The sequence below is a fragment of the Bradyrhizobium sp. 21 genome, from assembly GCF_023073335.1.
Classification (GTDB): domain Bacteria; phylum Pseudomonadota; class Alphaproteobacteria; order Rhizobiales; family Xanthobacteraceae; genus Bradyrhizobium.
The window spans coordinates 773664-889006 of record NZ_JADPJG010000002.1; the positions used below are offsets into that span (position 1 = coordinate 773664).

A 115343-nucleotide genomic window follows, 5' to 3' on the forward strand; every position below is an offset into this window, starting at 1 on the left:
TCCTACGACACGCTCGGCCGCCCCACGCAGGTCTCGACCACCATCGACGGCTCGACCTATGTGATGGGCGCCACCTATGATGCCCAAAGCCGCCTCACGAAGGTCAGCTACCCCTCCGGCTTCACCGCGCGCTACGGCTATAACACGCTCGGCTTTGCTAATCAGCTCTCCGACGATGCGACCAGCCAGTCCTACTGGACCGCGAACGCGATGGATGCCGAAGGGCATCTGACGCAGCTCACCTCGGGCAACGGCCTCGTCACCAATCGCAGCTTTGAACCGACCACCGGGCGGCTGAGCGGCCTCACCACGGGCAGCGGCGCCGGCACCGCGGTGCAGAACCTGTCCTACACCTATGACAAGCTCGGCAACCCGCTGTCGCGCAGCGAAGCCAATACCAACCTCTCGGAGACCTTCACCTACGACACGCTGAACCGGCTGGCCTCCTCGACGGTCAGCCTGACGCCGACGCCGCTGGCCAAGACCTTCAGCTACAGCGCGATCGGCAACATGCTGACGAAGTCCGACGTCGGCACTTACAACTATCCCACGGCCGGGCAAGCGCTGCCGCATGCGGTCTCGAGCGTCACCAACGGGCTGATCTCGACGACCTTCACCTACGACCTCAACGGCAACCAGACCTCGGGGCTGAACCGCACCATTGCCTGGACCTCCTACAACAAGCCGGCGTCGATCACGCAGGGCACCCGCACCATTGGCTTCGTCGACGATACCGAGCACCAGCGCGTCAAGCAGGTGACGCCGGAGGGCACCACGCTCTACATCGGCGCATTCGGTGTGCTGGCCGAGGTCGCCAACCCCGGCCAGGTCTCGCAAAAGTGGACCGATTATCTCTCGGTCGGCAACGCCAAGGTCGGCATGCGGGTGCTGCAAACGGCCTCCGAGACACTGACCACGCGCTACTTCCACACCGACCATCTCGGCTCGATCTCGGTCATCACCGACGAGAACGCCCTTGTGGTGGAGCGGCTCTCCTACGACGCCTGGGGCAAGCGGCGCAATCCGAACGGTACCGACGATACCACGGGCAGCATCACCAGCCAGACCACGCGCGGATTCACTGGCGAGGAAGAGCTCTCGGTTGGCAGTCTCGTGCACCTCAACGGGCGTGTCTACGACGCGTTGCTGGCGAGGTTCACGTCCGCGGACACGATGATCGAAAGCCCCTACAGCACGCAGGGATGGAACCGTTACTCGTACGTCGGCAACGATCCGCTGACCTTCACCGATCCGTCCGGCCACTGCTTCCTCGGCTGCTTCTGGCAGCATATCGGCAGCGGCATATCCAGTGCCGTCCACGCCGTCACGCACTTTTTCGCGACAAACGCTATCGCCAGGGCGATCCTCCAGATCGGCGCGACGATCTTACTATCGTCGATACTTGGACCGGGCGGGGCGTTAGCCGGACTCCTGACTCAAGGAGGGGTTGCAGTGGCTTCGGCCGTGGGCGGCGCAATCATCGCTACAGGCCTATCCGGTGGTAATCTGGGTCAAATATTGAAAGCCGGGCTAATCGCTGGTGTAACCGCGTTCGCGTTCTATGAGATCGGGAGTCTGACGCCAGGGGCTGCTCAGGGGCTGAAGAATCCGATTGCCTATGCTGAAAACATTGCTGGCCACGCCGCGGTAGGTTGCGCATCGTCGGTGGCGTCGGGAGGTTCGTGTGGATCGGGAGCATTGTCGGGGGCAGTCGGCTCGGCGTTGTCGCCTTTGACGAGTTCAATTTTCCCCCATCCGCAGGCCGATCTCGGTGACAGAATGGGGGGTACCATAGTTTCTGCGGTAGCTGGCGGCCTTGCTTCGGTTGCCGGCGGCGGCAAGTTCGCGAATGGTGCGATCACGGGTGCGTTCGGATATCTATTCAATGAAGCCTCGCACTCTTATGCAAATCGAGCGCGCATCTGCGATACCTCCGAAGCAGGCTGCACCGCAAGCGTCGTATATGACGGCCTGTTACGCAATGCATTTCCGGGACAGCCGGAGGGAAGCGTGATTGAGAGCGGCACTAGGTATATGGTGATAGGGGGCAACCCGATCAGAACATACGCAAACCCTGATAATCTCTCCATTACGAACGTGACCGAGAGTGAGCATATGTTTTGCTGTGGCAGCGTCACACGAACCGTGGTGGTTGAAGGATCGACGATTTTCATCGATACTGTCGGGGCAGGCATGAACACATCCAGCTTCATGGCCGAAGTGAACTTGGTTGCTGGAAAAGGTGGTTTTCTGCTCCGCGATCTTGCAATTGGGCAATATGTTAGCTCGGTGGGCCAGTGGTCATCCTACGGCGCTATTGCAAACCCGAACGCGCCTCCTCCTCCTCGATGAGCGGACATGATGAAGAAGCGATTGCTATTGATTGGAACCTGCCTGGCCATGATCACGTTCTCCATCACGCAGGTCCATTCTGAGTCAAATGTCGTACGTGCAGACTTATCGTTTCAATTTGTCTGCAAGAAAGATCAAGCGCTGTTGGAGGAGGACATTGAAAAATTCCTGCGAGAGCGAGGTTTCAAAGTGCTCAATCAGGCCCGTATTCAACGAGAGCATCGCATATTTATAAAGAGAATGGAGATTATTGGCCTCGATGCTTCTCGTCGTATAATCAACTTCAACGATCTGCCGCCCTCTCAAGATCGGTACGCCGTCATCTTGAACAGTCCGCCGCCCACCAAGCATGATCCACAGCTGGAGGAGGCGCTTCTTGAGTTTGTCTCAACGGCATTGGGTTGCGAGACACGACAGGCAGCCCGCCGCGAGAATGATGCAGAGGCCGGCGCAGCGTACGACAGTGTGGTCAATCGAATAGAGGCCCTATTTCGCCAAGCCGAGGAGCTAGGAGGACAACGGCGTCTCTAAAATTATCGAATTGATCGGTGTGTGAGCCTACAGGTTGTCCCCGAGGATGACCGATGGCAGACAAATTTCCGACGGCCTATAAATTGAAGGCGATCAAGCGTGCTGAAGGCGGCGGAGGCGTCCTGCCTGTGGCCCCAAGCTCGGGATAGCGCGCAAGCTTCTGCATGACTGGATCAAGGCGGGGAAGCTCACGGGCCTAAGGGATTGAATCGCAAGCCCAGACCCAAACTTGATCCCCGCAAGCTCAAGCCGTTCCAGGCGGATGACGAGAAGCACGCGCTCGCCGGGGGCGAGACGCCGGGGCAGGCGGCCCGAGTGGAGAGCCCCGACAACGCTTCCGACGGATTTTCCCAAGATGACGTAATGCCCCTGTTTTGCCCGACGAGTCAAACCGCACCGTAACGCGCATAAGTCGTTGATCCCGCGGGGCCGCGGCTACTGTGCATGGGGTTGTGTTCGATGTTTCTGGTGCGGCGCTCATGCCGCGCCGAGCCGAACGCGCTCGCCGCCGCTAGATAGTTGCAACTCCGCCTTCTCGCGGTCGGCAATGCCAAGGTCGGCATGCGCACGCTGCAGACGGCGTCCGAAACACTGACGACGCGCTACTTCCACACCGACCAGCTCGGCTCGATCTCGGTCATCACCAATGAGAACGCGCTGGTGGTCGAGCGCCTCAGCTACGACGCCTGGGGCAAGCGGCGCAACCCGAACGGCACTGACGACACCACCGGCAGCATCAGCAGCCAGTCCACGCGCGGCTTTACCGGCGAGGAACAGCTCTCGATCGGCGGCCTCGTGCATCTCAACGGGCGCGTCTACGATCCTCTGCTGGCAAGGTTCACCTCGGCCGATCCGACGGTAACCGACCCCATGAACATGCAGGGCTGGAACCGGTACTCCTACGTCGGCAACGACCCGCTCGCTTTCACAGATCCAAACGGGTTCAGCTGGTTCTCGAACTGGTTCGGCTGGATCGGCAAGGCGTTCACAGCGGTCGGCAATTTCATCAAGAACAATATCATGGCGATCGCGCAAATCGCGATCACCGTGGCTCTGACGCCGCTGATTGGCCCATACTTTGCGGCTTTTGCTGGCTCCGCCATCGTGACAGGCATATCGGGAGGGAGTTTAAGTCAGGCGCTCAAGGCGGGATTAATTGCAGGGGCAACAGCTTTCGCCTTCGCCGTGGTGGGCGGCTTGACTAATGTCGTCGCGACGGGAGATCCGTCGTCCTTTAGCTTCACCAACCATATTCAGCCTGCTTTTGGTACGTCCGAATACGCATTCAATGTGGCAGGTCATGCGGCCGTTGGATGCGGGTCATCGGTCGCTTCCGGTGGAAGCTGTCAGTCCGGCGCGTTGTCGGCTGGGGTGACTGCTGCAGCGCGACCCACCATCAATAAGCTGGACGGTGCCGCGGCGCTGACTGCCAACACGGTCCTCGGTGGTGTGGCGTCGGTTGCAGGGGGCGGCAAGTTCGCGAACGGAGCCGTTACCGGTGCGTTTGGCTACTTGTTCAACTCTCAGTTCAAAAGCCGTCAAGCCGTGCCATTCTTAGATGATCAAGGTCAGCAAGTATTGGACTACTTGGGGCAACCAATGATGCGCCCGAGCGATGTCGATCCAGCATTCTTTGTCGACGAAGGTAAAAAGGGTGGTTATCTCGATTTAGGGAAATTTGGACAAGGAAAGAGTTGGGACGTGCAAAGAGTTGATACAGATCGCTTGCCCACCCCCGCGTTCATCGACTATGCAACGGTCGGCATAGGACTTTTTGCTGCCGCGGCAGGAATACCTGAACCTACACTTCTTAGCGTTGAGAATAACTACGCATGGGCCAAGTCTAATTTTGGCAACGTCCAGATGGATGCAACGTACAAGTCTCTGCCTGCCCGCAACGTCTTCAATACAAAGTTGGGGTATCAGCTCTTTCAATCGGGTCGGATCAATGGGACGCCATAGTTCAAGCAGCGCTTGGCCGAGGTCGGCCGTTGTCTATCGATGCCTAATCGTTGGCGCAATGGGATTGCTTTTGGAGGGACCTGCAGTGGCGCAAGACGTTCTCTCATGCGAACGTGAAACGATAGCGAAGTCGGTATCGCCGGATCAGGCGTGGGTCGCCTTAGTTCAGGAGGGCATGTGTACATCGGGCCAAGTCGCCGTATCGACGGATACAGTTCGGCTAGAGCGATTTAGTAAGACGAAAGAAATTCCGCTTGGTAGTCGATTCGAGAAAGCAGAATACGAGAACGACGTTCTTGTCGTTGATTACTACGGACGGTCTGAGGCTCGCCCAATCGTAAATTGGCTTTCACCTCGCAAGTTACAAGTCACGATACCGAACATATCGGGTGTCGGTCTTCAAAAAAGCAACTATCAGGACGTCGAGATAATTATCAAGTATGATCATGATGATCCCGTGGCAAGGGAGAAATGGCGGAAGGAGCGTGGCCTAACTCCGAAGTAGGCTAACGATCAAGAAGCGTACTCGCTGAGTGCTAACACTTCAACGGCGAGACCTCGATTGAAATTGAGGTCCTCTGCGATCTCGAATGGGATGAAGACGACGAGATGAGATTGCTTTGAATGCAAAACGTGCCGGGAACAAATTCCCGTAATTACGGTGACAGTGCTGGACCGGACTGCACCCGTAAGTAAGACACCGATAATTTCTGTGACAGGTTGTCCCGAGAAACGTGGTCCTGATTTCTGATGCCGAACCACGTCTCATCCTGATGCGTATCAGACGCGGTCCCGGCTTGTGTCGCCCGCTGTCAACGCCTACCGGCTAAATATTTCGCTTTGCCGAAATTCGGATTTGTCGTATGTGTCGCCCATCCCGGCTCGACCAAGAGGGGCGATCATGTGGTCGTCATTTTCGCGAGCCGGGCTTGCGGTGGACGCGACAGCGTTCGGGCACGAGGCTAAGGGCAGGGCGGATTGCTCTCCGTGAGCCCTCAGGCTTCGTGCCAGACGAGCGGCGCTGTCAGGCTCGTCTCGCCAGCATTCTTCCGGCAACGTCGACAAATCCGGGAGATAATGCGGTGAGCAAGCGAGCCGTGCGTACGGCAAAACCGTGTGGTCCTGGCCGTCGTTGCTACGGTCAAGCTCTTGCGGAGGCGGCATTCGCGTCAACCGGCGCGGTGCCGTGACTTTCGTGAGAGTGAGGGAGGCCAGCAGGAACTCGGCTCCTGGGAGAGCACGGCATAAGCCGTAAAGCCACCGCGCAGGGAAGGCCGAGTGATTGGCACACCACCTGTATGCTGCTGTGCGGTTTTCCTGCGTGTGCTTTTCGCGCAGCGGACCGCGGGTGCGAGGTCAGCACCCGGCCTTCCCTGCGCCCTCTCGGATCAAGAGGGTGGCAAGAGAGTAGAGATCAAGCAAAGCTCGGGCAAATTGAACCGCGAGAGTGCTGAGGTGTGTCTGAGCCTTGAAATGTGCGTTGGACGATTGCGATAGTGCCGCTTGCTCCATTAATGCGAGGCGCTCAGCTCGGCCTAGATTGCGTCACCTTAGAAGTCCGACACTTTTCCTACACTGAGTCCCGCGAAGCGATCGGGCCGGTAGGGTCTTGGATCCACGATTGGCGCCGCGCCGGTCACGATGTCGGCGATCAGGTTGCCCGCTCCCGGACCGATGCCAAAGCCGTGGCCGCTGAAGCCCGCCGCCAATATCAAACCAGGGAAACTCGGCACCGGGCCTATAACGGGCAGACCTTCAGGCGTGGAATCGATGTAGCCCGCCCATGCAGCAGTGACCTTCGTGTCCCTCAGTGCGGGTAGTAGCTCGAGGGCGCGTCGATGAGTGAGTTCGATCGTGCTTTGATCAGGCGCCGGATCGAGAACGCGAACGCGCTCCATCGGTGTCGGGCCATTGAGGCTCCAGCGGCGTAGCGTTTCATGTCCCGACTTCGCGCCTTCGAGGCCACCGGGGAGCAGACTGCGCCGGCGTCGCAAGAACATCGATGCGTCATTGGCATCGTAAGCAAATATATGCGTCGCAAGAGGTCTCAAACCAGTTCGGTGCCGCAGGACACTTTCGAACCGATCGAACAACGCTCTAGCCTTGCGGTCCCCGCCATCCTCAACGCATCTCAGACCCAGCCGCCGTCGACGATGTAATGCTGAGCGGTGCAGGCGGAGGCCTCGTCGGAAGCGAGGAAGACGGTGAACTTCGCGACCTCGTCGGGCGCGAGCTTGCGCTTCAGGCATTGCCGTTGCATCAGCTCGACCTCACCCTGTGGCGTCATCCATTTCTCGATCTGGCGCTCAGTCATGATCCATCCCGGCGCTATCGCGTTCACGCGAATATTGTAGGAGCCGTAATCGCGCGCGAGAGAGCGTGTGAGACCGATCACGCCTGATTTGCTGGCGGTGTAGGCAGCCATGCCGCCTTGTCCGGCTATCCACGACACCGAGCCGAAATTGATGATGATGCCGGCATTCGCCGCCTTCATGTCCGGCAACGCGGCTTGCGCAGCAAAGAACTGGTGCTTCAGGTTCACCGCGATGCGGTCGTCCCAGTACTCGGGCGTCATCTCCTCGGTGTTGTGCCGTTCGTCGTGCGCGGCATTGTTGATGAGAATGTTGATCGCGCCGTGCTCGTTGCGCGCCTCCGCGATGCCGGCCCGCAACGCGGCGGTATCGGTCACGTCGACGCGCTTGAAATGCGCGCTGAGACCTTGATCCGACAGCTCGCGTGCCAGGTGTTGGCCCTCGTCGAACTTGATGTCGAAGAACACGACATTGGAGTTCTGCTGCGCAAAGCGCCGCACGATCGCAGCGCCAATTCCAGCTGCGCCACCCGTGACGAGAACGACCTTGCCAGCGAGGTCGGAATAAACGGCGGCCATGGGTACCTCTCGATTTGCCTGCGATGCGACGTCCGCTCTTGCGGGGACCTTAGTCAGTCCGTTCGTGAGGTGCATAGAGCAGAATTTTAGTTGCGCACCTCAAAAATCGAGGGCAGGATTGCAGTCAAAGAATAAAAGCCGGTTGGGAGGAATGCGATGAGACTGCTCGGGAAACTGGGGCTCGCCGCTGCCGTATGTCTTCTTTTGGCCAACGCCGCGGCAGCCGACACGACGGTAAAGTGGCTGCACATCGAGACCAATCCGGCCCAGGTGAAAATCTGGGAGGAGGTTGCGCGCGCCTACGAGGCGTCGCATCCGGGCGTCAAGGTCGAGATGCAGTTCCTCGAGAACGAGGCCTATAAGGCCAAGCTGCCGACCATCCTGCAATCCAAGGACCGGCCGAACATCATCTACAGCTGGGCCGGCGGTGTCCTGAAGGCGCAGATCGAGGCCGGCGTGCTCGACGACATCACCGATCAAGTGAAGGGTTACAGCGACAGTCTAACACCGGCGGCGCTTGCCGCGTTTACCAGCAGTAGCCGCGTTTATGGTCTGCCGACTGCGCTGTCGCAAGTTGGCTTCCTCTGCAACAAGGAGCTGATGGCCAAGGCGAAGGTCGATCCTGCCGCCATCAAGAGTTGGGAAGATCTGCTTGCTGCCGTGAAGACGTTGAAGGCGGCCGGCGTGACCCCAATCGTGGTCGGGGGCGCCGACAAATGGCCGCTGCACTTCTACTGGACGCATCTTGCGGTGCGCCTCGGCGGCAAGGCGGCGTTCGATGCGGCGCTGCGCGGCGAGGACGGCGGCTTTGCCGGCGAGACCTTCCAGAAATCCGGTGAGCTGTTCAAGCAGCTCATTGATCTCCAGCCGTTCCAGAACGGCTTTCTCGGCTTCAAGAACCCTCAGGCCGTTGGCTATTTCGGCGACGGCAAGGCGGCGATGACGCTCGCGATCAGCACCGTTTATCATTTGCAGCGCGCGCTCGCCGCCGACAAGGTCGGATTGAGCGAAGACAAGATCTGCTGGTTCGATTTCCCGGTCGTATCAGGCGGCAAGGGCGCGCCGACGGATACACTCGGCGGCATCACCGGCTGGCTGATCACCAAAGGCTCGCCGAAGGAAGCCGTCGATTTCCTGAAATACTTCGTCTCGAAGGACGTGCAGACGCGGCTTGCGGCTGGCAATTTTATCATTCCGGTGGTGCAGGGCGCGGATGCCGGCCTCAACAATTCCTTCATGAAGCTGATCGCCGCCAATCTGGCGAAGTCGAATTACCACCAGAACTTCTATGACCAGAGTCTCGGCCCCTCGGTGGGCCGTGTCGTCAACGACGTCACCGCGGAGATCGCCGGCGGCAGCATGAGCCCGCAGGACGCTGCGAAAGCGATCCAGGCGGCGTGGAAGCAGGGCAATTGACGGTGGCGCGGCGGATCGCGATCGTGTCGGCGATGGGCGTTGCCGGCGAGACGGTCCCGCAGGCTGCAGTCCGCGGCCCGAGCTGGGACGGCCGCTTCACCGTCGTGATCCTTTTCCTGCCGCCGGCACTGCTGTTGTTCACGTTGTTCGTGGTGCTGCCGATCGGTGAGGCCACCTGGTACTCGGCCTTCAACTGGAACGGGTTCGGCAAGCCGACCAACTGGATCGGCTTCGACAATTACCGCTTCGTGCTGGAGACACGCGCCTTCTGGCTCGCGCTGCGCAACAATGGGCTGATCATTGCTGTTTCGCTCGCGATCCAGCTGCCGCTTGCGCTGACGCTGGCCCTGATGCTCGCCGAGCGGTTTCGTGGGGCGGTGGCGCTGCGCATGCTGTTCTTCATGCCCTATATCCTGGCCGAGATTGCGACCGGGCTGATCTTCAGCTTCGTTTATGACGGCGACTACGGTCTCGTCGCCTCCATTTGGCGGGGCTTCGGCGCCGAGCCGCCGCATCTGCTCGCCTCGACCGACACGGCGATGCTGGCGGTGCTGATCGTGATCGTCTGGAAGTATTTTGGCTTCCACATGATGCTGTTCATCGCGGCGCTCCAGAGCCTCGACAAGAGCCTGATCGAGGCGGCGCGGATCGACGGCGCAACGCGCTCGCAAGCCCTGCGCCATGTCGTCATTCCCTTGCTCTATCCGACGATCCGGCTCTCGGTGTTCTTCGCCATCGTCGGCTCGCTGCAACTGTTCGACCTCGTCATGCCGCTGACGCGCGGAGGACCTGCGGATTCCTCCAACACCATGGTGAGCTTCCTCTACAACAACGGCATCTCGCGCATGCGGGTCGGCTATGGCAGCGCCATCGGTGTCATTCTGTTCGTGATCTGCGTCACCTTTGCCTTCACGTACAAGCGATGGTTCATGCGCGATGAGTAACGCCGAGACCACCCGCACGCCATTCGATCCCGCTGTGCCGTTCAAGGCAGCCTTCCTCGCCATCGTTGCCATCTTCGTGCTGGTACCGCTGCTCGCGACCTTGCTCGGCGGCTTCAAATCGCTCGGCGAATTGCGGGTAAATCCGTTCGGATTGCCACATCACTGGGAATGGCAGAATTATGCCGATATCCTGCTCTCCGCGCGCTATTGGCAGCTCTTGCGCAATTCGCTGATCATCTCGATGCTCACGGTGACATTGACCCTGATCACAGCCTCGATGGCGGCGTTCACCTTCGCCCATGTCAAGTTTTACGGCAGCTCGATGCTGCTGAGCTATCTCACGCTCGGCCTGCTGTTTCCGGCAGCGACTGCCGTGCTGCCGTTGTTCATCAAGGTGCGCGATCTCGGACTGCTCGATACCTATTTCGGCGTTGCGCTGCCGCAGGCGGCCTTCAGCCTCGCCATGAGCGTGCTGCTGCTGCGGCGCTTCTTCAAGGACATTCCCCATGAATTGCTCGAAGCGGCGCTGGTCGATGGCTGCAGCTATATCAAATTCTTCCGCTACGTGACGTTGCCGCTGTCCCGACCGATCCTGGCGACCGTCGGTACCATCACCTTCGTCAATAGCTGGAACGCCTATCTGTTGCCGCTGGTGATGCTCAACACCGATTCGCTGTATCCATGGCCGCTCGGCATCATGGTTTATCAGGGCGAGTATTCGTCCGAGTGGCACCTGATCCTGGCCTTCATCACGCTGACCATCCTGCCGACCATCATTCTGTTTCTTCTGGCTCAGAAGCACATCGTCGCGGGCCTCACCGCAGGCGCGGTCAAGGGATGAACGGTACTTCACGGAGATCGAAATGAGAAAAGTCGGCATCGGAATCATCGGCTGCGGCAATATCAGCACCGCCTATTTGAAGGCGGCCCAGCGCTTTCCGGTCATCGAAATCAAGGCGCTCGCCGATATGCGCAGCGACGCTGCGGAGCGGCAGGGCGCGGCCTTCGGGCTGCCGGCGATGCGGGTTGATCAACTGCTCAAGCGCGACGACGTCGAGGTCGTTGTCAATCTCACGGTGCCGCTCGCCCATACGGACGTCAGTCTCGCGGTGCTCAACGCCGGCAAGCACGTTTATTCCGAGAAGCCGCTCGGGATCAACGTCGCGGAAGCCGGCAAGGTGATGGAACTTGCCGCGCAGAAGAACCTTCGCATCGGCTGCGCGCCCGACACTTTCCTCGGTGGTGGGCACCAGACCGCGCGCAAGCTGATTGACGACGGTGCGATCGGCACGCCCGTAGCGGGCAGCGCCTTCTTTGGCTGCCCCGGCCACGAGCGCTGGCATCCGGCGCCGGGCTTCTATTACTTGCGCGGCGGCGGGCCGATGCTGGACATGGGCCCGTACTACATCACTGATCTCGTGCAGCTGCTCGGTCCGGTCGCGAGCGTGATGGGCTCGACGGCGCGCCCGAAATCGGAGCGTCTGGTCACCAGCCAGCCGATGAACGGCACCTTGATCCCAGTCGAGGTGTCGACCCATGTGGTCGGGATGCTCGAATTCGAAAGCGGGGCGGTCGTCTCGATCGTGATGAGCTTCGATGTCCCGAAACACCGGCAAGCGCCGATCGAGATCTATGGCGACAAGGGCAGCATGCTGGTGCCGGACCCGAACCGCTTCGGCGGCGAGGTGCTGGTCGCGAAGACCGGCGGTGAATGGGAGACGGTGCCGTTGACGCACGGTCATGTTGAAGGCGAGTTCCGTTCCATCGGCGTCGCCGACATGGCCTCCGCGATCCTGAACAACCGCCCGCATCGCGCCAGCGGCGTGCTCGCATTCCACGTGCTGGAGGTGATGGAGGCGTTCCAGACCTCGGCCGACGAAGGGCGGCGCGTCAAAATCGAGAACCGCGTCGAGCGACCGGCGATGCTGCCGGCCGGACGTGAAACGGGGCAGATCGACTGAGGGAACGACGATGCGTAAGGCAATGATTGTTTGGGGCGGCTGGCCGGGACACGATCCCGATCTTTGTGCTTCGATGATCCGCGGCTGGCTGAAGGCGGAAGGCTTCGAAGTGCGGATCGAAACCACGACGGCGGCATTCGCCGATCCTGCGATCCACGATCTGTCGCTGATCATCCCGATCTACACCATGTCGAAGATCGAGAAGGCGGAAGCGCTCAATCTCTGCGCGGCCGTACGTCACGGCGTCGGGCTTGCCGGCCATCATGGCGGCATGTGCGATGCCTTCCGTGACTCCGTCGACTACCAATTCATGTGCGGCGGGCAGTGGGTGGCCCATCCCGGCAACATCATCGACTATAGGGTCGACGTGACGAAACCGGACGACCCCATCATGAAGGGTCTGAAGAGCTTCGAGTATCGCTCCGAGCAGTATTACATGCATGTCGATCCCGCCAACGAGGTGTTGGCGACGACCACCTTCACAGGTGAGCACGCGCCCTGGATCGATGGCGTGGTGATGCCCGTGGTTTGGAAGAAGGGCTACGGCGCCGGCAGGGTGTTCTACTCCTCGCTTGGCCACCGTGCCTACGAGCTCGACGTACCTGAGCTCCGGACTCTGATGACCCGCGGCATGCTGTGGGCGGCGCGCTCATGAGGGCCGGTGCGACCCAGCCGCTGGTTCGCGCCACGCTTGAGGACGTCGCGCGCGCGGCGGGCGTTTCCCTCGCGACCGCCGATCGCGTCGTCAACCGGCGCGAGGGTGTGCGCGCCAAGACCGTTGCGCGTGTCGAAGCCGCGGTAGCAAAACTCGGCTATCGCGCTGACGTCGCCGCCGCGCGGCTCGCCCGCGGGCAGACATACCGCTTCGCCTTCGTGCTGCCGACCGGCAGCAACAGCTTCATGACCGCCCTGACCGAGCAGGTCCAGCGCACCGCAGGTTGGCTCGCCAGCCAGCGTGGCTTCATCGATATCCTCCATGTCGACGTGTTCGATCCGGATGTCCTCGCTGGCGCGCTGGAAAATCTGTCGCCGGCCTATCAGGGCGTGGCCGTCGTCGCGCTCGACCATCCCAAGGTGCGCGACGCAATCGACGAACTCGCCGCGCGCGGGGTAGTCGTGGTGACCCTTGTGTCGGACGCACCGAGCTCGCGCCGCCTGCACTATGTCGGTATCGACAATCCGGCCGCGGGGCGAACTGCGGCAACGCTGATGGGACGTTTCCTGGCCGGCCGCGAGGGAACGGTTGCCGTGATCGCGGGATCGTTGTCGCTGCGCGATCACGCCGAGCGGCAGTTCGGCTTTCACCAGATCCTGTCCAGCGAGTATCCGAATCTGGTCGGACTGCCGGTCATTGAAGGCCGCGACGACAGCGAGCGCACGCAACAGCTCACTGCCGCGTTGCTCGCGCGCCATGCCGATCTCCGCGGAATATATTGCTGCGGCGCCGGAAACCGCGGTATCGCCGATGCGCTCGAGGATCTTGGCCGCGCGCGCGAGGTGGTCTGGATCGCCCATGAGCTGACCCAGCACACGCGGCGTTTCCTGGTCCGCGGTGCGCTCGATGCCATCATCAACCAGAATCCCGGCCACGAGGCCCGGTCTGCGGCGCGAATTCTGCTCGCGCATTGTTCGGGTGAGCCCATCAGCCCCGATCAGGAGCGCATCCGTATCGATATCTTTCTGCGGGACAACCTGCCGTGATTTCAGTGCGACCTATGTAAACCCCTATGGGACGTTCGGGAGGAAAGCTCATGAAGTCGATCAAGGGCCCGGCCATTTTCCTGGCGCAGTTCGCTGGCGACGCGGCGCCGTTCAGCTCGTTTGGCGCGATCTGCGGGTGGGCGGCGTCGCTCGGCTACAAGGGTGTGCAGATCCCGACTTGGGACGCGCGCCTGTTCGATCTGAAGAAGGCGTCCGATTCAAAGACCTATTGCGATGAGATCAGCGGGGTCGCCGCAGGGCACGGCCTGGCGATCACCGAGCTCTCCACTCATCTCCAGGGCCAACTCGTCGCGGTCCACCCCGCCTATGATGCTGCCTTCGATGGCTTTGCGGCGCCGGATGTGCGCGGTAACCCCTCGGCACGTACTGAGTGGGCGGTCGACCAGGTGAAGCGCGCGCTGAGAGCATCGAAGCATCTCGGTTTGCAGGCGCATGCCACCTTCTCCGGCGCGCTGGCATGGCCTTATATCTATCCGTGGCCGCAGCGTCCGGCCGGACTCGTGGAAGCGGCGTTCGATGAGTTGGCGAGACGCTGGACCCCCCTTCTCGACTATGCCGACGAGAACGGCGTCGACGTTTGCTACGAGATTCATCCCGGCGAAGACCTGCATGACGGCGTCAGCTATGAGATGTTCCTCGCAAGGGTGAAGAACCACGCGCGGGCGAATTTGCTCTACGATCCGTCTCACCTCCTGCTGCAGCAGCTTGACTATCTCGATTACGTCGACATCTATCACGAGCGCATCAAGGCCTTCCACGTGAAGGATGCGGAATTCAATCCGACGGGCCGACAGGGCGTTTATGGCGGTTTCCAGAGCTGGGTGAACCGGGCAGGGCGGTTCCGCTCGCTGGGCGACGGACAGGTCGATTTCGGCGGCATCTTCTCCAGGCTGACAACCCATGATTTCGACAGCTGGGCAGTGTTGGAGTGGGAGTGCGCGCTCAAGCACCCCGAGGACGGCGCGCGCGAAGGCGCGGAGTTCATCAAACACCACATCATCCGCGTGACCGAGCGCGCCTTCGACGATTTTGCCGGGGCGGACACCGACGACCTGGCGAACCGCAAGATGCTCGGCCTGGCTTAGGAGGCTCGTATGGCGATTGAAGCAAGCGGGTACGAGAGCACAGGCGGCCGCATCAGGCTTGGCATGGTGGGCGGCGGTCAAGGCGCTTTTATCGGTGCCGTTCATCGCATAGCGGCGCGGATCGACGGGCAGTTCGAGCTGGTCGCGGGTGCGTTGTCCTCAGAACCTGTGCGGGCGAAGGCGTCGGCCGTGGAACTCGGAATCGCGGCCGACAGATCGTACGGATCGTTCGAGGAGATGGCGAGAGCCGAGGCCGCGCGCCCCGACGGGATCGAGGCGGTGTCGATCGTGACGCCGAACCATGTGCACGCGCCCGCGGCCCGCGCTTTCCTCGAGGCCGGAATCCATGTGATCTGCGACAAGCCGATGACGACCACGGTGGCGGACGCGGAGCGGCTGGTTGATCTCGTGGAAAGCAGCGGCAAGGTGTTCGTTCTCACCCACAACTACACTGGCTATCCGATGATAAGGCAGGCGCGCGCCATGATCGCCAACGGCGAGCTGGGTGACGTCCGCGTCGTGCAGGTCGAATATCCGCAAGACTGGCTCACCGAGCGCACGGAACTTTCTGGAAGCAAGCAGGCCGAGTGGCGCACCGATCCAAAGCGCTCGGGAGCCGGCGGCTGCATCGGCGATATCGGCACACACGCCTACAATCTCGCTGCATTCGTCACCGGACTAAAGACAGATGCAATCCTGGCGCAGCTCACCACCTTCGTGCCTGGCCGCCTGCTCGATGACCACGTCCAGATCATGTTGCGTTATCAGGGCGGCGCGCGTGGTCTGCTGTGGGCGAGCCAGGTCGCCGTCGGCAACGAAAACGCCCTCAAGCTGCGCGTCTACGGCAGCAAGGGCGGATTGGAATGGATCCAGGAAGACCCGAACTATCTGTGGTTCACCCGTTTCGGCCAGCCGAAGCAATTGCTCACCCGCGCCGGCGCCGGGGCGCAGCCTGAAGCTGCCCGCGTCTCCCGCCTCCCGGGGGGACACCCCGAGGGGTATCTGGAGGGCTTCGCCACGATCTATGCCGAAGCTGCGCGCGCAATCCGCGCTGCGCGGACCGGCGCTTCGCCCGAAGTCGGAACGATCTATCCAACCGTACATGACGGCTTGGCCGGCATGCGCTTCATCGAGGCGGCCGTCGCGTCTTCGAAAGCCGGCAACGTATGGACCAAGGTCGAATGAAGGCGCTCGCCGCCGATCTGTCCGGCGCCACCGGCGCCTCGATGATCGAGGCGGTGGGGCTGTCGAAGTCCTTCGGTCCGGTGGAGGTCCTGAAGGACGTCAGTCTTGCGGTGTATCCTGGGGAGGTTCACGCCATTATCGGCGAGAACGGTGCCGGCAAGTCGACTCTCATGAAGCTGCTTGCCGGCCATTTGCAGCCGACCCGCGGCGAGCTGCGGATCGACGGCGAAACCGCGACGCTGACCGGGCCGGTCGACGCGGAGCGTCGCGGCATCGTCCTGGTTCACCAGGAAATCCTTCTTGCGCCCGATCTCACGGTCGCCCAGAACGTGTATCTCGGCCGGGAGCTGCCCAAGGGCATCGTCGTAGACGACCGCGGCATGAATGAGGGTGCGCGCAAGGCCATCCGCAATCTCGGAGCCGACGTCGATCCCGATGTCGTGGTGGGACGTCTGTCGATCGCGCAACGTCAGCTCGTGCAGATAGCACGGGTGCTTCTGGTTCCGCACCGCGTGGTGATCTTCGACGAACCGACCGCTTCGCTCACGCCAATCGAAACCAGGGCATTGCTCAAGGTCATCGCCGATATCCGCGCCAAGGGCGTGAGCGTCCTCTATATTTCGCACCGTCTGCCGGAGGTCAAGCAAATCGCCGACAAGGTCACCGTGCTGCGCGACGGCCGCGTTGTCGCCAGCCATTCAACGAGCGAATTGCAGTTGATCGATATGGCGCGTCTGATGGTTGGTCGCGATGTAGCCAAGCTCTATCCTGATCGCCACGCAGCGGCCGCCCGAGAAACAATCCTGGAGGTCGAGGATTTTTCCGTGCCCGACTTCGCGCAACATGCCTCGTTCCAGCTGGGCAAGGGCGAGATCCTCGGCTTTGCCGGCCTGGTCGGCGCCGGGCGGACGGAACTGATGGAAGGCCTCGTCGGCCTGCGGCCCGGCCGCGGCGTCATCCGCATCAACGGCCAGCCAGTGCAGTTTCCACATGTCGACGCCAGCCTGAAGGCCGGCATCGCCTATCTCAGTGAGGATCGAAAAGGCAAGGGTCTGCTGCTGGCCGAGGATATGTGTGTCAACCTGACGCTCGCCTCGCTGGACAAATTCCGGCGCGGGCTTCAGATCGACCGGGCGAAGGAGCGTGTCGCGCTCGACAAGGCGATCGGGGAGTTCGACATCCGCGCCAGCCGCAAGGACATGCTCGTCGGCCAGCTCTCGGGCGGTAACCAGCAGAAGCTGCTGCTGGCCAAGATGATGATGCCTGACCCTTCCATCATCATCATCGACGAGCCGACACGCGGCATCGACATCGGCACGAAGGAACAGATCTACAAATTCATCGCGGTGCTCGCCGGGCAAGGGCGCTCCATCATCGTCGTCTCGTCCGAAATGCAGGAACTGATCGGCATCTGCGACCGCATCATTGTCATGCGCTCCGGGCAGATCGTCGGCGCGGTCGCAGGCGAGCACATGAACGAGAACGAGATCGTCGTGCTGGCGACTGGCGTCAAATCCGGGGAGGCTGCATAACCGAAATGACCGACTTCGCAGCAGATCCTCGAAAAATACGGAAGTCCTGGAAAGACATCGACCTGCGCGCCGTCGCTCCCTTCCTGGCGCTGGCCCTTCTTCTGGTGCTCGGGGCGATCGCGAACCCGAACTTCATCAGCATCGACAACCTCCTGAACGTCATCACCCGCAGCGCCTTCATTGCCATCATCGCCGTCGGTGCGACCTTTGTGATATCGGCCGGCGGCCTGGATCTGTCCGTCGGCTCCATGGTCGCGTTCGTCGCCAGCTTGACGATCATGTTCATGAACAGCGGCGTCATTGCCGATCCCGCGACAATGCTGGCCGCCGCGATGGCGCTTGCCATGCTCATTGGCGCTGCCTGTGGGCTTGCCAACGGTCTGATCACCACGGCGGGCAGCATCGAGCCCTTCATCGCCACGCTCGGCACCATGGGTATCTATCGCGGTCTCACGACATGGTTGTCGCAGGGCGGTGCCATCACGCTGCGGTCTCCGGACATCCAATCCCTGTATCGGCCGGCCTATTTCGGCTCGGTTCTGGGAATTCCGGTGCCCATCATCATCATCGCCGTCACAGCCGGCGCCGGCGCCTTCGTGCTGCGCAGAACGCGTTATGGCCGCCATGTTCTGGCCGTCGGATCCAATGAGGACGTGGCGCGCTATTCCGGCATCTCCGTCGGTCGCGTGCGCACGATGACCTACGTCATCCAGGGCCTGTGCGTGGCCGTGGCGTGTCTGCTTTACGTGCCGCGGTTGGGATCCACGTCCGCAACCACAGGGCTGATGTGGGAGTTGCAGGCCATTACCGCAGTCGTGGTCGGTGGTACCGCGCTGCGCGGCGGCGTCGGCCGCGTTTGGGGCACAATCTGCGGGGCGTTCATACTCGAGATCGTCGGCAACATCATGCTGCTTTCGAATTTCGTCAGCGAGTATCTGATCGGCGCGATCCAGGGCGCCATCATCATCGTTGCGATGCTGGTCCAACGTTCCCTGGTACGGAAATCGTAAACGGCCGGGTATCGGGTCGCCGGTCGCTGATCATAAGACCCGCTTCTTGGGAGGAAGACATGCGTAAGCGAATACTGGGCCTTGCTGTCGCCATGGCGGCTCTGATGGGCGTAGCTCACGCCGAAGACAAAAAAGTGACGATCGGCGTTTCCATTCCTGCCGCCGACCATGGATGGACCGCCGGCGTGGTGTTTCATGCCGAACGGATGGCAAAGCTGCTGATGGCGCAGCATCCGGGCTTGAATGTCATCGTCAAGACGTCTCCCGATCCGGCAACGCAGGCAAATGCCGTACAGGATCTGGTGACCCGGGGCATCAACGCCCTGGTCATCCTGCCATCCGATCCCGATCCCCTGGTCAATGCCATCAAGGAAGTGAAGAACAAGAACATTTTTGTCGCGCTTGTGGACCGGGCACCCAGCAACAACGACAATTCGGTTCGCGATCTCTATGTCGCCGGTAACAATCCGGCACTCGGTGCCACCGCAGGTGAATACATCAAGAAAAACACGCCGAATGCTCAGGTCGCCGTTATCCGCGGTCTGCCGATCCCGATCGACCAGCAGCGCCAGGACGGCTTCGACAAGGCCATCGCCGGTTCCAGCGTGAAAGTTCTCGCAAAGCAGTTCGGCAATTGGAATCGCGACGATGCCTTCAAGGTCATGCAGGACTACCTGACCAAGTTCTCCAAGATCGACGTGGTGTGGTGCCAGGATGATGACATGGCCGTGGGTGTGCTTCAGGCCATCGATCAGGCGAAGCGGACTGACATTCAATATGTCATCGCCGGCGCCGGCTCCAAGGACATGGTCAAGAAGGTGATGGACGGCGACAAGCTGATCCCAGTGGACGTGCTTTACCCGCCGGCAATGGTTGCAACCGCCATGGAATTGACTGCCGCTAACTTTTACAATCAGGCCCCGGTTCGTGGCAGCTACATCCTCGACGCCACACTGGTCACCAAGGCTAACGCGAAAGATTTTTACTTCCCGGATTCGCCGTTCTGAACAACATCGCATCTCACGAACAAACGGAGGGGCTCCGCTCCCCTCCGTCGCTGTTTATGGGAAGCTTAATAAGCTCACCTGACGGGACCGATCCCGCGGTATAACAAAACGTCCAACGACCTCGCCTGATGCGGACCCACGGTTTCCAAGGCGTGGGCTCATGCCGACGAACAAGCCTCCGCGCTTCAGCATGGAGAGCCAGACCTCAGCGTAGTTGAATACAGGATCGATGCCTGCGGCCCCGGCGTCCGCGATGTGGCTACACCGCAGGAGCCGGACACCTTCGCCCCGCGTGCCGGGGCCAACTCCACCGCGAAACGCACTGAGGCCCTACTCCAGTCATTGACGAATGTTCGCGCCCCACTATGGACCTGGCCTTGTCGATGATCGCAGCCCGAGCCGTCGTCACCGGGAAGGGAGGGCAGGCGGCCTCGCCGAACGAGAGCCGGGTGGCTTATTTTGTCGGATTTAAAGGTTTGTCGGCTGCCATGTCCGCGCAGCTCACTCAACTTGGGAACGTGACTACGCGAGACAAACCAGCGTTCGAAGGCCGCCGGGCTGTCTCAACGATATCCTCGCCCGCGCCGCGCATCGCGACGATGACGTCTCGGCCGAGTGAATGCCGCACTTACAGATCTGTGGTTATGGGGAAAGACCCGTTCATAGCATCGAGGCACTATCCGCTGCTGAAGCACGACCTCCCAGGCGCCATAGCGACTCGTGCGAGGCGGCTTGCTCGGCTGAAATCTCGATACCGTGCACAGCGGCGGCGTGCGTTATCATGATGCGGATGAAAGACAAATCGATCGCCAACGTTGCTGGACCAGCGCCTTGCTTGGCGCGCTTTCTTCCAAACCCGATCAGCCGCTCTCGAGTTGAGTGCGGGTGGCTTCACATTGACGAACTCAGTCTTGAACGATGCCATCACAGCGGCTTTCGACCGGCGAGGGGGCTTTCCAACCTGGCGGGGCGGACTTGGGCGCGCCAGTTTCCCGATCCCAATTGAGTGAAGGGCGCCACGCGGGGACACCCGGCTTTCGTGCGCACTATGCGTGCACCAAGAGGTCAAAACGGGTACAAACGGGTGCAATTTTGGCTTGTTTGGAGTGCACACGTGTGCACTTGTTCCCGTTCTAGGCCGTTGAAATGATAGGGTAAGTAATTGGAATCCCAAGGCTATCGCTTTTCCGTGGCGCCCATGATGGACTGGACCGACCGGCATTGCCGGGTGTTCCATCGTCATCTGACGCGCCGGGCGCTGCTTTATACGGAGATGCTCACCACGGGCGCCATCATTCATGGCCATCGGGAACGGCTGCTTGGGTTCGACGAATTCGAGCATCCGGTGGCGCTTCAGCTCGGCGGGTCGGATCCGCGCGAGCTCGCGCTCGCCGCGCGGATCGGCGAGGAGTTCGGTTATGACGAGATCAACCTCAATGTCGGCTGCCCCTCCGACCGTGTGAAGGACGGCCGTTTCGGCGCTTGCCTCATGGCGGAGCCTGATCTCGTCGCGAGGTGCGTCGATGCAATGAAGCGTGCGGTTGCCGTGCCGGTCACGGTGAAGTGCCGTATCGGCATCGACGACCAGGATCCGGAAGTCGCGCTCGACACACTTGCGCGCGCGGTGGTCGCATCCGGCTGCGACGTGCTGATCGTGCATGCCCGGAAAGCCTGGCTCAACGGTTTGTCGCCGAAGGAGAATCGCGACATCCCGCCGCTCGACTATGATCGCGTCTATCGCCTCAAGCGCGCGGTGCCGGATGTGCCGGTCATCATCAACGGCGGCGTCCCGGGTATCGAAGAGGCGAAGGCACATCTCGAGCACGTCGACGGGGTGATGCTCGGCCGCGCCGCCTATCAGGAGCCATGGCGGCTGCTCTCGGTCGATTCCGACATCTTCGGCGAAGCGGCACCGCATGCAACCATGCAGGACGCGCTCGAGGCGATGATGCCCTATATCGAGCAGCAGCTCGCGCGCGGCACGCGGCTGCACTCCATGACGCGGCATTTCGTCGGCGCATTTCACGCCGTGCCAGGCGCGCGCGCTTTCCGCCGCCATCTTGCCGAGCAGGGGGTGAAGCCGGGCGCTGGCCTCGAGGTGCTCCGCGATGCGATCGCGCGTGTCGGCGCGCGCGTGCCGGCGGAGGCCGCCTAGCCGCAAGCAGGTGAAAAGTCGGATCGTGAAATCCGGCTCGTCGTCGATCTGTCGCAGCGGAACAGATCGAAGCGATAGTTTACGCCGACGCGGACGGTGTGAAATTTGGCTGCGTTCCAGTGTGCAGTGCGCTGGCGGTCCACGCGATCACGCGTGTCGGCTATGTCCCCGCAGCTTTCGTCGACCGGCTAGTCGACCGCCATGCGCGAGCGGCGGGGGCTGGTCTGGAGTTCCGGATAGCCCGTGAGCATCAGCCTGTCGGAGCGTACGCCCCAGCTTTCCAGGCGGTCGAGGAAACTCATGCCGAGCAGATTGGTCTTCATCTGACCGCGCTGGACGACGAGCGCCGGCACCGATTTCTCGACGAGGTGGCCGACCGAGAGGCGTTCGAGCGTGAGGCGAGCCGCCTTGGTGTGGCCGCCCGCGGTTTCGAGATCGACGTCGTATTCGAGCATCTCGAGCGGCAGCCCGATCGCTTTCGCGGTTTCCCAGGTCAGCACCACAGAGGTCGCGCCGGTGTCGATCACCATCGGCGCGGCCACGCCGTTGATCTTCGCGCGCAGCGCGAATTCGCCGCCCTGGCCGCGCTGGATCTGCACGGCCGGGGCAGGCGATGCGGTCTGCGCGCGGAAGATGTGCGAGACCTTGCTGCTCGCGCGCGCGATCTGGTCGGAATCGCCATAGGCGACGACGGCGCCTGCAGTGCAGGCGAGCATGATGAGGACGAGCAGGAAGCGGATCATTGCACACCTCCCAAGGCACGCAGATCCGTCAGGCGCGTTTCGACGATCCCGCGATCGGCGCAAGTCCGGCGTCCGCCATGCGCACCGGCAACAGCGCCATGAGCGCCAGCCGCTCCGCGCTCTCCATCGCGTGCCAGCGCGCGATCTCCGGCAGGGTGCGGCCGCAGCCGAAGCACAGCTTGGTCCCGGGGTCGATCATGCAGACGGCGACGCACGGCGTTTCTTTGCTCATGTGGACATAGTGAGGGATCGTCGGGCATGTCTGCAAGCATCTCGTTAAGAGCCCGTACCTGCGCTCATGATCGGCTTGTGGCGCGGCCGGCGCTTCTCGTCAGCCAACGCGGAACTCTCCGGCTGGAGCGGCGGGGAATCGTCCGACATCGGCGCCAGCGCGCTCATCACGCGCTCCGGCGGGAAGGTGACGATCACTTCGGTGCCGATGCGCAGCTTCGATTTCAGTGTGAACGTGCCGCCATGCAGGTCGATCAGATTCTTGGCGATCGGCAGGCCGAGACCAGCGCCCTGTTCGGCCGATTTGATCGAGTTGGAGCCTTGGCCGAACGAGGCGAGCACGACGGGGATCTCGTCCTCGGGAATGCCGGAGCCGGAATCTCTCACCGACAGGTATTGTCCCCCCGATGCGGTCCAGCCGGCCTTGAGCCAGATCTCGCCGCCCTGCGGGGTGAATTTGATCGAGTTGGAGAGCAGGTTGAGCACGACCTGGCGGATCGCGCGCTCGTCGGCCCAGAGCCGCGGCATCGCCTGCTCGAACACCTCGTGGATGGTGATGCCGCGGCTCGAGGCGCGCAGCTTCATCAAATGATGGCAGTCGGCGACGATGCCGACCAGCGACACTGCTTCCTCGTTGAGCTCGTAGCGGCCGGCCTCGATCCGCGACAGATCGAGGATCTCGTTGATGAGGTTGAGCAGGTGCACGCCGGAACTATGGATATCCCCAGAATACTCCTTGTAGACCGGCACCGCGTGCGCGCCAAAAATTTCGCTCTTCATCACCTCGGAGAAGCCGAGGATGGCATTCAGCGGCGTGCGCAGCTCGTGACTCATCTGCGCAAGGAAGCGCGATTTTGCGACGTTGGCTGATTCGGCGCGGTGCCGCGCCTCATCTGAAATTGCCTTGGCCTGTTCGAGCTCGCCGATCAACGCGTCCTTCTCGGCGCGCGCCTCGAGCGTCGCGAAAGTCGAGGAGTGCAGGCGGTGCGCCAGCAGCACGAAATAGCCTTCGGCTGCGAGGGCGAGCGCGGCGAGGATGTAATTGTCCAGCGCGCCGGTCATCACAAAGCTCAGCGCCATCGCGACCGCAACCGGTGCCGTGGCGGCAAGGGCTGCGATCGGCAGATTGGCGGCCAGCATGCTCGATACTGCGATCACCAGCAGCATCAGGAACATCATTAGCGTTTCCGTGACCATGTCGAGCACGGGGTGGATCAGGATCGCCATCCAGCACAGGCCATAGAGCAGGTCGAGCACGACGAAGCGGGTCCGCCAGGCGCGCGTCGAGGTCGGCGATGAGGGCTCCGCCAGGAAGCGGTGGCAGCTGCGGATCATCGCCGCGTGGATGCAGAGCATGCCGACGGTCCAGGCCGCGGCCGGAATCAGCTGCATCCACAGCCCGAACAGCAGGCCGGTGGTGACCACCAGCAGCATCACGACATAGGAGGCCGACAGCCGCGTCTGAGCATATTGTCGCAGCATCTCGGCGTCGAAAGCCGGCCGGGTTCCGCTGGTCGACGTTAACTTGTCGCGCGCCTCGCGTACCCGCTGCGCCGCAGCCCTTCGGGTGCTCGCCGACGGCGCGCTCACCGGCTCGGCCGGAAGCTGCACTACCTCTGGCTTTTCAGCGGGTTTACTCATCGCACAACAACAATTCCTGCCCGCGCAAAGGCGGGCCTTCTGCATTGTCTATCTCTGGCAAGAAATCCTTAAGAGGTGACTTAAGGAGCTAAAGAATTACGTTAACCCGGCGTTAATTTGAGCCGGTGCAAACGCTCAGTGCAGCCACGCATGTTGCGCGACATAGACCACCGCGCCCGCCAGATAGCCCGCGAGCGCGGGGACGGCGATGCGGCGGGCGTACCAGAGGAACTCGATGCGTTCGAGTCCCATGGCGGCAACGCCCGCGGCCGAGCCGATGATCAGGATCGAGCCGCCGGTGCCGGCGCAATAGGCGATGAACTCCCAGAGGAAGCTGTCGGTCGGATATTGCGCGAGGTCGTACATGCCCATGGTCGCGGCCACCAGCGGCACGTTGTCAATGACGGCGCTGAGCAGTCCGAGGATGACGACGATGATGTCCTGGCGACCGATCGCGGTGTCCAGCCATTTGGACAGCATCGAGAGCAGGCCGGCATGTTCGAGGCAGGCGACTGCGAGCAAGATGCCGAGGAAGAACACGATCGAGCCCATGTCGATCCGCGTCAGCGCATGCGCAAGCGTGAGCGGGCCGCGGACGTGCTCATCCTTGTCGCGATGAACGATCTCGCCGACCAACCACACGATGCCAAGCCCGAGCAGGACGCCCATGAAGGGCGGCAGGTGCGTGACCGCCTTGAAAGCGGGCACCGCGATCAGTACCCCGAGTCCGAGATAGAACATCACGTTCCGTTCGAACGGATCGACGCCCTGCAATCCATCCTCTTTTGGCGGCGGAGCGATGGACCTGCCCCTGAGCGAAAAGCTGATGAATGCGAGTGGCACCAGCAGGTTGAGCAGCGAGGGCAGGAACACCGCGGCCATGATGTTCAAGGGCGAGATCTGCCCGCCGATCCACAGCATTGTTGTGGTGACGTCGCCGATCACGGTCCATGCACCGCCGGCATTCGCGGCGATGACGATGAGGGAGGCGAACAGCAGGCGGTCGTCGCGCTTGGCGATCAGCCGCTGGATCAGCGAAACCATGACGATGGTGGTGGTGAGATTGTCGAGGATTGCGCTGAGGAAGAAGGTCACGAAGCCAATCAGCCATATCAGACGGACTTGGCTCGTCGTGCTGATGCGCGAGGTGATGACCTCGAAGCCGTCATGGGCGTCGATCACTTCGACGATGGTCATCGCGCCAACCAGGAAGAACACGATCTGCGCGGTCGAGGCGACGGACTCATCAAGCTGACGGCCGACCAGCGTGTGGTCGCCCGTTGCGAGGGCGTAGATTGTCCAGAGCACGCCCGCGCCGAGTAGCGCAGACGCGCTCTTGTTCACCCCGATCGGATGCTCAAGTGCGATCGCCGCATAGGCGAGGACGAAGATTGCGGCGAGTGCGATCAGCACGACATGTCCGAAAGGTTCGAGATCAGCGATTGAGGCGCGCGAGCAGGCTCGACGTGTCCCAGCGCTTGCCGCCCATTTTCTCGACTTCGGCGTAGAATTGGTCGACCAGCGCGGTGACCGGCAGATTGGCGCCGTTGCGGCGGGCTTCAGCCAGGGAAATCGAGAGGTCCTTGCGCATCCATTCGACGGCGAAGCCGAAATCGTACTTGTCCTCGTTCATGGTCTTGTAGCGGTTCTCCATCTGCCAGGACTGTGCGGCCCCTTTCGAGATGGTCTCGATCACCGCGGCGACGTCGAGGCCCGACTTCTTGGCGAAATGGATGCCCTCGGAGAGACCCTGGACCAGGCCGGCGATGCAGATCTGGTTGACCATCTTCGTCAGCTGGCCGGAGCCGGCGGGCCCGAGTAGTTTGCACATCCGCGCATAGGCACCGGTGATGATCGGCTCGGCGCCGGCATAGGCGTCCTGCGCGCCGCCGCACATCACTGTCAGCACGCCGTTCTCGGCGCCGGCCTGGCCGCCGGAAACCGGCGCGTCGATGAACTTGAAGCCGGCCTTGGTGGCGGCTGCGTCGAGCTCACGCGCAACCTCGGCGGAGGCGGTGGTGTGGTCGACGAAAGTCGCGCCCTTTTTCATGCCGGCAAACGCGCCGTCGGAGCCGATCGTGACCGCGCGCAAATCGTTGTCGTTGCCGACGCAGCACATCACGAAGTCCTGGCCCTCGGCAGCCGCCTTCGGAGTCGCCGCGGACTTGCCGCCGAACTTGTCTGCCCACTCCTTCGCCTTGGCCGCGGTGCGGTTATAGACGGTGACCTCATGGCCCCCTTTTTTCACGAGGTGTCCGGCCATGGGGAAGCCCATCACGCCGAGACCGAGGAAAGCGACTTTAGCCATGTGTGGTACCTTGTCCGTAGTTCGGGTTTTACGGTTTTTGCCGGGCGAGCGGACGCCCACCGGCGCCCTGAAAAGTTCCGCCATTGCGGCAGATCGCGCGCACCATAAACTCTTGAGGCCGGAGGGCAACGGCTTCGTTTGGTGCCCCCCTGTGCTAGGATGGCGGACCTAAGGATTCAAAAAAAGGGAGCGAAAGCATGGGCGGCGTAAGCGTGGGCGTGCTCGATCATTTCAACATCCGGACCCGGCATCTGGCCGAGACCGTTCGCTTCTACGAGGACGTGCTGGGCCTGGAAAAAGGCGCCCGGCCGAATTTCGCCTTCCCCGGCGCCTGGATGTACAGCGAGGGCAAGCCGGTGGTGCACCTCGTCGATATTTCGCCGACCGCGGAGCCACAAAAGCCGGATTCCGGCGTTGTCCACCACGTCGCCTTTGTCAGCCGCGGGTTCTATGGCATGAAGCAACGGCTGGCCTCGAAGGGGATGAAATTCGACTCCCGCCAGGTGCCCGGCGGCGACCTCTGGCAGATCTTCGTCCACGACCCCAACGGGGTCATGATCGAGCTGAATTACGAGGCAGCCCTGGAGCAGGGGGCCGCGCCGGCCGAGATGGCTGGCGATATCGGCAGGCAGTAGCCTTTTGGGCGTTTTCGCTCTAATGGGGCACATCAAGCCTTGAGCATGATCTTATCGGAAAACCGCTCCACACTTTGCGCTGGTGCGGCCCTCCGGGTCCGGATCACGCTTCGTTCAGGAGAAGCGCTTTGAGCGTGACGCAGCAACAGGTTCTCGACAGCCTCGCCAGGATCAAGTCGCCGCGCGGGGTCGCGCTCACCAATGCCAATGTGCTGAGTGCTATCAGCGCGTCGGACGGCAAGGTGTTCTTCTCGATCAATGTCGATGCGGCCGAGGCGCGGGCCTGGGAATCCGTCCGGGCCGAAGCCGAGGCTGCCGTGCGCGCCATGCCCGGGGTCACCACCGTGATGGTGGCGCTGACCGCCGAGCGCAAGGCGGGCGCAGCACCTCCGCCGTCGCCAACGCCGAGCCGTGGCACGCCAGGCGTGCAGCCGGTCCATGCTCACAAGCCGCCGCCGCAGGGTGGCGCCCAATCGCCGATGGCGCGGCAGTCCGAGATTCCCGGCGTCGCTGCCGTAATCGCGGTGGCCTCTGGCAAGGGCGGCGTCGGCAAGTCCACCACGGCACTCAATCTGGCGCTGGGCCTGCGCGACCTCGGCCTCAAGGTCGGGCTGCTCGATGCCGACATCTACGGCCCCTCGGTGCCGCGGCTGACGGGCCTGCACGAGAAGCCGGAGCTGAACGGCGAGCGCAAGATGATTCCGCTCCGGCGTTTCGGCCTCGCCATCATGTCGATCGGCTTCCTGGTGGAGGAAGAGACCGCGATGATCTGGCGCGGTCCCATGGTGATGTCGGCGGTGACGCAGATGCTGCGCGACGTCGAGTGGGGTGCGCTCGACGTGCTCGTTGTCGACATGCCGCCCGGCACGGGCGACGCCCAGCTCACGCTGGCGCAGAACGTGCCGCTGAAGGGCGCCGTGATCGTCTCGACCCCGCAGGATCTGTCCCTGATCGACGCAAGGCGGGGGCTTGCCATGTTCAAGAAGGTCAACGTGCCCGTGCTCGGCATCGTCGAGAACATGAGCTATTTCCAGTGCCCGCATTGCGGCACGAAATCGGATATTTTTGGCCATGGCGGCGCGCGCCACGAGGCCGAGAAGCTGGGGGTGCCGTTTCTGGGCGAGATCCCCCTGCACATGGCGATTCGCGCCACCTCGGATGCCGGCACGCCCGTGGTCGACAGCGAGCCCGACAGTCCCCACGCGGCGATCTACCGCGCCATTGCGGGACAGGTCCGGGATCAGCTCAAGGGCGTCATCGCCGCGGCCTGACCCGGCGCCTGCGTCCATTCGTCGGGGACATGCGACTTTCGTCGAGCCCCGTCATGCCAATGTCGCGTTCCGCAAGCGGGGCTTCCGTGTTAAACGCCCACGGCAGTCAAAGCCCCTTCGGCGCGACGCGAGCCAAACGCGTCGCCGGAACAAGCGGCGGTAATGAGGAAGTCTAGGGGAAACGCCCCAGCAAGGAGAGACCTGAAGATGAAGCGTCGTGATTTCTTGAAAGTGTCGGCAGCAGGCGCGGCGGCAACCGCAGTGGCCTCGCCAGCGATCGCGCAGTCCTCGCCCGAGATCAAGTGGCGGCTTACCTCGAGTTTCCCGAAGTCGCTTGACACGATTTATGGCGGCGCCGAGCAGATGGCGAAGTACGTCGCCGAGATGACTGACAACAAGTTCCAGATCCAGGTCTTCCAGGCCGGCGAAATCGTCCCCGGCCTGCAGGCGCTGGATGCGACGCAGAAGGGCACCGTCGAGATGTGCCACACCGTGTCGTACTACTACGTCGGTAAGGACCCGACCTTCGCCATCTTCGCCTCGGTGCCCTTCGGTCTCAACGCGCGCCAGCAGAATTCCTGGCTGTATCAGGGTGGCGGCAACGAACTCGCCAACGAGTTCTTCAAGAAGTCGAACGTGGTCGGCTTCCCCTGCGGCAACACCGGCACCCAGATGGGCGGTTGGTTCCGCAAGGAGATCAAGACGGTCGCCGATCTCTCCGGTCTCAAGATGCGCATCGGCGGCATCGCCGGCCAGGTCCTTCAGAAGGTCGGCGTGGTGCCGCAGCAGCTCGCCGGCGGCGACATCTACCCGTCGCTGGAAAAGGGCACCATCGACGCGGCCGAATGGGTCGGCCCCTACGACGACGAGAAGCTCGGCTTCGCCAAGGTCGCCAAGTACTACTACTATCCAGGCTTCTGGGAGGGCGGCCCAACCGTTCACGCCTTCGCCAACATCGACAAGTGGAACGAGCTGCCGAAGAACTACCAGGCGATCCTCACCAACGCGACCGTCAACACCAACACCTGGATGGCCGCGCGCTACGATATGGTGAACCCCGGCGCCTTGAAGCGTCTGGTCGCCGGCGGCACGCAGCTTCGCCCGTTCACCAATGAGGTCCTGGAAGCCTGTCTCAAGGCGACCAACGAATTGTGGGGCGAGATCTCGGCCAAGAATCCCGACTTCAAGAAGTCGATCGACGCCATGCAGGCCTACCGCTCCGACCAATATCTGTGGTGGCAGGTCGCCGAATACACCTACGACAGCTTCATGATCCGCTCGCGCACCCGCGGCTGATCTTCGAAGTGGTCGCAAGACGACATGCCCGGTCTCGTTCGCGAGGCCGGGCCTTTTCTTTGGAACGACGCGATCGGGATAGGCGAGGCGGAAGCCGCCAGCGGCGTGTCGCCGCGGTATGGGCGGGGTGTCCAACAAAAAATGCGAAAAACAACCCCATGCACAGTAGACGAGGGGTGAGAGGACAAGGCGCTGCAAGTGCCGCCAACAGATTGATGCGATGGAGTTAATTGGCAGGCCGACCCGAGCATTGCGCGGTCGATGGCAACTTCGAATCTTGGCGGCCAAAGCGGGCAGGCGCGAGTGCATCAGCGCGGCCGTTTGACTCGTCGGGCAAAACAGTGGCAGAAAGGCATTATCGCATAATCCGAATTAGCGCCTCGGTGGCGAGCTTGGGATTGACGATGGGCTTCGATCCCGATGAGGTTCAAAGCGCGCTGCGCAAGGTCTGGTCGTTGGCAACCGCCAGGCAATGGACGGCGAGCATCCGGCGGCAGGACAATGCAACGTCACCTCGCTATTGATTCACGAGCTCTTCGGCGGCGACTTGCTGAAGACGCCGCTTCCGGCCGGCGACCATTTTTACAATCGCATCAATCGCAGACGGGGGGCAGGAGTGGGTGCGGGAAATCAGCTAAACATCAATTCGCAAGACGGTCTTTGCTCATGCGCAGGATGACCACCACACCCTCTTCCGACCAGTCAAAAGTTATAGTGCCGCCAAGCTGGGCGGCCATACTTCGGTGCATCAACTGGCTTCCAAAGCCTTCGAGCTTGGTTGGAGCGACAACAGGAGGACCGCCCCGCTCCGTCCACTTGACCACGACCTCGTCCTCGTGGGCGTTGCACGATACATCCAGGGTGCCACTTGAAAGCGACAGCGCACCGTATTTCGCGGAGTTGGTTGCCAGTTCATGCATCACCAGGGCAAGTGCTGTGCTGGAAGCCTCTCCCACTTTCATCTTGGGGACCGAGACACGAATTCGAACGCTGGCTCCTTCCTCATCGTACGGCGCAAGCAGAACGGAGATGAGGTCTCCAAGAAGCGTCCCCTCTCTATTTCGTCCAGGTACCGGGCGAACAAGGTCCTGAGCGCGTCCCAGAGCGATCAGGCGACTGGTCAGTTCCTGGGCCATATCTTCTTTTGATGCTGCCGAGCGTGAGCTCATGTGGGTCAGCGCCGTTGCGACGGTCAGAAGGTTTTTCAGCCGGTGGCTCATCTCGCCCGCCAGTAGCTCGTTGGCTTCCTCAGCTTGCTTGCGTTGGGTTACGTCCAGGAAAATACCGAACATTGTTCGATCCGCGATGTCGGCATCGTCGCCTTGGCCCCGAGCGGAAATCCAACGGATATCGCTGCCGGTTAGAATACGAAAATCTATCTCGTAAGAGCCGACGACCGCGCGAGTAGCTGCAAATGCCGATCTCACCCTCTCGAGATCCGCTGGGTGGATGTTTTTGGACAGTATCTCGAAGGTAATTTTCTGCTCGCCCTTGGGCACCTCCCAAAGGTCGTATGCGGGTTCATCCATGGTGATGGCGTCGGTATCAACGTTCCAGGACCATAAAGCGACACCGGCGGCGCGAGTGGCAGCCCGGAGGTGCTTTTCGTGCCACAAGGGTATCGTCACCTGGCTAGGAGACATTGCGCTTTGCTTTCCCGCTTATCCGACCTCATCAGCACCTCTGCCGACGGGGGATCGACAGATACCATACCTGGTCGAAAAGGTCTCTGCTCGATCGAAAGGGCGGGTTGTAGTGTGGTCGCACGCCCGAGTCGGCTCAGAAGCGATCCTCGGCAAACGAGCCATGAGGTTCGTCGACGGCCATAAGCGCCGTTGTTGTGCAACGACTATGCATTGCTCGGCGAACCATCATCTGGCAATTTTGAGGTGAGCTCGATTTTGAGCGTATCGACGAACTGGTAAGGCAGCATCATTGGACGAGGGCGCTACGCCGGGTCATCGTCCTTGAAGTACTCGGCGTCTTCTTCGGAAATTGCGTTCCGCCGCTTGCTCGCCAACAATCTGCTCTCAGGCGCCTGAGGTCTCTCGGGGCTGTTGTACGCCTGGGCCCTCCCTTCCATGAGTCAACACGGCCTCGGCAGCAGCTTCGTCGATGGCCGCCATCACGTCAGCGGTTGCGGAATGATGAATCATGTGTCCCGCTCCGTCGATCCGGCGCAATTTGCTCTGCTTGAGCTCGCCATGCAGCCTGACCGACTGCTTGATATCGATCAGACGGTCGTCCTGGCCCGCGATAATGATCGTGGGCATCTTGAGTTCTGCATAAGTCTTCGAACCTGAGACCGCGGCGGGGATCAACAACGTCGCTTCGGCCGCCGCGGCCCGCATCTGCGATGGGCGGAGCGCCATTTCTTTCGGAAAGCCTGCGAACTTGTTCGGGACCGGCCGAGGGCCAAACAGCTTGCGCAACATCGCTGGCCACATCATTCGAGCGGCCAGCGGCGAGATCGTCGAGCTGATGATGTCCCCGACCATCGGTAGGGCAGACAGCACCGACGCCGCGCTGTCCGAGCGGGGAGTCGCGAAATAATAACCTGAGGCCAGCACGAGAGCCTGCACGAGCGCACGATGTCTTGTCGCCAGCGCAACCGCAACCGACGCTCCCCACGAATGACCAAGGACAATCGCTTGAGAGACGCCCAATTGATCGAGCGCCTTCTTGAACAGGTCCGCTTGGGCATCCGGGGTCCAGACGACGTGCCTCGGCCGCGAGCTATGGCCAAAACCGGGACGATCGAACACGATGACCCTGTAGTTCTCGGCTGCGAGATCGATCAATCCACTCGAGTCGAAATCCTGGACCATGCTGCCATTGCCGTGGAACAAAACCAGCGGCGTGCCCGTGCCACGTTCGAGATAGTGCAGGCGGACCCCCTCGATGTCGATGAACCGCCCCTGCGGAGGATTATCGCGCTGCGCTTTGTTCGCGAGTCCCCGGTTTATGATTGCGGTAGCCGCAACGAAGGTACCTGCGGCAGCAAACGCGGCGGCGCCCGGATGTCGCGTGATGGCGGTCAGGGAGTTGGATAGAAGGGAGCTGGAACGTGTTCGTCGTGCAAGGCGCATGTGCATTACCTCAGGTGGTCTGCACGACGCCCCATCAGATGAGAAATGTTGCAGCTGGGTTAAACGGTTCGCCGGGGTGTTCGTTCCTCGGCGAGGTCGATGCGTGCCGGCGGCGGGGTGCAAGGAGGCAAACTTCCGCGCCATACGCGACCTCATCCGCAGGTGCCTGATTGCCTTACAGGAACCTGACGGAGGCGAGCGGCAGGGGCCGCCGCAGCTTTTTCGCTGGCCGTCCGGCCTCGGATGGTGGAAGACAGCGAAGATGCGGCGCGAGCCGTGCGGTGAAACCGGCCTATCCGGCGGACATGCGATGCGCCTTCTGATCGTCGAGGACAATGCCGAGCTGTCGCGGCTGGTGGCCGGCGGGCTGTCGGCGGCGGGCTACGAGAGCGACATCGTGGGCAGCGTGGCCGAGGCGCGCGAGGCGGTGAGCAGCGTCAGCTATGCCGCGATGATCCTCGACCTCGGTCTGCCCGACGGCGACGGGCTGTCGGTGCTGCGGGAGTTGCGCCGGCAGATGGAGCCGCTGCCGGTGCTGGTGCTGACCGCGCGCGGCGGCTTGCAGGACCGCGTCAGTGGCCTGCGCAGCGGCGCCGACGACTATCTCGCAAAGCCGTTCGCGATGGAGGAGCTGGTGGCGCGGCTGGAGGCGATCCTGCGCCGGCCGGGCCAGTTGCTCGGCCGCTCGCTGCGCCTTGCCAACCTCGTCTACGACACCGAGAGTCGCCAGATCTTCGTCGACGACCAGCCGCGCATCATCTCTGCGCGCGAGACCTCGGTGCTGGAGATCTTGCTGCGCCGGCAGGGGCGGGTGGTGCCGAAGAAGAACGTCGAGGATCACATCTTCGGCCTCGACGGCGAGGTCGCCTCAAATGCGGTCGAGGTCTACGTCTCGCGGCTGCGCAAGCAGCTCACCGAGCACGGCGCAAAAGTCGTGATCCACACCATTCGCGGCGTCGGCTATCTCATGGCCGAGGAGAAGTAAGGTGGCGCAGGTCGGAACTCGCGCCCGCTTCTATGCGAGATCGCCGACCTTCAAATCGTTGATCTGGCGCATCGTGTTCCTGCACATCGTGGCGATCGCGGTGGTCGCGATCTTCCTGCCGCTGGTCCTGTTCTGGCTGCTCAATTCCGAGATCGACCAGCTGCACCGCGACGCCATGCGCGCGCAGGCCGAGGTGCTCGCCGAGCGCATCGTCGCCCAGCCCGACGGCCTGTTGACGTTCAACCTGCCCGACAGCCTCAGGGGCCTCTATTCAGAAGCCTATGGCCGCTACCAGTACGACATTCGTGATGCGGAGGGTCATCTGCTGTTCTCGTCGCGCCACAAGACGGGCACGGCCACAGCCGCGCCGCCACTTTCCGAGACGATCTCCGGCGCCGGCGTCACCCGCACCGTTGACGGCAAGGTGATACGCATTCGCGTCGCGGAAGACCTCGCGCACCGCGACGTCATCATCGACGACATCGTGTCGAATTTCTTCCGGCGAGTGGGATGGACCACCATTCCGATCCTGCTGATCCTGCTCGCCACCGACATCATCATCTTCCGCCGCGCGATCGCGCCGCTGTGGAAGGCCTCGGAAGAGGCGAGCAATATCGGGCCGGCGCGCACCGACATCCGCCTGCCGACCGAGCAGATCCCGCGCGAGATCATGCCGCTCGTCACCGCCGTCAACCACGCGCTCGATCGTCTCGAGGACGGCTTTCGCGTGCAGCGGCAGTTCACGGCCGATGCCGCGCATCAATTGCGCACTCCGCTCGCGATCCTGCGCACGCGCGTCGAGACGCTTCACGACGGCGCCGCGAGGAAGGCGCTGGATGCCGACATCGAAGCCATGAGCCGCATCGTCGCCCAGCTGCTGGAGATCGCCGAGCTCGACACGCTGGTGCTCGATCCCGGCGAGACCGCCGATTTACGCGCCGTCTGCGCCGAAGTGGTCGGCGCGATCGCACCGTTCGCGATCGCGCAGCACAAGGACGTTGCCCTCAAGGGCACTGACGCGCCGGTGCTGATCCACGGCAATTCCGAGATGCTCCAGCGTGCGATCTTCAACCTCGCCGAAAACGCCATCAAGTTCACGGCACGGGATACCTGCGTCGATATCGAGGTCAGCGAGGACGGTGCCGTGCGGGTGCGCGATTGCGGCCCGGGCATCGCGGAAGCGGAGCGCGAATTGATCTTTCAGCGCTTCTGGCGCGCCGACCGCCAGCGCAGCGACGGTGCGGGCCTGGGCTTGTCGATCGTGCGCGGGGTGGCCGACGATCATGATGCGACGGTTGCCGTGGAGAACCTCCCCGGTGGCGGCGCGGAGTTTACGCTGCGGTTCAGGCAGGTTGCTTCACGCTCCCACAAGGGAGACGGGGAAAGCGACAGCTAGTTCAGCTTGCCGGTGGACAAATCCATGATCATGCGCGTGGTCAAATAAAGCCGCGGCACGATGCTGTTGAGCTGCACATATTCGGCATCGTTGGAATGCGCGCCGAAGCCCGACAGGCCCATGCCTTCCACCACGGCCCCGTTGGTCTTGAGCGCGGCGAACGCGGCGTCGGTGCCGCCGCCGGTCGCCTTCTCGTCGACTTTGAGGGGCAGTCCAAGCTCCTGATAAATGGTCTTGCCGTATGCCGCCACGCGGCGTGAGGCGTCGTTGGCCTCCAGCGGCGGACGGCGCACCTCGAATTTCAGCGCGACCCTGGAGTCGGGCAGCAGGTGATTCTTGATCTTCTCCTGAAGCGTCTTCTCCAGCTCGTTGAAATCGGCGACCTTTAGCGCGCGCGCGTCGGCCTGGGCGGTAGCCTCGGCGGGGATCACGTTACGGTTGGTGCCGGCCTGGGAGACCGTCCAGTTCAGTTTCAGGCCCTGCTCCGGTTTAGACAAGTCCTTCATCTGCAGCACCTGGTGCGAGAGTTCGTAAAGCGCGTTGACGCCACCCTCGGGTCGTGAACCTGCATGCGAGGACTTGCCCTGCACCGTGAGATAGGCCGAGCCGATGCCGCTGGTGGCCAGCCGCAGCGTGCCGTCGGTACCACCGCCTTCAAACGAGAACACCACATCCTGATCCGAGGCGAACCTGGTGATGGTGCTGCGCCAGCCCGGCGAGGAAATCTCCTCGTCGCCATTGGTGAGCACCGTCAGCGTGCCGTAATCCCTGAAGCTCAGCTTCTGCAGCAACGCCACAGTATGGAGAATGAGCGCGACGCCCTGCTTGTCGTCGGCAATGCCAAGGCCGTAGGCCTTGTCGTCGTCGATACGGAACGGTTGATCCTTCAGCATGCCCTTCAGGTACACCGTGTCCATGTGGGCGATCAGCATGATCTTCTTGCTGCCTGTACCCTTGAACACGGCGTGTACGGCCGGGCCGATCTTCTCGGGTGTGTCGTCGAGGCGATAGACGTCGGTGGGTTGCAGGATCTCCACTGCGCCGCCGAGCTGCTTGAGCTGGCCGGCTACGCGCTCGGCGATCTGGTTCAAGCCTTCGACATCCTTGCTGCCGGATTCGATGCTGACGAGATCGCGCAGCGTATCGAGTAGCGGCTGCTGCTCCTTTTGCGCCAGCTCATGGATGTCGGCCATGACCTTCGCACCGGGCTCCGCATGCGCCGTGATTGCAGCACTTGCCAGCCATAGCGACGCGATCAACGGAGCAACGAGCGATGGAGCAGGGTGCGGTCGAGACATGCGTGGCGGCCCTAGGTTGGGGGATGGCGCGGTATGCCCGTGTTTCCGGCGCTTGTCACGTGCCCGGCGCAGCCGTCATGCCCCGCCGAGGCGAACGTGGCGTGGAGGGCCAGCGCCGGTCGCCTAAGCCTAAAGTCGTAGGACCGGATGGCGCGGGAGCTGGGCATTTTTGTCCCTCACGTCGTGAGGGATGGAAATCGGACGACACATGTTCCATGCTGGCCTCCAAGCCTCGGCAAGAAGGCCCACCGTCACAATCCATCAGGGTAGGAAATCATGAAAAGACGAGATTTCATCAAGGTCACCGGGCTTGGTGCGGCGGGTGTCGCCACGCTCGCCGCTCCAGCGATCGCGCAGACGACGCCCGAGATCAAATGGCGCATGCCGACCAGCTGGCCGAAATCACTCGATACGCTCTATGGCGGCGCCGAGATGATGGCCAAGATGGTCGCGGAAGCGACCGACAACAAATTCCAGATTCAGACATTTGCCGGCGGCGAGATCGTGCCGGGCCTTCAGGTGCTCGATGCCGTGCAGAACGGCACCTGCGAAATCGGCCACACCGCGTCCTACTATTATTTTGGCAAGGACCCGACCTTCACCTTCGGATCGTCGGTGCCGTTCGGACCGAACATGCGCATCAACCAGGCCTGGTACACACTGGGCGGCGGCAGGGAGATTCTCAACGAGTTCTACAAGAAGTACAACGTCGTCTCGCTGCTTGCCGGCAACACCGGCTGTCAGATGGGTGGCTGGTTCCGCAAGGAGGTCAAGACGCCTCAGGACTTCAGCGGGCTGAAATTCCGCATCGGCGGCTTCGCCGGAAAGGTGATGGCCAAGCTCGGCGCGGTGCCGCAGCAGATCGCCGGAGGCGACATCTATCCGGCGCTGGAGAAGGGCACCATCGACGCTGCCGAATGGGTTGGACCGTATGACGACGAGAAGCTCGGCTTCGTCAAGGTCGCGCCGCATTATTACTTCCCGGGCTGGTGGGAAGGGGGGCCGATGCTTCTCGCCTTCGTCAACCAGGACAAGTGGAATGCGCTGCCGAAGCACTATCAGAGCATCCTCGAGCAGGCGGGGCACTACGCCAACAACTGGATGATGGCGAAGTACGACCAGTCCAATCCTCCGGCGTTGCGGCGCCTGCTCGCCGCCGGCGCCAAGCTGCATCCGTTCTCGCCCGAGGTCATGCAGGCCTGCTTCAAGGCGTCAAAGGAGCTGCACAACGAAGTCTCGGCCACCAACCCGGACTTCAAGAAGGTCTACGAATCGTTGACCGCGTTCTCGAACAATGGCTATCAGTGGTTCCAGGTCGCCGAAGTGGGCTATGACAACTTCATGGCGCGCAATTCGCAGAGCTGATCGCCGGGAGCGATCCGCCTAAACGAAAAAAACCCGGAGCGAAAGCTCCGGGTTTTCTTTTTTGCGGAGGGCCGGGCGCTAGAGCTTCGGCTCTGATTGAATCAGAACCGAAGCCCCAGATTCTTGTTTGACGCGTTTTCTTCACGCGAAACGGTACCCACTTCGCTCGAAAACGCTCTATTGCTTCGGCTGGCCGAAGTCGAGCGGCGGCAGATCGATCTGGGGAATGTCGATCTTGATGCTGTTGGGATCGACTGTGGACTGCACGCCCTTGTAGTGCATCACCATCGACGGGAACGTGATCACCAGCAGCACCATGATGAGCTGGATGACGACGAACGGCACCGCGCCCCAATAGATCTGTCCCGTCGTGACCGGCTCCATGCGCTTGCCGGTGACGCGATCGGTATAACGTTCCTTTGGCGCGACCGAGCGCAAATAGAACAGCGCAAATCCGAACGGCGGGTGCATGAACGACGTCTGCATGTTGACGCCGAGAATGACGCCGAACCAGATCAGGTCGATACCGAGATGCTCCGCCGCGGGCCCGAGCAGCGGGATCACGATGAAGGCGAGCTCGAAGAAGTCGAGGAAGAACGCCAGCACGAACACGAACGCGTTGACGAAGATCAGGAAGCCAACCTGGCCGCCGGGCAGCGAGGTCAGCAGGTGCTCGACCCAGACGTGGCCACTGACGCCGTAGAAGGTGAGCGAGAATACGCGTGCCCCGACCAGGATGAAGACGACGAAGGCGGAGAGCTTTGCCGTCGATTCGACCGCCTGACGAACGAGGTCCCAAGTCAGCCGACGTTTCATGGCACCGAGAATGAGGGCGCCGGCTGCGCCCATCGCACCGCCTTCGGTGGGCGTCGCGACACCGATGAAGATCGTGCCCAGCACCAGGAAGATCAGAAACAGCGGCGGCACCATCACGAAGGTGGTCTGTTGCGCCATCTTCGAGAGGAAACGGAAGCCCGTGAGCTTGTCGATGGCCCAGTTCGCGATCGCGACGAAGAACGCGAAGAGGATGCCGAAGAACATGCTGAGCACGACGAAGTCGGCGCCGTGGGTCTCCGAATTCCGCATCATGAACCAGCCGAACACACAGCTCGCCAGGAACAGGACGCCGAGCGACCTCAGGCCGCGGTCGCCGCTCTCCTCGCGGAAGCCGATGGCTTCCTTCGGCAGGCCCGGGGCAGCGTTCGGGAAAATCAGGGTCACGAGAAAAGCGTATCCCGCATAGAGGCCCGCGAGCACGAGACCCGGAATGAACGCGCCCTCGTACATGTCGCCGACCGACTTGCCGAGCTGGTCGGCCATGACGATCAGGACGAGCGAGGGCGGAATGATCTGCGCCAGCGTGCCGGAGGCCGCGATGATGCCGGTCGCCACGCGGCGGTCATAGCCGTAGCGCAGCATGATCGGCAGCGAGATCAGGCCCATCGAGATCACCGAGGCCGCCACGACGCCGGTCGTCGCCGCAAGCAGGGCGCCGACGAACACCACCGCGTAGGCGAGGCCGCCGCGGATCGTGCCGAACAACTGGCCGATGGTGTCGAGCAGATCCTCGGCCATGCCGGAGCGCTCGAGCACCAGCCCCATGAAGGTGAAGAAGGGAATGGCGAGCAGCGTGTCGTTGTTCATCACGCCGTAGACGCGCTCGGGCAGCGCCTGGAGAAAGTCCGGGTGGAATTGTCCGAGCTCGACGCCGATGATGGCGAAGAACAGGCCGACGGCGCCGAGCGAAAATGCCGCCGGGTAGCCGAGCAGCAGCACGACGACGAGCGTCGCGAACATGATGGGCGCCAGATTGGCGATAATAAACGCGGTCATGACTTCCCCCTAAACCGTCGCCAACGGCTACTTCTTTTCGATCGCTTCGACGAGGTGCTCGACCTCGGCCTCCAGTGCGGACACCTGCGACTCGTGTGGGTCCGGGATCATGCCGCGCATGATCGCGATTCGCTTGATCAGCTCGGAGATGCCTTGAACGAGCAGGAGGGCGAAGCCGATCATGATCAGCGACTTGGCCGGCCATTGCGGCAGGCCGCCCGCATTGCCGGATTGCTCGTTGATCTGGAGTGAGCGCAGGAAGAACGGTACCCCGGTGACGATCATGACAACGGTCAGCGGGATCAGGAAGAAGAGGTGCCCGATGATGTCGATGATGTTGCGAACCCGCTTCGGCATCATGCTGTTGAAGATGTCGATCCGGATGTGCTCGTTGTCGAGCAGCGTCCAGGACGCGCACAGCAGGAACACGATGCTGAAAAGCACCCATTGCAGCTCGAGCCACGAGTTGGAGGACGTGTCCAACGTCTTTCGAACGATCGCATTCAGCGCCGAGATGATCACTGCGAGCAGGATCAGCCAAGCCAGACGCTTGCCCGTCCAACGTGTGAACGCGTCAATTCCATTGCTCAGCTTCAGGAGCGCTTGCAAGATTGGTCCTCCCCGATTTGCCCCGGCCGTCTTGACTGCGCCGAGTGGCGCGTTGGCTTGTCTCGCCGCGCAGGCATGAGGCAGCCGCACCAAACCAGCGAGTTTGGCGGCAGTCAATCGGAAGTTTGTTGATAGTTAAGGGGAATAAGCCGCGGCCGGCCAGCCGATGCTAGCCGCCGGTGACGCTCATGTGCCGGGAGACGCTGGGGCGGTCATGCCGGCGGTCGATGATGAAATCGTGGCCCTTGGGCTTCAGCCCGATGGCCCGGTCGATCGCATCCGCAAGCAGCATATCGTCATCAGATGCACGCAGAGGTTTGCGCAAATCAGAGGCGTCCTCGTGGCCGAGGCAGGTGTGCAGCGTTCCCGTGCAGGTGACGCGCACCCGGTTGCAGGATTCGCAGAAATTATGGGTCATCGGCGTGATGAAGCCGAGCTTGCCGCCGGTTTCGGCGATGCTGACATAGCGCGCCGGCCCGCCGGTGCTCTCGGCCAGATCCGTCAACGTGAATTGCTGGGCGAGCCGCGCGCGCACCAGCGACAGCGGCAGATACTGGTCGATGCGGCCCGATCCGATCTCGCCCATTGGCATGACCTCGATCAGCGTCAGCCCCATGCCCTTGCCGTGGGCCCAGCGCATCAGCTCAGGCAGCTCGTCCTCGTTGAGGTTCTTCAGCGCCACGGCGTTGATCTTCACGGCAAGCCCTGCGGCGCGCGCTGCTTCGATGCCTTCCAAGACCTTGTCGATCTCGCCCCAGCGGGTGATCTCGCGAAACTTTTGCGGGTCGAGCGTGTCGAGCGAAACGTTGATGCGGCGGACGCCGCAATCGGCAAGCTCGCTTGCATGTTTCGCAAGCTGGGTGCCGTTGGTCGTCAGCGTCAGCTCGTTCAGCGCGCCGCTCTTGAGATGCCGCGACAGCGAGCGCACCAGCGTCATGACGTTGCGGCGGACCAGCGGCTCGCCGCCGGTGAGCCGCAGCTTCTTCACGCCCTTGGCAATGAAGGCCGAGCAGAGCCGGTCGAGCTCCTCCAGCGTCAGCAGATCCGCCTTGGGCAGGAACGTCATGTCTTCCGACATGCAGTAGAAGCAGCGCAGGTCGCAGCGGTCGGTGACGGACACGCGCAAATACGAGATGGTCCGCCCGAACGGATCGGTCATCGCGCTCGACAGCGGGTCGCGGGGGCGCGCCTGGGCGAGGGGGCTCGCGGAAAGTCCGTTCATACGAGAGGCCTTGTCACTGACGGCGACGGGTGCACCTTTGCTTCAGCGGTGCTCTGAAAGCAATCTAAGCATCGGATGGGGCAAGGACAATCGGGTGCGTTACATAGGTCGGCGCTTGGATCAGCGCTTGCCTGCGTTCGGATCGGGAAACGGCGAGCCCGCGGCCGGTGCGGCGGCGGCCGGCGCTTCGGCAGCTGGTTTCGGCTTCTTCGGGCGGTGCGGCTTGCGGACCGGTTTTGGCGGGGTGGCCGGCTGGAGCTCCGCGAAAACCGGATTCGGGTCGGTCGTGACCGAGGCGGGTGTGGTGAAATCGCCGGGGTTCCTGATCACGTTCACCGGGACGCTTGCCGGCTGGTGCCTGGGCAGGGCGAAAGCGACTGTGAAGGGGGCGTCTGGGGCAGGAACCGAGACCGAGCAGGGGGTCTTGCAGCCCGGGCCTAGCGAGGTCGCGGCGTCCGCGCCCGGCGGATTGGATTCGAGCCTGACCTGGACGGTCGGCGGCGCCGATTTGAACATGTCCCAGGACATCGAAGACGTCGAGGAGCAGCCACCAAGGCTTGTTGTTCCCAGGAGGCTCACCCCCGCTAACGCAATCGCGATGACACGACGCATGACCATCCACTTCTACTGCGACGAACCGCCACATCCCCCGCCCGGACCATAGGAGTGTCGTTTGGGGCAGGCAACCGGCGCACAGCGCATAGATAATAGATGGTTAACGCAGGGTTCCGCGAAATAGCCTAGCTAAGTCAGTGGTTTGTGAGCGCTAAGCCGTCATCAGGCTGTGGGCTGCGGCAGGCAGCTCGCGCATATGATGGATCAGCCGGTCCGGCTTCAGCTCGGCGATAGGGACGTCCGTATATCCGAAGCTGACCCCGATCACGGGAACTCCGGCGCGCCGCGCCACGCCGACATCGGGTCCGGCGTCGCCGACCATGATGCTGGCTTTGACCTCTCCGCCGGCGCGCGCCACGGTTTCGCGGAAAATGGTCGGATCCGGCTTCTGGACGCCAAAAGTGTCGGCGCCGCAGATCGCCGCGAACCGCCGGCTGAGGTCGAGCTGGTCCAGGAGCCGCTTCGACAGCCATTCCAGCTTGTTGGTGCAGACCGCGAGGCGATGGCCCTGGGCCGCAAAATGGTCGAGCGCGGCCTCCAACCCCTCGAAAGGCCGGGATTCGACGGCGATATGGTCGGCATAATAGGCGATGAAATCGGCCGTCATCCGGTCCATGTCCGCCGGCGTCACACTGCGGCCCTCGGCCTCCAGCCCCCGCTCGATCAGCTTGCGGGCGCCGGCGCCGATCATGTTGCGGGCCGAGGCCATCGGCACGGGCGGCAGCCCTTCGCGGTCGAGCACGTAATTGAGCGCGGTGATCAGGTCGGGCGCCGTATCCACAAGGGTGCCGTCGAGATCGAAGACGATGGTGTGAGGGGAGGTCAGTTTGGAGGAGGTCATGGTCCAAGCGCTACCGGCCCGGCCGTACTGGCGCAAGGGGCGGCCCCATAAGATCCGCTTATAGGCCTGTTCCAGCCGGAAAAACGAGGCTACATAGGCCGCCGCAAGCGGCTATATCGGCGGCACTTTCGATTCAGAGGCGGGCGCATCGTGAACATGGACCAGTTGAAGCGGCAGGCTGCGGCGCGCGCCCTCGATGACGTCCGTGACGGCATGCAGCTCGGGCTCGGCACCGGTTCGACCGCGAAACATTTCGTCGAGCTGCTCGGCGAGCGCGTGCAGGCCGGGCTCAAGGTGATCGGCGTGCCGACCTCCGAGGCGACACGCCTCGATGCGATACGCTGCGGCGTGCCGCTGACCACGCTCGACGAGATCGACCATCTCGACCTCACGGTCGATGGCGCCGACGAGATCGATCCCGAGTTCAATCTGATCAAGGGCGGCGGCGGCGCGCTGCTGCGCGAGAAGATCGTCGCCGCTGCCTCGGATCGCATGATCGTGATTGCCGACGACTCCAAATGGGTGCCGACGCTCGGCAAGTTTCCGTTGCCGGTCGAGGTCATCCCGTTCGGGCTTGGCGCGACGCGCCGCGCGATCGAGAAGGCATTTGCGCAATGCGGTGTTTCCGGGCAGATGGCGGTCCGCAACGCCAAAGAAGGCCACGTTTTCGTCACCGATGGCGGCCACTGGATCCTCGATGCCCAGCTCGGCCGTATTGTGGATCCGCCGCGCCTTGCCAAGGCGTTGAACGCGATCCCCGGCGTCGTCGAGCATGGGTTGTTTATCGGCTTGGCCAGCTCGGCTGTTTTGGCGGGTGGCGAGGGAATTCGCGTGATTGAACGGCGAAAGCCGAAAGGAGACTAGGAATGACGAGCTTTTTGAGATTCTTGCCGGCCGTGACCCTCGCTGTGGGACTGGCCCTCTCGGCTGCCCCGGCCGTCGCCCAGCAGGCGGCCCCGCCGAAATCCTCGCCGGCGGCCATCGCGGCGGCCAAGGAGATCCTCACGATCAAGAACGCCGGCGCGATGTACGCCAACGCCGTGCCAGGCCTGGTCGAGAAGACCAAGATCGCGCTGATCCAGCAGAACCTCAACTACCAGAAGGAACTCACCGACGTCGCACAGGTCGTCGCCCAGCAGCTCAAGGGCCGCGAAAGCGAGATCGGCGAAGGCATGGCGCAGGTCTATGCCAGCGAGTTCACCGAGCAGGAGCTGAAGGATCTCGTCACCTTCTACAAGTCGCCGCTGGGCAAGAAGCTGATCGATGCCGAGCCGCGCGCCATCGGCCTGAGCATGGCCTTCATGAACTCCTGGGCCCAGAATTTCTCCGAAACCGTGATGGGCAACTTCCGCGCCGAGATGCGCAAGCGTGGCAAGGAAATCTGACAATACCTATCTGATCGGGAGTTCCTGAAAGAGGTCGGGGTGGACAATGGCTGAATTCGACGTCGACCTCTTTGTCATCGGTGGCGGTTCGGGCGGCGTGCGTGCCGCCCGCATCGCGGCCGGCTACGGCGCCCGCGTGACGATCGCGGAAGAGTACCGCATGGGCGGGACCTGCGTGATCCGCGGCTGTGTGCCGAAGAAGCTGTTCGTCATCGGCTCGCACTTCCGTCACGAGCTCGAGGACGCCGCGGGTTTCGGCTGGACCGTTCCGCCCGCGACCTTCGACTGGCCGACGCTGATTGCCAACAAGGACAAGGAGATCGCGCGGCTGGAGGCGGCCTACACCGCCAATGTCGAGAAGTCGGGCGCGCGCATCGTCAAGAGCCGCGCGGTGATCGAGGACAAGCACACCGTCCGCCTGCTCGAGAACGACCGGAAGATCAGCGCAAAATACATTCTGATCGCGACCGGCGGCGCGCCCAATCACGGCGCCTCGATTCCCGGCATCGAGCACGTAATCTCCTCCAACGAGGCGTTTCACCTCAAGAAGCTGCCGAAGCGGATCGTGATCCAGGGCGGCGGCTACATCGCGCTGGAGTTTGCCGGCATCTTCGCCGGCTTCGGCTCCGACGTCACCGTGATCTATCGCGGCGACAACATCTTGCGCGGCTTCGACGAAGATGTTCGCACGCACGTCCGCGCCGAGATGGAGAAGCAGGGCATCACCATCCTCTCCGGCTGCACGGTCGCCAAGGTCGATCGCCACGGCGAGGAATTCACCACGCATCTGTCGAACGGATCGAGCATCGCGTCCGACCAGGTGATGTTCGCGATCGGCCGCCATCCGGCGGTCGCCAATCTCGGCCTGGAGAAGGCCGGCGTCGCCATCAACCCGAACAACGGCGGCATCGCGGTCGATCATTTCTCCAGGAGCTCGGTCGACAGCATCTACGCGATCGGCGACGTCACCCATCGCTTCAACCTGACGCCGGTCGCGATCCGCGAGGGTCATGCGTTTGCCGACACCGTGTTCGGCAAGCGCGAGGTGCAGGTCGATCACGCCACCATCCCGACCGCGGTGTTCTCGCAGCCGGAGGTCGGCACCGTCGGCCTCACCGAGACCGAGGCGCGCGCGCAGTTTGGCCACGTTGATATCTACAAGACGACCTTCCGTCCGATCAAGGCGACGATGTCGGGCCGCGATACCCGCGTGCTGATGAAGCTCGTGGTCGACGGCGCCTCCGACCGCGTGCTCGGCTGTCACATCGTCGGCGATGCCGCCGCCGAGATCACGCAGGCGGTCGCGATTGCGGTGAAGATGAAGGCGACCAAGGCCGATTTCGACGCGACGTTCGCGCTGCATCCGACCGCGGCCGAAGAGCTGGTGACGATGCGCACGCCGACCGCGCGCCACGTGCGCCAGGCGGCGGAGTAGGAGTTTGAACAACGGGGACCCGCGACCGGCTCCCCGTTGTATTCTCTCTGATCAGAAGTCGAACGTCATGCCGGTCGTGACGGCTTCGGCCTTGTTGCCGGCAACGACGTTGTTGTTGGCGTCGCGCCCGCACACACCGTAGCCGTGTCCGCTCACACCGAGGCAGTAATGTGCGCCCGGTCCGTTCCGGAGATAGCTGCCCACGAGGTACCAGCTCACAAATGGACTGAAATGGTACTTCACGCCGAGGGCGTACTGGTCGGCGCTGGAGTTGACGCTGTTCAGCGCGAAGTCCGCGGCACCGGCTGGAGCAGAGACCGGAACACCTGCGACCGGATAGGCATTAAGGACGCCCGTGCCCGGCGAGCCGGGCGAGGCGTTGGCGTGCGCCCAGGAGGCGCTGACGTCCCACTTGTCGACCGTCTGGGTCGCGCTCAGGAAGTAGCCATCGCGCGAACGCTCGTTGAAGGCGGCCAACGTATTCTCGCGGCGCATGATCTCGTAGATTCCGTAGAGCTGGAGGCTGCCGATCATGTCGTTGAACTTGTAGCCCGCACCGAATTTTGCCGCCCATTCGTTCGCGATGCCGACAGATCCCGGCGGCACGACCAGCACGCCGCCATTGCTAAGAGGCGTCACCGCCTCGTCGCCCGTTCGGTTGGTCCCTTCGTGGAGTTCGTAGGCGGCAACCGCGGTGAACGGCCCCTGGTTGTAGATCAGCGATGCGCTGTACAGGTTGCCGTATGAGCCGTCGGTGCAGCCTTCCGGCGCGGATGTGAGCGGGAAGCCCGAACCGCTGCCGCGCGACGAGGTGGCGGGGCAGTTGAAGTCACCGAGCGCGAAGTCGCTGTTGTCCTTCGCCGTGTTCTGTCCCGGCGAGATCATGACGGTGGCCTGGAAGCCGTTCCACACCGGCGATTCATACCAGATCGCATGCGCGGCGCGCCAATCGAATTCGGCGCGAAGATCGCCCCCGGTGTTGCCCATGATCGAGTTGTAGTCGCCGAGCGTGGCCGAGAACGGATCGAATCTCGCCGTGGCCTTCTTGTAGGGAGTGTCGGCCTTGCCGGCCTTGATCGTGCCCCAGGGGCTTTCCATCCCGAGGAAGCTGTCGCGCGTGCCGAACGCCGCGCGTTCGGTCGGAACCGCTGCGACCTCGACAAGCGACTCGAACTGCGCGATGGCCGCCCATCCGGGATAGCCATAGGGATCGAGGTTGTGCCGGGCGCGAACGCCAAAATAGGTGAGATTGCTGGAGACGCCGAACTTGGTGCCCTGGTCGTAGACGCCGGCGTTGAAGATGTCGCCCGAGAGATCGACATGGCCGTAGAGCGTCACGGTCGTATTGTCGATGAACGGATTGCTTCCGGGCGCCTTGCTGTAGAGCGGAGCGCCGCCGATGCTGACGACGGTATGCTCGGGTGCAGGTGCGGGCGACGGCGCGACCGCCGCATGCAGAACGGGGTTGCCCTTGGGTGATACCGGGGCGATGGCGGTCACCGCGGCCTTCGACTCTCCGATGTGATTGACGCGTTCACGAAGCTGCGCGTTCTCCTTCGCGAGCTTTGCGTTGTTGCGCTCGAGTGCATCGAGACGCGCGACGACGTCGTCGATGGTCGCAGCTCGCAGCGGTTGACTGATTGTGGTTGCACAAAGGGCTGCGAAGCCTGTGCCGAGCAGAAAGGCCTTCCTCATGTCGTTTCCCCTTCATCGCCGCGGGCTCTCTGATGGGCCCGGGATAAAGAGGAACGTATGGTATGCCAGATGCCATATACAAATGCATTGGTGTCCAGCCGGTCGCTTTTCGGATGAGTGTGCCCAAAATACAACTATTCCTGATAAAGTGGTGTGCGCGGCGATCTGCCGCATTGCGGGGCATGCACGGTACGCAGCCAAAAAGCCAATTGCTTTCAGGGCTTGCCTCAATTGCCCCAGAGCTTTTCGCCGCGGCCGAGGCGGCTGGCGATGTCGGTCTGGAACCCCGGCGGTCCGAACGCGAACCACTCGTCCCCGATCTGGTAGACGAGCAGCCGCCTGTTTTCGGCGCAAAATCTCGTCAGCCAATCCAGGGCCTTCTTCTTCGGCTGCTCACCGACCGGCACCGCGACATCGACCGACAGGCCCCGCCAGAAGAAATTGGCGGCCAGCATGATCATCCTGGATTGGTCCGGCCGCATCCAATCCGGCAGTGGGCTGGAGGCGACCAGCCAGCCGCAGGTGAATTCGCGGCATGGATGCTGCGGGCGCTCAGGATAGATCGAGCACCGATGCGCGATGCTGAACGGGCACGGTTGGCCTTTGCGCACCTTGTGCCCGCGCACCTCGATTTGAAGCCAGCCATCACAGCAGGCGGTGCACGTTCCGCAGGTTCTGGTGATGGCGGGTGTCACTAACGAAGCGGGTGCTCAAGGCGCATGTCGATGACCTATGAACTACCAGTACCGCTTGCAGACGGAAAGACCCTCAGCATAGGGGGACCTGCTTTGGCGTAAGACTGGCGCCAATCGCAGATTTCAATGCTGCGTTTCCGGCGCGGCGCCAGGTTGGATGACGGGGAGGGACATGTCCTGTTTAGCGCCCAGGTGGCATGACGACCTTGATAACGCCGGCTTCTTTGTCGCGGAATTTTTGGTACATCTCCGGCGCATCTTCGAGACTTGCGGGATGAGTCACTACAAAGCTGGGGTCGATTTCACCCTCGATGATCTTTGCGAGCAGCGGTTTGGTATAGGCCTGAACGTGGGTCTGCCCGGTCTTGATCGTCAGTCCCTTGTTCATGACCGCGCCGAGCGGGAATCATGCATTCCGGGGATTTCGGGAGACATGTTCCTTACTCGTACAGATACCCGACCGGCTTGCCCTCGGTGCGCAGGGGACGAACGTCCTTCTGCGTGATGATCTGGCCTGCCAAGCCGTCGATCTCGTCGCGTTGCGTCGGCGTCCAGCCGCGAAGGTCATTCATGCCCTTGAGAAGACCGAGCCGGAGAACTTGCGTGTTCTCGCCGATTCCGACCAGGCTTGTCGCGTTCTTGCCCGCCGTCACGACGTCGCCCGCCGCGAGCTCGAAAGTTTCACCGGCCTTGTTCCTGAATTCGGCCGTACCGCGGATGACGCGATAGATCACAACCTCGCCCTTGGCCAAACAGGTGGCGTCCGCTGCAGCCGATGTGCTCTTCGCCAGGAGCGACTGGCCACGCGGGTCGGTTGCGATGATATGGCCGGTGACGAGATGACCGCTCGGAATTTCGATCCCGATATCGCGCACGTAAACCAGCGTGGGCGATTTGATGGGGCTATCGGTGAGCGGCTTGAAGAGCGCATCCAGCGCCAAGGGGTCCTGAAGCCAGAAACCGGCATCGACCGGGCGATCGTGAAGAGGGTGGCTCCAGGCCACACGCGGCGTCTCGGCTTCGTTGATCTGATCCGGACCGACAATCGTGGGGTTCGGAAAGGTCGTTGGATCGGTGATGAAAGCTTCGAGGAATTTGCCGGAATAGCCCATGGAAATCGGATCCGGCACCACCGTCTGCGGCGTCTGCAGGTTCTCTTCGGTCGACAGGCCCGACCAGGTGTAGAACAGCTGGCGGTGAACGATCGCGCTCTGCAGCATCACCGCGCCGGGGCCGACATTGTAGAAGCGCCCGTCATAGTCGAAGGTGAACGCGCCCGAGGTGACCAGAACGAGCTGAAAGCCGCCCGGTGGCAGATGAAGATGGAAATCGGTCGGACCGGTGTCCGGCAGGTAGATCGGAAGGTTTGTCGCGACCTCGTGGAGGAGGAAGGTTTCGTTGTTGGCGTGAAAGCCCTCGTTGGCGCGATTGTAGAGGGCCTGCGGCCGGTACGTCGCCTCGAACTTCGCATTCCGGTCGCGATCGATCGCCACGAAATCCTGAGCGTTGAGGCGGAGGGGCGCGCCGTCCGGGCGGGTGAGGCCGGTGAATTTGAGATCGCCGGCGGCATGCACGTTCATAGCATTCTCCGATCTGGCCGCTCATCCGGGCTTTGCATCCGGTTCTTTGCATCCGGGCTTGGGGCGCACGCACTTGCTGCTCCAATTCACGGGAGAGCAGGGAATCAGGCCTGATGCCGCCTTGCGAATTTTGGGCCAGTCGGGGTGTCGGGCGGCGTGCGGGCTGTTCGGCTCGACGCCACGCGAAGAAAAATCGAGATTGCACCTGAGGTTAGATGACACGCTTCGCCAGCCAGCCTGGCCCTTTTCGCCAAGCCGCGATTCCGGTGACGAGACGTGACTTGTCTAATTTGTCGGCATCCTGGCGCGGACGTGCAGCCGCGCCGACCAGAAAATCCCAGTGGCCGGGTGTCTGAAGCCGTTCACTCGAACGACCGACGGACGGTGACCTCGGGCTTCCCGGACGGGCTGTCAGCCCACTTTGCCATATCGACGGCGCGCGCGTCGATGAGTTCGCACCACAGGCAGCTGAGCTCCGGGCGACCTTTGGCCGAGAGCATCGGAATGAGTCCATGGCCGCAGCCGGCGCAACAATTGACCCGATTCATGCTTCTCTCCGCAGACCTCAAGAATTCAGGAACGACATTCTCGCTCCCGAAGCTTGCGCGGGCGCTATGACGGCGCAGTGACGCTTGCGGCCGGAGTGCTCGTCCCCGAAATTGTCGCCTGTGCGATCCAGCGCGAGACGGCTCCGATGTCCTCCGCATTGTCGCGGAAGGCGCGAAGCTGGAATTCAGCCGAGCTGCCACGCTCCACGATGGTCCGGCAGTGCTCGACCTCGGCGGCGCAGTTCAGCGCGGCCGCGTCCTCGGCGATGTCGTCGATCACGCGGGAGAGCAGCTCCGCGATGGTGACCGGCCCGTCCCTGGAGGCAAAGATGCAGTCGGTGCCGTAGCGCTGGGCGCGCCATTTGTTCTCCACCGCAATTGCGCGTTCGACCGCGGTGACCTCTTTCGACAGATGAGGCCGCAGGTAGAGATAACGGGTCAGGCAGCGGTAGAGCGAGGCAATGGCTACGGCGTCGTCGACGATGGTGCAGGTGTCGGGCGCGCGAAGCTCCAGCGTCGGGTGCTTCATCGAGGGGCGCATCGCCCACCAGATGTGGCTCTCATCGGGGATCACGCCGGAGCGCTGCAACGCGCCGACATATTCGTCGTAGTCCTGCCTGCCCTCGAACAATTCGGGCAGGCCGGTGCGCGGCAGCTCTGAATAGGCGGCGAGCCGGTAGCCTTTCAGTCCGGTCTTGTGCGAATTCCAGAACGGGGAGGAGGTCGACAGGGCGATCAGCAGCGGCAGATGCGCCAGCATCGCCCGCATCACCGCCATGCGCTTTTCGGGATCGGGCAATTGCACGTGCACATGCATGCCGCACATCATGTTGCGATGGCCGATGCTGCGCAGATCCTCGATCATCTCCTCGTAGCGTGGCTTGGGGCTCGGCTGCGACATGCGCCAGACTGCGGTCGGATGCGTGCCGCAGGCCATGATCACGAAGCCGTATTGTGCCGCGACGTTCGCGACTTCGCGGCGCAGGAAGCGAAGCTCTTCGCGCGCGTCGTTGACATCCACGTGAACGTTGGTGGCGACCTCGAGCTGGGATTGCAGCATCTCCCGCATCGCCTGACCGCCGGTCGACCAGCTCGCCGACTCAAACAGCTCATTGGGAGTCTGGATCGCGACCTCCAGACTGCGGCGATCGGCGAGGAAGTATTCCTCCTCGATGCCGAACGAATATTCCGCAGCCTTGCCGCGCCCGCCGGCCGAGCGAATGACGAGGTGCTGCCTGTCCTCGGAGGAATCGAGCCGCAGCAGTTTCAAAACGTCTGAAGCCAATGTCATCGTGCCCACCCGGCCAAGGCCTTACCTGCGGGCGATAATCCTTCTGACAGGGGCGGGTTCCGCGCTGGACCCACCGGAAATTGCAAGGTCGAACGGAACAATTTTCGCGCTTTCGGACGCGCGCGCGACCAGGGCGTGATTCGGGGGCACTTCCGTCCAGTCCGTCTCCTTGTCGAACGGCTCGGACACGACGATGACCTGGCCGCCGGCCTCGCGGAAATACAGCGTGTTGGCGGCATCGTTGACCGCAATGCGAAAGGCATAGAGATCCCGGCCGTTGGCGATGGCGCTGGTGAAGCGTAGCCGCTCACGAAGCTCGCCCTCGTTGACGAGGCCGACGAGGGCCTGCAGCACGCGCCGGGTTGCTCCAAGCGGATCGGCATCGAGACCCGCGCCCATCATGGCGAGGAACACGGCTTCCGAATCGGTCGTGCCCAGCCGCGAGGGGTAATAGGCGTCGGGGATCAGCGCCTCGACCTTGCGCCGCAGGCGATTCCAGCTGCCGACGAATCCGTTGTGCATGAACATCCACTGGCCGCAGGCAAACGGATGACAATTCTGCCGCGTCACGGCCGTGCCCGTGGCGGCGCGCACATGGGCGAAGAACAAATGCGAGCGCAGATGGCGGCAGAGGTAGCGCAGATTCTCGTCCGACCAGGCGGGGCGTGTTTCACGATAGAGGCCGGGCTCCGGATGCTCGCCGTACCAGCCCAGGCCAAAGCCGTCGCCATTCGACCCCGCCGTCGACTGGAGCGAGCGGATGCTTTGCGCGATCAGCGAATGCTCGGGCTCGGTGACATAGGGTTCGAACGAAGTGGTCTCGCCCCGGTATGCGATCCAGCGGCACATAGGGATCCTGTCAGGAGATGCTTGCTGAAATGTATCAACGAACCTGACAGGACGATGGTTCCCGACAGCGAAGGTCGGGAACCAGGTGGCCACTACACCGGAACCGGAATCAACAGCGCAACCTCGCGATCAGCTGCGTTCTCGCTCGCTGCGAGACCTCGTGCGACGCCGACGCGGTCGGCCTCGGGGCGGTTCTGGCTCATCTTGCGCTTGCCTTCGAACCGCACGACTGGAATGCGCACGCCGACGATTCCGCGCAGCTGCGCCGCGATGAAATCGGCGGGGGCATCCGTAACGGCCCACGGCTTGGCCCGCGATCCTTCGTGTCTGTTCGTGAGCCGCGTTACGACGTCGAGCAGGCGCTCGGGCTCCTGGAAAAATTCGACGGGGCCGTAGGCATGCACCGCGACGTAGTTCCAGGTCGGCACGACCTTTTCGGTCTCCTGCTTGGTCGCGTACCAGGATGGCGTCACATAAGCGTCGGGACCGCTGAAGATCGCCAGCGCATCTCCGATCGGCGGCAGCTTCCATTGCGGGTTGGCTTTCGCCACATGTCCGTACAGCACGCCATGCTCGCCTTCGCTCTCATCGAGAAAGAGCGGCAGCGGCGTGGCGACCGGGCCTTCGGTGGTAGCCGTGACCAGACTGGCGAGGCGGGCGCCGCGGATGGTCGCCCGGATGCTCTCGATGTCGTCTTTGAAGGCGGGAGGGATGTACATGGTCTATCTCCGGTGTCGGTCTGGAGATAGCCGGAATCTGGCCTGCAAGAAACTGCCAGTTAGCGTCTATTTGATCAGTCCAGTTCGGCGACGGCCTGTGCGAGAAGCCTGCAGCCGCGCTCGATCTGTGCGACCTCCAGTGCCGAATAGCCCATGACGAGGCCGACCGTCTTCCGCGGTCGACGAGGTCCGACGAACAGTGCCGAGACGGAATAGATGCCGACGCCCTTTGCATGGGCCGCCTTGATCAACGCGTCCTCACGCTTCTGCGGCAGCTCATCGAACCACGCCACGACATGCAGGCCTGCGGCCGTGCCTTCGATCCGGACGCGATCCCCGAACCGGCGGCGAAGCGCGTCGAGCAGCGCCTGCTGGCGTTCGGCGTTGCGCCGACGCACGCGCCTGATGTGGCCGTCATAGGCGCCGCTTTCGAGCATCGACGCGAGAGCGTGCTGTTCGATCAGCGGCGTGTGCCGGTCCATGATCTGCTTGGCGGCGGCGAACACGGATCGCAGGGCGGCGGGCACCACCAGATAACCGATACGCAAGGTTGGGGAGAGCGTCTTGGAGACGGTGCCGAGATAGATCACGTTGCCGCCGCCATCCAGCGCGTGCAGCGGCGGGATCGGCCTGGTGTTATAGCGATACTCGCTGTCGTAATCGTCCTCGATCACAAAGGCGTCGTTTGCCCTGGCCCAGGCCAGCAATTGGTGCCGGCGTCCGATCGGCATGACGCCGCCCAGCGGATATTGGTGCGACGGCGTGACATAGGCGAGGCGGGCTTCGACGCCATCCAGCCGCGCTGTCTCCAGTCCATCCGCGTCAACGGGAATCGGGATCGTCTCGGCGCCCGTCGCCGCAAAAGTATGCCGCGCCATCTGATAGCCTGGATCCTCCATCACGAAGCGGTCGCGGGCGTCGAGCAGCAGGCGCGCGCAGATGTCGAGGCCCTGCTGCGAGCCGTTCACGACGACGATCTGATCGACCTCACAGCGGACGCTGCGCGATCGCCAGAGATAGCCCTGAAGCGCGGTCCGCAGCCGCAGAGCGCCGCAGGGATCGTCATAAGCCAGCCGCTCGGGCTTACGGGCCATCGCAGCAGTCACGGCCTTTTTCCATGCCCGCACCGGGAAATCCGACGGCGCGAGCTCGCCGTAGCGGAAGTTCGCGACGAGGCCGCGCGGCGGCTCGGTCCAACGCGGCGGGTCTTGAAGCAACCGTTCCCCGAAGTCCGACAGCCGCACCTTCCGCGCCGATGGCCGCGACACTACGCGCTTGCGTCCCCGTTCGACGACGGCGCGAGCCACACGCGGCCGCGCGCCCCGGTGTGTCTCGATGAAGCCTTCGGCGGTGAGCTGTTCGTAGGCCACGGTGACGGTCGAGCGCGCCACGCCCATCTCACCGGCCAGCGCGCGCGAGGACGGCAGCAAGCCGTCGATCCCGTACACCCGCGTCATGATCTGATCCCGCAGGGCTTCGTAAATCTGGCGCGCACCCATGCGGTCGGCACGGGGAGCGGGTTTGCTCTTCATCTGGATCATCCACATTCCAACGTGGCATTCGCCCGAGCGGACGACGTCGGAATGTGGTTCTAATCCCGTTCGCCGAGAGTTTCGAGTAAGCCTTGCCGTAGGGATGAAAATGCTTTGCGGCCCTGGTCGCACAGCGCCCTGAGGCCGGGGCACCGTCTCGCATCATGAGTCTCCACTTTCACAGATCAATCACGACATCGCTTTGGGGCCGTGAGCAGCAGATCAGGACGTTGCCGTCCGCCGGTGGATCGAGCGGATCCGGCGCATAGTTGACCGCCCCCGCGATCAGCCCGCTCTCGCAATTGTGGCAGACGCCGGTCCGGCACGACCAGCGCACGGGAACGTCGCACGCCTCGGCCAGCTCCAACAGGCTGGCATAGGATGGTCCCCAGCAGACATTGAGGCCACTGCGGGCGAACGAAACCATCGGTCCGGGGCCGGGGGTGCCGACCGGCGCATGCGCGCGCGTCGGAGGCGCAGCAGCGATGCCCGGTGTCAGCGATGGCTTGCTGCCGAACAGCTCGGTGTGGATGCGATCGGGCGGGACGCCCAATGCAGCGAGGCCGGCGGTGAGATCGCTCATGAAGGCGGCGGGGCCGCAGAGATAGAAATCACCGTCATGTGGTACATCGAGCTGTTCGAGCAGGCGCCGGTCCAGATGTCCGGCGGTGTCGAAATCGACTCCGGGACGATCGGCCGGATCAGGTACGCTGAAGCAGACATGGCTGTGATGGTGAGCGAGCCCCGCCAATAGCCCGCGCGCCTCGGCGGCGAACGGATGTTCGCGGCCGTTGCGAGTGCCGTGCAGCCACCAGACGTCTTGCGTTGCGACTTGCGCAGCGAGCGCGTGGAGCATGGCGAGCACCGGCGTCACGCCGATGCCCGCGCTCAGCAGGACGACGGGCCGGGCCGCCGGTCGTAGCGTGAAACTGCCGCGTGGCGCGCCGAGCTCGATGACGTCGCCAGTCTTGAGCTCGTCGGCGACATAGAGGCTGGCCGCGCCGTGCGTCTCCCGCTTGATGCTGATGCGGTAGGACGCGGCGTCGGTGCGGCGCGACAGCGAATAGCTGCGCGTCATCGCAGACGGGCCGAGCCGTACGACCACGAACTGACCGGGCAGGGCGGCCGCTACGGGCTGTCCATCGGCGGGTTCGAGGATCAGCGACGTCACGTTGCCGCTTTCCGCGATCTTGCGCGCCACGCGAAAGGAGCGGAATCCGCGCCAGGCGGGAGCTGGGCTCGCCGACGGTCCAAGCCCGGCGTTTCCCACGGTCTTATTGTCATTCTGCTGCTCGAGCAGCGCCTCGAAGGATCGCTGCCAGCTGCGGCTCAGCGCCGGAATCCGCTGCGCGCGCTCCAGGCGTTCGCGCGGATGCGGCGGCATGTAGAGCAGCGCATTGATCTCGAACACGCTCATACGCTCGGGCCCGGCTGCGACCTGATTGATCTCGTCACCGGCCTCGACGTCGCCTTCCTCGATCACACGGAAATAGAATCCGGGCCGGCCGTGTCTGACGAGCAGCGCTGCCATGTCCGGCTCGTCCATGCGAATGCCGAGCCGATAGCAGGTGACGCGCGGCTGCGTCACTTCGAACAGGGCAGAGCCGATCCTGTAGCGGTCTCCGATGCACACGTTGGTGTCGGCGAGGCCCTCGACCGTAAAGTTTTCACCGAACTGGCCATGGACGAGGTTCGATCGACCGAGATGCTCCTGCCAGTATCGATAGGATTCGTCCTGATAGACGAATACGGCACGATGTTCGCCGCCATGACCGGCTGTATCGCCCTGGCCGTCGCCATCGATGTTGAGCCGGCGCACCCTGCGCGGACCTGTGACCTGTGCCTTCCAGATGCCGGTGTGGACGGTCCGACCCTGCCAGGCGATGTCGCGCGGCAGGCCGACATTGACCGAAAGCAGACGTGCCATTGCGTGTTCCCAATCTCTCTGTGCGGCTCTGCCACATCCTTGCATCCGGAGGGCGTTTTTGGCTCGTTAGTCGTTGTTAGAGGTTGCGAGCAAGTCTTGTCACCGGCGGCCTGCACGCCGATCTGAAATGGCGTAACGAGAACGCAGTCGGGACAACGGGAGATCACGATGGATGATCAGGGCAAGCTGGCCGCGCTCCAGCGCCATTGGGACGCCTCGGATGCGAACGATTTCGAGGCCGAGCACGATATCTATCGCGAGGACGCGGTGCTCGACTATCCGCAGTCCGGCGAGCGCATCCGCGGTCGCAGCAACATCCAGCAGAGCCGGTTCGTGCAGCCGAACAAGAAGCGCTTCACGGTTCGGCGAATTGTCGGCGGTAACGATCTCTGGGTGAGCGAATTCGTGCTGAACTATGACGGGGTGCCCTCTTACGTGGTGAGCATCATGGAGTTCCGCGACGGCTTGGTGGCGCACGAGACGCAGTATTTCGGCGACAGGTTCGAGCCGTCGCCCTCGCGGGCGCATCTTGTCGAGCGGGTGGGGTAATACACGGAACCCGATGCGGCGGCTGGTCGCAGCCTCGTCGCCTTGATTCCGACGGCCCCACCTTTATGTGTGAAAGGAACAAGAATCCGGGCCCCTCTGGCGAGGACGCCGACGCTGTCGGCAAAACCTCGTGATGTCGGATGACCTGTCCCGCGCGAATGCGATGGATCGGCCGATCGTCGGGCCTTCTTGAGAGTCTCTCCGACCCAATCGTCCCCATCGCTGCTCCGTGCGGTCATTTCGCAAGATAAGGGAGCAACCGATGTCTGACGCCAAGCATTCAAATCCGATCGCAATCGAGATCACCGAGCCGTCCAGCCTGAACGAGCAGGCTGCGGTAGCGCTGGTGATCGTCGGCGCGCTGGTTGCGGTCGCCGACCGGCGCGTTTCGCCGGTCGAACGCGACGAGGTCGTGCGTTTCATCAGGGATCGCAAGCTGGCGCCGCACATCCCGGACGACCGGCTCTACACGATGTTCGACGAGTTGGCGGAACGGCTCGAGGAGCCGGATTTCGCCAATGTAGTGATCGACAATTTGCGTCCGGTCTCGGACCTGCCGCTGTCGTCTCACTTGTTGGAACTCTCGGAGCGTGTCGCGGCCGCGGACGAGGACGTCCATCCCCATGAAGTGCAGGCAATCAAGCTGTTGCGCCTGCTGACGCTGGTGCTGCCGCGCGCAAAGCCGGTGGCGTCGAGTGCGGTCAGCGCCGCGTCAAAGGAGTGAGCATGAGCGCAGCGTCGGACGAGCGTACGACAGGAAACAGGGGCACCACCAGCCAGATGGCCGGTGGCGACCCACGTCTCGACAAGCTCGTCCGTCGCCTGCCGCCGCGCATGGGCGACACCGTCACCTATCTGCTCAAGCCGTCCAGCCGCTGGGTGAGAATTCCCTCCGGCGTGCTGCTCATTGTCGGCGGCGTGCTCTCCTTTCTGCCGGTGCTCGGCATCTGGATGCTGCCGCTCGGCCTCGCCTTGCTCGCAGAAGACGTGCCGGCGCTGCGCTCCTCGCGCGCCAAGGTCCTGGATTGGGTCGAGCGGAAGAAGCCGCACTGGCTCGATCCGTCGGCACCGAAAAAATGATCGATCATGATTGAATTCATCACCACCGAGGCGCTGACCGCGCTGCTTCAGGTCGTCCTGATCGACCTCGTGCTCGCCGGCGACAACGCCGTCGTCATCGGCCTTGCCGCCGCCGGCCTGCCGGCCGAGCAGCGCCGGCGCGCCATCGTCGTCGGCATCATTGCGGCCACCGCATTGCGCATCGTCTTTGCCGGCGTCGCGACCCAGCTTCTGCAAGTGATCGGCCTCCTGCTTGCCGGCGGCGTGCTGCTGCTCTGGGTCTGCTGGAAGATGTGGCGGGAGCTGCGCGAGCAGGCCGCGCATGCGAACGAGTTCGCGTTCAACCATGGCGGCGGCGCGATCGCTGTTCCTGGCCCGCGCAAGACCTTCAGACAGGCGGCGGCGCAGATCGTCGCCGCCGATGTCTCGATGTCGCTCGACAACGTGCTCGCCGTCGCGGGCGCCGCGCGCGAGCATCCCTACATCCTGGCCTTCGGCCTGTTGCTGTCGGTCGCGCTGATGGGCGTCGCCGCAGATCTGCTCGGCCGCGTGCTCCAGAAGCAGCGCTGGATCGGCTATGTCGGCCTCGCCATCATCGTCTACGTTGCCTTCGAGATGATCTATCGCGGCTCGCTCGAGCTCGCCCCTGTCATCGCGAGCCTGTAAGGCAACGCGTCTGTCTATCATCCGGAGTGATCATGACGTCTGAACCCAAAGCACCTTCGGCGGAGACCGCGCCGGCGCCGCAGATCGGCCCGTTTGCCCAACTCATCTTTGGCTCGCGCTGGCTGCAGGTGCCGCTTTATGTCGGCCTCATCGTCGCGCAGGCCGTCTATGTGCTGCTGTTCCTGAAAGAGCTCTGGCACCTGGTCGTGCACTCCTTCGACGCCAGCGAGCAGCAGATCATGCTGGTCGTGCTCGGGCTGATCGACGTCGTCATGATCTCGAACCTGCTGGTGATGGTGATCGTCGGCGGCTACGAGACCTTCGTCTCGCGCCTGAACCTGAGCGGTCATCCGGACGAGCCGGAATGGCTCAGCCACGTCAATGCCAGCGTGCTCAAGATCAAGCTTGCGATGGCGATCATCGGCATCTCCTCGATCTCGCTGCTCAGGACCTTCATCGAGGCGGGCAATCTCGGCACGACGCGCAGCAATTTCACCGAGAGCGGCGTGATGTGGCAGGTGCTGATCCATCTGACCTTCATCATCTCCGCGATCGGCATCGCCTGGGTCGACCGTCTCAGCGAGACCGGCCACCGCAACAAGGAAGCCGGTCACTAAGCCCTGGCTCACGCGATCGGCGGATACGCCGCATTCTCCCGCCGTTCGCGCTCGCCGAGTTCGCGCACCAGCTCCTGGAGGAAGGAGTCCGTGTAGGCGGGCAAGGTGCGCTCGGCGCGAACGTAGATGCCAAGGTCGGACCAAACAGGGCTGCCGGCATTGTCGAGCGGCAGGAAGACGAGCTGGCTGTCGCGTGACAGCCGGCCGATGCCGAGCTGGGTCTGGAAGGCGACGCCGACGCCGCGCGCGGCGAGCTCGCGCATCAGGTCGATCGAGTTGGCCTGGATCGCAGGCTCCGGCGTCTCGGAGAGCTGCGCGATCAGCGGTTGGAGCAGATGATAGATCGACAGCTCCGGCAGCGCGTGGATGGCGGGGAAGGCGAGGCATTGCGCCAGCGTGACCGTCTTGCGGCGCGCCAGCGGATGCTCGCGCGCGACCACCGCGCCGAGGCGAAACCGTTTCAAGGCGACCTGCCGCAGGTCCGGCGGATGCCGCAGCGCCATGGCGATGCCGATATCGGCCTCGCCGCGGCTCAGCGCCTCCAGCACATCCGACGATCCCTTCACCTCGGTGCTGAAATTGACGCGCCGGGCCCGGCCGCGATGTGAGGCGATCAGGTCCGGCAGCACCGACTCCGTGAGCGACTCGATGCAGGCGATGCTCACGGTGCCGTGCCAGGCACCGGACAGGGACGCGACGTCGGAACGGAAGCGGTCGAGGTCCTGGAGCACATTCATGACGTGCCGGGCCAGCATCTCGCCTACCGTCGTGAGCGTCAGCCCGCGCGGCGTGCGCTCGAACAGTGGCGATCCAACCTCTTGTTCGAGCTTGAGAATCTGGCGGCTGACGGCCGACGAGGCGACGTTCAGGACGCGCGCGGCGGCCCGGATCGAGCCGGTGCGGCGGACGGCGTGGAAGTACTGGATGGCGGGTGAGTGAAAGCGCATGGGACCCCTGGGAGGGGACTATAGCTGTTGCCGAAACGGCAGCAACATGTCCCAAATTCTCTGCTTTTCGAGGACGCTCGTTCCACATAGGGTCCCCGCCGGCTGGCCGGTCCCACCGGGACACGCCATGCCTTGCGCAACGAGGCGCCAGGGGATTTTGGGGTGGAGAACATTGTTTGCGAGCCCGAGGTCGCGCGGGACACGCGTCTGGTCGATCGGCGTCGCGCAGCGGCCTATGTCGGCGTGACCGCCGGCCGCTTCGAGCAATTGGTGCGTGACAATGTCGTGCCGCCGCCGGTCATGGTGGACAACAAGCGGCGCTGGCCGATCGCTTTGCTCGATGTCGCGAAGGACGCGGTCGGCAGCAGCATGCCGTGCCTGCCTCAGGTCGCGGTCGAAATTGCGGAGGACGCGCGCCCCTGCGAACGCGACGCGGCGCCTGTCTCGCACGAACTGCCTGATCAAGCCTGGTTCGAGCAGCGCACGCGGTTCGTCCAGCGTGTGCGGCGGTCGCTGCTCTCCGGCAACGAGATCCGTCTCCTGCGCGAGTTCAAGCTGCTCAAGCAGAACCAGATCAGCATGTACGGCTATTATGGCAGCTTCGAAGCTCTGATGGTGCGCGGCTACATCGTCGAGATCGACCGCAAGCCGCCGTCGAGCCGCCCGCTGGTGGCCTATCGCCTGACCGCGCAGGGCGAGCAGGTGATATCGGCGCTGAAGGATGAGGCGCTCAATTATCCGGAACACCCTGCTTGATGTGATCCGCTGTCCGGCTCGTCAGGCCGCCAGCGTCCCGTGGATACGTCCTAATGCTTGGCGAAGCGCTGCAAAACAGTCCGCGTCGATCTGCGTGCCGATCATTTCGGACATGATGCCTACGGCCTTTGTCATCGTCATCGCCGCGCGATAGGGACGGTCAGCAGTGAGGGCATCGAAGATATCTGCAGTCGTGAGGATTCGGGTTTCCAGGCAGATCTGGTCTCCCGTCAGGCCGCGCGGATAACCCTTGCCGTCCAGCCGCTCATGATGCGCACCCGCGATCGGGGCGAGTTCGCTGAATGCACCGATGCGCGACAGGATGGCCTCGGAATGCGCGGAATGCATCCGCATGGTCTCCCATTCGGCGTCGTCGAGCTTGCCCGGTTTGTCGAGGATGGCGTTGCTGACGCCGAGCTTGCCGATGTCGTGCAGCAGCGCCGCACGCTTGAGCCGGCGTCGCTGCTCGGCACTGAACTTCAATTGCTCGGCGATCATGTCGCTAAACAGCGTTACGCGCTCGCTGTGGCCGGCGGTGTACGGGCTCTTGGAATCCACGACTTGGGCGAAGGCGGTTGCGATGTCGTCGAGATAGTCCTCATCGATCGGCATGCTCGCCTGTTCTGGCGCTTGGAGAACGGCGGCTCCATGCCCGTCTTCGGTGCGAAGCATGTCCCAAAACGCCGGCCGCGCCGCTATGCGCGCGAAGGCAGAGACCAGGTCGGGATCGAACCAGGTCCCCGACCGGTTTTGCGCTTCGCGAAGCGCGGCCTCGGGCCCGTTTGCGACATGGAACACGTCGATCACCTGTGCCAGCAGGGCAATGCGCGAATAGATCGGGATGGCCGGTCCGCACACACCGAGAGGCTTGCCGCCTCCATCCCAATGCTCGTCGAGATTCTTGATGCCCTCGGCAACCGCCTCGGAGAAACGCATCTTGCGGGCGATATCCGCGCCGCGATGGCAGCGCGTCTCGATCAGCTCGCGCGCGATCTCGCCGCCGTTCTGGAAGATGTTGACGATCGCGCGGAAGCGTTCGGCAAGCCCGGCCTTCAGGCCTGTATGGCTGAGCACGAAGCGCAGCGCCTGCGGCAGGCTGCCGTCGATCAACTTGAAGTCCTGCTTGAAGGAGAGATCATCGGTCAGATAGAGCTCGCAGATGCGGGCCGCATTGCTGCTGCAGCCGAGATCTTTCAGCAGCAGCACGTAGTACAGCTCGGTAATCTCGTCTTCAGCAAGCTCGATGTCCTTGCCGATCTCGACGCCGATACGGCTGCATCGCACGCAATGTCCGGCCGGCTGTCCCTCGGTCAGATCAAGCGCGTGGCTGAGGGCGCCGAGGAGTTCGGAAAGCGTGACCGTGTTAGGCTGTCCGGGGGCAGGCGGCGAGGGTTCCATGGTCTGGGCTCCGGGACAGCTTTAGCCGGCTAACCCGGCATAATCGCATCTTCAAAACCCCACCTGATCATGAGAGAATTAACGGGCGGTGTTTTCGGTAACTCGGCAACCGGGCATGTCCGTTTGGGCCGCGCAGCAGCCGTTCATCGTAAGGCACGTCTCGTTCAGGATTTGCGCGGCCGGGCGATGTCGCTTCTGAGCGCTTCCAGCTCCTTGCGCACGGCGCGCGCGGCGTTGCGCTCGATCTTGCGATAGCGTGCGACCAGCCCCTCGCCGAATGAGGTCAGCATCGCGCCGCCGCCGTTCTTGCCGCCGGCCTGCGGCTCGACCGCGGCATGTCCGCAGATGCGGTTGATCTCGTCGACGAGATCCCAGGCGCGCTTGTAGGACATGTCCATGGCGCGGCCGGCAGCCGGAGCCTTGATCCCGGATCTGCTCCAGAAGCTCGATCTTGCCGGGTCCGATCCGATCCTCGCCGTCGAGGTCGATCCGAACGCTCAACTGGGGCAGCGATTTGACGCTCGCGCGCGACATGATGAAGTCTCTCGGATGGTTGCAGCCGAGAATGCCACTCTTGCCCATCGCGGACAAGGCGAGCGGATCGTGCGCCATCACCGCACGGCGTGCATCGCCAGAAACGCCTTTACGCCGGTCACGGTGCCGGTGTCCGACGGCACGTAGCCGGGCAGGGTTGCGATGGCGGCGCGAAAATCGGCGCTGCGCATGATCTCGAGGATGCGCTGCATCGGTGTGGTATCGAGAAAGGCGCGCTTGCAGACGAAGAAATAATCCTCGGTGAGGATGCGGATGAAATCGAGGCCGAAATGCCGCGCGGCTGCCTCGACGCCAAAGCTCGCATCCGCCATGCCGCTTGCGACATAGGCTGCGACCGCGGCGTGGGTGAATTCGATCTGCTGCGCGCCGTTGATCCTGCTCTCGTCGATGTTGTTGACGGCGAGCAACTGGTCGAACAGCAGGCGCGTGCCGGAATCATGGTCGCGGTTGACGAAGCGGACGTTGGGTCTGGTGAGATCGCCGAGCGACGCGATACGCAGCGGATTGCCGCGCGCAACCATCAGCCCCATCTCGCGCGTGACAAAGCTGATGATGCGATCCTCGCGCGGATCGAGCCATTCGCGGGCCGCCTTGATACCCTGGGCCCGCAGCGCGCCGTGCGGCAGATGCAGGCCGGAGAGATCGCAGGCACCTTGCGCCAGCGAGATCAGCGAATGCTGGTTGTTGACATAGCGTAAATCGACGCCAATGCCGGGTTCGCGGTCGAGGAATTCGCGCAGTTTTGCCACCGCAAAGCCGTGGCTGGCGTGGACGCGGATCACCGAAGGCCGCTGTTCGAGGAACGGCTTGATCTCGCTCGCCAGTTCCTGCGCAAGGTTTTCGAGCTGCGGGCCAAGTCGCGCCTGCATGCGCTCGCCCGCCCACACCAGCCGTTCCCCGAACGCAGTCAGCTTGGTGCCCTTGCCGCGCCGGGTTTCGACCAGAGGCGCGCCGAAGAACTCCGACCATTGCTCGATCAGATTCCAGACATGGCGATAGGAGAGGTGCGCGTCGCTGGCCGCGCTGGAGATTTTCCCGGTCTTCCGGATTTCATTGAGAATGCCGAGCATGACCACCGCCGTGCGTGGACTGCCCTCCCGCCGAAACCGCCAAACCGCCTCGATCTCGATCAGCAGCATGGGCTATCCTTATGAAGTCTAGTTCCTATTTAGGGGCGCCTATCGGCACATCATATCATATTTACTCCGGCCGTTACGCGCCTAGTCTGGTATACCAGAAACGGAGGAAATATGATGTCTGTTGCATATGACTTTGGGCATTCGCCGGCCACCGAATTCATGGCCCGGCCGCAGCATCTGCTCATCGACGGCCGCCGTGTCCCCGCCAGCTCCGGCCGCACCTTCAAATCCCTCAATCCGGCCACAGGCCAGGTCATCGCCACCGTCGCCGAAGGCAACGAGGCCGATGTCGAGCATGCGGTGGCCGCCGCCCGCCGGGCCTTCGAAGGCCCGTGGCGCACGATGCGCGCCTCCGAGCGCGGCCAGATCCTGCTGCGCTGGGCGGACTTGCTCAAGCAGCACGCGGAAGAAATCATCGAGCTCGAGTCGATCGATGCCGGCAAGCCGATCTCGGCGACGACGCGCCAGGATTTTCCGGCCGCCGTCGACACGCTGATCTATTACGCCGGCTGGGCCGACAAGATCAGCGGCGACGTGGTGCCCGTGCGCGACGATGCCCTGACCTACACCGTGCGCGAGCCGGTCGGCGTGGTCGCCGCGATCGTGCCGTGGAATTTCCCGCTGATGATCGGCATGTGGAAACTCGCGCCGGCGCTGGCCTGCGGCTGCACCATCGTGATGAAGCCGGCCGAGCTGACCTCGCTCTCGGCGTTGCGCATCGCCGAGCTTGCGCTGGAAGCGGGCCTGCCGGCGGGCGTGTTCAACGTCGTCACCGGGCCGGGCCGCGTCGTCGGCGACGCGCTGGTCAATCACCCGGATGTCGACAAGGTCACCTTCACCGGCTCGCCCGGCGTGGGCCGCGGAATCATGAAGGGCGCTGCCGGCACCTTCAAGCGCGTCTCGCTCGAGCTCGGCGGCAAATCGGCCAACGTCATCTTTGACGATGCCGATCTCGAAGCGGCTTCCAAAGCGGCGGCCTCCGGCATCTTCTTCAATGCAGGCCAGGTCTGCTCGGCCGGCTCCCGCGTGCTGGTGCAGGAGAAAGTTTATGACGAGGTCGTGGAGCGGATCGCGGCGCGCGCGAAATCGCTTAGGATCGGTGACCCGCTCGATCGCAAAACGGTGCTCGGGCCTGTGATCTCCGAGAAGCAGATGAAATCGATCCTCGACTATGTCGATATCGGCCGCAAGGAAGGGGCGAGCCTCGTCACCGGGGGCGAACGTGTCGGCGATCGCGGCTACTTCATCAGCCCCGCGGTGTTCGCAAATGTCGAACACGAGATGCGGATCTCGCAGGAGGAGATATTTGGCCCCGTCGTCAGCGTCATCAAGTTCAGGGATGAGGCCGAGGCTTTACGGATCGCTAACGGCACGGCCTACAGCCTCGCCGCCGGCGTCTGGAGCCGCGACATCGGCAAGCTGCAGCGCTTCGCCAAGCGGGCGCGCGCGGGCACGGTCTGGATGAACACCTATGGCTACACCGACGTGCGCCTGCCCTGGGGCGGCGAGCGCGACTCCGGCCTCGGCCGCGAGCACGGCAGTGCTGCGCTCGACAATTTCACCGAGCCCAAGGCTATCTGGATGAATCTGGCCGTCTGATACCTCCCGAGCGGCCAAGCCTGGAGCCCGCCTGACCCGCCCGGTCAGGCGGGCTCTTTTTCGAGATCGATAAAATTGTCTGCATTCCGCTCAGCAGCGGCAAACCCTGCGGAGAAGTACCACGCAGCCTTAAACCCCGGCTTGGGAACCTACGTGCATCCTCATCTCAACAGGGTGGGGCATCAGCATGTCAGTTCTCAGGGAGGTCGTCGTCGCGGTCGCGGGAGTCTACGCGCTCCTGTTCGCGTGCGACGCAGTGTTCGGGGTCGGCGAGGCGCGCTTCGACGACACCTATTACAGCGCCAGCTTCTACGCGCCGCGGCCGAAGGAATTCCGTTTCGCCGGCGACACGCCGCCGGCCGTTCGCGTCAGCGAGGCGTTCGCGCAATTCGCGCCAGGCGAGGCCAAGCCGAACAGGCGTTACTCGTCGCTGACGACGATCATCCGCTAGCGTCCAGGCATTTCGCCTGCTCAGGTTTGCTCGGCCGCCTCGCGATGCAGCCCCGCGCGCTGCGGGATCAGCAGCAGGCAGGCCACCATGAACGCCGCAATCACGGCGGATGCCAACGGCCGGCTCAGGGCCAGCCCACCATGATCGAGCGGCTTGTCGAGGAAGTCGCCGACGGTGGCGCCCAGCGGACGTGTCAGGATGAAGGCCGCCCAGAACAGCGTGACGCGTGAAACGCGAGTCCAGAAATGAAGCGCGGCGATGACAGCCAGCCCGGCCGCAAAGATCAGCGCGCCTCCGCGGTAGCCCATGTCGCCGGTGTCGGCGATCCAGTCGCCGAGCGCGGTGCCCAGCGTCTGCGAGAAGGTGATCGCCGCCCAATAGAAGGCCTCGACCCGCGGTGTGCTGACGCTGTTAACCGCGATCGTTCCCTCCGCGCGATACCAGAGGCCGAGCACCAGCACGAGGCAGGTGAGCAGCAGCGTCGAGCCGCCGGTATAGCCGATGCCGAGCGAGCGGTCGGCGAAGTCGGCCATCGTCGTGCCGAAGGTGGTCGAGGCGACGATGGCCGCCCAGTACAGCGCCGGCTGGAATCTTGGCGCGCGGATTTGTGCGGCGATCAGGACGATCATGGCGACCAGGAACAGGCATGTCCCTGCGAGGTAACCCCAGTTCAACGTCATCGTGACGGTGTCGCCACCGGTCTCGCCTAAAGTTGTGGCGGCGATCTTGATGATCCAGAAGCCGAGGGTGACCTCCGGGACCTTGCTCTCGCTGACTATGCTGCTCTTGGTATAATCTTGCATATTGTCCTCTTCACTGCGTCAGTCGCGGACCGCGGTCAGCGACTGACGCTTCAGGCTTGGGGTCGTGGTAGCATCAGGATTTCGCAGCGCCATCCATGACCGAGAGCAGATCGGCGACCGCCTGTTTGCATTTCGCGGCATCCGGCGTGCCCGCGCGCAGCGCTTCCAGCGCGCGATCGATCGCCTTGTCCACGGTGTGCCAGTCGGCTGCCGCGCGCGGCTTCAATCCGGCTTCGGCCTCGTCCCATTTGGTCTCGAGATCCTTGATCCGGGTCTTGGCGCCTGGGAGGTCGCCCTTGTCGATCAGTGCGGCGACATCGACCACGATGGCGCGGAACGGTGTGAGATCGCCGAGTTTGGCGGCTGCGGCCTCCGCCAGCGGAACGAATGTGATGTGCTGGCTCGCATGCATGCGCGGTTCGCCTGCGAAGGTTGTCACCAGGCAAACGGCGACAGCGGAAATGAGTTTCATCATGCGGCTTCTCCTGTTGTGGCCCCTGCGTCCGTGCAGGGAGCGGTGAGGACTCTATGGAAAGGGCTATTGCGCAGGATCGGTACGGCGCGCGCCGTCGCCTTCGAACGTCACCCAGGCGACCAGGCCGACGATCACGGTCAGGAAGCCGATGCTGGTCTGGATCGTACCGATGCCCATGCCGCCATAGTCCCGCGACTGCGACAGCAGATCGCCGAGCGATGCGCCGAGCGGACGGGTGAGGATGTAGGCGAGCCAGAAGGTCAAGACGGGGTTGGCGCCGATGTAATAGGTCATCGTCACCGCCGCGATCAGCATACCGAAGGCGACAACGCCGAGCTGGAAGCCGAGGCCGAGCGCTTCCGTGGCAAGATCGCCTGCGGCCGTGCCGAGCGCGAAGGTGAACAGGATCGCAGTCCAGTAGAACAGCTCGCGCCGCGTCGTGACGATCGAATGGATCGACAGCGTGCGTTCGACGCCGTACCAGACTGCAAATGTCGCCGCGAGCGCGCAGGCGAACGCTGCGGTGCTGAGATAGAGGCTGACATCGAGCTTGTCGGTCAGAAGATCGGTGAGCTGGGTGCCGACGATGCTGACGAGGACGACGGTGAGCCAGTAGATCCAGGGTACATAGGCGCGGCGGCTCAGCTGCAGCAGCAGCGCAGCGGCGAGCAACCCGGTCATGCAGATCGCGGTCAGGCCGGCACCAAGGCCGACATGCACTGCGAGATAGTCCGCGCCGGTCTCGCCCACGGTGGTCGAGAGCACCTTGATGGCCCAGAAGATCGCCGTGACCGCTGGAACCTTGTTCAACATCTGTCTTGCGCCGAAGCTTGCGTATTCCGACACGCCCAATCTCCCAAAAGCCGATCCTGACCGAAGCGTTGCCGGATCATTGCCCGGCGGACTTAGGCCCGGCTTAGGGACAGGAAATTTCGGGAGCCGGTGCGGTCTTCGCCGCAATTTGGGCCTGCCGGCGCTCCCTAACTCTGCGCTAAGTCGGGGTTGCCAGGTTTGATTGCCGGATGGCCCGGCGGAGCTTTGAGGATCGACTTTTGCGGGTTCTGCTGATCGAGGACGACAAGATGGTTGGCGCAGCCGTCGAGCAGGCGCTCAAGGACGCGGCCTATGCGGTTGATTGGGTGAGGGACGGCGGGACGGCGCTACTGGCCGCCGCGAACGAGTCCTATGAAGTGCTTCTGCTCGATCTCGGTCTGCCGAACACGGACGGCCGCGACGTCCTGCGGCGGTTGCGCGCGAACGGCTGCAAATGCCCCGTCATTATCGTCACGGCGCGGGATGGCGTCGACGACAGGATCGAGGGCCTCGATCTCGGCGCGGACGACTATCTGGTCAAGCCGTTCGAGATTCGCGAGTTGCTGGCCCGCATGCGCGCGGTGCTTCGCCGCGAAGGCAGCGGCGCGCCCGCCCTGCTGGGCAATGGCAAGCTCGGTCTCGATCCGGCGACCCGCGAGGCCTCACTGTCTGGCCAGACGGCCATCCTGACCCCGCGCGAGTTCGCTCTTCTCCAGGCATTGCTGACGCGATCCGGCACCATCTTGTCGCGGAGCGAGCTCGAGCGGCAGCTTTACGGCTGGAACGAGGAGGTCGAGAGCAACGCGGTCGAATTCCTGATCCACAGCATCCGCAGGAAACTCGGCACGGAGGCGATCCGCAACGTGCGTGGCATGGGGTGGATGGTGGATCGCGCGTCATGATCAGGTCGCTGCGCGGCCGGCTGTTCATCAGCTTGACGACGGTCGTCCTGTTGACCGGCCTCATAGGAGGCGTCTTTGCGCACCGCTGGGCATTCGACGAAGCCATCGAGACGCAGGACTCGGTGCTGATCCAGATCGCGGGCCTCGTCCAGAATGGTGGTTTCGCGGGAACCCAGGACCTCCATGGCGTGGATGAGGATTCCGAAGTCTGGCTGATGGAATTGGGCAAGGCGCCGCAGGGCACCTCCGAGGAGCGTCTGCTGTGGCGGCTTCAGGATGGGATGCGCGATGCGACGCGAAAAGGAAAGCCGGTCCGTGTGGTGCTGCGGACGCGATCCGACGGCAGCCGCTTTGCGGTGGCGCAGAGCGCGGGTGTTCGGGATGAGATCGCGGGCGACATGGCGTTCCGCACCGTACTTCCGATCTTGGCGCTGATCCCTTGCCTGATGCTGGTGATCGCCTTTGTCATTGCCCGATCGCTCCGCCCGATGGTGCGGCTGGCGGACGAACTTGATGCCAGGCGTGCCGACGACATGACGGCGCTTCCGCTTCGCGATCTTCCAAGCGAACTCAATCCATTCGTGTCCTCGATCAACGGCCTGTTGCAGCGGATGCACGAGACTATGGAGCAGCAGCGCAGATTCATCGCGGATGCCGCGCATGAACTGCGGACGCCTCTGACGGCGCTGAGCCTGCAGGCCGAGAATCTCGATCAGGTCGAACTGCCGCCGGCCGCGAGCGAACGCCTTGCGGTGCTTCGGCAGGGCATACGCCGCAGCAAGCATCTTCTGGAACAGTTGCTCGCGCTGGCACGGCACGACGCGGCCCCCTCCGATTGTGCGCAATCAGAGATCGTGGAGCTCGATCGCGCCGCCAGGCGCATTATCGCCAATCTCCTGGGGGAAGCGATCAATCGCGGTGTCGATCTCGGCTTCGAACGAGTCGAGTCTATTCCGGTGCGCGGCGAGCCGGTCATGCTCGCAGCGATGATCCGCAATCTCATCGACAATGCGCTCCGTTTCACGCCAGAGGGCGGCAAGATCGATGTGGCGATCTACCAGGACGGTGCGACGGGCGTCCTTCGAATTGACGACACCGGGCCGGGCGTTTCTTCCGAGGAGATCGGCCGGATTTTCGAGCCGTTCTTCCGCGGTCAACGTCCGGAAGGTGACGGCGCCGGTCTTGGCCTTTCGATCGTCAAGCGGATCGTCGACCGGCTCGGCGGGTCCATTGAAGCTGTGAATATCACCGAGACCGGGCGCACCGGATTGCGGGTTGTCGTCAGACTGCCCGCGGCGGCTACGTGACGATCACTCCCCCTGAACCCATTCCGCGACGCCGCGCCACAGCGTGTCGCGGTGCTCGGGGCGGAAGAAGCCGAAATGGCCGATTGCCTTGGCGCCGACGTCGGACGGTTTGACCGTCAGCACCTCCGGCTTGATCGCGCTGAAGCCGCCGGTGAGCAGTTCGACCGCGGGCCGCGTCGCCCAGGGATCGTCGGAGAAGCACAGCGCGCGCAGCTCGCCCTTGAACTTGGCAAAGTTCTCCAGCGCCGGCAGCTTTGAATCGAAGAGATAGCGGGGGCTGGAGACCCACTCGGCCCATTGCAGGAAGACGCCCTTGGGCAAATCCTCGCCGACACCGGCCCAGCCCGGCGCGTAACCGAGCGCGTGCACGAGCGGCACGCCGACGAAATTCATGAAGGCGTAGACGCGGTATTTTTCCGGCGACGCCATCAGCCGCCAGGTGGCCGCCTGCGAGGCCACGAACGCGGCGCGCGAGATGTCCGTGTTGTTCGCGATCAGCCCGAGCGCCTGGCCGCCGAACGAATGGCCGACATAGGCCAGGGGCAGGGTGTTGTAGCGCGCGCGCATCCAGTGCACTGCGGCGGTGACGTCGAGTGCGGCCCAGTCCGACATAGAGGCCTTGAAGCCGACCAGCGATTTCGGCTGGTTGTAGCCGACCATCGCCGGCAGCCGGCTGTCGCCGATGCCGCGATAGTCGTAGGTGAGGACTGCGCAGCCGCGATGGGCGAGATAGGAGGCAAAGCCGCGATAGATTTTTCGCGGCACGGCGGTGCCGGAGTTGATCAGCACGGCATGGCGTTTGGTGCCGCGCGGCAGGAATAGCGTGCCGCTCAGCGCATACCCGTCGGTTGCCGGGAAGCTGATCTCGTCAACGAAAACGTCGTCTAATGCCGCGTCCATGGGCAGAAGGTATCCTGCCAGTTTCCTCGCCGTTTCCCAGCAGATGCGAATTTGGCTTTCCCCGCAAGGGTTTGCAGTGCCAGATGGATTTACAACTGGCGGCCGGGAGCGAGCCTGTGTATAAGGCGGCCCTCGCAACCCACAGATCAGGTTGTGTTTTTTGCTTCACGGAGAGATTGCGATGTCCGAGCGGTGGACGCCCGAATCCTGGCGCAGCAAGCCGGTGCTACAGGTGCCCGATTATCCCGACGCCAAGGCCCTGGCCGACGTCGAGGCGCAGCTTGCGACCTTTCCGCCGCTGGTGTTCGCGGGTGAGGCGCGCAATCTGAAGAAGTCGCTGGCACGGGTCGCGGCCGGCGAGGCCTTCCTGCTGCAGGGCGGCGACTGCGCCGAGAGCTTTGCCGAGCACGGCGCCAACAACATCCGCGACTTCTTCCGCGTGCTGCTCCAGATGGCGGTGGTGCTGACTTATGCCGGCGCCGTTCCGGTGGTGAAGGTCGGCCGCGTCGCCGGCCAGTTCGCCAAGCCGCGCTCGTCGCCGACCGAGAAGATCGACGGTGTTGAGCTGCCGAGCTATCGCGGCGACATCGTCAACGACATCGCCTTCACCAAGGCGGCGCGCGTCCCTGATCCGCAGCGCCAGCTGATGGCGTATCGCCAGTCGGCGGCGACGCTGAACCTGCTGCGTGCGTTTGCCACCGGCGGCTACGCCAATCTCGGCAGCGTGCATCAGTGGATGCTCGGCTTCCTCAAGGATTCGCCGCAGTCCCGCCGCTACAAGGAATTGGCCGACCGCATCTCCGACGCGCTCAACTTCATGCGCGCCTGCGGCCTCGATCTCGAGGCCCATCCGGAGCTGCGCGCCACCGATTTCTACACCAGCCACGAGGCGCTGCTGCTCGGCTACGAGCAGGCCATGACCCGCGTCGATTCCACCACCGGCGACTGGTACGCGACGTCGGGCCACATGATCTGGATCGGCGACCGCACCCGCCAGCTCGATCACGGCCATATCGAATATTTCCGCGGCATCAAGAACCCGATCGGTCTGAAATGCGGCCCGTCGCTCAAGGCCGACGAGCTGTTGAAGCTGATCGACGTGCTCAACCCCGACAACGAGCCGGGCCGGCTGACGCTGATCGGCCGCTTCGGCTCCGACAAGGTCGGCGAGCACCTGCCGAACATGATCCGCGCCGTGAAGCGCGAGGGCAGGGTGGTGGTCTGGTCGTGCGATCCCATGCACGGCAACACCATCACCTCAACGTCCGGCTACAAGACGCGCCCCTTTGACCGCATCCTCTCCGAGGTGAAGTCGTTCTTCGCGATCCACGCGGCCGAAGGCACCCATGCCGGCGGCGTGCATCTGGAGATGACCGGCCAGGACGTCACCGAGTGCCTCGGCGGCGCCCGCGCGATCACCGACGAGGATCTCAACGACCGCTATCACACGGTCTGCGACCCCCGCCTCAATGCCGAGCAATCCATCGACATGGCTTTCCTGGTCGCGGAGCTCCTCAAGCAGGAGCGCGCCGGCAAGGTCAGGCCGATGCCGGCCGCAGCGGGGCTCTGAGACCTTGCTGCGGATCTGGAAGGCCACGGTCAATTCCCGCAACGGTCTGGCCTTTGCGTTCCGCTCGGAGCAGGCCGTCCGCGAGGAGATTGTCGCGCTCCTCGTGTCGCTGCCGGTCGCCTGGTTCGTCGGCGCGACCGCGATGCGCGCGGTCGAGCTGGTGTGTTCGGTCGCGTTCGTGCTGGTGGTCGAGCTGCTCAACACGGCGATCGAGAAGCTTGCCGACCGGCTGACCATGGATCACGACAAGCAGATCGGCCGGGTCAAGGACATGGGCTCGGCCGCGGTGGGTGTTGCGCTCCTGATGGCCCTCGCGTTCTGGATCATCGCCATCATCGAGCGATTGGGGTTCCTCTAGCCCGTTGATCGGAGCGCCATGACCGAACGTCTCAACGAATTCGCGGTCACGCTCGCCCAGCTCAATCCGACCATGGGCGATATCGACGGCAATGCCGCCAAGGCGCGTGCCGCGCGCGCGCAGGCCAAGTCCGACGGCGCCGATCTCGTGCTGTTTCCGGAATTGTTCATCGCCGGCTATCCGCCTGAAGACCTCGTGCAGAAGCCGGCCTTCCAAGCCGCCTGCCGCGCCGCGATCGAAAGCCTCGCGCGCGACACTGCCGATGGCGGGCCGGCCATGCTGGTCGGCACGCCCTGGGTCGAGGAGGACAGGCTCTACAATGCCTGCGCGCTGCTCGATGGCGGCCGTATCGCTGCCTTGCGCTTCAAATGCAATCTGCCGAATTACGGCGTGTTCGACGAGAAGCGGCTGTTTTCGCGCGGCCCTGCGGCAGGTCCCGTGACCGTGCGCGGCGTGCGGATCGGGGTGCCGATCTGCGAGGACATCTGGTTGGAGGAGTCCGAGGATTACGAGAACGTGGTCGAGACGCTGGCCGAGACCGGCGCCGAGATCATTCTGGTGCCGAACGGCTCGCCCTACGCCCGCGACAAAGCCGACGTGCGTTTGTCGGTTGCGGTGGCGCGCGTCACCGAGAGCGGCCTGCCGCTGGTCTATCTCAACCAGGTTTGCGGCCAGGACGAGCTGGTGTTCGACGGTGCTTCCTTCGCGCTCAACGGCGATCTCTCGCTCGCGGCGCAATTGCCGGCGTTCGCGGAGAGCATCACCACGCTGCGCTTCACGAGAAACCGCGACGATTGGCGCTGCAGCGGTCCAGTCGCGGAGCAGCCCGAAGGCGACCACGCCGACTACGCGGCCTGCGTACTCGGCTTGCGCGACTACGTCGCCAAGAACGGTTTCCCCGGTGTGCTGCTCGGCATTTCCGGCGGCATCGACTCTGCCCTCTGCGCGGCGATCGCGGTCGATGCACTTGGCGTCGATCAGGTGCACGGCGTGATGCTGCCCTATCGCTACACTGCGGCAAGCTCGATTGCGGACGCCGGCGAGCTGGCCGGCCATATGGGCATTCGCTACGAAGTTCTGCCGATCGCAGAAGCGGTGACCGGGTTCGAGACCATATTGTCCGGCATCTTCAAGAATCTGCCGGCCGATATCACCGAGGAAAATCTCCAGGCCCGCACCCGCGGCACGCTGCTGATGGCGATCTCGAACAAGACCGGGCTGATGGTGGTGACCACAGGCAACAAGTCGGAAATGTCGGTCGGCTACGCCACGCTCTATGGCGACATGAACGGCGGCTTCAATCCGATCAAGGACATCTACAAGACGCAGGTGTTTCGGCTGGCAAGCTTGCGCAATGTCTGGAAGCCCGACGGTGCGCTCGGGCCCGCGGGCGAGGTCATTCCGCCCGACATCATCACGCGTCCGCCGACCGCGGAATTGCGCGAGAACCAGACCGACCAGGATTCCCTGCCGCCTTACGACGTGCTCGATGCCATCCTGGTGCGTCTGATCGAGCGCGAAGAGCCGCTCGACAAAGTCATTGCCGCCGGCTTCGATCGCGAAACGGTCACCCGCATCGACCATCTGCTCAACGTCGCCGAATACAAGCGCCGCCAGGCCGCGCCCGGCGTGAAGGTGACGCGCAGAAATTTTGGCCGAGACCGCCGCTATCCCATCACCAACCGTTTTCGTGACAGGGGCGATGCGCTGCCGGCCGGGGACGAGACGCTGGTCTCGCGCGCCAGCAAAGCCTCGATCGACGCGTTCGAGGGTTGAGGCAGGCGATCGCGCTCAGGATGAGCTGTCATCATCCGCGAAGGCGGATGATCCAGTACGCCGCGGCGGGCATTGTTGAAAACCTACTGCCGCCGCGGAGTACTGGATGCTCCGCCTTCGCGGAGCATGACAGCGGGGTATGCGGAGACAGGCTACTTCTGCTGCTGCGGCAGGAAGCTCGGCCCGACCGAGCGGATCGGCTTGTTCTCGGATGATGTCGCAGCCGTGCCGGTATCCGCGGGCGGCGTTGCAGCCGGAGCGGTGGCCGTCGTCGGTGCCGGAGCCGCGCCCTTCTTGGCATTCGCAGGCGCGCCCTTGGTGAGCTGCCGCTGCTGCATCTTCTTGGCGCTCTCCTCGGTGACGATGATGTCTCCCTGCTGCTCGGCCGCCGCCTTGTCGTCGGCCGATTTCAGCGCGTCGGCCCAGGTCTGGCCCGCGGCCTTGCAGGAGCAGGACGGGTTGAACTCGCTGCGGAATTTGAACGCGGTCGGCAGCGCCGTGTAGGGCTGGCCGCTGGTGGAGACCGCGGAGTTCATGTCCTCGCCGGGATTGCGATGGGTGTAGAGCACGGCTTCGGCGGCCGGGCACAGCGCCTTGCAGGTCTTCTCGTCGTCGGGGAAGCGCGCCGGCACGGTGGCGAACGAGACCGGGAAGTAGGCGCCGTCGCAGGTGCGCACGCACACTGTGCGATAGGTGCCTGATTGCGGGCCGAGATCGGACGGCGGCACGCCTTGCGGATTGTTGGGGTTGTTGCCGCCGAACAGATTGCTCAGGAAGTTGCCGCCGCCTTGCGACTGCGCGGCGTTGGCATATTGCGGGCCGCAATTGTTCTGCGCCAGCGCTGCCAGCACCGAGCGGCGCTGGTTGTCACGCTCGGGGCTGAAGCCGCCGGCGCCGCCGCGCAGTCGTTCGAGATTGCCGGTGATCTGGTCCAGATTGGCGCGCATCTGCTGGATCTGGGTGTTGACCGGACCGCATTGCGCCGACTGGCCGCTGAACAGCGAGAAGAAGCCGGAGGAATCGCAACCCATGCGCTTGGCCTGCATGGTGACGCGGTCGAGCTCGGCCTGCTGCTTGGTCTGGGACTCCTGATAGCGGCGGATCTGGTCTTCGCGTGCGGGATCACCGCCGCCGCCACGATCGAGCCCGGCGAGCTGGCCTTCCAGCCGCACGCACATCGGATTCGGTCCGAGCCCGTTCTGGCCGGGCTGAGGCGGCGATCCCGGCGGTCCCGGCGGTCCCGCCTGTGCGTACGCACCATTGGCGAGCACGACCGTACTCAAGAGCACGGCGCAGGCAAGGATCGAGCGAGCACGGGAGAGAGACAAAAATTCAGGCATATCCGCCATTCTAGCGAGGTCACGGCCACGCGTGATGTGGGGGGCCGAAGCGCGCCCTCCCATAGCCGCTTCCTGCGGCATCGTCACGTCGTTTCAGAGGCCAGCGATTGGGCCTAAAGTACGCCAGTTCCGAGCGAATTCAGCGCTGGCAGGTGATTGCGACATATTCGTCGCAATGGCCATGGGAGCAGTTTGCGCCGGATTTGGGGACAGAGCCGGTAATTTCGTCGGGATCGACCCGACGATAGGCCGAAGCCTGGGCAAAATCGCGTGACTGGCAGTAGGTGCGGGCGACCTGCGCGCCGCATTTGTCGCTCTTGGCTAGGCACTGATCGACGCCATAGCCGTCCGCCTGGTTGGGGATGATGAAGACGCGGGTCTCGGCGAGAGCGCTGGATGCGGCAAGGATGGAGGCGCAGGAAATGAGCGCCAGTAAGGATCGCATGAAAACACCTGGGGCAAAAACAAGGAACCGCCGGTTCCAGAATGGGCTCAAATGGTTAAGGATGATGAACCGTCAAGGCGAGCGGCCGCGCAATGCGGAGACAAGACGGCAATTCCGCGGCTCTCTTGACGCGAGGCCGCCTCATAGCCCATATGTGGCCGCATGAACGGTCTCCTCGCCATCTGCATTATTTGCCGCGAGATTACGAGCTAGCGATTCGCTGGCTGGAGCCGTCTTTTCTCAAAACCATTGAGAGCACTGGACGCCCGGCCAACAGCCGACGGGTATCCATATGGAATTGCGCCTCTACGATACGCTGAGCCGGGAAAAGCGCACCTTCGTGCCGCTCGATGCGAAGGACGTCCGCATGTATGTCTGCGGACCGACCGTCTATGACTTCGCCCATATCGGCAATGCGCGGCCGGTGATCGTGTTCGACGTGCTGTTTCGGCTGCTGCGCCATCTCTATGGCGAGGCGCACGTCAAATATGTCCGCAACATCACCGACGTCGACGACAAGATCAACGACCGCGCCGCGCGGGATTTCCCCGGCCTGCCGCTGAATGAGGCCATTCGCAAGGTCACCGAGCAGACGGCTAAGCAGTTTCATGCCGATGTCGATGCGCTTGGCTGCTTGCGTCCGACTGTCGAGCCGCGTGCGACGGAGCATATCGGCGAGATGCGGGAGATCATCGAAAGACTGGTCGCCGGCCGCTTCGCCTATCCTGCCGAGGATCACGTGTTGTTCTCCCCGCAGGCGATGAACGCGATGAGCGCAGCCAATTCCGAGCTACCGCGCTATGGCGCGCTATCGAAACGTTCGCTGGACGAGATGATCGCTGGTGCTCGCGTTGATGTCGCGCCCTACAAGCGCGATGCCACCGATTTCGTGCTGTGGAAGCCGTCCAAGCCCGGCGAGCCGTCATGGCCGTCGCCGGCGGGCATCGCCGCGCAGGGGCGTCCGGGCTGGCATATCGAGTGCTCGGCGATGGCCTGGAAGCATCTGGGCGAGCATTTTGACATTCATGGCGGCGGCATCGATCTCGTGTTTCCGCATCACGAGAACGAGGTCGCGCAGACTTGCTGCGCCTTCCACCGGGAGCGCATGGCGAACTACTGGATGCACAACGGCTTCCTGCAGGTCGAGAGCGAGAAGATGTCGAAGTCGCTCGGCAATTTCGTCACGATTCACGAGTTGCTCGCGGACTGGCCGGGCGAGGTGCTGCGCCTGAACATGCTCAAGACGCATTACCGTTCGCCGATCGACTGGACTCTCAAGAACCTTGAAGAGAGCAGCAAGACTCTCGATGAGTGGTATCGAGACGTGGCGGATGTTGAGCCCTCGGATGACATCGATCCGGACTTCTTGAACTCGCTCCTGGATGATCTGAACACCGCGGGGGCGATCAAACGATTGCACGAGATTTCTCCCGTGATGCGGCTGAGCCAGTCTCGTTTGGACGACTGGGGCGGAGAAACGGCCCAGCGGTACAAGAAGTCAGCGGCAATGCTGCTGGGGCTGCTGCCGCAAAGCGCAACGGCGCGATCCGAGCAGATGAGGTCCAGGGCCGGAATTGACCCTGCCAAGGTCGCAGCCCTGCTGGCAGCTCGCAGCGAAGCGCGAGCGCGCAAGGACTTTGCGGAGTCCGATCGTATCCGCGATCTGCTTGCCGCGATGGGCGTTGCGATCAAGGACTCCAAGGAAGGGACGACGTGGGAGGTCGCACGATGAAGCGGCCCGACACGCCTTTTCCGCGACACTGGTTCTATTACATCGCGCTGAAAATCCTGCTGCTCGGCGCTGCCGCGGCGCTGGCGCTGAAACTCTATGGGATGTGGTGAAGACGATGGCACAAGCATTGCCAAAGCCCGGCTTGCGGCCGTTCCTGCCGGAGGACGTGCCGGTCCTTGCCGCGATCTTCACGGCCAGCATCGAGGAGCTGACCGGCGACGACTACAACGAGGCGCAGCAGCAAGCCTGGATGGAGGCGGCCGAGAGCGAAGAATTCGGCAAGCGGCTCGCGGCCGACCTGACGCTGATTGCCACGCTGGAGGGCTCGCCGGTGGGGTTTGCCTCGCTGCACGGCAAGGATCACATCCGCATGCTCTACGTCCATCCGGCCGTGGTCGGGCAGGGCCTGGCGACGATGCTGGTCGATGCGCTGGAAAAGCTTGCCGGCGGCCGCGGTGCTGAAAAGCTGACGGTGGATGCCAGCGATACGGCGCAGGGCTTCTTCGCCAAGCGCGGCTACATCGCCATGCAGCGCAACAGCATCACCGTCAACGACGAGTGGCTCGCCAACACCACCATGCAGAAGACGCTCAGTACCGGACCTACGTCGGGAGCGCTGCAATGAGCAAGGAGCGCCTCTATCTGTTCGACACCACGCTGCGAGACGGTGCGCAGACCAATGGCGTCGATTTCACGCTGAAGGACAAGCAAATTATCGCCCAGATGCTCGATGATCTCGGCATCGACTATGTCGAGGGCGGCTATCCCGGCGCCAATCCGACCGACACCGAGTTTTTCGGCACCAGGCCGAAACTCAATCATGCGCGCTTCACCGCCTTCGGCATGACGCGCCGGGCGGGGCGCTCGGTCTCCAACGATCCCGGTGTTGCCGGACTTCTGGAAGCCAAGGCCGACGCCATCTGCTTCGTGGCGAAATCGTCGGCCTATCAGGTGCGGGTCGCGCTGGAGACGACGAAGGAAGAGAACCTCGCCTCGATCCGCGACAGCGTCGCGGCTGCGAAGGCTGCCGGCCGCGAGGTCATGCTCGACTGCGAGCATTTCTTCGACGGCTACAAGGAAGATGCCAGCTTCGCGCTCGCTTGTGCGAAAGCCGCTTACGAGGCCGGCGCGCGCTGGGTGGTGCTGTGCGACACCAATGGCGGCACCATGCCCAACGACGTCGAGGCCATCGTCACCGAGGTGACAAAACACATCCCCGGCGATCATCTCGGCATCCACGCCCATAACGACACCGAGCAGGCGGTGGCAAATTCGCTCGCGGCGGTGCGCGCCGGCGTCCGGCAGATCCAGGGCACGCTGAACGGCCTCGGCGAGCGCTGCGGCAACGCCAATCTGTGCTCACTGATCCCCACCTTGAAGCTGAAGCAGGAGTTTGCCGCCGCCTTCGAGATCGGTGTCACAGCGGAGAAGCTCGCGACGCTGGTCAAGGTGTCGCGCACGCTCGACGACATGCTCAACCGCGTGCCGAACCGGCATGCTGCCTATGTCGGCGAGAGCGCCTTCGTCACCAAGACCGGCATCCATGCCTCCGCCGTGCTGAAGGATCCGCAGACCTATGAGCATGTGCTGCCGGAGTTGGTCGGCAACCACCGCAAGGTGCTGGTGTCCGACCAGGCCGGCCGCTCCAATGTCATCGCCGAGCTCGACCGCGCCGGCATCGCTTACGAGAAGAGCGATCCGAAGCTGACGCGGCTGGTCGAGGAATTGAAGGAGCGCGAGGCGCAAGGCTACGCCTATGAATCCGCCAACGCCTCGTTCGAGCTGCTGGCGCGCCGAACGCTCGGCAAGGTGCCGCATTATTTCGAGGTCGAGCAGTTCGACGTCAATGTCGAGCAGCGCTACAATTCGCACGGCGACCGCGTCACGGTTGCGCTTGCCGTGGTCAAGGTCGACGTCGCCGGAGAGCATTTGATCTCGGCCGCCGAAGGCAACGGTCCCGTCAACGCACTCGACGTGGCCTTGCGAAAAGACCTCGGCAAGTACCAGAAATACATCGAGGGCCTGACGCTGATCGACTACCGCGTGCGTATCCTCAACGGCGGCACCGGCGCGGTCACGCGCGTGCTGATCGAGAGTGAGGACGAGAACGGCGATCGCTGGACCACGGTCGGCGTGTCCCCCAACATCATCGACGCGTCGTTCCAGGCGTTGATGGATTCGGTGATCTACAAGCTCGTGAAGTCGGGCGCGCCGGCTTAGCATCCACAATGGCTGTCATACCCCGCGAAAGCGGGGTATCCAGTACAACGTGGCTTCTCCGTAGCTCTCTGGCGTCTCGGAATACTGGATCGCCCGGTCAAGCCGGGCGATGACAGCTGGGGTGAGGAGGGACCTAGGCCATGATCGACCACATCTCCGTCGGTGTCAGCGATCTCCAACGCTCGGCGACATTTTACGAGGCGACACTCGCCGCGCTCGGTCTCTCTCGCCTCGTCACGCGGCCGCGGACGATCGGCTTCGGTAAGGCCTATCCCGAGTTCTGGATCAATTTGCGCGAGGGCATGCCGCACGTCGTACCGGAGAGTGGCGTGCACATCTGCCTGCGGGCGAAGACGACGCGTGAAGTCGATGCATTCCACGCCGCGGCGCTGTCGGCCGGCGGCGCATCGGACGGTGGGCCGGGGATCCGCCCGCACGACCGCGTACGCTACTACGCGGCCTTCGTCACCGATCCCGACGGCAACCGGATCGAGGCGGTGACGTTTCCGGCTGACTAAAGCTTGCGCGCGACTTCCGGGGCGAGCTGCTTTTCGGCCTCGGCGACCTGGGCCGCCGCGGATTTCAGCTTCGGCAAGATATCTTCGATCCGATCGGCCTTGAGGATGTCGACCGAAAGGCCGGCGCGGATGAACTCGGTCTGGCGCATGTGCGACAGCAGCGAGAACAGCGGTTCCCAGAAATTGTCGATATTGGCGAGCAGCACCGGCTTGGCGTGACGGCCGAGCTGCTTCCAGGTCAATTGCTCGACCAGCTCCTCCAGCGTGCCGACGCCGCCCGGCAACGCCACGAAGGCGTCGGAGCGCTCGAACATCAGGCGCTTGCGCTCGTGCATGTCGGGGGTGACAATCATCTCCTGCACGCGGGTCAGCGCGTTCTCGCGCTTCCGCAGGAACTCGGGAATGATGCCGGTGACGGTGCCGCCGTGATCGAGCACGGAGGTCGCGACCGAGCCCATCAGGCCGAGCGATCCGCCGCCATAGACCAGGCGAACGTTGTTCTCGGCGAGGGCCTTGCCGAACGCCTTGGCGCCTTCGGTGAAGCGGGGATTGGTTCCGGGGCCGGAGCCGCAATAGACACAGACGGTTTTGATGATGCTCATTGGTGTCATGATGCATTGCAGCGAAGGGGCGTCAAGCCCAATCGGTGATTCGGACTACCCGGAAATCTACCGGTAAATGGCGACAAACAATCAAAGATTCGCCATCTGGCGGGGTGCGTTGGCATCGGGAAGGCTTTATATGACGGGCGAAAATCGCAAATCGTAACGCCGCCGCGTCCGGCGGGCTTTCAGGCTTTTTGATGGACCAACCTCAATCGTTCGACGGCGCCAACGTTCCTGATCCTCCCGCCGGGGGACCGCTGGAGCGGGCGACGTTGATGGGCACGCTGGCACATCTGTGGCCCTATATCTGGCCGGGCGACCGCTTCGACCTGAAGATGCGCGTGGTCTGGTCGATGGTGCTGCTGCTCGCCGCCAAGCTGATCACGTTGACGGTTCCTTTCAGCTTCAAATGGGCGACCGATGCGCTGACCGGCGCCAACACCGCGCCGGTCCAGGCGGACAATTGGCACCTCTGGGTGATCGCCTCGCCATTGCTGCTGACCGCCAGCTACGGCGTGATGCGCATCGTGATGGCGGTGCTGACGCAATGGCGCGACGGCATCTTCGCGCGCGTCGCCATGCATGCGGTGCGCAAGCTCGCCACCATCACCTTCATCCACATGCACGAGCTGTCGCTGCGCTTTCATCTGGAGCGCAAGACCGGCGGCCTGACCCGTGTGCTCGAGCGCGGCCGCGAGGGCATCGAGGTCATCGTGCGCATGGTGATCCTGCAGTTGATTCCGACCATCGTCGAGGTCTCGCTGCTGTTGGCTGTCCTGCTCTGGCAGTTCGACTGGCGCTACGTGGTCGCGACGCTGATCACGGTGGCGGTCTACATGTATTACACCTACATCGCCACCGAGTGGCGGATCGGCATCCGCCGCAAGATGAACGATTCCGACACCGAGGCGAACACCAAGGCGATCGACTCGCTGCTCAACTACGAGACGGTCAAATATTTCAGCGCCGAGGCCCGTGAGGCGCAGCGCTACGACCGATCGGTCGCGCGTTACGAAGAATCAAGCGTCCACGCCTACACCTCGCTCGCCGTGCTCAACACCGGACAGGCCGTGATATTCACGCTGGGGCTGACCGCGACCATGCTGATGTGCGCGATCGGCGTGCGCAACGGTACCAACACGGTCGGCGATTTCGTGCTGGTCAACGCCATGATGATCCAGCTCTACCAGCCGCTGAACTTCATGGGCATGGTCTATCGCGAGATCAAGCAGGCGATCATCGACATCGAGAAGATGTTTGGCGTGCTGGGCCGCGAAGCCGAGATCAAGGACGCGCCCGATGCGAAGCCGCTGGTGGTCTCGGCCGGCACGGTGCGCTTCGAGGACGTGCGCTTTGCCTACGAGCCGGCGCGGCCGATCCTCAAGGGAATCAGCTTCGAGGTGCCGGCCGGCAAGACGGTTGCGATCGTCGGCCCCTCCGGAGCCGGCAAGTCGACCATGTCGCGGCTTCTGTTCCGCCTCTATGATATCTCCGGCGGCAAGATCCTGATCGACGGGCAGGACATCCGCGAGGTCACGCAGGCCTCGCTGCGTGCATCCATTGGCATGGTGCCGCAGGACACCGTGCTGTTCAACGACACCATCCGCTACAACATTCGCTACGGCCGCTGGGATGCCAGCGATGCCGAGGTCGAGGAGGCGGCGCGGCTGGCGCAGATCGATCATTTCATCCGCCTGTCGCCGAAGGGCTACGAGACCCAGGTGGGCGAGCGCGGCCTCAAACTGTCGGGCGGCGAAAAGCAGCGCGTCGCGATCGCGCGGACGGTCTTGAAGGCACCGCCAATCCTGGTGCTGGACGAGGCGACCTCCGCGCTGGACACCCACACCGAGCACGAGATTCAGGGTGCGCTCGAGCGCGTGGCGAAGAACCGCACCTCGCTGGTCATCGCCCATCGGCTCTCGACCATCGTCGGCGCCGACGAGATCATCGTGCTGGACCAGGGCCGGATCGCCGAGCGCGGCACCCACGCCAAACTGCTCGCGGAGGGGGGCCTCTACGCCAGCATGTGGAACAGGCAGCGCGAGGCCGAGGCCGCGCGCGAGAAACTGGCCAAGATGGCCGACTCTGGCGAGGCGCCCAACCGGGAGCCGCCGCCGGTCATAGATGTCCTGACGACGCCTGTGGCCGCGGAGTGACCTTGTCTCCGGTCCCAACTCTGGCCTAAACAACTCCACCGCGCGGGGATGACCCGCGCGCCAGCAACCCCAGGCGGCAGATAGCGATGTCCATTCTCGATTCGATCCAGCGTCAGATCCCGCCGATCCACAAGGAGGGCTATCCCTTCATCGGCGGCTTTGCGCTGGCAAGCCTCCTCCTATTCTGGGTGTGGTCGCCTTTGGGGTGGATCGGCACAGCGCTTACCGTCTGGTGCGCGCTGTTCTTCCGCGACCCTGTCAGGGTGACGCCGGTGCGCGAGGGGCTCGTGGTGTCGCCCGCCGATGGCCGCGTCTCGATGATCACCATGGCGCTGCCGCCGGCCGAGCTCGGGCTCGGCGACCGGCCGCTGCCGCGCATCTCGGTGTTCATGAGCGTGTTCAACTGCCACGTGAATCGCAGCCCGATCGCGGGCCGGGTGGACCGCATCGCCTACCGGCCCGGCCTCTTCATCAACGCCGAGCTCGACAAGGCGAGCGAGGACAATGAGCGCAACTCGCTGGTGATCACGACGCCGACCGCGCGGATCGGCGTGATCCAGATCGCAGGGCTCGTCGCCAAGCGCATCGTCTGCTTCGTCAAGGAGGGGCAGGCGATTGGAGCAGGTGAGCGCTTCGGCCTGATCCGCTTCGGCTCCCGGCTCGACGTCTACCTGCCGCTGGGCACCAAGGCGTTGGTCTCGGAAGGGCAGACCGCGATCGCCGGTGAGACGATTTTGGCCGATCTCGCCGGAGACGACCCGAGCCGCGCGTATCGCGCCAATTGACCAATAGGGCGGTCCAGGGGCTTCCGCCGCAATGGCGGAGGGGACCGCGGCTTGCTATATCTCACCATGAGGTAAGGACCAGCCATGACGCCCTATGATTTCAAATATCCCGATGCGCGCCGCCGGCGGTTCCGCCCGATCCCTGTGCGGATGCTGGTGCCCAACGTCATCACGCTGCTGGCGATCTGCGCCGGCCTGACCTCGATCCGCCTGTCGATCGAGGGACGGATGTCGCTCGCGGTCTACGCCATCGTGTTCGCGGCCCTGCTCGATGGCATCGACGGCCGCATCGCGCGCATGATCAAGGGGCAGTCCAAATTCGGCGCCGAACTCGACAGCCTCGCCGACTTCGTCAATTTCGGCGTTGCGCCCGGCCTGATGCTGTACTTCTGGCAACTGCACGAGCTCGGCAATGCCGGTTGGATCGCCGCGATGGTGTTCGCGATCTCCGGGGGCCTAAGGCTCGCGCGCTTCAACGCCACCATGGACGATCCCAACAAGCCGGCCTTCGCCGCCAATTTCTTCACCGGCGTGCCGGCCCCGGCCGGCGCGATCACGGTGTTGCTGCCGATCTATATCGCGTTCCTCGATCTCGGCCGGTTGCCTGCGGCGGTGACGGCCGCCTATACGCTGCTGATCGCCTTCCTGATGGTGTCGCGCCTGCCGGTGTTCTCCGGCAAGACCAAGCGCATGCGCGTGCCGCCCGAACTGGTGCTGCCGGCCTTCGTCGCGGTGATCGTCTTCATCGCGCTCCTGATCGCCTATCCCTGGCACGTGCTGTCGATCGGCACGGTGCTGTATCTCCTTGCCCTGCCGCTCGGCTACAAATCCTATCGCGACCAGGCGCGCGCGATGGAAGCCGCCGCGCCGTCTGGAGGCGAGGTCTCATCGCCGCCGTCGGCGCCGACGCTGGCGAACCTGGCGGAGCCGCCGCATGAGGACGACAGGCCCGGAAGTCTGCACTGAGCAGCGACACGGGGATATCTGCCATGAGGGCTTCCTGAGTTGGGTTGAGGCCCGATCTCGGCTATATCGCCCTGTGCCGGCGGCGCCGCGTTAATCAGCCGCCAATCTGGGAGAGAACGCCGTGACTGATACCGCGACCGGGCCGCTGCCCGCTTCCGTCCTCGAAGCGCTGGGCCGCTACGACACGCCGACGATCTGCAATGCCATGGAGATCGTGGCGCCCGAGCGCCGGCTGATCGGCTATACCACCAAGCAGCTGGTCTGCCCGTTCCCCGATCTGCCGCCGATCGTCGGCTATGCCCGCACGGTCGCGATCCGCTCGGTGCTGAAAAATTCGCTGCCGCCGGAAGAGCAGTCCAAGCGCCGCATCGAATATTACGAATATGTCGGCACTGGCTTTGGGCCGCGCATCTCGGTGATCCAGGACATCGACGGTCCGGACGTCGGCTACGGCGCGTTCTGGGGCGAGGTGCAGAGCAACGTGCACAAGGCGCTCGGCTGCCTCGGCGTCATCACCGACGGCTCGATCCGCGACATCCCACAATGGGCCCCGGGCTTCCAGGCGCTGGCCGGCTCGATCGGCCCGTCGCATGCATGGGTGCATGCAGAGAGCTTTGGCGGCGAGGTCCGCGTCGCCGGCATGACCGTGAAGTCCGACGATCTGATCCACGCCGACCAGCACGGCGCCATCGTGATCCCGCGCGCCATCGCCGCAAAGCTGCCTGAGGCCGCCGAGCTCTGCGGCCGCCGCGAGACGCCGATCCTCGAGATCGCCCGCAGCCCCGACTTCTCGCTGGAGAAGCTCAAGGCCGCGCTGAAGCGCTCGGCGGAAATTCACTGACGGGAGCATCAGCCATGGATATGGCCGGCAAGACGGTGCTGATTACGGGCTCGACCGACGGCGTCGGCCGCTACGTCGCAAGCCGTCTTGCGGCCGAGGGCGCCAATGTCCTCATCCATGGCCGCGATCCGACGCGTGCGAAAACACTGATCGACGAGATCGTGAAGGCCGGCCACGCTGCGCCGACCTTCTACCCGGCGGACTTGTCGTCGATGGCTGGCACGCGCGCACTGGTCGAGGCCGTGAAGCGGGATCATCAGCGTCTCGACGTCTTCGTCAGCAACGCCGGCATCGGCTCGCAGAACGACGGGCCGCAGCGGCAGGTGAGCGCCGATGGCCACGAGCTGCGTTTCGCCGTGAACTACCTCTCCGGCTTCCTGCTCGCTCACCTCCTGCTGCCGCTGCTCAAAGCCGCCACGCCAGCGCGCATCGTCAACGTCGCCTCGCTCGGCCAGCATCCGATCGATTTCGACGACGTCATGATCACCAGGGGTTACAGCGGCTCGCGCGCTTACGCGCAGAGCAAACTTTCGCAGATCTTGTTCACGATCGATCTCGCCGAGGAGCTGAAGGGCACCGGCATCACCGTGAACTCGCTGCATCCGGCCACCTACATGAACACCACGATGGTGCGTGCCGGCGGCATCGTGCCGATGTCGACGGTGGAGCAGGGCGGTGCTGCGATCCTGCACCTCGTCGAAGGCGACGACGTCGCAGGCAAGAGCGGCCTGTTTTTCAACGGCATGAACGAGGCGCGCGCCAATCCCCAAGCCTACGATGCCGACGCACGCAAGCGCCTGCGCGCGCTCAGCCTCGAGCTGACAGGGCTCTAATCAGGCAGCCCCGGCGCGATCATGGTTAGCGAAGTGTTGAGATTCCTGTCGCTGGACGGCAATGGAAGCACCTGCTGCGGCGTGTACCGCGCTGTTCGGATTTAACCTTTACGCGTCTTTAATCGCGGCGAACTAGGGTTCTTCAACGTAGTCCGGCTGGGGCTGCGCACCGTCCAGGATGGGCGGGTATCGCTTATGCGTTGGAGTGTCCCATGGATATCATGACGACAGTCGGGCTTTTGGCCGGCTTGGCCGTTGTTACGACTATGGTGCTCCTGGGCGGCGATCTGCACATGTTCATCAGCGAGCATGCGATGATCATCATCTTCGGCGGTTCGGCGGCTGCGACCATGATCCGCTTTCCGCTCTCAGCGCTGGCGCACGGCATACCGCTCGGCATGAAATTCGCTTTCACGATGAGCCGGCTGTCGGCGCACGATCTCGTCGACGAGCTCGCCCGCATCGCCGAGATCGCCCGCAAGCAGGGCCCGGTGGGCCTCGAAAAGGTCGAAACCGACGAGCCGTTCCTGGCCAAGGGCATCCGCTACGTCGCCGACGGCTACGACCTCGATTTTATCAGGGACAATCTGGAACGCGACCGCGATAATTTCCTGATGCATCTCAACGAAGGCAGCAAGATCTACCGCGCCGTCGGCGACTGCGCGCCTGCGTTCGGCATGATCGGGACCCTGATCGGCATGGTGCAGATGTTTTCGAACATGTCGGATCCCTCGAAGCTCGGCCCGTTCATGGCGACCGCCCTGCTGGCAACTCTCTACGGCGCGCTGGTCGCGAACCTGCTCTGCCTGCCGATCGCCGACAAGCTGCACGGCAAGCTGATCGACGAGGAAACCAATCGCACGCTGATCATCGACGGCATCCTGATGATCCGCGACTCCAAGAGCCCGACTTTGGTGCGCGAAATGCTGCTGGCCTATCTGCCCGAGAAGCACCGTCACGCCGAAGGCGAGCCGGTTCCGGCGTGACGCCGGACGCTGGGATCTGACCCATGGCAAAGAAGAAACGCGAAGAAGCACATGGCGGCCATGGCTGGTTCGTGACGTTTGCCGATCTGATGGCCTTGCTGCTGGCGTTTTTCGTGATGCTGGTCGCATTCTCCACCCAAGACGCCAACAAGCTGAAGATCGTCGCAGGCTCCATGCGCGACGCTTTCGGCGTGCAGAGCGAAGCGCGCTACGCCGGCATCGTCGAGTCCGACGGCCTGCCGACCCGGGCGCGGCTGAAGAACGTCGACCACATCCAGCCTGAGGAAGCGTCGAACACGCCGACGCCGGACCAGGAGGATCGCGACCGCACGTCGGGGGCGAAGATCAAGGTCGACCGCAATTTTGCGCTCGCGGCGGCCTCGCTGCGGCAGGCCTTGCAGGACATGCCGGAACTGACCGAGATGTCCAAGCACATCATGTTCGAGGAGACCAAGCAGGGCCTCAATCTGGAGATCGTCGACCAGGATGGCCGCTCGATGTTCGCCGACGGCTCCAAGGTGCCCTTTGACCGCACCCGCCGCCTGATCGAGAAGCTCGCGATCCCGCTCAAGGCGACGCCGCTTCGCGTCTCCATTGCCGGCCACACCGCGGCCGGATTCGTGCCGACCCGCAGCGACTACGGCGCCTTCGACCTGTCGGCCGACCGCGCCAATGCCGTGCGTCAGATCCTCGAACGCGAGGGCCTGCCGGGCTCGCATGTCTTCGCTGTCGCCGGCAAGGCGGACACCCAGCCGCTGTTTCCGGACGATCCCTCGCTTGCGGCCAACCGGCGGGTGACCATCACCCTGATGCGCGAAGATCCGCCGCTGCCGCCGAATCTGAAGCCGTAGGGCGCTTGCCATACCATTTTACCTGAGGCATGTCGTCGCTATGGCGATGGACGTGGCTGCGCCGTCACAGCTTTCGGCTCCGCACCTGCTAAGGTGGCGTGCCGATTGACAGACGCGCCGGAAGCGTCAAAAGGCGCCGGATCATTTCTCGGGCAGAAGCGTTTCCAGTTTCTCATGACGGCGAGCATCACATCGACCGAAACCCAGGACGGACCGGTCACCTCGGGTTTCTGGGGCTTGACGCTTGGGAGCATCGGCGTTGTCTTCGGCGATATCGGGACATCGCCGCTCTACGCATTCCACGAGGCGGTACGGGGCGCGGCCCACGGCGCGCCGGTCTCGCGGGTCATGGTGCTCGGCGTGCTCTCGCTGATCCTCTGGGCACTCCTGATCGTCGTCACCGCCAAATACGTCCTGCTGCTGCTACGCGCCGACAACAACGGGGAAGGCGGCACGCTTTCGCTGATGGCGCTCGGCCAGCGCGCGCTCGGGCGGCGGAGCTGGCTCCTGACGGCGCTCGGCGTGGTCGGCGCCTCCATGTTCATCGGCGATTCCATGATCACGCCGGCGATCTCGGTGCTGTCGGCGGTCGAGGGCCTGAAGCTCGCAACGCCGGCGTTTGAGCACTACGTCGTGCCGCTGACCGTCTTCATCCTGGCGCTGCTGTTCGCGGTCCAGAGCAAGGGGACAGCGCTGGTGGCCTCGGCCTTCGGGCCGGTGATGGTGGTCTGGTTCACCGTTCTTGCCGTGCTGGGCATCATTCACATCGCCGACGATCCGTCGGTGCTGGCAGCGATCAATCCCTATTACGCGCTGCAATTCGTGCTGTCGCACGGCACGATCGGCCTGGTGACGCTGGGCGCGGTGTTCCTGGCGGTGACCGGCGGTGAGGCGCTCTATGCCGATCTCGGCCATTTCGGGCGCAAGCCGATCCAGTCGGCCTGGATGTTCTTCGTGCTGCCCTCGCTCCTGATCAACTATTTCGGGCAAGGCGCGCTGGTGCTGTCCGATCCCAGCGCGATCGAGCACTCGTTCTACCGGATGGTGCCCGAGCATTTCGTGCTGCCGCTGGTCGGTCTTGCGACCGCGGCGACCGTGATTGCCAGCCAGGCGGTGATCACCGGGGCCTATTCGCTGGTCTATCAGGCGGTGCAGCTCGGCCTGCTGCCGCGCTTCGAGGTGCGCTTCACCTCGGAAACTCACGCCGGCCAGATCTACTTGCCGCGTGTCAACCGACTGCTCCTGATCGGCGTGATGATGCTGGTGCTGTTGTTCCACAGCTCCAGCAATCTGGCTTCGGCCTACGGTATCGCGGTCTCCACCACCATGGTTGCCGACGGCATCATGGGCTTCATCGTGATCTGGAAATTGTGGAACTGGCGCGCCGCGACGGCCGCGGCCGTGATCCTGCCCTTTGTCGTGGTCGACCTGAGCTTCTTCAGCGCGAATCTCCTGAAGCTGCTCGAAGGCGCCTGGGTGCCGCTGCTGTTCGGCGCGGCCATGGCCGGGACCATCTGGACCTGGCGGCGAGGGTCGGCGATCCTGATCCAGAAAACGCGTCGGATCGAGGTGCCGCTGGACGATCTGATCCGGAGCCTTGAGAAGCGGCCGCCGCACATCGTCAAGGGTACCGCGGTGTTCCTGACCAGCGATCCCTCGTTCGTGCCGACCGCGCTGCTGCATAATCTCAAGCACAACAAGGTGCTGCACGAGCACAACGTGATCCTGACGATCGAGACCGCGCATACGCCGCGGGTCGATCTATCTGAGCGCTTTCGGATGGAGAAGATCAGCGACAAGTTCTTCAAGGTCCGCCTGCGCTTCGGCTACATGGAGCAGCCGAACGTGCCGAAGGCGCTCGCGATCGCGCGCAAGCAGGGTTGGCAGTTCGACATCATGTCGACGTCGTTCTTCGTGTCGCGCCGCTCGTTGAAGGCTTCGGCGCAGTCAGGCATGCCGCTGTGGCAGGACCATTTGTTCATTGCGCTGAGCCGGTCGGCCAACGATGCCACCGACTATTTCCAGATTCCCACCGGACGGGTGGTTGAAGTCGGAACCCAGGTCACCATCTAAACCTCGATCGAGGGGCCATGCAAAATTGCATGGCTCGGCCCCGAAATCAGGCTAGGCTATGCCCTTAGCGCAGGCCTATAAGCCGCGCGCCCTGCCGCATTGTGCAGTGAAGCATTTTAGAGGCCACCAGGCTCTCCCATGACAGGTGACGTAGCGATTTCCGCCCCGGAGACGGCGGCGGCCAATGGGCATGGCGATGCCCACACGACCGCCCGTTTCGGTGCGCTGACGCTTGGCAGTATCGGCGTCGTCTATGGCGATATCGGCACCAGCCCGCTGTACGCGTTCCGCGAGGCGGTGATGGCGGCTTCCGGCGCGGAGGGGGTGCCGACGCCGGCGGCCGTGCTCGGCGTGCTCTCCCTGATCCTGTGGGCGCTCATCATCGTGGTGACACTCAAATACGTCGTGATCCTGCTCCGGGCCGACAACAACGGCGAGGGCGGCACGCTGGCGCTGATGGCGCTGGCCCAGCGCGCGGTCGGCACCGGCGGGGCCACCATCGTCCTGCTCGGCATCATCTCCGGCGCCCTGTTCTACGGCGATGCCGTGATTACTCCCGCGCTCTCGGTGCTGTCGGCAATCGAAGGCATGAAGGACGTCACACTGCGGTTCGAGCCTTACATCGTTCCGCTGACCGTGATCATTCTGGTCGGCCTGTTTGCCGTGCAGTCGCGTGGCACCGCCCGCGTCGCCGCGTTTTTCGGTCCCGTGATGTGCGTCTGGTTCGCGGTCATCGCGGTGGCGGCGATCCATCCGATCATCCAGCAGCCGCAAGTGCTATTCGCGCTGAACCCGCTGTACGCCGTCTCCTTCATGCTCCACCACGGCATCATCGGCTTCGTGACGCTGGGTGCGGTTTTTCTGGCGGTCACTGGCGCCGAGGCGCTCTATGCCGACCTCGGCCATTTCGGCAAGCGGCCGATCCAGACCGCCTGGCTGTTCATCGTGCTGCCGTCGCTGGCGCTGAACTATCTGGGGCAGGGCGCGCTCGTGCTGGGCGATCCCGGCGCGATCGAGAGCCCGTTCTTCCAATTATTTCCGCAAGGCTGGTTCCGCGGCGGCATGGTCGTTCTCGCCACCGCGGCCACCGTGATCGCGAGCCAGGCCGTCATCACCGGTGCCTATTCGCTGACGCGCCAGGCGATTCAGCTTGGGCTGCTGCCGCGGTTCGAAATTCGCCATACGTCTGAAGCCCATTCGGGCCAGATCTTCATCCCGCGCATCAACCAGCTGCTGTTGGTCGCGGTGGTGCTTCTGGTGCTGCTGTTCCGCTCCTCCAGCGCGCTCGCCTCCGCCTATGGCATCTCCGTCACCGGCACCATGGTGGTCACGGCGATGATGGGCTTTATCGTGATCTGGAAGGTCTGGAAGTGGTCGCCACTCGCTGCCGCCGCCTTGATCGTGCCCTTCCTGTTCCTCGACCTGACTTTCCTGGCTGCGAACCTGCTCAAGGTGTTCGAGGGCGGCTGGGTACCGCTGGCGCTCGGCGCGCTCATGATCATGCTGATGTACACGTGGCGGCGGGGTAGCCGGCTCTTGTTCGAGAAGTCGCGCAAGCTCGAATTCCCCCTTGCCGACCTCGTGGCGATGCTGGAGAAGCGGCCGCCGCAGCGCGTGCCCGGCACCGCCGTGTTCCTGACCAGCGACCCGCTCAGCGCGCCGACCGCGCTGATGCACAGTCTGAAACACTACAAAGTGCTACACGAGAAGAACGTCATTCTCACCATCGAGACCGCGCAGACCCCGCGCATCGATCCGGCCGAGCGGGTGAGGCTGGAGCAGATCAGCCCGACCTTCTCCAAGGTGACGCTGAAATTCGGCTTCATGGAATCGCCGAACGTGCCGAAAGCGCTCGCCATCGCCCGCAAGCTCGGCTGGCAGTTCGACATCATGTCGACGTCGTTCTTCCTGTCGCGGAGGGCGCTGAAGCCGGCCGCCCATTCCGGCATGCCGCGCTGGCAGGACCGGCTGTTCATCTCGCTCAGCCGCTCCGCCAATGACGCCACCGACTATTTCCAGATCCCCAGCGGCCGCGTCGTCGAGGTGGGCACCCAGGTGACGATCTGATCCTTCATTTGCGATCTGTCCTCCATTTGAAGGTCGCACTTCAAGTCGCTGCGATTTAGCTTTAACTTGCGCAAGGCAGCTCAAGTCTTTGTAGCGCTTGATTTTCGTCGGCTGAGAGGCGAGTTTGCGGCCCGCCGGGATCGCCCGGCAACGACCCGCGATGTTGGAGGATGATATGGCAAACCAGGTACAGGATCTGACCCCGGACGAGGTCTCCAAGGGTGTCGCGGAAGGGCGCTATCTTCTCGTCGACGTGCGCGAGCCGAACGAGGTCGAAGCCGAGGCCTATCCCTACGGTGTCGTCGTGCCGCTCTCGACCTTCGATCCCAAGGCAATCCCCGATCCCGCCGGCAAGGAGGTCGTGTTCGCCTGCCGTTCGGGAAAACGCTCGGTGACGGCCTCGCTCGCGGCGCAGGCGGCGGGCCTGCCTTACGACAAGCATCTGGCCGGCGGCATGCTGGGCTGGAAGGCGGCGGGTCTCCCCAGCAAGGTCGGTGGCTGACGGCCGATGACCAAGAGCTCGTCCCTGAACAACGTCTTCGCCGACCTTCCCGTCACCATCTTCGAGGCGATGTCGCAGGCCGCACGCGACAACGCCGCCATCAATCTCGGGCAGGGCTTTCCCGACGATCCCGGTCCGGAGGACATCCGCCGCGCGGCGGCCGATGCCTCGCTGAACGGCTACAACCAGTACCCGTCGATGATGGGCCTGCCGGAACTGCGCCAGGCGATCGCCACGCATTACGACCATTGGCACGGCCTCAAGCTCGATCCGATGAGCGAGGTGATGGTGACCTCCGGCGGCACCGAGGCGCTGACCTCGGCCATCCTCGCGGTGGTGCAGCCCGGCGACGAGGTTGTGTGCTTCCAGCCGGTCTATGATTCCTATCTGCCGATCATCCGCCAGGCCGGCGGCATTCCGCGCTTGGTCCGGCTCGAGCCGCCGCATTGGCGGCTGAATGAGGAGATGCTGAAAAGCATTTTCAATTCAAAGACCAAGGCGGTGCTCTTCAACAATCCCCTGAATCCCTCCGCGGTGGTGTTTCCGCGCGAGGACCTCGAGCTGCTTGCGCGCTACTGCCAGGAGTTCGACGTCATCGCGATCTGCGACGAGGTCTGGGAGCACGTCACCTTTGACGAGCACAAGCACATCCCGCTGATCACCATCCCCGGCATGCGCGAGCGCACGATCAAGGTCGGCTCGGCCGGCAAGATCTTCTCGCTGACGGGCTGGAAGATCGGCTTCGTCTGCGCCGCGCCGCCGCTGTTGCGCGTGGCCGCCAAGGTGCACCAGTTCCTGACCTTCACCACTGCGCCGAACCTCCAGGCCGCGGTCGCCTATGGTCTCGGCAAGCCGGACGAGTATTTCCTGTCGATGCGCAAGGAGCTGATGCGGAGCAGGGACCGCCTCACCAAGGGACTGGAGAGCCTCGGCTTCCCCGTGCTGAAGTCGCAAGGCACCTACTTCCTCACCGTCGACCTGTCGCCGCTCGGGCTCAACGAGAGCGACACCGAGTTCTGCTGGCGGATCGTGAAGGACTACAAGGTCGCCGCGATCCCGGTCTCGGCGTTCTACGAGCAGGACCCCGTGACCTCGGTGGTGCGCTTCTGCTTTGCCAAGAAGGACGAGACGCTCGACACCGCGCTGGAGCGGCTGTCGGACGCGGTGCGCGGCCGCAAGAGGTAGGGAAGATGACCAACGTCAGCCGCTCCAGGCTTTGCCTCGGTCTTGCAACCGCCGTAGCGCTGACGTTGCTCTCCGCCCCCGCAGGGGCCGAGGAGCGCGTCGTCAACTTCTACAATTGGTCGAACTACATGGCGCCTGACGTCCTGGAGGCCTTCACCAAGGAGACCGGCATCAAGGTGGTCTACGACACCTTCGACGCCAACGAGACACTGGAGACGCGCCTGATGGCCGGCAAGTCCGGCTACGACGTCGTCGTGCCCACGGCCTATTTCCTCCAGCGCCAGATCAAGGCCAACATCTTTCAGAAGCTCGACAAGTCGAAGCTGCCGAATCTCGCCAATGCGTGGAGCGTGGTGACCGAGCGCCTCGGCATTTACGATCCCGGCAATGTCTACGCTGCCAACTACATGTGGGGTACGACGGGCATCGGTTACAACGTCGCCAAGCTGAAGGCGATCCTCGGGCCCGACGCGAAGATCGACAGCTGGGACATCGTCTTCAAACCAGAGAACCTCGCCAAGTTCAAAGACTGCGGCGTCCACATGCTCGATTCCGCCGACGACATCTTTCCCGCGGCGCTGAGCTGGCTCGGGCTCGATCCGAACTCGACCAAGCAGGCCGATCTGGAGAAGGCCGCCGACATCGTCGCCAAGGTTCGCCCGTCGGTGCGAAAATTTCACTCCTCCGAATATCTGAGCGCGCTCGCCACCGGCGAGATCTGCTTCGTGGTCGGCTGGTCCGGCGACATCATGCAGGCCCGCGCCCGCGCGGCCGAAGCGAAGGGTGGCATCGAGATCGGCTACGCCATCCCGAAGGAAGGCGCGCAGATGTTCTTCGACAATCTCGCGATCCCCGCGGACGCCAAGAATGTCAAAGAGGCCTACGAGCTGATCAACTATCTCTACCGTCCGGACGTGGCCGCCAAGAACTCGGACTTTTTGTCGTATGCCAACGGCAACCTTGCCAGCCAGAAGCTGATCGACCCAAAAATCCTGAATGACAAGAACATCTATCCGGACGAGGCGACCCTCGCAAAGCTGTTCGTCATCACGGCGCGTGAGCCGGCCACGCAACGGGTCATCAACCGGCTCTGGACCAAGGTGAAGACGGGAAGATGACCCACCCGTCGTCCTGGGGCGATGCCAAGCATCAAACCCGGAATCTCGAGATTCGATGTGTACAGTCGTTTTCAGCTAGCTAGAGAGCGCGACCACGATGAATTCGGAGAAAACAAACCAACCGGGTAGGCGATGGCGAATCCTTGCGCATCGCGAAGGTCAAAAAATAGAACTTGAAGACCAGGGGTTTCGACGAACTCGTCGTGGATGACTGGCTCCATCTTGAACAGATGGATACCAATGCTTGGTGGCTTCGCGTGGGTGACGCTCGTCTTTGGGTGACGGTATCCGACACTGAAACAAAGGTCGATATTGAACGTGGTTGCTACGGACCGGTCAAGGGAGTTACGCAGAGCTCAAAGCTGAATTAAAGCGCGACGATCTTGAGCCAGCTCTTCGCTACCGCCACCTTCGATGCAGCCACAGCCACTGCTCGGGATATTCTCGCACCCAGCCTTCCACCACATTGGTGATCGCTTGCGTCGTGCCCTGGATGTCGATCTTGCCGTCGGCGTCGCGCACCGGCTGGACCTCTTCCGTCAGCTCCGCGGCGAAGCGGTTGCCGGGCTTGCGGATGATGCGGACGCCGTGGATCGGGCATTCGACCTGGCGCAGGAGGCGGGCCAGCATCGGATTGGCGCGGGTCTTGCGGCCGAAGAAGGTGACCTCGACGCCGCCGGTCAGATATTGGTCGATCAGCATGGCGACGTGCTTGCCGTCCTTCAGCGCCTGCGCGAGCCGCAATGGCGCGTCGCGCCCTGCCGGGATCAGCATGCCCATGTTGACCTGGCGCATCTCCTGGATGATGCGGTCGGCCGAGGCGATGTTCGGCCGGCGGTAGAGGATCGCAGCATCGAGCCCATGTGCGACGGCGGCGAGCGCCGGCAATTCCCAATTGGCGAGATGGGCTGCAAAGATCAGCGCCGGCTTGCCGTCGTCGCGGATATGGTCGAACAGCTCGATGCTGCGCGCCGGGAGTTCGATCCGGCTGTTCTCCGGGTGGGCGCGGTCATAGTCCCAGACATGGTCCATATGGGCGAATTCGGCGCCGACGCGGCCGAGATTGTCCCACACGCCCATCAGGATGGTTTCGATCTCTTCCGGCGACTTCTCCGGAAAAGCGGCGGTGAGGTTGGCGCGGCCGATGCGGTGCTCGCGCAGGCGCGGGCCGATCGTCTTGGTGACGCGCGCGAAAAAGTCCGAGGTCTTGACCGGATCGAAATAGCGCGTGGTGCGCAGCATGCCGACGGTGGCCGCGCCGATCAGGCCGCCGCCGATCGATTTGGCAGCGTCCCGCGCGCGGGCCTTCGTGCTCGCAGGAAGCAGCGCCATGCGTCCGGTCAGGCCGGTTCGCGGGTCAGGATCAGCGAGGCGTTCTGGCCGCCGAAGCCGAACGAGTTCGACATCACCGCGGTGACGCGGGCATCGCGCGCCTTGTTGCCGACGACATCGAACAGGATCGTGGGATCCGGATTGTCGTAATTGATCGTCGGCGGAATGCGCTGATGCTCGAGCGTCAGCAGCGAGAAGATCGCCTCGACGGCACCTGCGGCCGAGATGGTGTGGCCGACCATCGACTTGTTGGAGGTGACCGGAATCTTCGAGATGAGATCGCCGAACACGGCCGATGTCGTGTTGTACTCCATCTTGTCGTTCTCGGGCGTCGCGGTGCCGTGCGCGTTGATGTGGTCGATCTGGTCCGGCGTCATGCCAGCATCGGCCAGGGTCTTGTTCATGCAGCCGATGATCGGCTTGCCGTCGGGCGAGGACCGGGTGCGATGGAAGGAATCGGTGAGCTCGCCGCAGCCGGCGATGACGCCGAGGATTTTTGCGCCACGCGCGGTCGCCGCCTCGTAGCTCTCCAGCACCAGCGCGCCGGCGCCTTCGGCCATGACAAAGCCGTCGCGGTTCTTGGAGAAAGGGCGGGAGGCCGCCTGCGGCGGATCGTTCTGGGTCGACAGCGCCGAGAGCAGCGAGAAGCGTACCAGCGCTTCCGGATTCACGGTGCCGTCGGTCGCGACGCACAGCGCAGCGTCGGTCTCGCCGCGGCGGATCGCCTCGACGCCGAGCTGGATCGAGGTCGCGCCCGAAGCGCAGGCCGTCGACAGCGAGATCGGCGAGCCCTTGGTGCCGAAGGTCTCGGCGAGGTAGGCCGCGACCGAGCCGAACATGAAGCGATGATGATAGGCGCTGTATTTGCCGCCGCCGGAGATGCGCAGCAGATCGTCATAAGTGAAGTCGGGCCTGCCGACGGCGCGGCCCAGCTCGCGGCGCTGCGGCCATTCGACTTCGACCGGTGCGACCGCAAGGAAAAGAGGACCCGGGAAATCGGCCTTGGCGCCGATGCCGGCCTGGTCCAGCGCTTCCTGCGTCACCAACTCGGCCATCCGCTCGGACAGGCCGGTGGAGGAGAACGGATCGACGCTGACGAAATCCACCGTGCCGGCCATCGTGGTCTTCAGGCCGTCGACCGGGAAGCGTGTGATGGTGCGTATGCCGGATTCGCCCGCGACGAGCTTTGCCCAATTGTCGGCCTTGCCGTTGCCGAGCGAGGTCATGATGCCCATGCCGGTGACGACGACGACGGGGCGCCCGAGTTTGTCGCGTGGTGCAGTCATGTCGATCCCCGCTAGAGCTGGAGCATGATCCGGAAAAGTGTGACGCGGCTTTCCGAAAAGATCATGCTCAAAACAACAACCGGCCAAAGCGCGATGCGCTTCAGCTTACCGCCTCGACCAGCGCCATGCCTTCGCCGCGCCAGTGTCCGGCCCCCACCACCACAATCTGGGTGGGCGCCCCCTGCATTTCAATCTCGGTCCCCGTGGAATCGTTCGGCGGAAACAGCGCGCCGCGCGAGATCGACAGCGCGGCCAGCGCAATGCCGAGCGGAAATTGCGTTTCCATGGTGTGGCCGAACATCGTGCCGGTCGCGCGCACCGGGACGTCGGCGTGGCCCTTCAGGAAGTCGCGCTCCTCGCTCGTCGCCGGCTCCGCACCGGTTGCGCCCGAGATGATCGCGCCCTTGCCCGCGCGCTTGGGCAGTTTCGCCCAAAGCTTCTCCAGCGTCGCTCCCATGTCGCCGGACTGCTTGCGTCGGGCGAGATCAGTCACCACGCTCGACAGCTTTGCGAACGGTTTTGCGCCGCGCGCTTGTGCGTGGGCCTTTGATTCCAGCACCAGGAAGGCGCCGGCGGAGCCGAGCGCGAAGCCGGCGTGGTCCTTGCGCGCCCAGACGGGTGCGAACTTGTTCTTGAGGTTGAAGTCGCCGAATTCGTAGAGGACCATCAGGTCCTTGCGCTCGCCATTGTGCGAGCCGCCAACCAGCGCGATGTCGCTCTCGCCCGAGGCGATGCGCGACAGCGCGATGCGCGCGGCATCGGCGCCGGCAACCTCTTCGCCCATGAAGGTGCGCGAGGTGCCGCCCAGACCGTTGACGATGGCGATGTTGCCGGCGAGCAGATTGGAGAGCTGGGCCAGGAACAGCGTCGGCCTGAGGTCGCTCATCAGCCGCTCGTTGAGGAAGCCGGGCGCGTTGGCGCCCTTGGCCTCGGCGGTGAGCACGCCGGTGTCGACGTTGAGATCGCGCTCGCCGCCACCGGCGGCCACCACCATGTCGATCTTCGACAGGATGTCCTTGTTGCCCTTGATGCCGGCCGAGTCGAGCGCCAGGCCCGCGGCATAGACGCCGATGCGCTGCCAGGCTTCCATCTGGCGCTGATCGCCCTTCTTCGGGATCTGGCTGTCGAAGGTAACAGGCATCAGGGGATGCACGACGAAGGGCGCAAAGCCCTTCTCGTCGACATTGATGCGCTTCTCCTGAAGCGCAGCCCAGTTGGCGTCCAGGCCCTCGCCGAGCGAGGTGGCTAGACCAATGCCGGTGATCCAGACTTCCGTCTGGCCGGGCTTCGAAGCAGTCTCGGTCATGGCGATACGGCCTGTTGCGGGAAGCCGACGCGTTTGGCGACCGCGTCCATGTAACCGCGCATATCCGCATTAGGGAAGGGGATCTGCGTGAAGGTGAGCGTCGAATTCGCGCGCAGCTTGCCGCCGACCCTGATCTTGGCCTCGGTCACCGCATAGCCCGAGCCCTGATGCGTAAGGCTCGCCTCGATGCTCATGAGATCGCCGGGGAAGACCGAGCCGCGGACCTTGGCCTCCTTCACGGCGGCCAGGATCGGCATGCGTTCGAACTTGAGCACGCCGAGCTGAAGCCAGCCCGAGGCCTGCGCCATCGATTCGATCAGGAGCACGCCCGGCATCAAGGGATAGCCCGGGAAGTGCCCCTCGAAGATGGTGCTCTCCTTGGGGACCAGAGCCTCGACGACAATCGTCATCGCGTCGACGTTGAGGTCGACGACGCGATCAATCATGTGGAAGTATTCGAGTTGCATGACCGCGCGCTTAGGCGCTCGCGCCCTTGGCCGCAACCAGTTCGTCGATGCGGGCGCACAGGTTCTTCAGCACGAAATACTGCTCGGTGGTCGCCTTGCCGTCGTTGACCTCCTGGGTCCACTTTTCCAGCGGCAGCTTGATGCCGAACTGCTTGTCGATCGCGAATGCGATGTCCAGAAAATCGAGACTGTCGATGCCGAGGTCATCGATGGCATGGCTATCCGGCGTGATCGTGTCGCGCGGGATGTCGCAGGTTTCAGCGATGATCGTAGCGACCTGATCGAATGTGGAGGACATCACTAAGCCTTTGATATATTGCTGATATTTGTCATATTTTCCAGAGTGGAACGGTGGGAGGGCATCGCGCCCCTGATGACGCCCTCAACCCCCCTCTGGCCGGGTCGAACGCCCGTATATCGGAGCCCCGCCCTGAGTTCAATGGAGCCGGACAGGGGTGGGGCAGGGCTGGGGATGCCCGACTGAGCTCTTTCCGCCGAATGTCCGGCGGCGGGCCTTGCCAGATATCTTGCCTAACAGCTTGCCTAGATGTGCGGCGTCGTGATCCTGACGCAGTCGCGGCGGCCCATCAGCACGCAATCCTGGGTCCGGCGCAGGTCGGCGATGCTCACCGCAAGCCAGATCCCGATCGCGGTCAGCGCGATGGTGAAGGCCAGCGCCGCGATATTGGCGAGCATGCGATGGCGGAAATCGTCCGGTTCAGTGCGGGCCTGCTCGTAGCGCGACAAGTCGAGCGGCTCGGGCGCGACGCGCAATTGCTGCACCGACCCGTTGCCCCGGGAGGCCGTCGGGGAAGGCGCGGTGCGCGGCCTGAACTGGAGCACCCGGTGCTCGTCATCCGAGCTTATGGGCCGCTGGGTTTTCATGGTGCAGGGATCACTCCGAAGCAGCGATTTTTAGATAGCATAGGTGGCGAACACGTTGAAGAAAATCTTCTCAACGCCCACGTGCATTGCGCGTTCGCACTATCTTGCTTGGGCTACGATTGATCACGGAACCGTCGTCATCCCGGCATGCAGGGGTTGCGTTGCAATATCTCCCGCGCCCAGCCGAATGCATTTTGCTGCCGCCATGCCCATGGCATAGTCCTGGGAACCTGAACCACTCAGTTTGCAACCTGTGAAGGACCCCTCGACCATGACCAATACGCGCGAGCCGAGAGTGCATCCGGTTCCGATCGTGTCGCTCCGGCCGACGCAGATGACGGTTGGGATGCGTGAGGTCAAGGAGAAGCGCAAGCGCTGGCGCGAGCATGGCAGGAAGAAGCAGTCCGAGCTGCTCGGCACCCACATGATCCCCGTCGTGCACGGGCCGGATCAACGCTATTACGTGATCGACCATCATCATCTCGGCCGCGCGCTGCACGATGAGGGTGTCAAGGAGGTTCTGGTCACCGTGGTCGGCGACCTCAGGATGGTCGAGCGCGAGGCGTTCTGGGGCGTGATGGACAACAAGCGCTGGGTCTATCCTTACGACGCCAAGGGCGAGCGGCGGCCGTTCCGCGACCTGCCGAAATCGGTCGTCGATCTCAAGGACGATCCGTTCCGCAGCCTCGCCGGCGAGCTCCGCCGCATGGGCGGCTTCGCCAAGGACACCACACCGTTCTCCGAATTCCTGTGGGCCGACTATCTGCGCCGCAAGCTGCTGCGCAAAGCGGTCGATGCGAATTTCGACAAGGCGCTGGAGAAGGCGCTGGCCGCAGCCAAGAGCAAGGATGCGATCTATCTGCCCGGCTGGTGCGGACCGGCGGAGGACGACTAGACGTGAAGCTGATCATGATCTCCGCCATGTACGAGAATGGCGGAAACACCCTTCATCGCTTCCTGGACGGTCATGAGAATCTCGCGGTCTTCCCCTTCGAGTCTCAACTCGGCACCGGCTTCGCCAATGATTTCCTGAGCTCGCTGGTGCCGATCAGGTATCGCTGGCCGGAATTCCCGACTGGTGTTGCGGCCGAGGACGCCTATGAGATGTTCTGGGACGAGGAGCTGAAGACGCTGCTGCGCGTTCCGGACAGAAGCAAGTTCAGGACATGCGGTCTCGCGATGAGCGAGGCGAACCGCAAGGCGGCCTTCGTCGATTATTGCACGCGCCACGGATTGTCCCGGCGCAGCCTCGTTGCGGCCTATTTTCATGCGACCTTTGCGGCCTGGGAGAATTTCGGCCGCAGCGGCCAGGAGAGCCATTGGGTCGGCTACAATCCGGTGCAGGTTCTGGACGCCGACAAGATCTTCGCCGATTTTTCCGATGGCCACGTCATCCACATCGTCCGCAATCCTTGGTCGGGTTATGCCGACACCAAGAAGCGGCCGTTCCCGTTGCCGCTGCATCGCTATGCCTGGACCTGGAGCCTTTGCCAGCAACTGGCCCTGACAAGTCGCGCGAAATATCCCGGACGGTTTCATCTCGTCATGTTTGAAGAGCTGATCGCCGATCCGAAAGCCGTGCTCTCCAGGCTGCTCGGCAACATCGGGTTGCCGATGTCGGAGCAATGCCTATTTCCGTCCTTCAACGGAGCCGCGCTCACCGAGGTTTACCCCTGGGGCACGATCCGTTCGCCGACATCAACGTCCAATCTCACAATGGCGCGCAGTCTCTCGCATCAAGAGCAGCGCGCGGTGTCCGACGATGCCAACTTCATGATTGACGCCCTCGGTTACACGGGCTTCCTGGAGCGGGTGTAGAGACGATCATGCCAGCGCCCGGCTCCGATGCCGCCAGCTTCGATGCGATCCGCAAGGGCATGTTTGCCCTGAAGTCCGATATCGACTGGCCTGACCAGACCCTGCAGGCCCTCGCGCGATCGCGCAAGCAGGAGGAAGACGGCTGCGAGGAGAGAGCCGCTGAGCGGGTCGGCGAAGCGTTCGGCGGATGGCGCTCCGCGACAAGGCTCTCGGGCACCTTTCACGAAGTTTATCTGGCGTCGTCGCAAGCCCGTGGTGAGCATGTCGTGCGCGTCGCGCTGGGTCATTCCGCCTTCTTCAACGATCTGATGCGCATCGAGGCGGCCGTTGCATCGGTCGCTCGCGCGCGGGGCATCCCGGCGCCGCGGATCAGCTTGGTCGAGACGCAGGAATTGGGGGAGCCGTGCTGGTGCCACGTCGTCGAGCACCTGCCAGGCGTTCGCCTGTCCGATATGGATGATGACGAGGACGCCACGCGCGCCTTGTTGCGCCAGCTGGTGCGGTGGCTTTGCAAGCTTCACGCGATCGGCGGTGACGGGTTTGGCCCGGTCTCGCTCGTGGCCATCGATGGCTCGCCGGGGCGATCTACGTTGACCGGGGTCCATCGCACCTGGCCAGGTTTCGTGCTCACCAGGCTCGAGGCGCATGTCGCGGCCTGCCTGGACATGGCGATCATTGATCCTGCGGAGCGCGAGCAGATTCTTTCGCTGTTCGCCGAGGCGGAAGCTGAGCTGGTGCTGAGGGACCGGCCGGCGTTGCTGCATGGCGATCTCGGTGGCCATAATGTGTTGGCAGCCGATGGCAGGATTTCGGGCATGATCGACTGGGAGGACAGTCTGCTCGGCGATCCCCTGTTCGACTTCGCCGATCTCGCGACCTTTCATCCGCGGAGACGGCATGACACCATTCTCACGGCCTGCGGCCTCGCGGGCAGGGAAGCGGAGTTGCGCCTGTTCTGGATTTACTATCTGCGCATCGCGCTGGCCAAGACCGTGCACCGGCAGCGCTTCGGCTATCCGGATCGGCCCGGCCACGAGCCCGCGTCCGGCCGCATTCAAATTGCGCTCGGGCAGCTGGCGCGATGAGAATTCTGGTCACAGGCGGAGCTGGCTTCTTGGGATCGTGGGCGGTCCGGCAACTCCTGCTCGACCCGGTGGCCGACGTCACGGTTCTGCTGCGACCCGACAGCACACCATGGCGGCTCGACGACTGCGCCAAGGCTGTCGCGACCGTCGTTTGTGATCTCGCGGACCGCGATGGCATCCGCGCTTGTCTGCGGGCCGTGCAGCCCCAATGCGTCATTCACCTTGCCTGGAACGGTGTGCTGGCGCGCGATCGCAAGGATGCACGCCAGCACGCCAATGTCGTCGCCACGCGCAATCTCGTGCAAGCTTGCGCCGAGACCGGCGTCAAATCCTGGATCGGACTGGGCTCGCAGGCCGAATACGGCCCACATGCCGGACGTCTGGACGAGACCGCGGCGTGTTCGCCCATCACGCGCTACGGAGCCGCCAAGCTCGAAACATTCCACGTCGCGCAAGACCTCTGCCAGGCCGCGGACATCAGGTTTGCATGGTTCCGGCCGTTCTCGCTCTACGGTCCAAGGGACCATCCGGACTGGCTGATTCCGTATCTGACGCGCACACTCCTGCGTGGCGAGCGGCCCGCGGTGACGCGCGCCGAGCAGGTCTGGGACTATCTCTTCGTCGAAGACGCCGCCGATGCTGTCGTTCGCGTCGCGATGGGAACGTCTGCGCGGGGCGTCTTCAACCTCGGCTCTGGACGGCCTCGGGTCTTGCGCAGCATAATGGAGCGGGTTCGTGATGCGATCGACCCGCGCCTTCCGATCGGCTTCGGCGAGTTGCCATATCGTCCGGATCAGGTCATGCATCTGGAAGCGGACACCGCGCGCCTGGTTGCGGCGACCGGCTGGTGTCCGCAGACGCCAATGAGTGAAGGATTGCGGCAAACCGTCGAGTGGTTTCGTGCACATGGGTAATGCCGTCAATTCCATCGATCTGGCGAGGAGAGTGCGGATGCTTTCTCTCGAGATGACCCACCGGATGAACGCATCGCATGTCGGCACATGCCTTTCGATGGCCGACATCCTGGCCGTGCTCTATGCCGGGGTGGCGCGCGTCGATCCCGCAAGGCCGGACTGGAGCGACCGTGATCGGCTCATTTTGAGCAAGGGGCACGGCGCGGCAGCACTCTACGCCGTGCTGGCGCGGGTCGGTTTCTTCGACGAGGCTCGGCTAGAGAGCTTTTGCGGCGACGGCTCACTGCTGATGGGGCATGCGAGCCACCAGGTGCCGGGCGTGGAATTTTCCACCGGCTCGCTCGGTCATGGACTCTCGCTCGCTTGCGGGACTGCGCTCGCGGCCCTGCGCCAGGCGAGCCGCAGGCGATCGTTCGTCATCTTGAGCGACGGCGAATGCGACGAAGGATCGACCTGGGAAGCAGCGCTGTTCGCGCCGCATCACAGGCTCGAAAACCTGATCGCCATCATCGACTATAATGGCCTGCAAAGCTTCGGCCGGATCGGCGACGTGCTGGGCCTCGAACCGTTCGCCGACAAATGGCGCGCTTTCGGTTGGCGGGTTTTGGAGATCGACGGCCACGATCATTGCCAGATCAGGGCGGCCCTCGACAGCGTGCCCGATGACGAGGGGCGGCCGACGGTCGTCATCGCCAGAACGGTAAAAGGCAAAGGCGTGAGCTTCATGGAAAACGCGCTGGAGTGGCACTATCGGGCAGCGGATGAGGATCAGTTGCGGCGCGCTCTGGCCGAACTTGGATCGCAAGCCTGATGCGTACGGCGTTCATCGACATGCTCACGGCAGAGGCCGGGCGTGACAAAAGCCTGTTTTTGCTGACGGCCGATCTCGGCTTTTCTGTTCTGGAGCGGTTTCGCGATGCGTGCCCGGATCGTTTTCTTAACGTCGGCATCGCCGAGCAGAACATGATCGGCGTCGCGGCGGGGCTGGCGCATTCCGGCTTCACCGTGTTCGCCTATTCGCTGGTGAATTTTGCCACCTTGCGCTGTTTCGAGCAGATCCGGAACGACGTCTGCAATCACGACCTCCCGGTTCGGATCGTCGGCGTCGGAGGCGGCATGGTCTACAGCACGCAGGGCTACACCCACCACGGCCTCGAGGATATCGGGGTGATGCGGACCTTGCCCGGCATGGTCGTGCTCGCACCCGGCGATCCGCACGAGGCGGCCGAGGCGACGCGCCTGCTGTGCACCGACCGGCGCCCGGCCTATCTGCGGCTCGGCAAATCCGGTGAACGGCGCATCCACGCTTCCTCTGTGAATTTCGAGATCGGCCGCGCGATCACGGTGGCGGAAGGGCGTGACTGCACGTTGATCAGTACGGGCTGCATGCTCGCTTATGCCCTGGATATCGCTGATCGTCTGCGCGCCGATCATTCCGTGCACGCGCGCGTGCTGAGCATGCACACCATCAAGCCGATCGATGTCGACGCGGTCACGGCTGCGGCCCGCGAGACCGGGGCGGTGATCACCGTGGAGGAGCATAGCGTCGGGAGTGGGCTCGGATCGGTGGTCGGCGATCTCATTGCAACGCACGGCCTCGGGCCCGTCGCATTCACCAAGTTCGGCACGCCGGACGGATACCGGAGCGGGGCCGGTACGCACGATCACCTGCGCGGGTTGATGGGCAATCTGGAGGACGTCGTCATTGACCTCCTCAGACGGAAGGGCGCGACGCAACGCGGCACGCGGCTACTGCCGTGAGGACGCCCCCGGCCTAATAGCGACCGTCACCGGGCGTTTGGTCACGTCTTCGGCAATCGTCCCATCAAATAAAACTCGTCGTTCGGGCGCATGCCGGTGAAATTCGCCAGCCGGTTCGACAATGCGAAGAAGGCGGAGATCGCGGCGATGTCCCAGATATCGTCGTCGCTGAAACCGTGCGGGGCAAGTTTGGCGAAATCCTCTTCCGAGATGCGCTGCGCATCGGTCGAGACCTTCATCGCGAAATCCAGCATCGCCTTCTGCCGCGGCGTGATGTCGGCCTTGCGATAGTTCGTAGCGATCTGGTCGGCGATCAGCGGGTTCTTGGCGCGGATGCGCAGGATCGCGCCGTGCGCGATCACGCAATACTGGCATTGATTGGCCGCCGACGTCGCGACCACGATCATCTCGCGCTCAGCCTTGGTCAGGCCGCCGTCCTTCTCCATCAGCGCGTCGTGATAGGCGAAGAAGGCGCGGAACTCGTCCGGGCGATAGGCGAGCGTCAAGAACACGTTCGGCACGAAGCCGCTCTTCTCCTGCACAGCGAGGAGACGTGTGCGGATGTCGTCGGGGAGCGTGTCGAGGGCGGGGGCGGCGAAGCGTTGCACGGCTGGCTTTTTCATGGGCTTGTTTTTTTTCGGATCGGGCGGCAAGCATAGTTGATGTGGGCGCGGCGCTCAACGTGCCCCTACGCTTGGCCATGGTCCTGAGCCGACACGACGATCGAAAAAGCCGCGCAGCCGCGGTGGGTTTCGTGGACACGATCGAGGCCCGGCCGCTCACACCGTCTCGCATTCCTCATCGTCGCGGTTGATTGTTTTTTCAAGGCGTCCTAGGGTTGAAGATATTGGGATAATTCATTTCGGTGTTGGGGGCGACGCCATGCGACGATTGGCCGGGATTGCGGCATTGGCCTTTGCGGCTCTTTCGAGCGGATGCTCGATCTATCCGTTGCCGGAAGACGTCATGCCGTACAAGAGCGAGGAAATAGCGGCCGTAATCCGCTGCCAGGCTCGTGATGCGGTCCGCAATGTCATTCTTCAAAACATAGAAGCGGCAAAAAGCCCGATCCTCTATGAGCGAATGAACAAGCAGGAGCTTCTGGCTTGGCTGACGGGCAACACCGAGAATTTCCATAGTCTCAAATGGGATCGCTTCACGCCGGAGTTGAGAGGGCCATTCACGTTCTACAAGGACACCTCCATCAGCTACGACTTTACCATCGACACCACCGAGAAAAACGTGGCCGGGGTGAACCTCACTCTGTTGCGTCAATATTCCGGGAGCACCAATGCGGCCGGTCTGGTTGCATCGAATGATCGCACGCGTGAGGTGTCGCGGCATTTCAGGGCTTTCGACACCTTCGACAGCCTTGCCCGGCTCATGCCCGAAAGGGCCTGCAATCGCGCGCCGCGGACCGAGAACTACGTATTTCCTGCGGCTGGCCTGCTGAGGATCAACTCTCTGGTCAATTCATTTCTCATCGCAAATTCGTGGGAAAACCTTGCTGGCCCCGACAAGGAGTTCACGACCGCACAAATGGCGGACACACTCACATTCACCACCAAGTCTATTGGAAATTTTGATCCTTCGACGACGGCTGATCCCATCATCGGGAAATGGGTGCCGTCGAGTGCCAGCCTGAACATCGACAATACCAGGCAGGACCTGCATACCATCATCATTCTGATCAGCTTGTCGCCTGACAAATCGGGATTGCCACAATTTGACGAGTTCGGACGCATCCTCGCGCCGGGCAAGGCAAGCGCGAAGGTCGCCGCTTCGGCTGCGCTCGACAAGCAGAAGGATTTCAATACGCAGAGCGCGTTGACACGCTTCGGGACGGGTGTCGGACGCATAGGAAATTGAGCGACGCTAAATCGCGTCTTTGTTTACCTCCGCATACTGTGGAATTGGAGAAGTCGAAATGGCAAATCCAGCGCGTAAGACGACGAGGCGATTGCCTGTTAGGGGCATCTATGAGTATTTCGAGGCGTTGAAGAGGGCTGAAACGCTGGAGGCCTTTCTGGCCAAGTGTGACAAGGAAGGGCACAAGCTCGGTGTGCGCCCCGACCTCTTTGATCTGGGACACAAGCACTTTCGAAGGTCCATGAAGGCAAAGGCGACCGGCCCCGGGGCAACGACACGGTCGGTCTCACCCGGTTCGGACTGTCCCGCGTGTCCGGACCCGCCGCTCAGCAAGTAGCTGTGGAACTGGCGCGCTACCGCAGCGGCTTCTTCAGCAGGGAGAAGCGGTCCGGGTCCAGTCCCAAGGACGGTTGCAACATCGGGGCCTCGACGTTGGAGAGCGTCTTTGCCGGCGGTGCCGAGAACACCGGGTCGTTCGGGACGTCGCGCTGCGAGGTGGCGCCGCGCCAGCGCTCGAGCACGGCGCCGACGAAATGCATGTCGTGACCGGAGGTCACGGAGGGCACGCTGCTGATGGTGGCTTCGCCGCGCGGCAACTGATGCGGCGGCACTTCCTTGAAGCGCAGTCGCGTCGGCAGTGCGACGCCTTCGCCGAACGCCAGCACCTCGCGGGTGCCGAGCGAGGGGACGAACGAGAGCAGGTTCGCGGCCGCATCCGACACCGCGGCGCGCAGCAGCGCCTGGTCGCGTTCGTTGGCAAGACGCATCGTGAACAGCGTGTTGCACTGTGAGATGATGGTGGCGTCGAGCTCGGCCGGGCGTTGCGTGATGAGGCCGAGATAGACGCCGTATTTGCGGCCTTCCTTGGCGATGCGCGACACCGCCTTGCGGGTCGGCCCGAAGCCAACATTGCGATCGGCGGAGGCGTAGCGATGGGCCTCTTCGCAGACGAACAGCATCGGCGAAACGCCGTCGCTCCACAGGCCGAAGTCGAAGGCCATGCGGCAGAGCACCGAGACGACGGAGTCGATGACCTCGGCCGGGAAGCCGGCGAGCTGCATCACCGTCATCGGCTTGCCGTTGGCCGGCAGGCGGAACAGATGGCTGATCACCTCGGCCATGGTGTCACCGCCGACATTGGCGTTGTCGAACATGAAGGCGTAGCGCGGGTCGTTGCGGACCGCCTCGATGCGGGAGATCAGCTTGTGATAGATGATGCGCGAGGAGCGGTTTTCGAGCTTGCCCATGCGCTCGTCGATCAGCGAGATCAAATCGACCAGGCGGTAGGGAACCGGCGTGTCGACGGTGAAGCCGATCTGCTTGGGATCGATGCGCTTGAGGCCGAGGCGGTCGGCGTTCTGATATTGCGTGTAGATGCCCTTGGCGATCGGGATCACCTCGGCGAGCACGTCGAGCTCTTCGGGCACGCCGGCGCGGCCGCCGAACAGCACGTCGACGATTTCCTCGAAATTAAACAGCCAGAACGGCAGTTTCAGGTTGCGCGGGTTGAGCACCAGCGCGCGGTCGCCGAAGCAGCGGCCATATTCGTTGTGCACGTCGAGCAGGAAGATACGCAGGTTTGGCCGCGCTTTCAGGATCTCGTTGAGCAGCAGCGACACGCCGGTGGATTTGCCGACGCCGGTCGATCCCAGCACCGCGAAATGCTTGGAGAGCATTTCCTCGATGTCGACATAGGCGACGACGGAGCTATCCTGCTGGAGGAAGCCGACGTTGATCTGGTCGGAGCCGGTCGGCGCGTAGATCGTACGCAGCTCCTGGCTCGTGATCAGGTCGACCGAGTCACCGATGGTCGGATAGTTGGTGACGCCGCGCTGGAATTTGGCCTTGCCGGCGGCATTGAGGATTTCGCCGAGCAAATCGACCGAGGCGATCGCGATCAAATTGTCGCTGCTCGAGAGGTTCTCGCAGGACACCTCGGTGATCATGGCGACGATGATCGAACTGGCGCAGCGGATGCTGACGAACCGGCCGACGGTGGCCCGAACTTCCGAGACCGGCATCTGGCTTTCCGCCAGAAGCCCGACCCGGGCGAGCGATCCGCGAACCGAAATCACGCGTCCAAAGGCTGTCACGATGAATGTACCTGGCAGGAGCAAGGGCTTTGCCCCGGACTATGCCCGGCCGTCGCTGCACAAACGGTTAAACGGCAGAGGCGGGTGCTTCGTTAAATCCGCGACAATTCGGCTGGTTAATTTGTTCCCGGTGCATACTTGTGGCCGGAAACGGCCGGAAAATGCTGCTTTTCTCGGCCGACTGGCCGAAATGCCCTTAAGGAAGATTTTACCATTCGGCCAGCCGGCGGGGCTTCCACGCGGGGCAAACCGGAAGGCACCGGACGGCGGAACGGAGGGTTTGATTTGTTGACGGGGCCTAATCATTTGTACATTAGTACAAATGAGTAGGTGGCCGGTGTCGCCGGGATGCGTGCGTGTGCATTGTCGTTGCGCTCCGTGTCCGATTGCGCGATCCGGTGACGGGGATCGCAGCCTTGCCTTGGAGGAAACCATGCAGCCCGAACCGATCCTCGATCTCGCTCATCTCGGCCACATGGAGCTGCTGACACCCAAGCCGGACGAGAGCCTGAAATTCTTCGTCGACGTGTTGGGCATGACCGTCAGCGGACAAAAGGGCGAGTCGGTCTATCTGCGCGGCTGGGACGATTACGAGCGCTATTCGCTCAAGCTCACGGCGTCGAAGACATCAGGCATGGAGCACATGGCGCTACGCGCGCGCAGCCAGCAGGCGCTGGAGCGCCGCGTCGCCGCGCTGAAGGGCTCCGGCTTCGACCTCGGCTGGATCGACGGCGACATGGGGCAGGGGCCGACCTTCCGCTGCCGCGACCCTGATGGACACATCGTCGAGCTCTATTATGAGACCGAATGGTATCAGGCGCCGCCTGAGCTGAAGCCTGCACTGAAGAACCAGGCGCAGCGGTTCCCCGCGCGCGGCGTCAATGTCCGCCGCCTCGACCATCTCAACTGCCTCGCCACCGACATCAAGGCGAACCGCGAGTTTTTCGAGAATTATCTCGGCTGCCGCCTCACCGAGCAGATCGTCCTCAACGATGGGCGCGAAGCTGCGATGTGGCTCACCATGTCGAACAAGAGCTATGACTTCGCCTATTCGCTCGACCATTCCGGCACGCCCGGCCGCTTCCATCACGTCACCTACGCGCTCGACAGCCGCGAAGAGATTTTGCGCGCCGCCGACATCTTCCTGGAGAACGGCATCCACATCGAGACCGGTCCGCACAAGCACGCGATCCAGCAGACCTTCTTCCTCTATGTCTACGAACCCGGCGGCAACCGCGTCGAAGTCGCCAATGCCGGCGCGCGCCTCATCCTTGCGCCGGACTGGAAGCCGATCGTGTGGACGGAAGAGGAACGCAAGAAGGGGCAGGCGTGGGGCCTGAAGACGATCGAGTCCTTCCACACCCACGGCACGCCGCCGGTGGAGGCGAAGAAGCACGCTTAGTGGGGTGAATTGCGCACGCGGGCGATCGTCTCACGCACGCCGCTCCACGCCGGCTTGTCGGGGGCGAACTGCTTGCGCAGGAAGGTGACGAGCTCCCCGACCTGGGCATCGCTCATGCTGTTCTTGAATGCCGGCATGTAGCCGAGATCGCTCGACACCGGCTCGGCGATGCCGTGCAGGACGACTTGCACGAGATTGTCCGATGTCGCGCTGTGCAGATTGCTGTTGAGCGCGAGCGAGGGGCGGCTGCCGAACAGCGGCAGCCCGCCGACCTCGTGGCAGACGGCGCAGGCGCCCTGATAGAGCCGCGCTCCTGTGGAGGAAGCGACCGTGACTTGCGTTGAAGCTTCGAGCCTGGCGGCGAGTGCGTCCTGCGTTGGCGTCGCGGTCGCGATATCGTTGAACGAGCGGAGATAGACGGCCATCGCGCGGATGTCCTCGTCGGGCAGAGCCGCGAGGTCCCTGACGATTGGCGCCATCGGCCCGGCGGCGACGCCATGGTATCGCGAGTGGCCGGTGCGCAAATAGGCGAAAAGATCGTCCTCACTCCATGGGATCGGCGCATGCGAGAGTGAGGTCAGTGGCGGCGCCTCCCAGCCCTCGGCAAAGCCGCCGGCGAGATAGGCTTCGCGCTGCTCGGCGCCGAACGCATTGCGCGGCGAATGGCAGGCGCTGCAATGGCCGAGGCTCTCGACGAGATAGGCGCCGCGATTCCAAACCTCGGATCTGGCAGGATCAGGCTTGAACTCGCGCGTCTGATGAAACAGCGCGTTCCAGCCGGCGAGCAGCGGGCGGAGATTGAACGGGAAAGCGAGCGTATTCGCAGGCTGAGTCGCGCGCACCGCAGGCTGCGCCATCAGGTAGGCATAGAGCGCCTGCATGTCGGCGTCGCTGGTCTTGGCAAAGTGCGTGTAGGGGAAGGCGGGATAGAGCTGACGTCCGTCGCGATGCAGCCCGTCGCGCATCGCGCGCTCGAAGGCGGGATAGGACCAGGTGCCGATGCCGGTCTCGACGTCGGGCGTGATATTGGTGCTGTAGATCGTGCCGAATGGCGTCTGAAGCGCGCGGCCGCCGACGTTGAGCGCGCCGCCGATCGTGGTGTGGCACTCCGCGCAATTGCCGAGCGCCGCCAATTGCTGGCCGCGGGCGATCGTCGCCGCGGAATAGACCGACGCATCAGGCCGCGCGATCGGCGCGATGGCGCGTCCCGGCAGCAGCGCTGCGCCGATGCCGATCGCGGCGGTGCAGATGGTTGCAATCGTCGCGAAGATGCCGCTGCGCTTCGCGAAAGGATTCTGCCAAGCGCGCGAGGGAGACGCGGTGGCGGGTGCCGGCAGGGCTTGCGGCGCGGCGATTGTGTCGGCCTGCAAGCCCCTCAGGATGCGCTCCGGCGTAAACGGCGGCTCGCGAAAGCGCACGCCGGTGGCATCGAAGATGGCGTTGGCGATCGCGGCTGCGCTCGGCACAGACGCGGATTCGCCGACGCCGAGCGGCGGCTGGTCGGAGCGCGGCAGCAACAGGACGTCGATCTTGGGCACATCGGGGAAGGGGATGATCGGATAGGCGCCCCATTCCCGCGCCGCCACGGCGCCGCGCTCGAAAGAGACCTCCTCCATCAGCGCGCGGCTGGTGGACTGGATGACGTTGCCGTGAATCTGGTGGCGCACGCCGTCCGGGTTGATCATCAGGCCGGAATCCTGGCCTGCGACCACGCGCGTGACGCTGACGTCGCCGGTGGTCTTGTTCACGGCGACGTCAGCTATCCAGGCGGACCACGCTGCGCCATAGCCCGGAAACTTGCTGTGGACATAGAGCGCATAGGCAAAGCCGCGCCCGTGCACGATGTCGCCGTCTTTCTCCTCGCGCACCGGCCGTGGCGTCCAGCCCGCGCGTTCTGCCACCGCGTTGACGAGATCCACGGCGCGCTGATCCCTGAGATAGCGCAGGCGGTATTCGATCGGATCGACGCCAGCCTCGGTCGCGGCCTCGTCAATAAAGGATTCATGCGCAAAGGTGTTCGGCAGCGCCGAGACGCCGCGAAACCAGGACGCGCGCACGATCGGCGCCATGTCGTGGGCGACGACGCGCATGTGGTCGTAATCGTAAGGCGGGATCGCGGTGCGGTCGCCCATCTGGAGCACCTCGGGCTCCGGTGAGATCCGCCCCGTCAGCAACAGTGCCAGCGTGGGCGCCGCGTTCGAGGGGTAGCGCGTGGCGAGATCGTAACCGGCAACGCCGCCGTCGGCGTTCAGGCCACCATTGACGTCGATGAGCTGCGCGGTGCCCTTCGGTTCCCAGGCGTGCTCCTGCTCCCGCGTCAACTGCACCCGCACAGGCCGGCCGACCGCGCGCGAGAGCAACAGCGCGTCCGCGGTGACATCGTCGGCGCAGTTGCGGCCGTAGCAGCCGGCGGCCTCCAGCCTGATGACCTCGATCTCGCTCTCGGGACGCTCGATCAGCAGCGACAGGTCTCGGC

The 115343-nt window shown here is 63.4% G+C and carries 101 protein-coding genes and 5 pseudogenes (1 of these 106 only partly in view); 62 read left to right on the plus strand and 44 right to left on the minus strand.

The annotated features are described in order from the left end of the window. The 3 genes from IVB31_RS03480 to IVB31_RS03490 form a co-directional block, all read left to right on the plus strand. On the plus strand, window positions 1-2352 hold a 2352-nt coding region (locus IVB31_RS03480; RefSeq protein WP_276576603.1), incomplete at its 5' end, for an RHS repeat-associated core domain-containing protein. Window positions 2353-2358: 6 nt separating this feature from the next. Continuing rightward, a complete protein-coding gene (locus IVB31_RS03485; RefSeq protein ID WP_247318546.1) occupies window positions 2359-2883 on the plus strand; it encodes a hypothetical protein in 525 nt (174 codons plus the stop codon). Window positions 2884-3444: 561 nt separating this feature from the next. Continuing rightward, the gene (locus tag IVB31_RS03490; RefSeq protein WP_247318550.1) at window positions 3445-4845 is read left to right on the plus strand and encodes an RHS repeat-associated core domain-containing protein; all 1401 of its coding nucleotides are present in this window, start codon (window positions 3445-3447) and stop codon (window positions 4843-4845) included. A gap of 1550 nt (window positions 4846-6395) precedes the next feature. On the opposite strand, the pseudogene IVB31_RS03495 reads toward IVB31_RS03490, so the two are convergent. Continuing rightward, window positions 6396-6845: pseudogene (locus IVB31_RS03495) on the minus strand (FAD-binding oxidoreductase); the annotation flags it as partial. A 131-nt stretch (window positions 6846-6976) separates the two neighbouring features. Then, window positions 6977-7735 carry an SDR family NAD(P)-dependent oxidoreductase gene (locus IVB31_RS03500; protein WP_247318553.1) on the minus strand — a complete coding sequence of 253 codons (759 nt, stop codon included), beginning with the start codon at window positions 7733-7735 and terminating at the stop codon, window positions 6977-6979. Window positions 7736-7891: 156 nt separating this feature from the next. On the opposite strand from IVB31_RS03500, the gene IVB31_RS03505 reads away from it, so the two are divergent. The 12 genes from IVB31_RS03505 (at window position 7892) to dusA (ending at window position 21752) form a co-directional block, all read left to right on the plus strand. Next, window positions 7892-9151 carry an extracellular solute-binding protein gene (locus tag IVB31_RS03505; RefSeq protein WP_247318556.1) on the plus strand — a complete coding sequence of 420 codons (1260 nt, stop codon included), beginning with the start codon at window positions 7892-7894 and terminating at the stop codon, window positions 9149-9151. 2 nt (window positions 9152-9153) lie between these two features. Next, the gene (locus IVB31_RS03510) at window positions 9154-10095 is read left to right on the plus strand and encodes a sugar ABC transporter permease (protein WP_247319412.1); all 942 of its coding nucleotides are present in this window, start codon (window positions 9154-9156) and stop codon (window positions 10093-10095) included. Further along, window positions 10088-10936, plus strand: a complete 849-nt coding sequence (locus IVB31_RS03515; protein WP_247318557.1) for a carbohydrate ABC transporter permease — start codon at window positions 10088-10090, stop codon at window positions 10934-10936. Before IVB31_RS03510 ends, IVB31_RS03515 begins: the two co-directional genes overlap by 8 nt. A 22-nt stretch (window positions 10937-10958) precedes the next feature. After that, on the plus strand, window positions 10959-12056 hold the full coding sequence (locus IVB31_RS03520; RefSeq protein ID WP_247318559.1) for a Gfo/Idh/MocA family oxidoreductase: 1098 nt from the start codon (window positions 10959-10961) through the stop codon (window positions 12054-12056). 10 nt (window positions 12057-12066) lie between these two features. After that, window positions 12067-12711 (plus strand): ThuA domain-containing protein, encoded by a 645-nt coding sequence (locus IVB31_RS03525; protein WP_247318561.1) that lies wholly within the window; start codon window positions 12067-12069, stop codon window positions 12709-12711. Further along, window positions 12708-13757, plus strand: coding sequence for a LacI family DNA-binding transcriptional regulator (locus IVB31_RS03530; protein ID WP_247318563.1), 1050 nt, complete (start codon window positions 12708-12710; stop codon window positions 13755-13757). Before IVB31_RS03525 ends, IVB31_RS03530 begins: the two co-directional genes overlap by 4 nt. A gap of 50 nt (window positions 13758-13807) precedes the next feature. Then, window positions 13808-14863 carry a sugar phosphate isomerase/epimerase family protein gene (locus IVB31_RS03535; protein ID WP_247318565.1) on the plus strand — a complete coding sequence of 352 codons (1056 nt, stop codon included), beginning with the start codon at window positions 13808-13810 and terminating at the stop codon, window positions 14861-14863. 9 nt (window positions 14864-14872) lie between these two features. Then, entirely contained in the window at window positions 14873-16048 is a 1176-nt protein-coding gene (locus tag IVB31_RS03540) for a Gfo/Idh/MocA family oxidoreductase (protein WP_247318567.1), read from the plus strand. Next, the gene (locus tag IVB31_RS03545) at window positions 16045-17580 is read left to right on the plus strand and encodes a sugar ABC transporter ATP-binding protein (protein ID WP_247318569.1); all 1536 of its coding nucleotides are present in this window, start codon (window positions 16045-16047) and stop codon (window positions 17578-17580) included. Before IVB31_RS03540 ends, IVB31_RS03545 begins: the two co-directional genes overlap by 4 nt. Before the next feature lie 5 nt (window positions 17581-17585). Beyond that, window positions 17586-18590: an ABC transporter permease gene (locus IVB31_RS03550; RefSeq protein WP_247318571.1), complete on the plus strand. Its 1005-nt coding sequence runs from the start codon at window positions 17586-17588 to the stop codon at window positions 18588-18590. A 59-nt stretch (window positions 18591-18649) separates the two neighbouring features. Continuing rightward, complete coding sequence (locus IVB31_RS03555; RefSeq protein ID WP_247318574.1) at window positions 18650-19597, plus strand: substrate-binding domain-containing protein; 948 nt, start codon at window positions 18650-18652, stop codon at window positions 19595-19597. Between the two features lie 1162 nt (window positions 19598-20759). Next, window positions 20760-21752, plus strand: a complete 993-nt coding sequence (dusA, locus tag IVB31_RS03560) for a tRNA dihydrouridine(20/20a) synthase DusA (RefSeq protein ID WP_256464281.1) — start codon at window positions 20760-20762, stop codon at window positions 21750-21752. Between the two features lie 188 nt (window positions 21753-21940). Here dusA and IVB31_RS03565 read toward each other — a convergent pair whose 3' ends face one another. From IVB31_RS03565 to IVB31_RS03585, 5 genes are all read right to left on the minus strand, one after another. After that, window positions 21941-22495: a TIGR02281 family clan AA aspartic protease gene (locus IVB31_RS03565; protein ID WP_247318576.1), complete on the minus strand. Its 555-nt coding sequence runs from the start codon at window positions 22493-22495 to the stop codon at window positions 21941-21943. Between the two features lie 28 nt (window positions 22496-22523). Beyond that, entirely contained in the window at window positions 22524-22727 is a 204-nt protein-coding gene (locus IVB31_RS03570) for a DUF1289 domain-containing protein (protein WP_247318579.1), read from the minus strand. 44 nt (window positions 22728-22771) lie between these two features. Beyond that, the gene (locus IVB31_RS03575; RefSeq protein WP_247318581.1) at window positions 22772-24367 is read right to left on the minus strand and encodes a HAMP domain-containing sensor histidine kinase; all 1596 of its coding nucleotides are present in this window, start codon (window positions 24365-24367) and stop codon (window positions 22772-22774) included. Window positions 24368-24502: 135 nt separating this feature from the next. After that, window positions 24503-25780 (minus strand): sodium:proton antiporter NhaD, encoded by a 1278-nt coding sequence (gene nhaD / locus IVB31_RS03580; protein WP_247318584.1) that lies wholly within the window; start codon window positions 25778-25780, stop codon window positions 24503-24505. Window positions 25781-25802: 22 nt separating this feature from the next. Then, complete coding sequence (locus IVB31_RS03585; protein WP_247318586.1) at window positions 25803-26675, minus strand: NAD(P)-dependent oxidoreductase; 873 nt, start codon at window positions 26673-26675, stop codon at window positions 25803-25805. A 197-nt stretch (window positions 26676-26872) separates the two neighbouring features. Between IVB31_RS03585 and IVB31_RS03590 the strand changes: the two genes are divergently transcribed. The 4 genes and pseudogenes from IVB31_RS03590 to IVB31_RS03605 form a co-directional block, all read left to right on the plus strand. Next, window positions 26873-27310, plus strand: a complete 438-nt coding sequence (locus tag IVB31_RS03590; RefSeq protein WP_247318589.1) for a VOC family protein — start codon at window positions 26873-26875, stop codon at window positions 27308-27310. Window positions 27311-27438: 128 nt separating this feature from the next. Then, window positions 27439-28581, plus strand: coding sequence for an Mrp/NBP35 family ATP-binding protein (locus IVB31_RS03595; RefSeq protein ID WP_247318592.1), 1143 nt, complete (start codon window positions 27439-27441; stop codon window positions 28579-28581). A 207-nt stretch (window positions 28582-28788) separates the two neighbouring features. Then, window positions 28789-29877 carry a TRAP transporter substrate-binding protein gene (locus tag IVB31_RS03600; protein ID WP_247318595.1) on the plus strand — a complete coding sequence of 363 codons (1089 nt, stop codon included), beginning with the start codon at window positions 28789-28791 and terminating at the stop codon, window positions 29875-29877. A gap of 404 nt (window positions 29878-30281) precedes the next feature. Next, a pseudogene (locus tag IVB31_RS03605) lies at window positions 30282-30472 on the plus strand (hypothetical protein); the annotation flags it as partial. Between the two features lie 46 nt (window positions 30473-30518). Here the strand turns inward: IVB31_RS03605 and IVB31_RS03610 are convergent. Further along, complete coding sequence (locus IVB31_RS03610) at window positions 30519-31520, minus strand: sensor histidine kinase (protein ID WP_247318597.1); 1002 nt, start codon at window positions 31518-31520, stop codon at window positions 30519-30521. Window positions 31521-31907: 387 nt separating this feature from the next. Then, window positions 31908-32966, minus strand: coding sequence for an alpha/beta hydrolase (locus tag IVB31_RS03615; protein WP_247318601.1), 1059 nt, complete (start codon window positions 32964-32966; stop codon window positions 31908-31910). Between the two features lie 310 nt (window positions 32967-33276). Between IVB31_RS03615 and IVB31_RS03620 the strand changes: the two genes are divergently transcribed. Both IVB31_RS03620 and IVB31_RS03625 read left to right on the plus strand, forming a co-directional pair. Then, on the plus strand, window positions 33277-33951 hold the full coding sequence (locus tag IVB31_RS03620) for a response regulator transcription factor (RefSeq protein WP_247318605.1): 675 nt from the start codon (window positions 33277-33279) through the stop codon (window positions 33949-33951). Between the two features lies 1 nt (window position 33952). Further along, window positions 33953-35347, plus strand: coding sequence for an ATP-binding protein (locus IVB31_RS03625; protein ID WP_247318606.1), 1395 nt, complete (start codon window positions 33953-33955; stop codon window positions 35345-35347). Here IVB31_RS03625 and IVB31_RS03630 read toward each other — a convergent pair. Next, window positions 35344-36645, minus strand: coding sequence for a M20/M25/M40 family metallo-hydrolase (locus IVB31_RS03630; protein ID WP_346730847.1), 1302 nt, complete (start codon window positions 36643-36645; stop codon window positions 35344-35346). The two genes, IVB31_RS03625 and IVB31_RS03630, sit on opposite strands and share 4 nt — an antisense overlap. Before the next feature lie 276 nt (window positions 36646-36921). Between IVB31_RS03630 and IVB31_RS03635 the strand changes: the two genes are divergently transcribed. Then, complete coding sequence (locus tag IVB31_RS03635; RefSeq protein WP_247318610.1) at window positions 36922-38010, plus strand: TRAP transporter substrate-binding protein; 1089 nt, start codon at window positions 36922-36924, stop codon at window positions 38008-38010. A gap of 177 nt (window positions 38011-38187) precedes the next feature. Here the strand turns inward: IVB31_RS03635 and IVB31_RS03640 are convergent, their stop codons facing one another. The 5 genes from IVB31_RS03640 to IVB31_RS03660 all read right to left on the minus strand — a co-directional run bounded on the left by IVB31_RS03640 (window position 38188) and on the right by IVB31_RS03660 (window position 43115). Further along, window positions 38188-39843, minus strand: a complete 1656-nt coding sequence (locus IVB31_RS03640; protein ID WP_247318612.1) for a TRAP transporter large permease subunit — start codon at window positions 39841-39843, stop codon at window positions 38188-38190. A gap of 27 nt (window positions 39844-39870) precedes the next feature. Further along, window positions 39871-40452, minus strand: a complete 582-nt coding sequence (locus IVB31_RS03645; RefSeq protein ID WP_247318614.1) for a TRAP transporter small permease subunit — start codon at window positions 40450-40452, stop codon at window positions 39871-39873. 169 nt (window positions 40453-40621) lie between these two features. Continuing rightward, window positions 40622-41674 (minus strand): GTP 3',8-cyclase MoaA, encoded by a 1053-nt coding sequence (moaA, locus tag IVB31_RS03650; RefSeq protein ID WP_247318615.1) that lies wholly within the window; start codon window positions 41672-41674, stop codon window positions 40622-40624. Window positions 41675-41794: 120 nt separating this feature from the next. Beyond that, on the minus strand, window positions 41795-42286 hold the full coding sequence (locus IVB31_RS03655; RefSeq protein WP_247318616.1) for a hypothetical protein: 492 nt from the start codon (window positions 42284-42286) through the stop codon (window positions 41795-41797). Between the two features lie 154 nt (window positions 42287-42440). Continuing rightward, window positions 42441-43115, minus strand: a complete 675-nt coding sequence (locus IVB31_RS03660; RefSeq protein ID WP_247319417.1) for an HAD family hydrolase — start codon at window positions 43113-43115, stop codon at window positions 42441-42443. 165 nt (window positions 43116-43280) lie between these two features. On the opposite strand from IVB31_RS03660, the gene rpiA reads away from it, so the two are divergent. Genes rpiA through gor form a run of 3 tightly spaced genes read left to right on the plus strand, consistent with a single transcriptional unit; the run spans window position 43281 to window position 45950 of the window. Further along, window positions 43281-43994, plus strand: a complete 714-nt coding sequence (rpiA, locus tag IVB31_RS03665; RefSeq protein WP_247318618.1) for a ribose-5-phosphate isomerase RpiA — start codon at window positions 43281-43283, stop codon at window positions 43992-43994. A gap of 2 nt (window positions 43995-43996) precedes the next feature. Further along, entirely contained in the window at window positions 43997-44515 is a 519-nt protein-coding gene (locus IVB31_RS03670) for a DUF2059 domain-containing protein (protein ID WP_247318621.1), read from the plus strand. Window positions 44516-44561: 46 nt separating this feature from the next. After that, on the plus strand, window positions 44562-45950 hold the full coding sequence (gene gor, locus IVB31_RS03675) for a glutathione-disulfide reductase (protein ID WP_247318624.1): 1389 nt from the start codon (window positions 44562-44564) through the stop codon (window positions 45948-45950). Between the two features lie 51 nt (window positions 45951-46001). On the opposite strand, the gene IVB31_RS03680 is transcribed toward gor, so the two are convergent. The 9 genes and pseudogenes from IVB31_RS03680 to IVB31_RS03720 form a co-directional block, all read right to left on the minus strand. Continuing rightward, a complete protein-coding gene (locus IVB31_RS03680) occupies window positions 46002-47645 on the minus strand; it encodes a porin (protein ID WP_247318626.1) in 1644 nt (547 codons plus the stop codon). A gap of 227 nt (window positions 47646-47872) precedes the next feature. Beyond that, the gene (locus IVB31_RS03685; RefSeq protein ID WP_247318628.1) at window positions 47873-48256 is read right to left on the minus strand and encodes a hypothetical protein; all 384 of its coding nucleotides are present in this window, start codon (window positions 48254-48256) and stop codon (window positions 47873-47875) included. Window positions 48257-48521: 265 nt separating this feature from the next. Beyond that, window positions 48522-48743, minus strand: a pseudogene (locus IVB31_RS03690) (glutathione-dependent formaldehyde dehydrogenase); the annotation flags it as partial. A gap of 37 nt (window positions 48744-48780) precedes the next feature. Then, complete coding sequence (locus tag IVB31_RS03695; RefSeq protein ID WP_247318630.1) at window positions 48781-49920, minus strand: glucuronate isomerase; 1140 nt, start codon at window positions 49918-49920, stop codon at window positions 48781-48783. Between the two features lie 612 nt (window positions 49921-50532). Continuing rightward, the gene (locus tag IVB31_RS03700) at window positions 50533-51759 is read right to left on the minus strand and encodes a carboxylate-amine ligase (RefSeq protein ID WP_247318632.1); all 1227 of its coding nucleotides are present in this window, start codon (window positions 51757-51759) and stop codon (window positions 50533-50535) included. Window positions 51760-51780: 21 nt separating this feature from the next. Further along, window positions 51781-52608 (minus strand): class II glutamine amidotransferase, encoded by an 828-nt coding sequence (locus IVB31_RS03705; RefSeq protein ID WP_247318634.1) that lies wholly within the window; start codon window positions 52606-52608, stop codon window positions 51781-51783. A 92-nt stretch (window positions 52609-52700) separates the two neighbouring features. After that, window positions 52701-53327, minus strand: a complete 627-nt coding sequence (locus IVB31_RS03710; RefSeq protein WP_247318635.1) for an FMN-binding negative transcriptional regulator — start codon at window positions 53325-53327, stop codon at window positions 52701-52703. A 74-nt stretch (window positions 53328-53401) separates the two neighbouring features. Beyond that, window positions 53402-54868 (minus strand): PLP-dependent aminotransferase family protein, encoded by a 1467-nt coding sequence (locus tag IVB31_RS03715; protein ID WP_247318637.1) that lies wholly within the window; start codon window positions 54866-54868, stop codon window positions 53402-53404. Window positions 54869-55037: 169 nt separating this feature from the next. After that, entirely contained in the window at window positions 55038-56786 is a 1749-nt protein-coding gene (locus IVB31_RS03720; RefSeq protein WP_247318640.1) for an MOSC and FAD-binding oxidoreductase domain-containing protein, read from the minus strand. 168 nt (window positions 56787-56954) lie between these two features. Here IVB31_RS03720 and IVB31_RS03725 point away from each other — a divergent pair, with 168 nt between their 5' ends. The 5 genes from IVB31_RS03725 to IVB31_RS03745 all read left to right on the plus strand — a co-directional run bounded on the left by IVB31_RS03725 (window position 56955) and on the right by IVB31_RS03745 (window position 59677). Then, window positions 56955-57335 (plus strand): nuclear transport factor 2 family protein, encoded by a 381-nt coding sequence (locus tag IVB31_RS03725; RefSeq protein ID WP_247318644.1) that lies wholly within the window; start codon window positions 56955-56957, stop codon window positions 57333-57335. A gap of 262 nt (window positions 57336-57597) precedes the next feature. After that, window positions 57598-58059 (plus strand): tellurite resistance TerB family protein, encoded by a 462-nt coding sequence (locus IVB31_RS03730; RefSeq protein ID WP_247318647.1) that lies wholly within the window; start codon window positions 57598-57600, stop codon window positions 58057-58059. Between the two features lie 2 nt (window positions 58060-58061). Next, entirely contained in the window at window positions 58062-58415 is a 354-nt protein-coding gene (locus tag IVB31_RS03735) for a hypothetical protein (protein WP_247318650.1), read from the plus strand. A 6-nt stretch (window positions 58416-58421) separates the two neighbouring features. Continuing rightward, entirely contained in the window at window positions 58422-59060 is a 639-nt protein-coding gene (locus IVB31_RS03740) for a TerC family protein (protein WP_247318653.1), read from the plus strand. A 32-nt stretch (window positions 59061-59092) separates the two neighbouring features. Continuing rightward, window positions 59093-59677 (plus strand): TIGR00645 family protein, encoded by a 585-nt coding sequence (locus IVB31_RS03745; RefSeq protein WP_247318656.1) that lies wholly within the window; start codon window positions 59093-59095, stop codon window positions 59675-59677. Between the two features lie 8 nt (window positions 59678-59685). On the opposite strand, the gene IVB31_RS03750 is transcribed toward IVB31_RS03745, so the two are convergent. Continuing rightward, a complete protein-coding gene (locus IVB31_RS03750; protein WP_247318659.1) occupies window positions 59686-60624 on the minus strand; it encodes a LysR family transcriptional regulator in 939 nt (312 codons plus the stop codon). 162 nt (window positions 60625-60786) lie between these two features. Between IVB31_RS03750 and IVB31_RS03755 the strand changes: the two genes are divergently transcribed. Further along, a complete protein-coding gene (locus IVB31_RS03755; protein ID WP_247318662.1) occupies window positions 60787-61380 on the plus strand; it encodes a hypothetical protein in 594 nt (197 codons plus the stop codon). 21 nt (window positions 61381-61401) lie between these two features. Here IVB31_RS03755 and IVB31_RS03760 read toward each other — a convergent pair whose 3' ends face one another. The 3 genes and pseudogenes from IVB31_RS03760 to IVB31_RS03770 form a co-directional block, all read right to left on the minus strand. After that, window positions 61402-62778: an HD-GYP domain-containing protein gene (locus IVB31_RS03760; protein WP_247318666.1), complete on the minus strand. Its 1377-nt coding sequence runs from the start codon at window positions 62776-62778 to the stop codon at window positions 61402-61404. Between the two features lie 164 nt (window positions 62779-62942). Continuing rightward, window positions 62943-63312: pseudogene (locus IVB31_RS03765) on the minus strand (winged helix-turn-helix domain-containing protein). A 77-nt stretch (window positions 63313-63389) separates the two neighbouring features. Continuing rightward, on the minus strand, window positions 63390-64472 hold the full coding sequence (locus IVB31_RS03770; RefSeq protein WP_247318667.1) for a substrate-binding domain-containing protein: 1083 nt from the start codon (window positions 64470-64472) through the stop codon (window positions 63390-63392). A gap of 114 nt (window positions 64473-64586) precedes the next feature. Between IVB31_RS03770 and IVB31_RS03775 the strand changes: the two genes are divergently transcribed. Then, window positions 64587-66071, plus strand: coding sequence for an aldehyde dehydrogenase family protein (locus tag IVB31_RS03775; RefSeq protein ID WP_247319418.1), 1485 nt, complete (start codon window positions 64587-64589; stop codon window positions 66069-66071). 187 nt (window positions 66072-66258) lie between these two features. Next, a complete protein-coding gene (locus IVB31_RS03780; protein ID WP_247318670.1) occupies window positions 66259-66522 on the plus strand; it encodes a hypothetical protein in 264 nt (87 codons plus the stop codon). Between the two features lie 20 nt (window positions 66523-66542). Here IVB31_RS03780 and IVB31_RS03785 read toward each other — a convergent pair whose 3' ends face one another. The 3 genes from IVB31_RS03785 to IVB31_RS03795 form a co-directional block, all read right to left on the minus strand. Next, a complete protein-coding gene (locus IVB31_RS03785) occupies window positions 66543-67325 on the minus strand; it encodes a hypothetical protein (RefSeq protein WP_247318673.1) in 783 nt (260 codons plus the stop codon). Between the two features lie 73 nt (window positions 67326-67398). Continuing rightward, the gene (locus tag IVB31_RS03790; RefSeq protein WP_247319419.1) at window positions 67399-67737 is read right to left on the minus strand and encodes a hypothetical protein; all 339 of its coding nucleotides are present in this window, start codon (window positions 67735-67737) and stop codon (window positions 67399-67401) included. 126 nt (window positions 67738-67863) lie between these two features. Next, window positions 67864-68613, minus strand: coding sequence for a hypothetical protein (locus IVB31_RS03795; RefSeq protein ID WP_247319420.1), 750 nt, complete (start codon window positions 68611-68613; stop codon window positions 67864-67866). A 239-nt stretch (window positions 68614-68852) separates the two neighbouring features. Here IVB31_RS03795 and IVB31_RS03800 point away from each other — a divergent pair, with 239 nt between their 5' ends. Then, entirely contained in the window at window positions 68853-69515 is a 663-nt protein-coding gene (locus tag IVB31_RS03800; RefSeq protein ID WP_247318675.1) for a response regulator transcription factor, read from the plus strand. Window positions 69516-69547: 32 nt separating this feature from the next. Next, on the plus strand, window positions 69548-70822 hold the full coding sequence (locus IVB31_RS03805) for an ATP-binding protein (protein WP_247318677.1): 1275 nt from the start codon (window positions 69548-69550) through the stop codon (window positions 70820-70822). 3 nt (window positions 70823-70825) lie between these two features. Here the strand turns inward: IVB31_RS03805 and IVB31_RS03810 are convergent, their stop codons facing one another. Continuing rightward, window positions 70826-71722, minus strand: a complete 897-nt coding sequence (locus tag IVB31_RS03810; RefSeq protein ID WP_247318679.1) for an alpha/beta fold hydrolase — start codon at window positions 71720-71722, stop codon at window positions 70826-70828. A 181-nt stretch (window positions 71723-71903) separates the two neighbouring features. Between IVB31_RS03810 and IVB31_RS03815 the strand changes: the two genes are divergently transcribed. Genes IVB31_RS03815 through IVB31_RS03825 form a run of 3 tightly spaced genes read left to right on the plus strand, consistent with a single transcriptional unit; the run spans window position 71904 to window position 75426 of the window. Beyond that, a complete protein-coding gene (locus IVB31_RS03815) occupies window positions 71904-73292 on the plus strand; it encodes a 3-deoxy-7-phosphoheptulonate synthase class II (protein WP_247318681.1) in 1389 nt (462 codons plus the stop codon). A gap of 4 nt (window positions 73293-73296) precedes the next feature. Next, window positions 73297-73650 (plus strand): diacylglycerol kinase, encoded by a 354-nt coding sequence (locus tag IVB31_RS03820; RefSeq protein WP_247318683.1) that lies wholly within the window; start codon window positions 73297-73299, stop codon window positions 73648-73650. An 18-nt stretch (window positions 73651-73668) separates the two neighbouring features. Further along, on the plus strand, window positions 73669-75426 hold the full coding sequence (locus IVB31_RS03825; RefSeq protein WP_247318685.1) for an NAD+ synthase: 1758 nt from the start codon (window positions 73669-73671) through the stop codon (window positions 75424-75426). A gap of 152 nt (window positions 75427-75578) precedes the next feature. Here IVB31_RS03825 and IVB31_RS03830 read toward each other — a convergent pair whose 3' ends face one another. After that, entirely contained in the window at window positions 75579-76775 is a 1197-nt protein-coding gene (locus IVB31_RS03830) for a DUF2865 domain-containing protein (RefSeq protein WP_247318687.1), read from the minus strand. Between the two features lie 130 nt (window positions 76776-76905). Continuing rightward, on the minus strand, window positions 76906-77211 hold the full coding sequence (locus tag IVB31_RS03835) for a hypothetical protein (RefSeq protein WP_106943048.1): 306 nt from the start codon (window positions 77209-77211) through the stop codon (window positions 76906-76908). 292 nt (window positions 77212-77503) lie between these two features. On the opposite strand from IVB31_RS03835, the gene cysS reads away from it, so the two are divergent. The 4 genes from cysS to IVB31_RS03855 all read left to right on the plus strand — a co-directional run bounded on the left by cysS (window position 77504) and on the right by IVB31_RS03855 (window position 81681). Further along, on the plus strand, window positions 77504-78943 hold the full coding sequence (cysS, locus tag IVB31_RS03840; protein WP_247318689.1) for a cysteine--tRNA ligase: 1440 nt from the start codon (window positions 77504-77506) through the stop codon (window positions 78941-78943). A 115-nt stretch (window positions 78944-79058) separates the two neighbouring features. Next, window positions 79059-79568 (plus strand): GNAT family N-acetyltransferase, encoded by a 510-nt coding sequence (locus tag IVB31_RS03845; protein WP_247318691.1) that lies wholly within the window; start codon window positions 79059-79061, stop codon window positions 79566-79568. Then, window positions 79565-81163 (plus strand): citramalate synthase, encoded by a 1599-nt coding sequence (gene cimA / locus IVB31_RS03850; protein ID WP_247318693.1) that lies wholly within the window; start codon window positions 79565-79567, stop codon window positions 81161-81163. The genes IVB31_RS03845 and cimA overlap by 4 nt, the downstream gene beginning before the upstream one ends. Before the next feature lie 140 nt (window positions 81164-81303). Continuing rightward, window positions 81304-81681 carry a VOC family protein gene (locus IVB31_RS03855; RefSeq protein WP_247318696.1) on the plus strand — a complete coding sequence of 126 codons (378 nt, stop codon included), beginning with the start codon at window positions 81304-81306 and terminating at the stop codon, window positions 81679-81681. Here the strand turns inward: IVB31_RS03855 and IVB31_RS03860 are convergent. Continuing rightward, window positions 81678-82283 (minus strand): TIGR00730 family Rossman fold protein, encoded by a 606-nt coding sequence (locus IVB31_RS03860; protein ID WP_247318698.1) that lies wholly within the window; start codon window positions 82281-82283, stop codon window positions 81678-81680. The two genes, IVB31_RS03855 and IVB31_RS03860, sit on opposite strands and share 4 nt — an antisense overlap. Before the next feature lie 200 nt (window positions 82284-82483). Between IVB31_RS03860 and IVB31_RS03865 the strand changes: the two genes are divergently transcribed. The 12 genes and pseudogenes from IVB31_RS03865 (at window position 82484) to IVB31_RS03920 (ending at window position 96649) form a co-directional block, all read left to right on the plus strand. Continuing rightward, a complete protein-coding gene (locus tag IVB31_RS03865; protein WP_247318700.1) occupies window positions 82484-84442 on the plus strand; it encodes an ABC transporter ATP-binding protein/permease in 1959 nt (652 codons plus the stop codon). Between the two features lie 77 nt (window positions 84443-84519). After that, window positions 84520-85227: pseudogene (locus IVB31_RS03870) on the plus strand (phosphatidylserine decarboxylase); the annotation flags it as partial. Between the two features lie 84 nt (window positions 85228-85311). After that, on the plus strand, window positions 85312-86193 hold the full coding sequence (locus tag IVB31_RS03875) for a phosphatidylcholine/phosphatidylserine synthase (protein ID WP_247318706.1): 882 nt from the start codon (window positions 85312-85314) through the stop codon (window positions 86191-86193). Window positions 86194-86314: 121 nt separating this feature from the next. Beyond that, window positions 86315-87034 carry an RraA family protein gene (locus tag IVB31_RS03880; protein WP_247318709.1) on the plus strand — a complete coding sequence of 240 codons (720 nt, stop codon included), beginning with the start codon at window positions 86315-86317 and terminating at the stop codon, window positions 87032-87034. Window positions 87035-87048: 14 nt separating this feature from the next. Then, on the plus strand, window positions 87049-87867 hold the full coding sequence (locus IVB31_RS03885) for an SDR family NAD(P)-dependent oxidoreductase (protein WP_247318712.1): 819 nt from the start codon (window positions 87049-87051) through the stop codon (window positions 87865-87867). Window positions 87868-88079: 212 nt separating this feature from the next. After that, on the plus strand, window positions 88080-88853 hold the full coding sequence (locus IVB31_RS03890) for a MotA/TolQ/ExbB proton channel family protein (protein ID WP_247318715.1): 774 nt from the start codon (window positions 88080-88082) through the stop codon (window positions 88851-88853). A 23-nt stretch (window positions 88854-88876) separates the two neighbouring features. Further along, window positions 88877-89704 (plus strand): flagellar motor protein MotB, encoded by an 828-nt coding sequence (locus tag IVB31_RS03895; RefSeq protein WP_247318718.1) that lies wholly within the window; start codon window positions 88877-88879, stop codon window positions 89702-89704. Between the two features lie 174 nt (window positions 89705-89878). Further along, window positions 89879-91777: a potassium transporter Kup gene (locus IVB31_RS03900; RefSeq protein WP_247318722.1), complete on the plus strand. Its 1899-nt coding sequence runs from the start codon at window positions 89879-89881 to the stop codon at window positions 91775-91777. Between the two features lie 138 nt (window positions 91778-91915). Further along, window positions 91916-93844, plus strand: coding sequence for a potassium transporter Kup (locus IVB31_RS03905; RefSeq protein WP_247318724.1), 1929 nt, complete (start codon window positions 91916-91918; stop codon window positions 93842-93844). A 175-nt stretch (window positions 93845-94019) separates the two neighbouring features. After that, on the plus strand, window positions 94020-94346 hold the full coding sequence (locus IVB31_RS03910) for a rhodanese-like domain-containing protein (RefSeq protein ID WP_015686918.1): 327 nt from the start codon (window positions 94020-94022) through the stop codon (window positions 94344-94346). 6 nt (window positions 94347-94352) lie between these two features. Next, entirely contained in the window at window positions 94353-95531 is a 1179-nt protein-coding gene (locus tag IVB31_RS03915) for an aminotransferase (protein ID WP_247318727.1), read from the plus strand. Window positions 95532-95536: 5 nt separating this feature from the next. Beyond that, window positions 95537-96649: a polyamine ABC transporter substrate-binding protein gene (locus IVB31_RS03920; RefSeq protein ID WP_247318730.1), complete on the plus strand. Its 1113-nt coding sequence runs from the start codon at window positions 95537-95539 to the stop codon at window positions 96647-96649. Window positions 96650-97048: 399 nt separating this feature from the next. Here the strand turns inward: IVB31_RS03920 and IVB31_RS03925 are convergent, their stop codons facing one another. The 6 genes from IVB31_RS03925 to IVB31_RS03950 form a co-directional block, all read right to left on the minus strand. Continuing rightward, complete coding sequence (locus IVB31_RS03925) at window positions 97049-97981, minus strand: lipid A biosynthesis lauroyl acyltransferase (RefSeq protein ID WP_247318732.1); 933 nt, start codon at window positions 97979-97981, stop codon at window positions 97049-97051. Between the two features lie 8 nt (window positions 97982-97989). After that, window positions 97990-99267, minus strand: coding sequence for a beta-ketoacyl-ACP synthase (locus IVB31_RS03930; protein ID WP_247318735.1), 1278 nt, complete (start codon window positions 99265-99267; stop codon window positions 97990-97992). Window positions 99268-99367: 100 nt separating this feature from the next. After that, window positions 99368-100573, minus strand: a complete 1206-nt coding sequence (locus IVB31_RS03935; RefSeq protein WP_247318736.1) for a beta-ketoacyl-ACP synthase — start codon at window positions 100571-100573, stop codon at window positions 99368-99370. Then, window positions 100570-101040, minus strand: a complete 471-nt coding sequence (locus IVB31_RS03940; protein WP_247318739.1) for a 3-hydroxyacyl-ACP dehydratase FabZ family protein — start codon at window positions 101038-101040, stop codon at window positions 100570-100572. Before IVB31_RS03940 ends, IVB31_RS03935 begins: the two co-directional genes overlap by 4 nt. Window positions 101041-101050: 10 nt before the next feature. Next, a complete protein-coding gene (locus IVB31_RS03945) occupies window positions 101051-101338 on the minus strand; it encodes an acyl carrier protein (RefSeq protein ID WP_007592476.1) in 288 nt (95 codons plus the stop codon). 245 nt (window positions 101339-101583) lie between these two features. Beyond that, window positions 101584-101925 carry a hypothetical protein gene (locus IVB31_RS03950; protein WP_247318743.1) on the minus strand — a complete coding sequence of 114 codons (342 nt, stop codon included), beginning with the start codon at window positions 101923-101925 and terminating at the stop codon, window positions 101584-101586. Between the two features lie 271 nt (window positions 101926-102196). Here IVB31_RS03950 and IVB31_RS03955 point away from each other — a divergent pair, with 271 nt between their 5' ends. From IVB31_RS03955 to IVB31_RS03980, 6 genes are read left to right on the plus strand one after another with little or no spacing between them, the layout of a single operon-like run. Next, entirely contained in the window at window positions 102197-102820 is a 624-nt protein-coding gene (locus IVB31_RS03955) for a ParB-like protein (protein ID WP_247318746.1), read from the plus strand. 2 nt (window positions 102821-102822) lie between these two features. Further along, a complete protein-coding gene (locus IVB31_RS03960) occupies window positions 102823-103743 on the plus strand; it encodes a sulfotransferase (protein WP_247318749.1) in 921 nt (306 codons plus the stop codon). A gap of 8 nt (window positions 103744-103751) precedes the next feature. Further along, on the plus strand, window positions 103752-104828 hold the full coding sequence (locus tag IVB31_RS03965; protein ID WP_247318752.1) for an aminoglycoside phosphotransferase family protein: 1077 nt from the start codon (window positions 103752-103754) through the stop codon (window positions 104826-104828). Further along, the gene (locus IVB31_RS03970; RefSeq protein WP_256464282.1) at window positions 104825-105742 is read left to right on the plus strand and encodes an NAD(P)-dependent oxidoreductase; all 918 of its coding nucleotides are present in this window, start codon (window positions 104825-104827) and stop codon (window positions 105740-105742) included. Before IVB31_RS03965 ends, IVB31_RS03970 begins: the two co-directional genes overlap by 4 nt. After that, entirely contained in the window at window positions 105696-106553 is an 858-nt protein-coding gene (locus IVB31_RS03975) for a transketolase (RefSeq protein ID WP_247318757.1), read from the plus strand. Before IVB31_RS03970 ends, IVB31_RS03975 begins: the two co-directional genes overlap by 47 nt. Beyond that, on the plus strand, window positions 106553-107503 hold the full coding sequence (locus IVB31_RS03980; protein ID WP_247318759.1) for a transketolase C-terminal domain-containing protein: 951 nt from the start codon (window positions 106553-106555) through the stop codon (window positions 107501-107503). The genes IVB31_RS03975 and IVB31_RS03980 overlap by 1 nt, the downstream gene beginning before the upstream one ends. A 41-nt stretch (window positions 107504-107544) precedes the next feature. Here IVB31_RS03980 and IVB31_RS03985 read toward each other — a convergent pair whose 3' ends face one another. Further along, window positions 107545-108126, minus strand: a complete 582-nt coding sequence (locus IVB31_RS03985) for a peroxidase-related enzyme (RefSeq protein WP_247318761.1) — start codon at window positions 108124-108126, stop codon at window positions 107545-107547. A 259-nt stretch (window positions 108127-108385) separates the two neighbouring features. Here IVB31_RS03985 and IVB31_RS03990 point away from each other — a divergent pair, with 259 nt between their 5' ends. After that, window positions 108386-109372 carry a hypothetical protein gene (locus IVB31_RS03990; RefSeq protein WP_247318763.1) on the plus strand — a complete coding sequence of 329 codons (987 nt, stop codon included), beginning with the start codon at window positions 108386-108388 and terminating at the stop codon, window positions 109370-109372. Between the two features lie 353 nt (window positions 109373-109725). Here the strand turns inward: IVB31_RS03990 and IVB31_RS03995 are convergent, their stop codons facing one another. Beyond that, window positions 109726-111465 (minus strand): DUF87 domain-containing protein, encoded by a 1740-nt coding sequence (locus IVB31_RS03995; RefSeq protein ID WP_247318765.1) that lies wholly within the window; start codon window positions 111463-111465, stop codon window positions 109726-109728. Window positions 111466-111898: 433 nt separating this feature from the next. Here IVB31_RS03995 and IVB31_RS04000 point away from each other — a divergent pair, with 433 nt between their 5' ends. Continuing rightward, window positions 111899-112867, plus strand: coding sequence for a catechol 2,3-dioxygenase (locus IVB31_RS04000; protein ID WP_247318767.1), 969 nt, complete (start codon window positions 111899-111901; stop codon window positions 112865-112867). On the opposite strand, the gene IVB31_RS04005 is transcribed toward IVB31_RS04000, so the two are convergent. Then, window positions 112864-115343, minus strand: the 3' portion of a protein-coding gene (locus tag IVB31_RS04005; RefSeq protein ID WP_247318769.1) for a molybdopterin cofactor-binding domain-containing protein. It continues 1051 nt past the right edge of the window; 2480 of the gene's 3531 nt are visible here — the last part of the coding sequence; the start codon falls outside the window, past its right edge; the stop codon is at window positions 112864-112866. The genes IVB31_RS04000 and IVB31_RS04005 overlap by 4 nt on opposite strands.

Excerpts from the sequence above, each read along its gene's own strand:
- IVB31_RS03485 (WP_247318546.1), top strand. The coding sequence starts at position 2,359 with ATGATGAAGAAGCGATTGCTATTGATTGGAACCTGCCTGGCCATGATC.
- IVB31_RS03490 (WP_247318550.1), top strand. The coding sequence starts at position 3,445 with ATGCGCACGCTGCAGACGGCGTCCGAAACACTGACGACGCGCTACTTC.
- IVB31_RS03500 (WP_247318553.1), bottom strand. The coding sequence starts at position 7,735 with ATGGCCGCCGTTTATTCCGACCTCGCTGGCAAGGTCGTTCTCGTCACG.
- IVB31_RS03505 (WP_247318556.1), top strand. The coding sequence starts at position 7,892 with ATGAGACTGCTCGGGAAACTGGGGCTCGCCGCTGCCGTATGTCTTCTT.
- IVB31_RS03515 (WP_247318557.1), top strand. The coding sequence starts at position 10,088 with ATGAGTAACGCCGAGACCACCCGCACGCCATTCGATCCCGCTGTGCCG.
- IVB31_RS03520 (WP_247318559.1), top strand. The coding sequence starts at position 10,959 with ATGAGAAAAGTCGGCATCGGAATCATCGGCTGCGGCAATATCAGCACC.
- IVB31_RS03525 (WP_247318561.1), top strand. The coding sequence starts at position 12,067 with ATGCGTAAGGCAATGATTGTTTGGGGCGGCTGGCCGGGACACGATCCC.
- IVB31_RS03530 (WP_247318563.1), top strand. The coding sequence starts at position 12,708 with ATGAGGGCCGGTGCGACCCAGCCGCTGGTTCGCGCCACGCTTGAGGAC.
- IVB31_RS03535 (WP_247318565.1), top strand. The coding sequence starts at position 13,808 with ATGAAGTCGATCAAGGGCCCGGCCATTTTCCTGGCGCAGTTCGCTGGC.
- IVB31_RS03540 (WP_247318567.1), top strand. The coding sequence starts at position 14,873 with ATGGCGATTGAAGCAAGCGGGTACGAGAGCACAGGCGGCCGCATCAGG.
- IVB31_RS03545 (WP_247318569.1), top strand. The coding sequence starts at position 16,045 with ATGAAGGCGCTCGCCGCCGATCTGTCCGGCGCCACCGGCGCCTCGATG.
- IVB31_RS03550 (WP_247318571.1), top strand. The coding sequence starts at position 17,586 with ATGACCGACTTCGCAGCAGATCCTCGAAAAATACGGAAGTCCTGGAAA.
- IVB31_RS03555 (WP_247318574.1), top strand. The coding sequence starts at position 18,650 with ATGCGTAAGCGAATACTGGGCCTTGCTGTCGCCATGGCGGCTCTGATG.
- IVB31_RS03565 (WP_247318576.1), bottom strand. The coding sequence starts at position 22,495 with ATGATCCGCTTCCTGCTCGTCCTCATCATGCTCGCCTGCACTGCAGGC.
- IVB31_RS03570 (WP_247318579.1), bottom strand. The coding sequence starts at position 22,727 with ATGAGCAAAGAAACGCCGTGCGTCGCCGTCTGCATGATCGACCCCGGG.
- IVB31_RS03575 (WP_247318581.1), bottom strand. The coding sequence starts at position 24,367 with ATGAGTAAACCCGCTGAAAAGCCAGAGGTAGTGCAGCTTCCGGCCGAG.
- IVB31_RS03585 (WP_247318586.1), bottom strand. The coding sequence starts at position 26,675 with ATGGCTAAAGTCGCTTTCCTCGGTCTCGGCGTGATGGGCTTCCCCATG.
- IVB31_RS03590 (WP_247318589.1), top strand. The coding sequence starts at position 26,873 with ATGGGCGGCGTAAGCGTGGGCGTGCTCGATCATTTCAACATCCGGACC.
- IVB31_RS03600 (WP_247318595.1), top strand. The coding sequence starts at position 28,789 with ATGAAGCGTCGTGATTTCTTGAAAGTGTCGGCAGCAGGCGCGGCGGCA.
- IVB31_RS03610 (WP_247318597.1), bottom strand. The coding sequence starts at position 31,520 with ATGTCTCCTAGCCAGGTGACGATACCCTTGTGGCACGAAAAGCACCTC.
- IVB31_RS03615 (WP_247318601.1), bottom strand. The coding sequence starts at position 32,966 with ATGCGCCTTGCACGACGAACACGTTCCAGCTCCCTTCTATCCAACTCC.
- IVB31_RS03620 (WP_247318605.1), top strand. The coding sequence starts at position 33,277 with ATGCGCCTTCTGATCGTCGAGGACAATGCCGAGCTGTCGCGGCTGGTG.
- IVB31_RS03630 (WP_346730847.1), bottom strand. The coding sequence starts at position 36,645 with ATGTCTCGACCGCACCCTGCTCCATCGCTCGTTGCTCCGTTGATCGCG.
- IVB31_RS03635 (WP_247318610.1), top strand. The coding sequence starts at position 36,922 with ATGAAAAGACGAGATTTCATCAAGGTCACCGGGCTTGGTGCGGCGGGT.
- IVB31_RS03640 (WP_247318612.1), bottom strand. The coding sequence starts at position 39,843 with ATGACCGCGTTTATTATCGCCAATCTGGCGCCCATCATGTTCGCGACG.
- moaA (WP_247318615.1), bottom strand. The coding sequence starts at position 41,674 with ATGAACGGACTTTCCGCGAGCCCCCTCGCCCAGGCGCGCCCCCGCGAC.
- IVB31_RS03655 (WP_247318616.1), bottom strand. The coding sequence starts at position 42,286 with ATGCGTCGTGTCATCGCGATTGCGTTAGCGGGGGTGAGCCTCCTGGGA.
- IVB31_RS03670 (WP_247318621.1), top strand. The coding sequence starts at position 43,997 with ATGACGAGCTTTTTGAGATTCTTGCCGGCCGTGACCCTCGCTGTGGGA.
- gor (WP_247318624.1), top strand. The coding sequence starts at position 44,562 with ATGGCTGAATTCGACGTCGACCTCTTTGTCATCGGTGGCGGTTCGGGC.
- IVB31_RS03680 (WP_247318626.1), bottom strand. The coding sequence starts at position 47,645 with ATGAGGAAGGCCTTTCTGCTCGGCACAGGCTTCGCAGCCCTTTGTGCA.
- IVB31_RS03695 (WP_247318630.1), bottom strand. The coding sequence starts at position 49,920 with ATGAACGTGCATGCCGCCGGCGATCTCAAATTCACCGGCCTCACCCGC.
- IVB31_RS03700 (WP_247318632.1), bottom strand. The coding sequence starts at position 51,759 with ATGACATTGGCTTCAGACGTTTTGAAACTGCTGCGGCTCGATTCCTCC.
- IVB31_RS03705 (WP_247318634.1), bottom strand. The coding sequence starts at position 52,608 with ATGTGCCGCTGGATCGCATACCGGGGCGAGACCACTTCGTTCGAACCC.
- IVB31_RS03710 (WP_247318635.1), bottom strand. The coding sequence starts at position 53,327 with ATGTACATCCCTCCCGCCTTCAAAGACGACATCGAGAGCATCCGGGCG.
- IVB31_RS03715 (WP_247318637.1), bottom strand. The coding sequence starts at position 54,868 with ATGATCCAGATGAAGAGCAAACCCGCTCCCCGTGCCGACCGCATGGGT.
- IVB31_RS03720 (WP_247318640.1), bottom strand. The coding sequence starts at position 56,786 with ATGGCACGTCTGCTTTCGGTCAATGTCGGCCTGCCGCGCGACATCGCC.
- IVB31_RS03725 (WP_247318644.1), top strand. The coding sequence starts at position 56,955 with ATGGATGATCAGGGCAAGCTGGCCGCGCTCCAGCGCCATTGGGACGCC.
- IVB31_RS03730 (WP_247318647.1), top strand. The coding sequence starts at position 57,598 with ATGTCTGACGCCAAGCATTCAAATCCGATCGCAATCGAGATCACCGAG.
- IVB31_RS03735 (WP_247318650.1), top strand. The coding sequence starts at position 58,062 with ATGAGCGCAGCGTCGGACGAGCGTACGACAGGAAACAGGGGCACCACC.
- IVB31_RS03740 (WP_247318653.1), top strand. The coding sequence starts at position 58,422 with ATGATTGAATTCATCACCACCGAGGCGCTGACCGCGCTGCTTCAGGTC.
- IVB31_RS03745 (WP_247318656.1), top strand. The coding sequence starts at position 59,093 with ATGACGTCTGAACCCAAAGCACCTTCGGCGGAGACCGCGCCGGCGCCG.
- IVB31_RS03750 (WP_247318659.1), bottom strand. The coding sequence starts at position 60,624 with ATGCGCTTTCACTCACCCGCCATCCAGTACTTCCACGCCGTCCGCCGC.
- IVB31_RS03760 (WP_247318666.1), bottom strand. The coding sequence starts at position 62,778 with ATGGAACCCTCGCCGCCTGCCCCCGGACAGCCTAACACGGTCACGCTT.
- IVB31_RS03770 (WP_247318667.1), bottom strand. The coding sequence starts at position 64,472 with ATGCTGCTGATCGAGATCGAGGCGGTTTGGCGGTTTCGGCGGGAGGGC.
- IVB31_RS03775 (WP_247319418.1), top strand. The coding sequence starts at position 64,587 with ATGTCTGTTGCATATGACTTTGGGCATTCGCCGGCCACCGAATTCATG.
- IVB31_RS03780 (WP_247318670.1), top strand. The coding sequence starts at position 66,259 with ATGTCAGTTCTCAGGGAGGTCGTCGTCGCGGTCGCGGGAGTCTACGCG.
- IVB31_RS03785 (WP_247318673.1), bottom strand. The coding sequence starts at position 67,325 with ATGCAAGATTATACCAAGAGCAGCATAGTCAGCGAGAGCAAGGTCCCG.
- IVB31_RS03790 (WP_247319419.1), bottom strand. The coding sequence starts at position 67,737 with ATGCATGCGAGCCAGCACATCACATTCGTTCCGCTGGCGGAGGCCGCA.
- IVB31_RS03795 (WP_247319420.1), bottom strand. The coding sequence starts at position 68,613 with ATGTTGAACAAGGTTCCAGCGGTCACGGCGATCTTCTGGGCCATCAAG.
- IVB31_RS03810 (WP_247318679.1), bottom strand. The coding sequence starts at position 71,722 with ATGGACGCGGCATTAGACGACGTTTTCGTTGACGAGATCAGCTTCCCG.
- IVB31_RS03815 (WP_247318681.1), top strand. The coding sequence starts at position 71,904 with ATGTCCGAGCGGTGGACGCCCGAATCCTGGCGCAGCAAGCCGGTGCTA.
- IVB31_RS03825 (WP_247318685.1), top strand. The coding sequence starts at position 73,669 with ATGACCGAACGTCTCAACGAATTCGCGGTCACGCTCGCCCAGCTCAAT.
- IVB31_RS03830 (WP_247318687.1), bottom strand. The coding sequence starts at position 76,775 with ATGGCGGATATGCCTGAATTTTTGTCTCTCTCCCGTGCTCGCTCGATC.
- IVB31_RS03835 (WP_106943048.1), bottom strand. The coding sequence starts at position 77,211 with ATGCGATCCTTACTGGCGCTCATTTCCTGCGCCTCCATCCTTGCCGCA.
- cysS (WP_247318689.1), top strand. The coding sequence starts at position 77,504 with ATGGAATTGCGCCTCTACGATACGCTGAGCCGGGAAAAGCGCACCTTC.
- IVB31_RS03845 (WP_247318691.1), top strand. The coding sequence starts at position 79,059 with ATGGCACAAGCATTGCCAAAGCCCGGCTTGCGGCCGTTCCTGCCGGAG.
- cimA (WP_247318693.1), top strand. The coding sequence starts at position 79,565 with ATGAGCAAGGAGCGCCTCTATCTGTTCGACACCACGCTGCGAGACGGT.
- IVB31_RS03855 (WP_247318696.1), top strand. The coding sequence starts at position 81,304 with ATGATCGACCACATCTCCGTCGGTGTCAGCGATCTCCAACGCTCGGCG.
- IVB31_RS03860 (WP_247318698.1), bottom strand. The coding sequence starts at position 82,283 with ATGAGCATCATCAAAACCGTCTGTGTCTATTGCGGCTCCGGCCCCGGA.
- IVB31_RS03865 (WP_247318700.1), top strand. The coding sequence starts at position 82,484 with ATGGACCAACCTCAATCGTTCGACGGCGCCAACGTTCCTGATCCTCCC.
- IVB31_RS03875 (WP_247318706.1), top strand. The coding sequence starts at position 85,312 with ATGACGCCCTATGATTTCAAATATCCCGATGCGCGCCGCCGGCGGTTC.
- IVB31_RS03885 (WP_247318712.1), top strand. The coding sequence starts at position 87,049 with ATGGATATGGCCGGCAAGACGGTGCTGATTACGGGCTCGACCGACGGC.
- IVB31_RS03890 (WP_247318715.1), top strand. The coding sequence starts at position 88,080 with ATGGATATCATGACGACAGTCGGGCTTTTGGCCGGCTTGGCCGTTGTT.
- IVB31_RS03895 (WP_247318718.1), top strand. The coding sequence starts at position 88,877 with ATGGCAAAGAAGAAACGCGAAGAAGCACATGGCGGCCATGGCTGGTTC.
- IVB31_RS03900 (WP_247318722.1), top strand. The coding sequence starts at position 89,879 with ATGACGGCGAGCATCACATCGACCGAAACCCAGGACGGACCGGTCACC.
- IVB31_RS03905 (WP_247318724.1), top strand. The coding sequence starts at position 91,916 with ATGACAGGTGACGTAGCGATTTCCGCCCCGGAGACGGCGGCGGCCAAT.
- IVB31_RS03910 (WP_015686918.1), top strand. The coding sequence starts at position 94,020 with ATGGCAAACCAGGTACAGGATCTGACCCCGGACGAGGTCTCCAAGGGT.
- IVB31_RS03915 (WP_247318727.1), top strand. The coding sequence starts at position 94,353 with ATGACCAAGAGCTCGTCCCTGAACAACGTCTTCGCCGACCTTCCCGTC.
- IVB31_RS03920 (WP_247318730.1), top strand. The coding sequence starts at position 95,537 with ATGACCAACGTCAGCCGCTCCAGGCTTTGCCTCGGTCTTGCAACCGCC.
- IVB31_RS03925 (WP_247318732.1), bottom strand. The coding sequence starts at position 97,981 with ATGGCGCTGCTTCCTGCGAGCACGAAGGCCCGCGCGCGGGACGCTGCC.
- IVB31_RS03930 (WP_247318735.1), bottom strand. The coding sequence starts at position 99,267 with ATGACTGCACCACGCGACAAACTCGGGCGCCCCGTCGTCGTCGTCACC.
- IVB31_RS03935 (WP_247318736.1), bottom strand. The coding sequence starts at position 100,573 with ATGACCGAGACTGCTTCGAAGCCCGGCCAGACGGAAGTCTGGATCACC.
- IVB31_RS03940 (WP_247318739.1), bottom strand. The coding sequence starts at position 101,040 with ATGCAACTCGAATACTTCCACATGATTGATCGCGTCGTCGACCTCAAC.
- IVB31_RS03945 (WP_007592476.1), bottom strand. The coding sequence starts at position 101,338 with ATGTCCTCCACATTCGATCAGGTCGCTACGATCATCGCTGAAACCTGC.
- IVB31_RS03950 (WP_247318743.1), bottom strand. The coding sequence starts at position 101,925 with ATGAAAACCCAGCGGCCCATAAGCTCGGATGACGAGCACCGGGTGCTC.
- IVB31_RS03955 (WP_247318746.1), top strand. The coding sequence starts at position 102,197 with ATGACCAATACGCGCGAGCCGAGAGTGCATCCGGTTCCGATCGTGTCG.
- IVB31_RS03965 (WP_247318752.1), top strand. The coding sequence starts at position 103,752 with ATGCCAGCGCCCGGCTCCGATGCCGCCAGCTTCGATGCGATCCGCAAG.
- IVB31_RS03970 (WP_256464282.1), top strand. The coding sequence starts at position 104,825 with ATGAGAATTCTGGTCACAGGCGGAGCTGGCTTCTTGGGATCGTGGGCG.
- IVB31_RS03980 (WP_247318759.1), top strand. The coding sequence starts at position 106,553 with ATGCGTACGGCGTTCATCGACATGCTCACGGCAGAGGCCGGGCGTGAC.
- IVB31_RS03985 (WP_247318761.1), bottom strand. The coding sequence starts at position 108,126 with ATGAAAAAGCCAGCCGTGCAACGCTTCGCCGCCCCCGCCCTCGACACG.
- IVB31_RS03990 (WP_247318763.1), top strand. The coding sequence starts at position 108,386 with ATGCGACGATTGGCCGGGATTGCGGCATTGGCCTTTGCGGCTCTTTCG.
- IVB31_RS04000 (WP_247318767.1), top strand. The coding sequence starts at position 111,899 with ATGCAGCCCGAACCGATCCTCGATCTCGCTCATCTCGGCCACATGGAG.